The sequence below is a fragment of the Salicola sp. Rm-C-2C1-2 genome (assembly GCF_040196175.1).
GTDB lineage: Bacteria > Pseudomonadota > Gammaproteobacteria > Pseudomonadales > Oleiphilaceae > Halospina.
The window spans coordinates 56,131-171,473 of sequence record NZ_JBEFNF010000005.1 but is presented as its reverse complement, the minus strand read 5'-3'; the positions used below and the strand labels follow the sequence as shown (position 1 = coordinate 171,473).

Below are 115,343 nucleotides of genomic sequence, written 5' to 3'. Positions count from 1 at the left end.
TGGCCATTTTACGGGTATCCTCAAACCCACGCGCCTGTTCCAAGGACTGCAGACTCTCGCTGAACCGTTCGAGATGGTACAGAGCAAGCCCGCGCACGACGTGCGCACGCCCGAGACGATCAAAGTCGCCACGCTCGACCGCCCTGGCGGCGTACTGCTCGGCCTCATCCCAGTCCCCCAGATCCGCGGCGACCTGAGCCATCCGCAGGTACAGCTTGCCATTGTCTGTCTTGGCTGCCGCCTGCTTGAACGCATCGATGGCCTTATCGTATTCCTTGGCTACCAGGAAATTGTCACCCATTCGTTCCAGGTTCTCTCTCGTGGCTTCGATCCGGCCCCCTTCAATGCCCTTGCGCAGAACCTCAGCCGCCCTGTATGGACTGTCCTGCGAGGCCATCAGCTGTGCAAGACCGACCAGCTCAGACTCCTTGTCCAGATACCCTTTTTCGTAAGCCGCCTCACGAACCGCAAGCTGCTCCGCCGGTCGATCAAGCTCGCCATACACGGACGACAGCTGCATCAGATAGCTCTTCTGGGGATATTCCCGAACCAGAATCTCGAGAACACTTGCCAGCCCCTCGTAGTCCTCCTGTTGGTACAGAATCCCGCGCTTCAGCAGATACCAGTTCTTGGCAACCTGATCACCGCTGTTGTGCCGAACCTCAATCGCCCTGTTGATCGCATCAAGCGACTGACGCCAGTTCTCCTGCCGGTAATGAAGCTGCGCTTTCAGAGCATAGGCGTTGGCACCGGGATCCTCCTGCAGAGCGAACCATTCATCCAGTGCCTCCATGGCCGCCTCATAGCTGCCCCGCACCATTTCCACCCTGGCAAGGCTGTACCAGGTGTCCTGCTCCAGGCTAAGGGGTATATCGGTTTGCTCCAGAAGCTTCCGGTAGGCGTTAGCAATGGCCTCATTATCGCTTCTCTGGTGGTGGAGAAACGCCGCCAGATTCCAGCGCATGGCGCGTTCGTAGCTATTGAGATTAGCCGGATCCATCCGCTCCCAGACCTCAAACGCGTTTTCGAGCTTTCCCTTGTCCGCCAGCTCCCGGATACGACTGAAACGTTTGTGAACGTTCTGCCGCATGGCCGGCGTCCGGCGGACATTGTCGTCCTCTTCCGCATGGGCCTGGTTGGTCAGCCCGGCCGGGACCATGTCCGTCACCGGAACAGGCTGACCAAGCACAAACGTGACCGCGATCAGCGGCAGGCCGAGTGTTCTTAAGCCTGGAGTCTTCATAATGTCACCTCCCATCCTCCATTTCGAAACGGATGATGTTGCGCACGCCCGCGACCTCGACGGCTTCTCCGTTAACGGTCTTGGGCCGGTACTTGAACTTTTTGGCCGCCTGCTTGGCCGCCTCGTCGAACACGCCCTGGGGATCCGCCTCAACAACGCGTGGGCTCTCAACATTGCCGCGCTGGGTCACGGTGAACTCCACCACCACGTAGCCCTCAATCCCCCGGCGCAGCGCACGCTGCGGATAGTTCGGCTCGACTTTGACGATGGGCAGATATTCACTGTTGCCGCCGCCGGAGACACCGGCACCGATGTCCAGACTGCTGTCCATGGCAACATCGCCAATGCTCAGACCACCGCCGCTGGTACTGGCCTTCTGCTGTGTCTGCTGGGGCGTTTCAGGCTCCGGCGGTTCCTCCGGAGGCTCTGGCGGCTCGGGCTTGTCACGCTGCTTTTCCTTGACCTGGTTCTGTTCCTGGACGCGCACGAAGTCCACGGTATAACGATCACTGTCCTCACCCAGCGCCGCGGTGCCGGAGGCAACCAGCTGCTGCATGAGAAAGAAGACCGTAAAGGTTATGGCGGCGCCGACAGCCAGCGCTGCGAGGAACCGCCCCAGAATGCCGACTCCGCTCATTACGGCTCCTGCGCTGCAATGGACACGTTGTTAACACCCGCCTCCCGGGCGGAATCCATAACTGAAACCAGATGCCGAGTGGCGGCCTCCTGGTCAGCCTGGATCACCACCGACCCCTGGGGGTTCTGGGCATGCAGGCGCTCGATATTGGCCCGGACCGACGCCGGCTCAACCTTGCGCTGGTCAATCCAGATGTCGCCATCGGGGCCGATGGCCACAAGGATGCTGGCCTGGTCCTGCTGGTTCGCGGTGTTGGCATCGGGCCGGTTCACCTCCAGTCCGGACTCTTTCACAAAGGAAGCGGTCACGATGAAAAAGATCAGCATGATGAAGACCACGTCCAGCATGGGCGTGACGTCGATGCTCTCCTCTTCTTCGGCTTCCTGACTGGCGAATGATTGGAAACGTCTGCGCATGATTCGCTACTCAGTGGTCAAAGGTCAGTTGGTCTTCGAGCCGCGTGGCCTTCAGCCGCGCGTTGCGCTGAAGCACCGTGATGGCGAAGACACCCGTTAGGGCCCCCACCATTCCGGCCATGGTCGGAATGGTGGCCTTGGAAATGCCGGAGGCCATGGCGCGGGCGCTGCCGGTGCCCATTACCGCCATGACGTCGAAAACCTCGATCATGCCGGTAACGGTGCCCAGCAGCCCCAACAGTGGGCAGATGGTCACCAGTGCCTTGATCAGCCCCAGCGAGCGCTGGAGCTCCTGATGGACGCTGGTAACCATGTCCTGGCGCACCTGGTGGGCATACCAGGACTGGCGCTCGGAGCGCGCTTCCCACTGGTTCCGCACCCGGTCGGCCAGGCGCCGGAACGTCAGTGCAAAGAACAGCCCGCGCTCAATGATGAGCAACCACATGACAAAGATGACCACCATGATGAAGCCGAGCACAGTGCCCCCGCGCTCCAGGAACTGGAGCACCTGGTTGTAGGCTTCGATGAGCTGTACCGGTAGCATCTTCGGGCCTCCTCAGGCGTTCGCCTCGGTGGTTCCAGCGCCCTCGTCATCACGTCGCGCGATGATGCCGATGGAGCGCTCTTCCAGAAGCTGGCTGAGACGCTTGCTCCGGCCCTGAACGACGGTGTGCAGCAGCACTGTGGGAATGGCCACCGCCAGGCCCATGACCGTTGTTACCAGCGCCTGCGAAATACCCCCGGCCATCAGCTTGGGATCGCCCGTGCCGAACAGCGTGATCGCCTGGAAGGTGTTGATCATACCGGTAACGGTGCCGAGCAGCCCCAGCAAGGGCGCCACCACTGCGATGATCTTGAGCACCGCGAGGAAACGGGTCAGCTTGGGTGACTCCTGGGCAATGCTCTCACTCAGCTTGAGCTCCAGAGTCTCGGAATCCTTGTGCTTGTTCTGCTGATAGACCTGCATCACCCGGCCCAGCGGATTGTTGGGGTCCGGCTCATCGCTGCGCGCCTGGCGGTTCACCTTCATGGTGATGATGCCGAGCGAGACCAGCCGTTCCAGCGTCAGCAGCAACGCAAAGGCGCCCAGTGCCAGAATAATGTAGCCGATCACACCGCCCTGGTTAATGCGCTCACGCAGGTCCGGAGTCTGCAGCAAAAGCGACAGCAGCGAACCGCCCGAGGGGTCAAGCCAGAAATCTTCACGCTCACCCGGGTCTGCATTGACGAACTGTGCGGCGGCGGAGACGTAGCGGTCAGCCGGTTGACTGGGGAGCTCAACCAAGTTGCCGGTGTCGCTCTCCCAGTTGAGATACCGACCCTCGCCATCCAGTATGTTGAACGTACCAACGCGGATAACTTCCCGTTCGCCCTTCTCGCCAGTGTTGCCGACCACTTCGGCGTTATAGCGTTCGATTTCGCCGGAAGCGACCATCTCTTCCTGCATGCGGTACCAGAATTCTTCCAGCTCACGGATAGTTGGCAGCTTGGACGATGAACCAGCTTTTTTGATCAGCGCCTGAAGGAACTCGCCACGCTCCGGGTACTGAGAGCTAGTGGGTGACGTCTTCATTGTAGAACGCACATCACTGCCGACCTGCTGAAGCACGCCAAACAGCTCCTTGAGATCACCCGAGCGCTCATCAAGACGCTGTTGCAGCTCCCCGATCTTGGTCTCATTGTCGTCGAAGCGATTTTCCATCGACTCAACCTGGTCCTTAAGCTCAGCCAGACGGGCCCGGCGCTCCTCCAGACGCTGGTCCTGCTCGTCGCGCTCTTCTATGAAACGCTCCAGACGCTCACGCTGCTCACTGGCATCCTGGGCCTTGCCCTGGCGCACCAGCTCCAGCAATTCGCCGAGGCGAGCCCCACGATCGCCGTTGGGCGCCTGCGCCAATACCGGCAGACTCAGGCACAGACACAGCATTAAAATCAGAATACGCTTCATTGCTCAGCCTCCTGTGGCGCGCTCAGCGGCAGCCGGATCAGATCGGGCGCAGCCTGTTCCCGGGCGATGCGCAGCCCTTCCTGAACCTGGCTGTTGTAGGTGGCGGGCAGGGTCTGCCACTGCTCCTGCTCGTTATCCCAAACGCCGCTGGTGCTGCCATCGAGCGTCTGATAGAGCAACCCGATGCGCCCAATACGCAGGAAGTCCACCTGGCGCTCGTCACCGTTCTGGGCCAACGTACCCCGGTAGGCCTCGATGGTGCGCCCGTATTCGATTTCCTCCTGGTAGACCTCCAGCAGGTTACGAAACTTCTCGGCGGTGCTCACGTCCGAGCGGTCCATGGTCTCCGCGATGGCGGCAACCTCACCTTCACGCTTTTCCTTCAGGAAGGGCACATCCAGGGCCACGAACTGCTCCAGGGCGTCGACCATCTTGAGCATGAGCGGCGTAATACGGCGCTCTGTCTCGGTGACCTCGTCGATGGACTGCTCCAGGTCCGCCATTTCCTGCTCCTGGCTTTCGACCTGGCGCTCAAGCTGAGCCAGGTAGATTTCCAGGCCCTCAATCTCGCGGTTGACACCCCGGTAGGCTTCAACCTTGTCGCGGATTTCACTATCCAGCTCGTTAATGCGCTGCTGCATCTCGCGGTTCTGCACCAACCGGTCTTTGCCGGTCTCAACGATCTGCTCCAGCGGTTCATCCTGCGCCTGCGCGGCGCTGCCCAGCGCCATTCCCAGCACGGAGGCCGCGAGCAGCGAGCGAACAGGCCGCCAGGGCCAGCGAACACTTGCGTGGGTCATCGGAACTCCTGGTTCATCGGTTTAATTCAGGCGGGATGATGACAGCGGGATGTTGCAGTTACGTGACAGCAAGACTTCAGAAATATGAAAACCCGCGCACCGGGGATGGTGAGCGGGCTCTGCAGGGAAGGACCGGCCCAGTGAGGCCGGCAATCGGATGGGTTATGTTACAGGGTGCCTTCCAGGGTCCAGCCTTCGAACCAGAAGGGGCTGGAGGCATCCGGATCCACTGCACCGAGATAATCGGTCTCGTCGAGGAAGTTCATGTCCGCTGTCGCATCTGCGGCATCCCCGGCATTTTCCTGAACGGTTCTGAAGTTCTTGGCAGAACCCAGGGTCGAGTTGGCCGAGGACGGCTGGAAAGTGTTTTCGTCCAGCATCGGATCTTCATCGAAGACCGTATTGGAACGGTTGTTGTTCAGGATGGAGTCAGCGAACTCATTGGCATTGCCGTCGTCATCGTCGCCCGCCGTATTCGCGGCGCAATTGAAGATCACGTCGTCATAGATGAGTTCATCGTTGTTGATTTCGTTGTTCTGGTCATCCACGTCGAGGCAGACATCACCTGCATCGTAGATCGCATTGTGGATGAAACCACCCATGCCCTCGCGATGCAGTGCGTTGGCACCGGCACCGGTTGCGCCGACGATTGTCAGGTTGGCAATGGTCGGACGGGTCCTCGGTGTTACGTCGAAGCCACTGCCGTTGTTGTCGCTCTCGATCCCCCGGTCACTCTCGGAGTTCTTCTTGACGATGGCGTACTGAATGTTGCCCTGCCAGCCAAGATCGAAGTCGATGCTGTCGTCCAGGTTGTCGGTCAGTACGAGATGGCTCACCTGGGCGGTGCCGCCGAAGAACTCGATGCCGTCATCCTGGTTGTCGTTAACCTGGATGTGGTCGATGGTCGTACCGCTGCCAACGCCAAAGAGCGTAAAGCCGTTCAGCTCTTCACCGGGTGCGACCTCGAAGCCACCCTCAGTGATCCGCACGTACTGAACCGTACCGCTGCTGTCATCGTTGCTGACGCCATCGTTCGCTGTCGGGCCGTAGATGCCGAGACCAGCCTCCGCATCAACGTTGTTACCCGGGTTCGCCTGGGCAAAGCCCTGGAGTACCAGGCCGCCCCACTCACCGGCGCCCTCGAGGTCGTCATCCTCGGAGCTGAACGTAATCGGGTTGTCCGCAGTACCCGCCGCGTCAATCTTGGAGCCACGCGTGATGATCAGCCAGCTGTCGGCTCGCCCGCCACGGATGTCAGTGCCGGGCTCGATCGTGAGCGTCAGGTTGTCGGCTTCGGACTCCGTATCAAATGTCGCGGAATTGCCGTTACCGACTTCAATCTTGCCGTCCAGGATCCAGCGAATGTCGCTGGTCAGGGTCCGGTTTTCTTCGATGTCGTTCTCAATTGCACAGACGTTGGTGCCGTCAGAGGTCTGGGCTTCCGGCGATGTCCACGCCGGGCAGGTACTGACGGTGCCACCACCCCCGCCGGAACCACCGGAGCCGCTGCTCAAGTCCACGTTCACATCGTCGCCGTTGTTACAGGCGGTGAGGGCCGCCATCGAGCCCATCAGGGCCACTGCGCTTACCAGTTTTTTCTGTTGCATGGGGACAACTCCTTGCTTGCTTGAATGGCACCGGGTGCCGTCGTTGGTTTAACCGTTGCTCAGAATCGCCAGTCGGCGCCGACGCTGACGCTCATACCGGGTTTGTATTTAAAGAAGGTGTTCCCTCCCTGGGTGAACTCTTTTTCTTCATCCAGAAGGTTCTCCATTTTCGCCTCGAGGGTGAGGCTCGGCGTGAACGTCTTCTTGTAGGTCACATCCACCTGGTTGACCGGTTCCTCGATCACACTGGGCAGATCCCCGCGGGATGCGTCCTCGATGCTCTCGCCGTTACGGTTGAACAGGAGGGTGACTTCCTGACCGCTATCGAGGTGGTCATACCCGATCGCGATGTTCAGAGTGGACTCCGCCTGACCCTGAAGTGCGCGCTTGTCGCGGTTCTCAGTGCTTCGCTCAGGCAGTGTGACCTCGGAGTCGATCAGACTCCCGTTTGCCTGCAAGAACAGTGTCTGGCTGAGTGAGTCATCCAGCTGGAACTCCTTGCGGAAATCCACTTCTATGCCGCTAATCTCGCCTTCCTGGGCATTGGCGAAACTCCGGGTACCCTGCAGTGCGGAACCGCCACTCGGGATGATGATGCGCTCGATGGGCTGGCTCAGGTCCTTGTAGAAGGCACCGACCGTGAGGGTGTCGGTCTGGGACAGATACCACTCCCACCGGACATCGAAGTTATCCACCTCGGAACTTTCGATCTCGGGGTTACCCCTGACCGTGAAGCCGAATACCGGGTCAAAGAAGCTGGCATTCGCCATTTCCTTGAAATCCGGGCGCGCAATGGTCTGGCTGTAGCCTAAGCGCAGCTGCATCTCGGGATTCATGAACCAGGTGAGGTTGGCGCTCGGAAGGACATCCGTCTCGTCAAAGCCTGTTTCCACCGGATTACCGTCGGTGTCGAAGGTATCCACGCTCTGTTCAGCGGATTCCACCCTGGCCCCTGTCACCAGCCGGAAGCTGTCGTAGAGGTCCATGTCGGTCATCAGGTAGGCGGCATTGATGTCCAGATCGCCTTCATACCGATCAGAGGGCGCTGTCAGGTTCTGGAGTACGAACTGGTCCTCAGAAATACTGGGGGCATCAAGGGCATCGTCAGCACCCGGCGTGGGTTGCTCACGGATCAGATCGAGTTCCTCCTGGCGATCGCCACGCCAGTCATAGCTGAAGCGCGCGGTTTCGGATTCACGTCCACGCCGCGTTATGCTGAGGCCAGACTTAAGATCCGCCATTATGTTGGTGCCCGAGTAGGCCGGCAGGGTAAGGTCGACACTGGCATCATGGTTCTCATCCGTTAGATCGTCATAACGGCGTGAGAAAGCGGAATCATTAAATACTAAGCGCCCGTCGTTGCTCTTCAGGTCGTCATAACGAATGGTCCGCCGGTCCGGTGCGTAACGCTCGGCCAAAGAGTAGGTATACTGCCACTCCACCAGGAGCTCGTTGTAATTCTGGAAAAGATGCTCACCAGCCAGTTGCTGGGAGAGGAACTGCCGCTCCTCGTAATTGAACTCAACTTCTCTGAGCTGCTCTCCGTTTTCCCCAGAAACACCGCTTGTCTGCCGGGTCTGGGTCTGGGTTTTGCGTGAGAAAAGAGTGGTCGCATCCAGCTTGTGGTCGAGACCGAATTCCGCGCCCAACGCCAGCATGCCACCCAAGTCCACATTGTGCTCGGATTCTACAAATTCGAACTGGTTTCTCGAGCTCAGCTCTCCATCGCTCCCAGCGGCGGCAAAAGTATTCTCCTCACCACCGTCCTTGATGCTCCAGCTATTGTCGTAAGATACAGCTCCGTAAACGCCATAAAGGTTATCGCCCCGCTGGATCTCCTGACCGCCGCTGAGGCCAATAGAAACGTCCGGATTGGCAGTTGTTTTTTCCGCTTCCAGATTGCGTTTGAAAGACTGTCCCAGAAGCTCGGTTATCTGTGGGTTCTCATATTCCTGGGGATTGATACGCCCGAAAGCCGTAAGTCCGTTAACCAGCCCTGGCATTTTGCGAGTGCCGTCGTCGTATCCCAGAAGATCGGTATCACCATCTGCGGGATCCGAGATAACACTATCGCCGGTAATACGGGTATTGCCTCCCAACCCAACAGACAGTTCCAGAAAGTCTTCTTCAGGCGAAGACCGGGTTTCGAGCTGCACGTTGCCGGCAGAGCTGTTACCGGGCATATCAGGGGTGAAGCCCTTACGTACTTCGACCTGATCCAGAACGCCCGCCGGGAAAAGGTCGAGCGGTGTTGTGCGCCGGCTGGGATCGGTACTGGGCAACGAGGACCCATTCAGTGTTGTAGTGGTGTAACGTCCCCCAAGGCCCCGTATAAAAACGAATTTGCCCTCGGAAACGTTGACCCCAACGCTGCGCCGGGTGGCATCCGCAGCATTGGAATCGCCAAAACGGGCCAGCTGCTCACTGCCGATGACGTCCAGAACTGATTCGGAGGCGCGCTCCTGCTGCGACGCCGTATCCGGCTGATAACTGGCCACGGCGGTAACCTCTTCAAGCTGACCGCCACCAGCACCCGCGGCGCTCAGCTCATAACCCACGTTGGTGGTGACGTTCGCGACCACTCGCACATCATCAGCGGTGATGTTGCCGTACTCGGGGTGCGTAACCGCGAACTCATAAACGCCGCGTGGCATCTGAAGTTCAAAGTTGCCGTTGGCGTCCGTGGTTGCTGAATAATCCGATCCGGGGACCGAAATGCGGGCCCCACTCAGAGCCGCACCGGTCTCACGGGATTGGATCTGACCGGCCAGAATGCCCTGCGGCTCACCTTCACGCTCTGAGAGACTTTCACGCGGGTCGTAGGTTTCAACGCTGATCTGGGGATCGCCTTCGTCCTGAAGGCGGACCGCAACGTCTGCGTTCTGGTTCTGGCCACTGCTCAGGCGAAAGGCGCCAATTTCATTTCCGTCGCGGTTCAGAAGAACGCGGTAGCTGCCCTGTGAAAGATCCATCTGCGCCCGACCTGACGCATCGGTAGTTGCTTCACTGCCGTTCAGCTCAACCGTCACGCCCTGCGCGGGGCCATCGTCTCCGAATACATACACCAGAAGCTCACTGGCCTGAACGCTGGGACTCAACGCCGTCATGGCGAGAAACCCCCACAATGCCGTGGTCTGTCGTTTCATCTGCCTGCCTTCTCTGTCGTGACTTGAACGGGAAGGGGCTGTGCCCCGCTATGAAACGCACAGTAGAGGGCAGTTATGACAGGCAGGTGACAGAAAGGTCATTTGAAAGGGGATCACCCCCTTTCGTCACAAAAACTTCATAGAACTGAAACAGAAAGAGCCAGGAAGCGACGCGCTGGTTTCGCTCGGCGATCAAGATCAACACACCCTGTGTCACGAAATCGTTACAGCCGTTGGTTAAGGTGCCTTTTCAACAGCAATGCTGTTCAAGGGAGGTCCTGATGGGCACAGCCAGTGTTGAGATCCACAGTGAGGTTACTCATGCCTGTAAAGCGGTGCAGCAGGTTGATTTTGTCCCGGAGGAACAACTTGAAATCATCGCCACAAACGTATTTTTACGGGTAAAGAAGACCAATGACGGCGATGGGGATACAACGCTCATCAGCGGGATCAGGGCTGCTCTTTTCGATCATGTAAACAGCCTCGGTATCCGGGGTTTGCCGATGAGACAGGGGATCAGCGAGCGCCTTGATGGGCCGGTTGATCTTTCCGATGCGCGCAGGGGCGCATTCGATTAGGTATTTGCTAACTTGGACTGACCCGTGGCTTCAGTCACGAGATGCCTGAGCAGCCGCGCTGCATGAATCCACGAGCTCCAGTGGCTGTCTCCTTCACCCCAGTCGCTCAAACCAGGCAGTCTGGGTCGGCGCGCCAAGTTCGGGATCCGCCTCACCAACCCCGCCCGTTCTTACATGATAACCGTTACGTCTGGCAACGCCGCTTACCCACTGGCGGAACTTATCCCGATTCCACTCAAACCGGTGGTCGGGGTCGCGGAACTCGCCCGGAGACAGATCGAAGAGCGGATTGTATTCAGAGTTAGGGGTGGTAATGACGACGATTCCCGGCCGGTATAGTTCAAAAACCGCCCGTTCAACCGTCGACAGGTCCCGTGGCTGAACGTGTTCGATGACCTCCACCATGGTGGCTGCATCAAAGCCAGTGCAGGCTGGATTGGGTTCCTCGAATGACCCCCGGATAAGCTGCACCCTGGGCTTCTGCTGCTGTAGCCAGTAGGCAAGACGCTCGCGCGCATTGCGCAACGAAACCCCGGAGGACTCCAACCCAACCAGGCGATCAAATTGCCCCAGCTGCAGGCATCGCTGGAGCAACGCGCCCGATCCGCACCCCAGATCCAGAACGCTCTCAGCAGAGCTCTGAATCAGCATTGATGCGACGTGATCGAGGCGGACCTCATGCAGGTTACTGGTCTGGGTATCCATGGTGGAGGCGGCTTCAGAGAAGGGATCAATAGTCTACGGGCCCTCCAGCACAACCGACAAGCGTTCAGCGTTCCATGTTGGGCGGATAGCTGTGCTAATCTTTCAGATATCACCGGATCAGAGTCGCTTCCATGCCCAATCATCACCTTGAACACAGCCATGACCCCGAAGCCATACGGCAACGTCTTAATGCCGAACCCGCGCCCAGCTACCTGCGCGATGCCATCCTCGGCGGCATTGATGGCTGTGTTACCACCGTTGCCGTCATTGCCAGTGTCGCTGGCGCTGGGCTGCCCGGCATGATCGCTTTCGTACTCGGCATTGCGAGTCTTATCGCCGATGCCTTCAGCATGGGCGTCAGCAATTATCAGGCGGTCAAAAGCGACGATGACGCACGCAATCAGCTCCGCGACCAGGAGGAGCGTCATATCCTGCTCGATCCTGACGGGGAGAAGGAGGAAATACGCCAGATCTTCGCGCAGAAAGGATTTGAGGGCCAGACGTTAACGAACATCGTGGACACCATCAGCGCGGATCACCGCCTCTGGGTGAACACCATGATCCAGGAAGAGTTCGGCCATCCTCTCTCGGGCCCGTCGCCCTGGAAAGCGGCCATCGCAACTTTTGCCGTCTTTATTGGTGTCGGGTTAATCCCACTGCTGCCGTTTATTGCGCCCTTCCTGGTGGGACTGGATATGTTTGTGGTCAGCGCTATCGCCGCCGTGATTTCGCTCTTTGGCATCGGCTGGGTCAAAGGCGTTGTACTTGGCATGAGCCGTTTCCGGGGAGGCCTGGAAACGCTGGCCATGGGCGGTGGCGCGGCACTCCTAGCGTTCCTGCTCGGCTTTGTTTTTGAACCCATGCTTGGCGATCTCGCGGTTGGCTGAGCTTACGTCATACCCCGAATGACTCAAGGATCGGACAAGGCCCGGAGTCATCCGCTTCGCAGTCCGCCGCAAGCTGCTCCAGGGAATCGCGAGCCTGCTTCAGTTCCTGGATCCTGGCATCGAGGGCTTCGATACGGGTCCGGGCAAGCTCACGCGCACGCTGGTGATCATGACTGGCATCCAGGCCAATCAGCTCCCGAATCTCCGCCAGCGAGAACCCCGCCGCCTGCGCCTTGCGGATGAACTGGAGACGCCGCAGCTGCTCGTTGCCATAATGCCGCACGCCACCCTCACGCGGGGGGATGTCGAGCAACCCTTTGCGCTGGTAGAAACGGACTGTTTCCACGCCCACATCACAGGAAGCGGCCAGTTTGCCGATGGTCAACATTGATTGCTCCTCAAATCCTGAACTTGACTCCGTACCATGGTACGGCATTCATCATAACTGTGTATTGTCATCCAGGGGTCTATAACGACGATCGCAGCCGTTGAGCCCAACGGCATAAGGAGCAGCTATGAGCACAACGAACGCAACAGATCGCGACTACGATCTCACCATTGAGGGCCTCAACTGCGGCGGTTGCGTAAGCAAGACAGAAAAGGCCCTCAACGGCGTGGACGGCGTCAGTGAGGCCAGCGTGAACCTGGCAACAGGCAAGGCGCGCGTTCATACCGCGGACGCCGTTTCCCTTCAGGCGCTGAAAGAGGCGGTGCAGCAGGCCGGCTTCGATGTCGCGACGGAAACCTTCCGTTTCCAGGTCACCGGCATGCATTGCGGGTCCTGCGTCAGCCGTGTGGAGGCAGCCGCCCGCGCCTTATCGGGAGTTGTTAGCGCTAGCGTCAATCTGGCTACCGAAAAGGCCATCATCACGGTCGTCGCGGGCACCGTCAGCGCGGATGACGTGGCGCATGCCATCAACGAAACCGGGTATCAGGCCAATGCGATCCATGAGGAAACCTCGAATGAGGAGCAGGAGGACGCCCAAGCCAAAGAGGCACGAACCCTGACACGTTCCGTGGCGATTGCTGTTGTGTTCACACTGCCCGTCTTCATCCTCGACATGGGCGCCCACTTCATCCCGGCCTTTCATGAATGGCAGATGCAGGCCATTGGCCAGCAGCCTCTTTATTACCTGTTCTTCGCTCTTGCAACGGTTGTCCTTTTCGGTCCCGGCCTGCGCTTCTTCCGCCAGGGTCTACCCGCACTGCTGCGGGGCGGGCCAGACATGAACTCACTGGTCATGCTGGGTGCCACGGCAGCCTGGGGGTATTCCCTTGTGGCCACATTCCTGCCCGTCGCCCTGCCAGAAGGCCAGGTTCAGGTCTACTATGAGGCCGCCGCCGTCATCGTGACCCTGATTCTCGTCGGGCGCCTGTTGGAGGCCCGAGCCAAGGGGCGAACCGGCGAAGCCATTAAACGCCTGCTCACACTCCAGGCGCGCACGGCGCGTGTGATCCGCGACGGCGACGCGCAGGAGATTGCCATTGACGAAGTAACCGAGGGCGACACAGTCCAGGTGCGCCCCGGCGAGAAGATCCCTGTGGACGGTGCCGTGAGTGGCGGAGGTTCCTGGGTGGATGAATCCATGATCACCGGCGAGCCCGTGCCCGTGCAGAAAGGCGAGGGGGACGAGGTCGTCGGCGGCACCATCAACCAGTCCGGCAGCCTCACCTTCACGGCGACACGTGTGGGTAACGACACCACGCTGCAGCAGATTGTACACATGGTAGAGGAGGCCCAGGGCTCCAAGCTCCCCATCCAGGCTCTGGTGGACCGGGTGGCTGGTGTCTTTGTACCACTGGTGATGGCGGCGGCTGCCCTGACCTTCGGCATCTGGCTACTGTTCGGGCCGGATCCGGCCCTGAGCTTCGCGCTCATCAACGGTGTGGCCGTACTGATCATCGCCTGCCCCTGCGCCATGGGCCTGGCAACGCCCACCTCTATCATGGTGGGTACCGGCAAAGGCGCCGAGGTGGGCATTCTCTTCCGCCGCGGCGATGCCCTGCAGCGGCTGCGCGATACCGAGGTGGTCACCTTCGACAAAACCGGTACCCTCACCCGGGGCCAGCCGGAACTGACGGATCTTGAGATGATGGGCGAACACCCGGAGGATGAGCTGCTGCGGATGATCGCCAGCGTGGAACAGGCCTCGGAGCACCCCATCGCCAGGGCCATTGTGGCCGCCGCCGGGGCACGTGAGCTGAGCCTTTCAGAAGTGTCCGGTTTCGATACCGCAACCGGCAAAGGAGTTATAGCCCATGTTGATAGCCGCGAGGTGGCCCTTGGCGGGGCCGGTTACATGAAGGAGCTGGGCGTGCCCACTGAGCAGGCCGGCAGCACCGCGGAACGGCTGGGCAACCAGGGCCGCACCCCCCTGTACGCCGCTGTGGACCGGCAGCTGGCGGCCGTCATCGCCGTGGCGGACCCGCTCAAAGAGACTACAGTCGATGCCATCCGGCACCTGCACGATGCCAGCCTGCGCGTGGCCATGATCACCGGCGACAACCAGCACACCGCCAACGCGATTGCACAACAGTGCGGCATTGATGAGGTTCAGGCCGAGGTGCTGCCGGACGGCAAGGTGGATGCGGTCAAGGCGCTGCAGGAAGGGGGCCGGTCGGTGGCTTTCGTGGGCGACGGCATCAATGATGCGCCGGCGCTGGCGCAGTCGGATGTGGGCATCGCTATCGGCACGGGCACGGATATTGCTATTGAGTCAGCGGAGGTCGTTCTGATGTCCGGGGATCTGCGCAATGTGCCCAATGCGATCGGACTCTCCCGCGCCACAATCCGCAACATCAAGCAGAATCTGTTCTGGGCGTTCGGGTACAATACGCTGTTGATTCCGGTGGCGGCCGGGGTCCTGTATCCGTTCATCGGGGTGTTGCTGTCGCCGATGTTCGCGGCCCTGGCGATGGCGGCTTCCAGTGTCTGTGTGCTGACCAACGCCCTTCGGCTGCGGCGGTATCAAGCGCCTATGCAAACTGAGGCGTCGTCTCCAGCCTGAGTGTACGAGCGGGATAGGGGCTGGTAACCTCTGCCGGGAAACGCTGTAAATACATCCCTGTACGCTTGTCTTCCGCCATCCATGGCTCCAGACATTCCCGTCAGAGATTACCAGCCCCTTTCCTTTCAGTGGTTTCGATATATCCGGCCCGAATAAGGAAACACCATGTCTGACCGCGTCACACTGGAAATTGATGACGACATCGCCTGGGTCACCCTGAACCGGCCGAACAAGTACAACGGCCTGGATATGGCCATGTTTGATGCCCTCACTGCCACAGCCAAGCGGTTGAAGAAGGATACGTCCGTCCGCGCGGTGATTCTGCAGGGAGCGGGCAAGGTGTTCTGCTCGGGGCTGGACGTTAAGAGCGTGTCGGCGAATCCGGTGAACTTTGCAAAGCTGCTGTTCAAGTCGGGGCGCAGGATCAGCAATCTGGCCCAGGATGTGGGCTATCTGTGGCGGGAGGTGCCGGCGCCGGTGATCGCAGTGACACACGGGGTTTGTTACGGCGGTGGGTTGCAGCTTGCGCTGGGGGCGGACTTTCGCTATTCAACGCCGGATTGTGAGTTTTCCATCATGGAAGCGAAGTGGGGGCTGATTCCGGATATGAGCCTGACCACAACGCTGTCTGAGCTGATGCCCATTGATAAGGCCAAGGAACTGGCGATGACAGCACGCGTGATCAGCGGTGTGGATGCCGCTGGTGTGGGAATGGTCACTCATGTGAGCGAGGAGCCGCTGGAAGCTGCGCTGAGCTTCGTTGACGAGCTGAAGGAAAAGTCGCCGGATGCGGTGGCCGGTAACAAACTGCTGTTCAACCGCGCCTGGCAGGCTGATGATAAAACGGCGCTTGATTGGGAGACACGGCTCCAGAAGAAGATTATCGGCCGTGCCAACCAGCGCACCGCGGTCGCGCGCAATAGCGGCAAGCCGGAAAAGGCCTTTGGCGTGCGGCGTAAGTTCTAGATCCGACGGGCGTCAGACCGCAATCAGCACCCCTGCCGAAACCAGAAACACAACGAGCACCACCAGCCACAACGGGGGCGACCAGGTGCGCCGTTGTGGCAGAGACACCCGCGCTTCCAGATGCTCGCGCAGCAGTGCGACATTGCGATCGTTGGCGCGGTAGAACACATCGAACACATCGCCGGCAACGGGCAGAGTCCCGCCCACGGCATCCACCAGACCGTTGACAAGCATGCGCAGCTGAAGGGAGGGCGGCGCACCCACCTGACGGGCCTGCTGGATGAGATACAGAGACAGCAACAGCCCGGCAACATCCCCAATGCCCGGGAGCACCCCGAGTAGAGGGCCAATGCCGAAGCGGATATCGGTGAACGGAATCCGGAAGCGGGAGTCGGTCAGGCGGGCAAACCGCTCCAGCCTCACCAGTGTGGCATGCTCCTGCTCATGGGTTTGGGCGCTGATCTCACTCATACCGCAAGCAGCCTATACCTCCACTGGGTAACTGACAATCCAGGCCCCATCCATTACCCTCCGCACCGTCAGAACTGAATGGATGTCTGTTTTCATGATGCTGCTGTCGATTGTCGCATTGCCCCTGCTCGGGGCTTTGGTCACGCCGCTGGTTTCGCGGCGTTCGACAGCCATGCTCCCCACGTTGCTCGCGGGCGCCATTGGCCTCGCCGTGGTCAGCATCCTGCTGAGCCAGGCCATGGACGTTCTCGCGGGAACCGTCCTCATCGAGCACTACCCGTGGCTGCCCGGGATCGGGCTGTCGCCCGCCTTCCGGCTGGATGCGCTGGGGCTTTTCTTCGCGCTCATCATTGCCGGCATGGGCATCCTGATCACGCTCTACGCCCATTTCTATTTCGCGGGCAAGCATGGTGCCGTTCGTTTCCATTCGCTGATGCTCGCGTTCATGGGTGCCATGCTGGGCATCGTGACCTCCGAAAACCTTCTGTTCATGCTGGTGTTCTGGGAAATGACCAGCCTGGTCTCCTTCGTGCTGATCGGCTTCCACCAGGACGAACGCCCCGCCCGCCGCGGCGCGCGCATGACGCTGGTCATCACCGGCGGTGGCGGGCTGGCACTGATGGCGGGTGTGCTTCTGATTGGCAACAGTGTCGGCAGCTTCCGGCTGAGCGACATCCTGGCGCCGGAAGCGGCGCTGACGGCGGATCCGCTCTACCCCTGGATGCTTGGCCTTGTACTGATTGGCGCCATGACCAAGTCCGCCCAGTTCCCGTTCCACCTCTGGCTCCCGAACGCCATGACGGCCCCCACGCCGGTTTCCGCCTATCTGCACTCGGCCACCATGGTCAAAGCCGGCATTTTCCTTCTTGCCCGCCTCAACCCGGCGCTGGGCGACACGGAGGCCTGGCTCTACAGCATTTCCACCGCCGGCATGGCTACACTGCTGACCGGCGCTTTCATCGCCATGTTCAAGCATGACACCAAGGAGCTTCTGGCCTATTCCACAGTCAGCCACCTGGGGCTGATCACCCTGCTGATGGGCCTGAGCACCCGCATGGCGATGGTTGCGGCGCTTTTCCACCTGCTGAACCATGCCCTGTTTAAAGCACCGCTGTTTATGATGGCGGGGGCTGTTCAGAAGGCGACCGGCACCCGGGACATGCGCCGGATCAACGGGCTGTGGCGCACGCTTCCGGCACTGGCCGTCATCAGCGCCATAGCCGCGGCCTCCATGGCCGGGCTGCCGCTGCTCGGTGGTTACCTGAGCAAGAAGATGTTCTTCATCGAGAGCATGAACGCGTCGGTAACACCGACGCTGCAGTGGCTGACGCCGGCACTCGCGGCCATCGCGGGCCTGTTCTCCGCAGCTTATTCCTTCCGTATCTTCCATAACGTGTTCTTCAACGGCAAGCCGCGGAACCTGCCGGTCTGGCCGCCCAAGAATCCTGACGTGGGCATCCAGGTTCCGCCCGCTGTACTGGCGCTGGCGGTTGTTCTGGTGAGCTGGCACGCGAAAACGGTGGTTCATGGCCTGATCGGCCCGGTGGCGTCCGCTGCTGAAGGCAGTGTGCTGCCGGCCTATGACATGCACCAGCTGCATCACATCGGCACCGCCTTCTTCATGAGCCTGGCGGCCATGCTGGGTGGCCTGCTCCTTTACATGGCACGCGAACCGCTGTTCCGGCTCTATGACCAGCTGCCACCCGCAGACGCCCGCGAGATCTTCGAGTGGCTGATGACGCGTACCGGAAGCGCGGCTGAACGGCTGGTACACGGGCTGGAGAACGGCTCGGTTCAGCGCTATGTTGCCCTGATTATCCTGTCCGCCATTGTGCTGGCCGGGCCGGTGCTGCTTTCCGGCATCCAGTGGCACGGCGGCGAAACGCTGACACCGATAGATCCATTAACGGCTCTGGGTCTGGTCCTGCTGATGGCCACGGCGATTGGCACGGTACTTGGGCATCACCAGCGGCTGTTCGCCCTGCTGCTGCTCGGCAGCGCCGGCCTTTTCGTGACCCTGACCTTCGCCCGTTTCTCGGCACCGGACCTCGCACTGACCCAACTCTCGGTGGAGGTCATGGCGGTGATCATCATGATGCTGGCTCTGTCTTTTCTGCCCCAGACCACCCCGCGGGAGTCGAGCCGTTTGCGTAAGGGACGGGATCTCAGCCTTGCCACACTAGGCGGGCTCGGCGTCGGCCTGGTGTCATTTGCCATCATGACCCGACCCCAAAGCACCATTGCCGCGTTCTTCCTGAGCCAGAGCAAACCCGGCGGTGGCGGCAGCAACGTCGTCAATGTCATTCTGGTGGACTTCCGTGGTTTCGACACCCTTGGCGAAATCACGGTTCTCGGTATTGCGGCCGTTGCAGTCTTCGCGCTGACCCGCAACCTCCAGCTCAAAGATCGTATTCCACAGGAGCGGGGCCAGTACTGGGCCTCCAATCCTCATCCGCTGATCCTGCGCACCATGGCACGGCCGATTCTGCCCATCGCCCTGATGGTCTCGGCCTACATCTTCCTGCGCGGCCACAACATGCCCGGGGGCGGCTTCATCGCGGGTCTGATCACGGCGGTAGCCCTTTCTCTCCAATACATGGCAGGCAGCCTGGCCTGGGCCCATGGGCGCATGCTCACTCCCTTCCGGCCGCTGATCGGGCTGGGACTCCTTCTGGCCTGTGGTACCGGTCTGGGCAGCTTGCTGTTCGGCGAAGCCTTCCTCAGCTCGTGGTTCGGCCATTATGATCTGCCATTGTTGGGGCACCTGGAACTGGCCACTGCCCTGCTCTTTGATCTGGGCGTTTTCACCACTGTGGTTGGCGCCACGCTGTTGATCCTGGCCAACCTGGGCAAACTGATGACCGTGCACGGCCCCGGCGAGGAGATCGGATAGATGGAAGCGCTCTATGCCATTGCTGTTGGCGTACTCACCACCTGTGGCCTCTACCTGGTACTCAGGGGTCGCACCTTTCCGGTCATCATGGGGTTGACCCTGCTCTCCCATGGGGTAAATCTCTTCCTGTTCGCCAGTGGCCGACTGGCGCTGGCCGCCCCGGCGGTCATCGGCGAATCCGCTCGACCCACTGACCCCTTACCCCAGGCACTGGTCCTTACAGCCATCGTGATCAGCTTCGCCATGACGGCCTTTGTCGTGGTGCTGGCCCTGCGCGCTGCAGTGGAGCTACGCAGCGATCATGTGGACGGCGTGGATCCAGAGGAGGACTGGCGCCCATGAATCACCTACCGGTTCTGCCCATACTGCTACCACTACTTACCGGGGCGCTGCTGGTCACACTGCCGCGCCTGACCCTGAATGCCCAGAGACTCATCAGCCTGGGCTCGACACTGGCAGTGCTCGGTTTGGTTCTGTGGCTTGGCGCTTCAGTGCTTGAACAGGGTCGACTGGTGTACGCGCTGGGTGGCTGGGCCCCGCCCTTTGGAATTGTGCTGGTGCCGGACCGTCTGAGCATCCTGATGCTGGTGCTCACCGCCAGCCTGGCGCTGCCAGCTATCATCTACGCCTGCCGGGGCGATGATGACAGCGGGAGCCATTTCCACGCGCTCTTCCAGTTCCAGCTTATGGGTCTCAACGGTGCCTTCCTGACCGGCGACATATTCAATCTCTTCGTTTTCTTCGAGGTGCTGCTGATCGCCTCCTACGCCCTGCTCCTGCATGGCGGCGGCACCGCCCGCAGCCGGGCCGGTCTGCATTACGTGGTCATCAACCTGATCGGCTCAGCGCTTTTCCTGCTGGCTCTGGGCATGCTCTATGGTCTGACCGGCACCCTGAACATGGCGGACCTGGCCGTGCGGATCAGCGAGGCGCCACCAGCCGACCAACCGCTACTGCAGGCCGCCTCCCTGATCCTGCTGGTGGTTTTCGGGGTCAAAGCCGCGCTGCTGCCGTTACTGTTCTGGCTCCCCCGGGCCTACACCGCGGCCGCGGCTCCCGTGGCAGCCCTGTTCGCGATCATGACCAAGGTCGGCCTCTACGCCATGCTCCGTGTCTTTCCGCTGGCTTTCGCCCTGGATCAGCCACTGGCCACTCTGACAGCCTGGCAATGGCTCTGGCCCCTGGCGCTGGCGACCCTTGCCCTGGGCAGCATTGGCGTTCTGGGCGCCACCAGCCTGCGCAACATGACGGCCTACATGGTGGTTGTTTCCGCCGGGACCCTCATGGCGATCGCTTCGCTGGGCAGCGCCGAGGCTCTCGCCGCGGGCCTTTTCTACCTGGTGCACACCACGCTTCTTACCGGTGGTTTCTTCCTGTTCGCTGATCTTATTGGCCGCCAACGGGGTTCAGCCGGGGATTACATGGTTGCAACCGCCGCCATGAAGGATCGGCGCACTTTGGGTATTCTGTTCTTCTTCGCCGCAGTGGCACTGGCCGGGCTACCACCATTCAGTGGCTTTGTAAGCAAGGCGTGGCTTCTGCAGGCTAGCCTCGGCGAGGGGGTAGCCGGCCTTTACTGGCCGTTGCTGCTCGGGGCTGGTTTTTTGATGCTGATCGCCCTCAGCCGGGCTGGCAGCAAGTTCTTCTGGCGCCAGTCACCGGAGCGGGACCATGAAATGCGGGCCGACCGCGTGCGCTTTGCTTGTGTACTCACTCTCGTGAGCGCAGGACTCATACTAAGCCTCACCGCCGCCCCCCTGGCGGACTATACTCGGTCGGTAGCAGCACAGCTGATGGCGCCTGGCGATTACGTAAGAGCCGTCCATGAGGCCGGACTCGAGATGACGGGAGGGCACTGAAATGCCACTAATGCCACAGCTGACCCACTGGTGGCCCCGGCCCCACTTTTCGCTGTTCCTTCTGGTGCTCTGGCTGCTTCTGGTAAATTCGGTCAGCCCCGGCCAGCTTCTAATCGGCGCAGTTCTGAGCTGGCTGATCCCCTTCTCCACCCAGCAGTTCTGGCCCGAGCGCCCTCATCTGCACAATCCAGGCCGGCTGCTGCTGTACCTGATGCGGCTGCTGGTGGACATCCTGCGTTCGAACCTGACCGTGGCACGACTGATCCTGCGCGATCCCGGATCTCTGCAGCCGGGCTTCATCCGTTACCCGTTGTCGGTGACCAACGAATTCGCCATCACGCTGCTCGCCAGCAGCATTTCGCTCACACCCGGAACCGTATCCGCGGGCCTGAGTCCAGACCGGCATTATCTGCTGGTGCACGCACTGCATCTCGAAGACGAGGCGGAGCTCATCGAACACATCCGCGAGCGCTATGAAACACCGCTCAAGGAGATCCTGGAATGACTGCAACCATAGTGCCCATCGCCCTGGCGCTGTTCAGCCTGAGCCTGCTCCTGAACCTCTATCGGCTGCTGCGTGGGCCGGACATCATCGACCGGATCCTGGGGCTGGATACGCTCAACATCAACGCCATTGCCGTGATCGTTCTGGGTGGCATCTACGTGGATTCATCACTGATTTTTGAAGCGGCACTGTTGATCGCACTGATGGGTTTTGTGAGCACAGTGGCAATGACCAAGTATCTGGTACGCGGGGATGTAATCGAATGATGGAAGATAGCCTGGCCCTGCCGCTCTGGCTGGATGCATTGATTGCCACTCTGTTTCTAGGGGGCGCGGTGGTCGCCCTTCTGGGCTCCATTGGACTGGCCCGCATGCCGGATTTCTACATGCGTCTGCACGGTCCCACCAAGGCCAGCACTCTGGGCGTGGGCGCGACCCTGATGGGATCGATGATCTGGTTCGCAGTGGGTCACCCGGGCCTGAGCGTACAGGAAATCCTGATCACCGTTTTCCTGTTCGCCACCGCTCCGGTCAGCGCCCACATGATGGCTCGCGCGGCCCTGCACCGGCGTGTCACCTGCCGGGAACGCACCCACGGCGAGCCCTGGGATGAAATGGACAGGCTGCGGGGTTACACGGAATCTTCTTCATCCTCTGACAGCCAACGATAGAGCGTGCGACGGTTCACGCCCAGAACGCGCGCGGCCTGGCGTTTGTTGCCGTCAACTTTGGCCAGTACGTGTTCCACATACCGCTGCTGCAGCGTTTCCAGAGTCGGCAGCGGCTCACCTGATGCGATGAGTCCGGCGTTTTCCGCCGCTGCTGGCTCAGCCGGTTTCTGGCTGCCACCGCTGGCTTCACGCACCCTTGGCGGCAGATGCTCCGGCAGAATCCGTTCACCATTGCAGAAAGTAACGGCACGCTCGACCACATTGGCCAGCTCGCGAATATTGCCCGGGTAGTGATAGGCGCGCAGGCAGGCCAGAGCCGCATCGTCAAAATGCACATCGCCACGTTCGCTGCGCCGCAGCGAGGCGTCCAGAAAGAACATGGCCAGCCGTTCGACGTCATCACTGCGATCACGTAACGGAGGCACCTCAAGCGCAAGCGCTTCCAGACGGTAGTAAAGATCCTCGCGGAAATCACCGCTGGCCACACGGGCCTGCAGATTCTGGTGGGTCGCCGCGATAACGCGCACATCCACGCTCTGCTCGGTATCCGAACCGACCGGGCGGATTGAGCCCTCCTGAAGCGCGCGCAGCAGTTTGGCTTGCAACGCCATGGGCATTTCCGCGATCTCGTCCAGCAGGAGCGTGCCACCATCGGCCTGCCCGAAAAGGCCTGTCCGGGCCCGGTCGGCCCCTGTGAAAGCGCCCCTGGCGTGGCCGAAGAATTCACTTTCCATCAGATCCGCTGGAATCCCCGCACAGTTGACCGCCACAAAAGGTAACTCTGCCCGCGGACTTTCCGCGTGGATGGCACGTGCCACCAGCTCCTTGCCAACCCCGCTTTCCCCCAGCACCAGAACCGGCATGGCCCCAGTTGCCACCTGTCGAATCTGGTCATAAAGGCGATGCATGGGGTCGCTGCCACCGATGATTCCGTGGAAACCCGCCGCGCTGCCACTGGCACGGTAGGCATCCACCTCGCGGCGCAGGGCACGCTGTTCCAGCAGCCGTCGGATCATCAGCAGAAGATGATCCATGGACAGAGGTTTGGTCAGGAACTCGTCCGCGCCGGCCTTGAGAGCGTCCACTGCCTGGTCCACCGTGCCGAAAGCGGTGATCAGAACGAACAGGGGCGGCTCGGCAACCGTCTGGGTGTCACGCAGAACCGCCATGCCATCACCATCCGGCAGCCGCAGATCCGAGACCACCAGATCCGGCCCCCACTCATGACAGAGCTGAACGCCCTCATCGGCTCTCTGTGCGGTGGCCACCTGATAGGCTTCCGCCTCAAGCTCCTCCCGCAGCAGATCCAGCAGACTCGAATCGTCCTCAATCACCAGGATACGGACACTCATCCGACCTCACCTTCTTCCGGTTCCGCAACTCTGGGCCACTGCAGCACCACAGCGCAGCCACCCCAGCGGCTGGTTGCAATGATGATACCCCCGTTGTGTTCCTGCATGACACTGCGCACCACAGTTAGCCCCAGGCCGGTTCCCTCGCCAGCTGCCCGGGTTGTATGAAAAGGCTCAAGGACGGATTCACGATCTTCCCGTGGTATGCCAGGGCCATCGTCCTCGACCGTCACGGCAATGGCCTGGGAGCCACTGCGGACACTGAGTACGACCCTGGAGTCCGCCGCAAGGAAGGCGTTGCGCAGCAGGTTGGAGACAGCCAGCTCACAGCGCGTCCGGTCGCCATGGATCACTGCCCCAGGGGTTTCATTGTGGATCGCCAACGTTACGCCTTCGGGGGCGTCACCATGAGCGTCGACCACACCGGCCACCAGCTCTTCGGTGGTGAAGCGCCCCTCAACGGCACTGGGAGAATGCCGGAAACAGTCCAGAAGCTGCTGCACGATCCGTGTCATACGTTGGACCTGATGGCGTATATCCTCAAGATTGCGCCGTCCGCGTTCATGCTCGGCACGCCGCTCCAGCATCCGCGCGCGACCATCTATCACACTCAATGGTGCCCCCAGCTCATGCGCCACGCCGCCGGCCACGCGCCCGATCATGGCCATTTTCTCCTGATGCTGGAGCCGCTGGTTGAGTCGTGTCTCCCGAGCCTTCTGGTCAAGAATTTCCTGTTCCGCGGCCTCGATACTATCGAGCATTTCGTTGAGGGCCGCCGCCAACTGGCGTGTTTCCCGTGGTCCGCGCAGCGGCGCCCGGATCCGGCGATCACCTCCCCGAACCCTGGCCATAACTGCCGAAAGTCCGCCCACATGGCGCCCCACACCACCGTAATGCCCGCCGATCGCCACCAGCATGATGGCTCCAGCCGCCAGCGACCAGATCCACCAGGCATTGCGACGCAGATCCGCCAGCCTTTGGTCAAAGTCGCTGCGCCGACGAGTGATCTGCAACAAACCTATGATGCGGCCGTCTTCGCTGAAAAGCGGCGTGAAGTGCGAGAACACATTCTCGCCATCGATTTCACGGTAGGTGCCCAGCTCATCCCCCTGGGTCACCGCATCCGCCGCGCTGCGGCTGTCACTCACGTCCCGGTCCACGATGCCCACCTGGGAAACACGGTCGCCGCGTTGGTCATAGACCGATGCACCATAAACACGCCCGACACTGAAAATGGAGGTGGTGATGTCATTGACCTGAACGTAGTCCCCGCTCTGAAGGGCACGCGAGAGCGGATAGCGAGTCGCCTGGGCGAGCAGCGCCAATTCCTGCTGCAGACGTTTTTCGTCATGGGACTGGATGACTCCCAGCCCCCAGTAAACAGCCGCGCCGCTGATCAGCAGTAGCGGCAGAACCACCGCCAGTATCAGGGTGTTCTGGAGACCAGGTAAATGCAGACGCTTCATGATTCACTCCTGGGAACAGGTGGCATAATGTCACACACCTGTGTCTCATGTGTCATTATGTCACACCCTGAGACAACCCAAAGGCTGGTTCTTTTTTTATGGCAAGATCGGTAAGTTATTAAAAAAAAGAAACTTTTCAGAGAGGATCACGCATGGCATGGCTCCTGCAGACACCACTCTGATTTTCCCACCAAGGAGACTTCCATTATGATTCGAATCACCAGTCTTGCGCTTGCACTGGCTCTCGGCCTGACCGGCACCCAAGCCCTCGCCCAGGATTACGGCAGCGGCGAAGAAGGCCAGCAGGATCCGGGCATGGAGCAATCCCAGAAGCCGGCGGACTTCTCTGATGAGGAACTGCAGCAGTTCGTTGACCTGCAGGATCGAATCGGTGAGATCCGCAAGGAATACGTTTCCCAGATCGAGGCAGCGGAGTCAGAAGACAAGGCGCGCAAGCTTCAGCAGGAAGCGCAGTCCGAGATGGTCACCGCCATTGAGGATGCCGGCATGTCCGTTCAGGAGTACAACGCCATTGCCGTGGCGTATAACTCCAACCCGGACATCCAGAAGCGGGTCGACGAGATGGCCGGCGAGTAACCCTTACCACGCAGCCATGAACGCCTCCTTCGGGAGGCGTTTTCTTTTAACACCTGTTCATCCCTTGTTGTTCTGGCACAGCAGTTGATTCCTACCGGGTGTCGCACCACACAACCCGTTACCTTGAGGAGGTATCAACATGAAACTGAAGACTCTTACTGCAGCTGTCGCATTCGCACTCAGTACCGCTGGTATGTCCGCGGTAGCCCAGGACTACAGCAGCGGCAACGGCGCTGAAGGTCAGGGCCAGCAGCAGCAACAACAGCAGGGCGAGGGCCAGGGCCAGGGCCAGGGCCAAAGCATGGGAGCACCGGAACAGCAGCAAAACGCTGACTTCTCCGACAAAGAGCTCAAAAACTTTGTTGAGCTTCAGGACAAAATCGGCAAAGTCCGCGAAGACTATGTCTCGCAGATTGAGTCAGCCGAATCCGAAGACAAAGCCCGCGAACTGCAGCAGAAAGCCCAGACCGAGATGGTCGAGGTGATTGAGGAAGAAGGCATGACCGTTGAGAAATACAACGCCATTGCCGTAGCCTACAATTCCAATCCGGAAATCCAGAAGCGCGTGGACGAGATGTCCAAATAATCGCGCTCCCGGATTACGCTGAAAGCCCCGCCAATGCGGGGTTTTTTATGCCCGGTCAGAATCCGTAGAGGAGGGTCACGGCTGTGATGGTATCCGTTCTCTCGGAATCCTCGGGCGGGTTCGAGTCATGCTCAACGGTGTAAGATAACTTCAGAGCCAGGGAGCTGTTGACGTTCGCCTTCAGGGAGGTCACTGAGCGGGACATGGCTTCGCCATCATCCAGCCTTACCTCAGTTTCCGCTTCCTGCCGCAAGTGCGCGGTTTCGGACAACTGATAACGGAAATCCCCCGCCAGACGGCCAATGGCACCTTCGCGCTCGTCCCCTTCGCCCAACTCCGGCTTATCGAACTTGCTGTAGCGATAACCAAGGCCCGTAGAAAGATCGAAATGGCTATCGCCCTCGCCCCAGAAGCGGCGCCCGTAGCCGGCCGAGGTCGAGGCCTGGAACTGGTAACCACTGAAATCATCATTGGAGTAACGGCCCCGGACAAAGACGAAGTTATTGGGGTTGAACTTGTAGTCCAGCTGGGTGCTGGCGGTATAGCGTTCCGCGGTCCGTTCACCGGACTGCTCCGCATACCGCGACTGGAGCAGAACATTCTGCCGCCAGTTATTCCAGTCGCGGGTCACATCCGCCTCGCCGGAAATGGTGGTTTCCTCGGTATTGCCGGATGTTTCCACGAGCCCCGCCTCAACGGATCCACTCCAGTTGTCCGACTCCTGGGCCAGCGCTGGTGCTGTGAGAGTCAGTGCCAGCGCTGTCGCCATCACTGGCTTTACCAATTGCAACACGTTTTCTTCCTCCAACATTTCGTAATAGAGTATGACAACGATGTAGGTTACCAGATCAGCCTACGGGGAACAGTTACATTGCTACAGGAGGATACATGAGCCAGCACGTGGTCATAACCGGCGCGAACCGTGGTATCGGACTGGAGCTCGCCCGCCAGTGGCATGAACGCGGGGATCGGGTAACGGCCCTGTGCCGGGCGGCCTCGGATGAGCTCAAGTCCTTGGGCGTCAACATCATTGAGGGTGTGGATGTCACTGACGACATCAGTCTCGGTAAGGCAAGACGTAATCTCGAGGGCGAGACGATTGATGTGCTCTACAACAACGCCGGCCTTATGACCGATGAGAACCTCAAGGACATGGACTGGGACCGCATCCAGACCGAATTCGAGGTCAACACTCTGGGGCCACTGAAAGTGACCGATTCACTGCTTGAGCTGATCCCGAAAAACGGCAAAGTGGCCATGATGACCTCGCGAATGGGGTCAATAGCGGACAATGACTCGGGCGGGCGTTATGGTTATCGGATGACCAAAGCGGCACTCAATGCAGCCGCGAAATCACTCGCGGTCGATCTGCAGCCCAGGGGCATCAGCGTCGGCATCCTGCATCCGGGTTACGTTCAGACGGCCATGACCGGCAATACCGGCCACCTCACACCGGATGAAGCTGCGCAACGACTGATCCAGCGGGTGGATGAGCTGAATCAGGAGAACAGCGGCAGCTTCCGCCACTCGGACGGCTCCGAATTACCCTGGTGAGTTGCTGCGCGAAACCTTGCGACGACGGCGGTGGCTGACCTTCACGCCACTGCCCTCTTCCTGCTGGGGCTTGCCGGTGGTCTGCGCCACATGCGGGCCACCCTCTTCCGGCCAAGCTTCCTCAAACGCCTGATAGCCTTCACGGATCAAACGCACCAACTCCAGAGACTGCATGCCGTCAGGCACTTTCGAGGGACTGCCTGAGAAATGCTTGGTCCGAGGGCGCCCCTCAAATGTCAGCTCCAGGCCGCTGCTGTGACGAGCCTTCTGGCCCTCCACGTCGATCTGCCAGTCGTCCATCGTGTTCGATCTCTTGCAAGGTTACAACCAATTAAGATTGGCAGCATATCGGGGCACCAACCATGGATCAACCGGCGTCTCCGCACTCGACACGCAATCAGCGCCCTCTGAAAACGGCATCGCGGCGTTCCAGAAAAGACTGTATACCTTCCTGAACGTCGTCACTGCGCATCACCGGTGCAAGCTCAGGGAAAAGGCGTGCTTTGGCCGCGTCATGCCCTTCAGTCCTGGCGATACGGGAGGAGCGCAGACTACCCTGAACACCAAGCGGTGCGGCATGGGCGACCTTTTGCGCCAGCTCACGGGCACGCTCGAGCTGTTCTCCTGGCGCCACCAGCTGCTGAACCAGGCCCCATTCGTGGGCCTGGGAGGCACTCCATTCGTCACCGGTCAGCAGGTAGCGTTGCGCGTTGGCCCAACCAATTTCCTCCTGCAGGCGGATGGTCGCGCCGCCGCAAGCGAAGATGCCCCGCCTAACCTCCAGCTGACCATAGCGGGTATTGTGCGCGGCCACCCGGATGTCCGTGTTGAGCATCATCTCCACACCACAGGTAAAGCAGATCCCCTGAGTGGCGTAGACCACGGGCTTGTCCATGGCTGGCCCAACGATCCCGAAAGGGTCCATCTCCCCCTCGTTCAGGGTCAGCCCCTCGCCGTTGGCGAACACCCCTGCCCAGTCGTCCAGCTCCAGACCCGAGGTGAAGTGCTCGCCCTCGGCATAGACCAACCCCACACGCAGCTCCGGGTCCCGATTGAGCCAGCCGTAGGCGGCGGCAACGTCGTGGTACATCTGCCGGTTCATGGCGTTCATTTTCTCCGGCCGGTTCAGGCCGATGAAAAGGATGTGATCTTGCGCTTCAACGTTAACCAGACTCATAGCCGCCTCCTCAGAACCAGTCGTCACGCATGGCATAGCAGGTATCATCCTGATTCTGAAGAAGAACCAGATCCTGGGCGACCGTTGGCAGCTCCCAGTGGAAGAAGTACTGGGCCGCCTGAAGCTTACCCTGGTAGAACGCCTCATCCGCCTCTGAGAGCTGCCCCGACAGCGTTTCACTGGCAGCGTTGGCCTGGCGCAGCCACATCCAGGCCACGCAGATATGACCAAAGAGGCGCAGATAGACGCTGGCATTCGCCAGCCCCTTCTCTGGAGCCTCCTGCGCCAGCGCCTGACCCAGGGACTGGGTGACCTTACCCGCCTGCTGCAGGGTTTCGCTCAGTGAATGGGCCCATTGCCGGCAACGTTCGTCGGGCGCCTTCTGCAGGTCCGCCTGGATCGCCCCGAACAATTGCTGGATGGCCTCGCCGTTGCCCTGCCAGACCTTACGCCCCAGCAGGTCCATGGCCTGGATCCCGTTGGTCCCCTCATGGATGGGGTTGAGGCGGTTATCCCGCCAGCACTGCTCTACCGGGTATTCGCGGGTATAGCCGGAACCGCCGTACACCTGGATCGCGAGGTCATTGGCCTTCGGGCCGTACTCTGAGGGCCAGGCCTTGATCACCGGCGTCAGCAGATCCAGCATCTGGCGTGCCTGGCGGCGCTGCGCCTCATCCGGGTGCGTATGGCTGTCGTCCATCAGCCGCGCGCCGTAGAAGCAGAGCGCAAGTGCGCCTTCCATCCAGGACTTCTGCGCCAGCAGCATGCGTCGTACGTCCGCATGCTGGATGATCGGTACCGGCTCGGCGGTCGGGTCCTTCTCGGAAGGTGGCCGTCCCTGCCGGCGATCGCGGGCGTATTCCAGACTATGCTGATAGCCCCTGTAACCGATGGCGGCCGCGCCAAAGCCCACTCCGACCCGCGCTTCGTTCATCATCTGGAACATGTACTTGAGTCCCTGGTGGGGGTCGCCCACCAGGTAGCCGTGACAGTCCGCGTCGTCACCGAAACTCAACGCTGTGGAGGTGGTCCCCCTGTACCCGAGCTTATGGATCAGGCCGGCGAGCCCCACCCCGTTGCGCTCGCCGGGCTCACCATTCTCATCGAGCCGGTACTTGGGCACGATGAACATAGAAATGCCCTTGACTCCATCTGGCGCACCCCGCATGCGCGCCAGCACGAGATGGACGATGTTGTCACTGAGTTCATGCTCACCGCCTGAGATCCAAATTTTGGCGCCCTTGATCAGGTAGTGGCCCTCGTCCGTGGGCTTGGCCGAGGTGCGAATATCGGCCAGTGACGAGCCCGCCTGAGGCTCACTCAGCGCCATGGTGCCGGTAAAGCGCCCTTCCAGCATCGGTTGCAGGAACCATTGCTGCTGTTGCTCGGAGCCAAAGGTCCGGATGACGTTGGCGGCCGCCGTCGTCAGGAAGGGATAGCCCGCCGTGCTGGGATTGGCCGCCATGAAAAAGCCATTGCAGGCCGTCATGACGGTCTCGGGCAGTTGCATGCCGCCCAGATCGTAATCATAGCGCCCCGCAATGAATCCGGCTTCGGCGTAGGCATCCACCGCCGCTTTCACTTCCGGGCGCATGACCACCCGGCCATCCTCAAAACGGGGCTCTTCCTTGTCCGCCAGGCTGTTGTGGCTGGCGAATTGCTCCCGGGCGATCCGCTCTGCGGTATCGAACACCGCATCGAAGGTCTCGCGGCTGTGGTCGCTGAAGCGCTCACGCTCGCTTAGGGATTCGGTGTCCAGCACTTCGTAGAGCTGGAAGGCCAGGTCGCGTCGATCAAGCAGGGTATCGGCCATGACGATTGAGTCTCCGCTGGTTTATTCCGTTCCCACGTTGCCACAACCGGCCATGGCCGCCTACTGTCATCAATGACACAATATTGGCTGATCCTGCCACCCATCGATGCCGGAATGCCGCAGTCGGAACACTACCAGATCACCATAATCGGCTTCGAGAAAGCCCTGGCCACCGCCATTACCGGCGTCATGGACCTGTTCCGGATGGCGGGTGTGACCTGGGCCCGCATCCACGATGAACAGCCGGAACCCAGGTTCAGCGTCACCCTGGCGACCGCCGATGGTGGTCCCTGCCATTGCGTCAATGGCGTCAGCCTCATGGCCGGTAGCCGCTGGGATGCGGCGCCCCCCGCCGACCTGATGATCATTCCGACCATCGGTGGCGACATTGATGAGACCCTGAATGCCAACCGGGCGCTACTCCCCCTGCTCCGGCGTTGGCATGACGAAGGCCGCGACCTGGCCAGTAACTGCACGGGTGCTTTCCTGCTTGGGGAGGCGGGCCTTCTGGACGGTCGCGAGGCCACCACCCACTGGGGCTACAGTGGCCTTTTCCGCGAACGCTACCCGGAGGTGGACCTGTGTCCGCACCGTCTGATCACAGCGGACGACAATGTCTTCTGCGCGGGCGGCGGCATGGCCTGGCTGGATCTGGGCCTTTTCCTGGTGGAACGCTACTGTGGCGTGGATACCGCCCGCGCCCTGGCCCGGGCCTTCGTCATGGACATGGGGCGGGAAAGCCAGGCCGCCTATGGCAGCATCCATGCCCGACGCTACCACCAGGACGAGGCCATCAGCGCGGTGCAGGACTGGCTGGCCGAACACCTGGCCGAATCCATCCGCATGGACGAACTGGCCGAACGCTTCCACATGACCCCGCGCACCTTCAAGCGCCGCTTCCGCAACGCCACCGGCGACACGCCCCTCCGCTATCTCCAGCAGCTGCGTGTGGAAAAGGCCAAGAAACTGCTGGAACAGCCCCACCGACGCCTGTCAGAAATCACCCGGGCGGTAGGCTACGAAGACACCAGCGCCTTTTCCCGTCTCTTCCATGCCCGTACCGGCATGACGCCAGGGGCCTACCGCAGCCGATTCCTGCCTTCAAAGCCTCCTGGATAATCTGCATCACGGAAAGATTGACACCGCATTAATCTAAGAATAATCTTTTGCCCTCAATAATCATTCGCATTACGTTTATTCATCAGCAAGACCCGCATCCAATCCACCAGAGGAAGACAGAACAATCATGCAGCGCATCCAATCCCGACGCAGAACCCTCACCCTGGCCATTGCCGCGATGCTCACCGCGGGCGCTGCCCAGGCCCAGGAAAACGGATCCCAGCAGGATTTCACACTGGATCAGCTCACCATCACCGGCGGCCCGGAACGCATCAGCAATGTACCCGGCTCGGCCCATGTGATTGATGAGGAAGCACTGGATCGGCACAACTACGGGGACCCCATCCGGGTACTCAGGCAGATCCCCGGTGTTAACATGCGTCAGGAGGACGGCTTCGGCCTCTTCCCCAACATCGGCATGCGGGGCACAGCCACCGGGCGCAGCAGCAAGATCACGCTGATGGAGGACGGCATCCTGGCCGCCCCCGCCCCCTATGCGGCGCCGTCCGCCTACTACTTCCCACCGGTTGGGCGCATGCACAACGTCGAGGCGCGCAAGGGCTCCAGCGCCATCCAGTATGGCCCCTACACCAACGGCGGCGCCCTCAACATGATCTCCACGCCGATCCCGTCCAAGGAATTCAGCGGCCGCATCCAGTCGATGCTCGGCTCCGACGGCGGGGAACGCCATCACGCCCATATCGGTGGCTCCGAGGGTCAATGGGGCTGGATGATCGAGGGCTATACCGACGGCTCCGACGGCTTCCGCGACCTGGATACCCCGCGCGATGTGCAGGGCCAGCGCAGCGAGAACCTCAGCGAGCAGGACACCGGCTTTGAGCGCCGCGAATTCGTGGGCAAGCTGCGTTGGCACTCCGCCCCGGGCGCCGAGTACTACCAGCAAGTAGACCTGAAGGTTGGCATGAGCGAGCGCGACGCCAACGAAAGCTACATGGGCCAGACCCTGTCCGACTTCCAGGATGATCCCTATCGTCGCTATGCCGCCTCGGCCCAGGACCGCTTCCACAGCGAGCGTGAGCAGTACAGCCTGACCCACTACATCGAGTTCTCGGAGGATCTCGATCTGACCACCACGCTGTACCGGAACGACTTTGAACGGAACTGGTACAAGCTTGGCAACGTGAACGGCACGAGCCACAACGAGATTATTACCAACCCCGATGACAATCAGGCCCTGCTGAGCTGGCTCAAGGGCAGCCCAGTATCTGGCGATGCCTACGAGGGCCCAGGCAATACTGGTCCAATTGCCAACGTGGATGCCGGCAACCGCAAATACTACAGCCAGGGCATCCAGACGGAACTCGGCTACCGCTTCACCACCGGCGCCATCCAGCACGACCTGGACGTGGGCCTGCGCGTTCACGAGGACGAGATCGACCGGCATGAGTGGGACGATGAGTACGCCATGACGGCTAACGGCTCCATGGTGTTCACTGGCACCAGCGGCGGCCCGCGCACCGGCTCCAACCGCAAGACCGAGGCGGATGCCATTGCCGGTTACGTGCTCAACACCATGTCCTTCGGCCGCTGGCAGGTAATGCCGGGCGTGCGCTATGAGTCCATTGATCTGGAACGGACCGAGTTTGGTGATGTGGCGCGGAACAACGTCACCGGTGGCCGGGAAAACAGCTACGACGTGGTCACACCGGGCATTGGCGCGACCTACCAGGTCAACGATGCACTGACGCTTTTGGGAGGTGTGCACCGTGGTTTCTCCCCAGCGGGCTCCAAGCCGGATGCGGAAGAGGAGACCAGCATCAATTACGAGCTGGGTGCCCGTTACGACCAGGGCGCCTTTTCCTCTGAGCTGATCGCGTTCTACAACGACTACGACAACCTGCTTGCCGAATGCAGCCTTTCCTCCGGCTGCAGCAGTCAGCAAGTACAGAAAGGCGAGACTTTCAACGGCGGCGAAGTCGAGATCCAGGGGCTGGAGGCAACAGCACTCTATGACCTGGGGGCAGACCAGCAGCTCGGCGTCAACCTACCGCTCAGTGTGACCTATACCTACACAGAGTCGGAATTCACCAGCAACAACATTGATCGTGAGTTCGCTTCCTGGGGCAATGCCCAGAAAGGCGACGAACTACCGAACATCCCCGAACACCAGCTGACGCTGACAGCGGGCATTGAGACGGGCCCCTGGTCCGGTGACGTGACCGGCAACTATGTCAGCGATGCCCGGTCTGAAGCCGGCAGTGGTGCCATCCCCGCTGATAAGACGATCGAGTCACGATTCCTGGTGGACGTTTCCGGTCGCTACGCATTCACCGACCAGGTAAGCGGTATCGTCAGCGTCGAGAACGCCACGGATAAAGAATACATCTCGTCCTGGAACCCAGCAGGTGCCCGCCCCGGCATGCCGCGCACCTACTGGGCCGGTGTTGAAGTGGACTTCTAGCGCCATCGCATTCAGGTTACCCGGCAACAGTGACATGACACGCCGAGGGGCCTTCGGGCCCCTTTACTTACAACGGAGTCACGCTTTTCTTGAGCAACCCGACCAACCCAACAACCAGTAAATTATCGTTTGCATTTGTTACTGGTTTTCATTTAATATAAAAATATCGGGGTCAACGGCTCCGATATCTGGGCAATCTGACCTTAGCAAGGGTCATGGCATGACAGGGATGTCACATCCTCTCGGGGGCCTCAGGGCCCCCACCTTTTGTAGGCCAACAGCCCGGATCCTTTCTGTCATCATCCCGACGTCTCGGACAGGTTGTTAAGACAGAGCTGCGCCTGCTGCGCAAAATGGCTGAACGCCTGAAACTGCTCACGATCCGGTGGCTGATAGAGATCACTGTTGTCGGCATAGAAAAGACCAACCACCCGCTCGCCCACCATCAATGGCCCGAAAAGCCCTGTCCTTCGTCCAATGTGGCGATCGAACCCCGGACGTTCATAATTTTTCCATGGCTTGTCTTCCGGATTCGACAGGAACAGACACTCACCTGCCGTAGCCGCCCTGGCCAGCAGATCACGACCCTGCATGTCGATGATGAACTCGTCACGCCAGTGCGCCGTTCCCTCTCCCAGCACCTTGCGCGTAATCAGATTCTGCCCTTTACGATCCCGCATCAATAGCACAACACGCTGCAAACCAATGGCGCGGTGCATGCCCTCCACCACAGTCTGGAACACTAAATTCAGATCCGGGTTATCCACCAGCAACTCGGAGAGTTCACGCAGGATTCGAAGCTGAAGCATGGAATCGCCATGGGAATCCAGCTGACCTTCGCCGGCGGTGTCGTCGTCATCATCACGCTGCGGCAGCAGCGCTGTAACCTGAGGCATGCCGTAGGAAACCGCCACTTCCGCCGCTTCCCGGGAATTCTCCTGGATTTTTTCCTGCAACTCCGTTTTCGATTCCTTCAGAGATCCGGCCAGTTTCTCCACGACCTGCTCCACCTGCCGGTCGTGCCATCCGCGCTCGGAGGCTTCCGCCAGTGTTAGCGAATGGCGTACCAATGCTGATGCGGCGGAGTTCGCCTTGCCGGAAGAGACCACCTCTTTGACCAGCGGCCCCAGTGACCAGGTAGAGGCCAGCCCGCGGGTAATACTGGCAAAACTCGCTCCGATGACTTCCTTCTGGGCTGCCACCGGGTCCATCTGGTTCATCTTCCGATCCAGTTCATCCGCCTGGGGAATACGGCAGGCCCAGAAGGCCAACTCACCGATATGACTCAACAGCGCCGCAACGAAAACTTCTTCCTTTTTATCCGAGCTGCGTGAGGGCAGCAGGGATCGGGCCTGGACAGCAGCGTGCAACGACCGGGCCAGGCAGCGTAGAAGATGGGTGCGGGGATTGCGTGAGAGCAGTGCATCAATAACCAGCGAGGATATGGCCATGGCGCGCACGGCATCAAAACCAATCAGCGTGATAGCCCGGCTGACAGTACTGACACTTACGCGGGAACGGTTGTAGAAAACCGTATTGGAAAGCCGCAGGACCTGGGAGGTCAGGTCCGCGTCCTTGAGGATGACATCCGCAAGCTGGTTCACAGTGGAACTGTCACTGTCCGTGAGCTGGCTGATCTCCCTGAGCGTTTCCGCCAGCACCGGCATCTCCGCCTGGCTGAGGTACCGCACCCAGTCATTCGAGGATCCCCGGGTCGGGGGTTGCGTTGGTCCCGTTTCGGCCATGACACCTCTCACAGAAGCCGCTTTATGATTGCCCTTTAATCATACCAGCATAGATCACCAGCGCCGCCGCACCAGCATAAAACGCTAACGCCAAAGGCTGCCGATCCACCGGCCTCGTCAGGCGTCCGGGCCCGGAGCTTGCAACAGCAGCCGCTCGCCCCTGATACTTTGCACTCTCACACCCGGTCCCCTGGGATGCCCATGCCGCCATCGTTCTCCAACGCTGATCTCGATTCAGGACAACTGCCCAGCATTGAACAGGCCCACTGGCAGACGCTCGCGCCGAGCTATGCACGCATGGCCCTGCTCAGCGGGCTCGGGTTCTGGTTACCTGCCGGGATCGGGGGGCTCGCCCTCAGCGCCCTTGGCCTGATCCCCGTTACAACCATGCTGGTGGCCACCGCATGGCTTCTCCTGCTGATCCCGACCCTGCTGAGCTACCCCGCCGCCAGGGTAAAGCGCTACGCCATCCGTGAGCAGGACGTCCTCTTCCATGAAGGGCTGCTCTGGAAGAGTACCACCGTTATTCCGCGCAATCGTATTCAGCATATCCAGACCGAGAACGGCCCGCTGGAGCGCTGGTTTGGACTGGTCACGCTCAAATGTTATGGCGCAGGCGGCCAGCAGGCGGATCTGGTCATTCCCGGGCTGGAAGAACCCCTGGGGCAGCGCCTGCGCCAGTACCTGCTCAACCAGGCTGACGATAGGGACGAACCGGAGCCCGACGAGGGAAACGATGATGTACCGCAGTGACTGGCACCGGGTCTCGCCTCTGGCCATCATCCACCATGGTCTGGTCTTTTTGCGCCAGCTGGTGGGCAGCAACCCTGGCCCGCTTCTGGGGCTTATTGCGGGCACGTTCGCGTTTGCCCGCGAATCCCCACTGATGATCGCCACCACCGTCCTGACACTGGTCATTCTGGGTGTCGCAATGGCGGTCATGAGCTGGCTGCGTTTCCTCTACCGGGTTCACGATGGCGCCATTCAGGTCCAGCAGGGCGTATTCACCCGCCATAAGCTGACACTGGCATTCGAGCGCATACAGAACGTAAGGCTGGAACGCCCGATCTATCTCAGACCGTTCGGACTCGCGCGCCTGACCATTGAATCCGCCGGATCTGCCAGTGAAGAAGTGCACCTGCCGGGTATTGCGTTGGCGGAGGCGCAAAGGCTCAGAGACCGGGCGCTGGATGAAGGGGACGCCCAGTACAATTCGGGCCCGGAGGACACCGCGAGCACATCGCCCGCATCCCATGTACTGCTGGGACGTCGCCCTTGCGACCTGATCATCTATGGCATCAGCAGCCCTGCGATCCTCTGGGGCGGCGCCATTGCTGCCTCAATCATGGGCGCCCTGACCCGGAACATGGACGACAGTGATAGCCAACAGGCCGAAAAGACCATGGATGCGGCCATTGAAGCCATGCCAGCCTGGTTCCCGGAGTCACTGGTGTTGCCCCTGGCCCTGTTGCTCCTGCTGATCGTGATGGCCATTGCCTCGGTCGTCATGGCCCTGGTCCGTTACCAGGGTTACCAGCTGTTCCGCGAAGGCGAGCGCTACCGAATCACCTCGGGCTTGCTGACCCAACGTGAACAGGGCATCCGCCACCAACGCATACAGCACCTGCATCTAGCGCAGAGCTTTATCGCCCGCTTGTTCTGCCGGCACCATCTCAGCTGTCACCCCATAGGTCCCTCGCTGCCGGATCAGCCCGATGCCGGCGGAGCGCTTCTGGCGCCCTCGCTTAATGCGGCAGAACAGACCCGAATTATCCAGACGCTCTACCCAGGTCTGGACTGGCAAGGACTGCGCTTTCAGCCTGTCAGTGCCCGCTTCATGCTGCCCCGACTGGTGCTCTGGGCAACCCTGACGGTAGCCGCTGCCCTCTGGGTTTTCACCAGTGACATGCCAGCCTGGATTCTGAGCGCGCTACTTCCGGCGCCGCCACTGATCGGTCTCAACTGGTGTCGCCAGGGCTGGTGCCTGCAAGGGGAGCGGGTTATCCTGCGCGGCGGCCTTATTGGCTGTCACTACACCATTTTCGACGCCTACCGGGTACAGACGTTGCGGCTTTTCCAGAACCCGCTCCAACGCCGCGCAGGCCTGGCTAATCTGGGCATCCGTCTAGGCTCCGGTGGCTTCCGGATTCCATTCATCCCCTGGCGGAGCGGTACCGGTCTCATGGACCAGCTTCTGTGGCGGGTTGAAACCAGCCGTGCGCCTTGGCTGTAGTCCCTCGTCTACCCTGTAGGTGATAGAATCATCGAGAAAGTACCCGCAACCACCGGACAGTCACCTTGTTCCAGCTTCTCAATCGCCAGGGCCTCGACCGCAATAACCGCGAGGCCGAGGATGAAGGTAACACCATCAACCTGGAACGGGTCGGGCGTACCCGCATTGAGGATCTGGTTTCCAGCACCCGTGAGGTTCCCTGGGCGCTGACACTGGCCCAGCTGCTTTGGACTGCGGGTCCGGTCACCTTCCTGGCACTTCAGGGCGGCTCGCTGATGGGTTACGGCGAGCCTGTCAAATTCCAGACCTACCTGTTCTTCGCCATCTACGTGATCATCGCCGCGATCATCGGCGTGGTCGCCCGCATCATGGCGACCACCATCCGCGGCCGGAAACAGGACAAAGCACGCACCAATATCACGCGTACCCTGGACATGATCCCTGATCTCATTTTCACAACCAGGGACCTTCACCTGGGGACACTGACCAAGCCCGAACGCCAGCGTGATGCCGCTTCCATTCTGCTGCGTAAACACGACCTGGGCTCGAACACCATCTCGGTCGCCGTCTACGACCTGACCAATGACAACACCCTCGCCACCCTGGCCGAGGAAATCGAGGTGTTCCGACGGGCGGGCATGTTCAGCCGTATCCGGGATCTCAACCGCCGCTATGAGGAACACATCGAAGCCGGGCTGACCCAGCTCCAGGGCTATTCCGGGGAAATCGCCGACCTGCTGCGCGAGCGTCTCCAGGGGATTGCCCCCAACCAGGACGAGGGCGTCGCCCGTGGGGATCATTTCATCAGCCAGATCTATTCCGCCGCGCACCAGGAGGATCTATCGCTGATGACGCTGGAGGATGTGGAGGATCTACTGGGCCTAGCCTTTGAACTGCTCAGCGGCCGTGAGATCACCCGGCTGACCATTGACTACGAGGGCGACTGGCAACTCGCGCGCGCGCTGGACGAACTGGAACGCTGGCATAACGCCTACCGGCAGGTAAAAGCCTCCGCCGTGCTCTATCTGCGAGAGCTGGCCTACTTCCTGATTGAGACCGGGCTGACCCCGCTGGATAACAGCGTTCTGGATGCCGACACTGATACCCTGCTTCAGGAAACAAGTAACGCACTCACACGCCTGGTGGGCCGGCTGCGTTGGTCCGGCCAGAATGAACTCCAGAACAACCGCCGTGCCGTGCGCAACCTGCGCATGGCTCTGCGTTACGCCAAGCTCACCCGTCAGGCTGTGGCGCGCCTTCAGGACCGTTACGTGCGTTACGTCCGCGCTCTCGAGCGCTGGACACTGCTGCGCGAGCGTCTGTTCGAAAACGAGCTTCTGGCCCAGCCCGGCGCGGGACTGCGCATCCGGGAAAGCACCACAGCGCTCAATGATGAACAGAAACTTGAGTTTGCGAGCCAGTTCGTACGCTACCTGAACGACCATGGCATTGAGCCGGGTAACATGGGGGTACTCCGGCATGACTCTCCGATGTCCGTCCAGCATGCCAAGCACCTGGCGATACGGGTGCTACTGATCCTGCGACCGCTCATCGATCTGGATAACCCCAGTGTCCAGCGCGCTCTGGAGAGCAGCCGGGGCGCTTATCTGGAAGGACTGGAAATGGGGTTCAGCGCTGATGCTAAAGCCGGGCTGGGCGCAGCCGTTGTCAAGGAGCTTTCGGATAACCTGGGGCCAGCCTCGGAACTGATCGCTCTGAGGTTGGCCAAGATCTATCGGATGCCACTCGCTGACAACGTCAGGGATTTCCTGGTGGAACACTACGGTGCCAACCCGGACCGTCTCCAGTTCATCTCAGACTCAGCCAGCGATGACGAGCCGGACGAGGCCCCACCCATTCCCCATGCCCCCGCCATGGTCCACAACTATGAGGAATGGCGGGCACCCATCGAGGCAGCGGAGGGGTTACTCGGACAGCTGCTCAGGCAAGTGGAAAGCTAGTTCTCAAGCAACTGGAACGTCATGCCGGAAGCGTTCTGAAGGCGTTCCAGAAGCTGCCCGTTCAGGGCCGTAGCCGGCGTCCAGAAGCCACCGCCCACCTGCTCCCGGTCAACGTCACGCGCCAGACACACACCTGCCTGACCGAGCATTTTCGAGGTAGCCCCGTAACCGGGATCGCGGTCGCCCGTTACCTTGCCACGCAGCGTCTCACCGTCCTCGGTCTCACCAAAGAAGCGCAGATCGAAAAAGCCTTTCTCGCGGGAATCACGGGACGGGCCCTGGCCGGGCTTGGGCACCACGAACCGCTCCAGTAGCCACCGGGTCGGTGCCATCGAAGCCCCCAGCATGAAACCGGCCATGGCGCCGGTCATGCCCCAGCCGGTGACACGCCCTTTCAGACCCTGGCCCATCATCACGCCCTCGTCATAACGGAAATCACTGCCATAGGACTTGCTGGAAAGCGCATTGGAACGATGCACTACGCGGGTATTGATAGCTGCCATCACAAACGGCGCGGTCCAGGCCCGGAAGTCCTGATCGTATTCCGCCTTTTTCACGGTATGCTGTCGTGCGGTGAAGCCGTGATTAGGCGGGCAGATGGAGTAGGGATTGGCCAGCTCCCGGCGCAGCTCCGGATTGGAGGAGGCTTCCTTCACCACATTGAGAAGGCTGGCCACAGTGCCACCGGACAGTTCTCCCTTGGCCGCCTTCACTCGCATGCTGACGCGAGTCAGCGGCTTGCCATAGCGTGCCTGCGCCTGTTCCTGCATGAACCAGACGCCCATATCGGACGGAATGGAATCAAAACCACAGCAGTTGACAATGCGCGCTCCTGAGTCCTGGGCCGTGGCCTCATACTTGTGGATCATCTGGCGCAGCCACTGCACCTCACCGGTCAGATCGCAGTAATCCGTACCGCTCTCGGCGCAAACCCGGACCAGGGGCTCACCGTGGATGGCGTAGGGGCCGACGGTGGAGATCACTACGCGCGCGCCGTCGCACATAGCCCTCAGTTCGCCCTCATCAGAGGCATCCGCCACGATCACAGGCAGATCCGCGGCCATGGACCCCAGTTCTGAGCGCAGTGACTCCAGCTTCTGCTCCGACCGCCCCGCAATGGCCCAGGTCAGATCCTCGCCGACACCAAAAGTGTGCAGCAGGTACTCGGACAGGAGGCGCCCCACGAAACTTGTGGCGCCGAAGACAACGACGTCGTATCCGTTCTGATTCATCATGATGTCCTTGTGCGGTTGCGTGAAAAGCCTTTGATGGCAACTACCGTGATGATACGCACGCAAAACGCTGGATGACAGCTGGGCGAGCGGCTATTGTGTACCCTTTCTCGGGGAATGGGAGTTTCAGATGGCAATACGTACGCTTCAGATACTGGCCCTGCTTCTGACGCTGCTGTTCCTGGGCGGCTGCGCTGGCGTCCAGCAATCCATCCACGATGCCGCCATCAGCTACGAAACCAGTGCCGCCGGCCTGGAACCACAGACTCTGGACTTTGATTACGGTCAGATCCAGATCCTGCGCACACCCGAGCTGGCCCGGGATCGGCCGACCCTGGTGCTGGTTCACGGCTTTGGCGCCAATAAAGAAAACTGGCTCAAGCTGGGCCAGGAACTTGAAGGTGAGTACAACTTGGTCGCGCCGGATCTTCCCGGCCATGGCGACAGCGTCCAGAAACCCGATCTTTCCTATCGCATTCGCGACCAGGCGCAGCGCGTAATGCAGCTGATGGCGCGTCTCGGAATCGACAACGCTCACCTGGCCGGCAATTCCATGGGCGGCGCTATTGTCGCAGTGGCCGCGGCCGAATACCCGGGACGAGTCACCAGCCTCACACTCCTGAACAGCGCTGGCATCCATGCACATCCCTCTAAGCTGGACAAACAGCTGGCAAGGGGCAAGAATCCGCTGATTCTGGATGATCCTTCGGACTACGATGATCTGGTGGCCTTCGCCATGAATGAACCACCGTTCGTTCCCTGGCCGATCAGCTCTGTCATGGCGCGCGAAGCCTACGACAACCGCGACATCAACCGGAAGATTTTTAGGGACATGGAGGCCGGTCGCGAGCAGGATTTCCGCAGCACCCTGACCCGCATCCAGGCGCCGACACTGGTTCTCTGGGGCTCGGACGACCGCATCATCGACGCCGCCAATGCGCCGTTGGTGGCCAAGGCGATTGCTGACAGCCGCCTTGAAATCATCGACGGCATCGCCCATCTGCCCATGATTGAGGCGCCAGCGAAAACCGCTGAACTGATGCGGGCGCTAATCAGCAAGGCATCCGAGCCCCCTGTGCAGCAGGCCGAAGCAAACTAGAACCGGGTACGCCCCCTTAACAGCACCTGCATCTGGTCGATGCTGTCATCCCCGTCGAGTGGGAAAGCGAAGTCCAGATGCAGCATACGCTGCACCTCGATCCGGCTGGAGGCCAGCCGGATCCCGAACCCCACATCTTTGAGAACCCCCTCGTCCGGACCACTGTAGCGTCCGTCATCAAACCAGGCCCGCCCTATGTCTGTGAACACAACCCCGCCCGCACGGAACAGCCTGAAGGGATGCCAATCCGGGAAATAGCGGCGCTCCAGGGTCCAGAGCGCACGCCGGTTACCCTGCTGGTACTCACTGGGATAGCCCCTCAGACCATTTTCGCCTCCGATAAGCAACTGCTGGTCCGCGGTGAGATGACGAGCCGCCGTGATTGACAGGTTGGTGTACCAGCTAGTCCAGCGTACCGAGCCGCCGTAGAAGTAGTCCAGGCTGAACGTCCCCTGCAGGTTCTCGAAGCGGCTCTCGTCCAGACGGTAGCTACCACTCTGGCTGATTTCGTAGCGAGCGTAGTTGGTGTCAGTTGCCAGCAGCGCATCGCGGAACGCCGTGTTCAGAACCACCCGGTCTTCGGTAGCTCCCAGTTCAGGCCACGAGTAGCCCAGTTCAGTGCGCCACACAAACCCATCCCGAACGTCCTCCACCCGCTGCAGCCGGGTCAGGTTCACCATTTCCCGGAACCGGTTTTCGCGCAGATCAAAACCGACCCAAGGGTAGCTAAGGGTGCGCTCTTTCGGAAGCACATCCAGGGCTGGTTCATCAGATAGGCGTTCAAAGCCAAAGGCCTCATAGCGGTAACCCCCGAGCAGCCGCAGTTGGCGGTCATCGCGCTGAGCCAGCCGCCAGCCCCAGTCGATGCTGGCGTAATCACGGCTGCGGCGGTAGTCGGCAATGGCCTCAGCGCCCACCAATCGGGATTCCTCGCGCACGTCATCCAGGCCCCGGATACCGGCGCGCCAGCCCGCCCGCTCACTGTAGAAAGGACGCTGAAGATAGACGCTGCGAGCGCGGCCATCGCTGCGCTCGTCATAGGAAAAACCAGTCTGCCAGTGGGACCCCAGGACATTGGGATCATTAAAATCCACGCTGGTTTCAGTGCGGTCCGGACCACTGGTATAGGAAACACCCAGGCTCTTACCAGTGCCCAGAAAGTTCGGGTCGGAGATACCGGCATTGGTGGTGCTCTCACCCCCGGAACGGGTGGCACCGAAGCTGGGCAGCAACGTCCAGGTATCCCGCGCCAGAACGCTCACCACCAACTCATCACCACAGACACGGGTAACCCCCACCCAGGCAGCGGTCAGATACTCGCGTTGACGCAGGATCCGTTCGGATTCAGCGATCATGCCCGGCTCATAGACGTCCCCCTGGTCAAAGACCAGCTGGGCGCGGAGTGCGGACTTCCAGGTAGGCGTATTGAGCGCGTTCAGCGTCTGGTACAGAAAATGATCCTGTTCCGAGTCGCTGGTATCGAAGATGGGGCGGCGCAGGATGCGGATGCGACCGATCCGGGCACCGTCGGGAATGGCCAGATCACTCTGGCGGGCCAGCTGATCCCGTGGCCTGTCGAGGTCTATGGCTTCAGGCTGGACTTCGCTGACCACACAGCCATCAACCCCGCTCTGGGCCCAGACCCCGGCGCTGAACACAATACCGCCCAGAACGGCAAGCATTCCCGAGAGGACGGCTCTGGCGTCACTGCAATGCACCATACCCTGTAACCATAGCGCTTGGTGACCGCCGCGTCAGTGGGGAAAGAAGCCATCCAGCGCGTCGAGAGCCTCAGAAAGCCGGTTTACCCCGGTCACTTCCATCCCCTCCGGCGGGCGTTTGGGCACGTTAGCGGAAGGCACCAGGGCCTTGCCGAAGCCGTGCTTGGCCGCCTCCTGGATGCGCTCCTGACCGCTGGGCACAGGGCGGATCTCGCCGGAGAGACCAACTTCGCCGAAGATAACCAGCTCTCTGGGCAGAGCCCGGTCACGGAAAGATGAGATAATAGCGGAAAGAAGCGCCAGGTCGGCAGTGGTTTCCACTACTTTCACTCCTCCGACCACGTTGACGAAGACATCCTGATCACCACAATGCAGGCCACCATGGCGGTGCAGGACTGCAAGCAGCATTGCCAGCCGGTTCTGGTCCAACCCGACCGCGACCCGGCGCGGGTAGCCCCCCTGACTGTCATCCACCAGCGCCTGGATTTCAACCAGAAGCGGGCGGGTACCTTCCCAGACCACCATCACCACGCTCCCCGGCGCCGCCTCCGAGCCCCGATTGAGGAAGATGGCGCTTGGGTTTCGGACCTCGCGTAGACCCTGCTCCAACATAGCGAAAACGCCCAGCTCATTCACGGCGCCAAAACGGTTCTTGATGCCGCGCAGCGTACGGTAACGGCTGTCACTGTCGCCCTCGAGCATTAGCGAGGCGTCGATCATGTGCTCCAGCACCTTCGGGCCCGCCAACCCACCGTCCTTGGTTACATGGCCCACCAGGAACAGCACCACCCCGCTCTGCTTGGCAAAACGGGTAAGCGTAGCGGCGCTCTCTCGCACCTGGGAGACGGAACCGGGTGCAGACTCCACGTCCGCCACATGCATGACCTGGATACTGTCGACCACCATGATCGCCGGTTTTTCCTCACTGGCCACCTCCAGCATGCGTTCCACACCGGTTTCCGAAAGCATGCGTACGCCGCTCGCCGTCAGTTCCAGGCGTTTAGCGCGCAAAGCCACCTGCTGCAGGGATTCCTCCCCAGTCACATAGAACACGGACTGGGAACGCGCCAGCTCACACAGGACCTGCAGCAGGAGCGTGCTCTTACCGGCCCCGGGATGACCTCCGAGCAGGACAGCGGAGCCGGACACGAGGCCGCCACCGAGCACGCGATCAAACTCGGCGATGCCGGTGGGGATGCGGGGCTCTTCGGTGAGATCGATGTCGTCCAGGGACTGGATTGATGCACGCTGGCCGGCATAACCGGCAAAGCGGCTTTCCCGAGCCTCACCGGCCGTGCCGCCACCCAGACGCACTTCCGATAGGGTATTCCAGGCGCCGCAGGCACCGCACTGGCCCTGCCACTTACTGTATTCGGCGCCGCAGTCGCCACAGACGTAGGCAGTGCGGGCCTTGCTGCGTTGTTTACTCATCCCTGCTGCCCCGTGGCATTCAGCGTGCGCTGAACTCGTGCACGGCGTCGACCATGACTTTCGCCTTATCCGGATCCACGTCGAGATGCACACCGTGGCCGAGATTGAAAACATGACCGGAGCCAGGACCGTATTCGCCCAGAATCCGTGCCACTTCACTGCGGATCACATCATTCGATGCGTACAGCGTGGACGGATCCAAATTACCCTGAAGCGCCACTTGGTCACCCACGCGACGGCGTGCCTGGCCAATGTGAGTGGTCCAGTCCAGCCCCAGGCAATCCGCACCGCAGCCAGCCATGGTTTCGAGCCACTGACCGCCATTTTTGGTGAAGATGATGACCGGAACCTGACGACCATCGTGTTCCCGGATCAGGCCATCAATGATGCGCTGCATGTAATCCAGAGAGAAGGCCTGGTAGGCGTGTGGACTCAGCGCTCCGCCCCAGGTGTCAAAGATCTGGACGACCTGGGCGCCAGCCCGGATCTGGGCATTAAGGTAGTCAGTCACCGCATCCGCAAGCTTAGCCAGCAATCCATGCAGGACCTCCGGGCTTGCCATCATCAACCGCTTGATCCCCCGGAAATCTTTACTGGAGCCGCCTTCCACCATGTAGGTGGCCAGTGTCCATGGACTGCCGGCAAATCCAATCAGGGGCACGCGCCCGTTAAGCTCACGCCGGATGGTGGCGACCGCTTTCATTACATAGCCCAGATCCCGCTCCGCATCCAGCTGTGGCAGTGCCGCCACGTCTTCGGCGGTGGTCACGGTCTTCTGGAAGCGCGGTCCCTCACCGGTGACGAAGTGAAGCCCCAGGTCCATGGCCTCCGGAATGGTGAGAATATCTGAAAACAGAATCGCCGCGTCCAGGTCCATGCGTTCCAGCGGCTGGAGGGTCACCTCACAGGCCATGCTGTCGTCCTGGCACAGGGCCATAAAGCTGCCCGCTTGCTCGCGCACGCGTCGGTATTCAGGTAGATAACGCCCGGCCTGACGCATCATCCAGACCGGGGTTGCATCCACAGGCTCACCGGCGATCGCACGTAAAAGCCTGTCGTTATGGAGTGGGTTCATTAAATGTCCAGATAGTCCATGATGCCGTCGGCGGCTTTGCGTCCCTCGGCCACAGCCGTAACGACCAGATCCGAGCCACGTACCATGTCGCCGCCGGCAAAGATTTTGGGGTTTGATGTCTGGTACGGGTATTGGCTTGTCTCCGGTGCCATCACCCGACCGCCATCATCGGTTTCCACCGTGTACTGATCGAACCATTCGGAGGGGCTGGGCCGAAACCCGAAAGCCACCAGAACAGCATCCGCAGGAATGATTTCCTCGCTGCCCGGCACAGCCTCCGGTCGCCGGCGCCCATTCTCGTCCGGGTCACCCAGCTGCGTCTGCACCACCTTCACACCTTCCACATGATCCTCACCAATAATGGCAATGGGCTGACGGTTGAACATGAATTGCACACCTTCTTCCTTGGCGTTGTAGACCTCCTTACGGGAGCCCGGCATGTTCGCCTCATCACGCCGATAGGCGCAGGTGACGCTGGCTGCCTGCTGGCGGATCGCAGTGCGATTGCAATCCATGGCGGTATCGCCGCCGCCGAGCACAACCACGCGTTGCCCTTTCATATTAATGAAACGGTCATCCTCACTGTCAAAGCCGAGCCGACGATTCACGTTGGAAACCAGATACGGCAGAGCTTCATAAACGCCGGGCAACTCCTCGCCCGGAAAACCGCCCTTCATGTAAGTATACGTGCCCATCCCCATAAAGACGCCATCATACGCATCTATGATGTCTTCAATAGCCTCATCGGTGCCCACGTCCACACCCAGACGGAACTCGATACCCATGCCTTCGAACACTTCACGGCGCGTGCGCATAACATGCTTTTCGAGCTTGAACTCAGGGATGCCAAAGGTCAGAAGACCGCCGATTTCAGGGTAACGGTCATAGACCACCGGCTTCACGCCGTTACGAGCCAGTACATCCGCACAGGACAGGCCCGCCGGTCCTGCCCCGATTACAGCTACCCGGTAATCGGTCCACTCAACCTTCGAAAGATCCGGCCGCCAGCCCAGAGCGAAAGCGGTGTCAGTGATGTATTTCTCCACGGACCCGATGGTAACGGCACCGAAGCCGTCATTGAGTGTGCAAGCGCCCTCACAGAGGCGGTCCTGGGGGCAGACCCGACCACAGACCTCAGGCAATGAATTGGTTTCGTGACAAAGTTCAGCAGCCTTGAGGATATTGCCCTCAGAGACCAGCTGCAGCCAGTTCGGAATGTAGTTGTGAACCGGGCATTTCCATTCACAGTAAGGGTTGCCGCAGTGTAGGCAGCGATGGGATTGGGAGGCCGCCTCCTGTTCCCGGTAAGGCTTGTAGATCTCGCCGAATTCCTCTCGGCGATCGGTCGCTGGCACCTTTTCGGGGTCGCAGCGCCCAACCTCGATGAACTGGAATTTATTGTTCAGTGTTTCAGCCATGAATCGTCCTCAACTCAGAATTCCTGAAAACCGGGCGCACGCCCGCCGTTATTCGGGGCGGGCACGGGTACTTTCAAGTAGCCCTTTAAGGCTGGCGGCCTTGGGCTTAACCAGCCAGAAGACGCCGATGTATTCGTCCAGGTTCTCAAGGATATGCTCGCCCCAGGCACTTCCCGTCGCCTCGACGTGCTCGCGGATCACACCGCGCAAGTGGTTACGATACGGTTCCATATGCTCACTGGAGATACGATGGATCTCCACCAGCTCATGGTTGTACTTGTCCACAAAGGTGCGGCCTTCATCAAGCACATAGGCAAAACCGCCAGTCATGCCGGCGCCAAAGTTCGGGCCGGTGTTGCCCAGAACCGTAACCAGCCCACCCGTCATGTACTCACAGCAGTGATCCCCGGCGCCTTCGACCACGGCATGGGTACCGGAGTTGCGCACACCAAATCGCTCACCAGCTACCCCAGCCGCATACAGTTTGCCACCCGTTGCCCCATAGAGGCAGGTATTGCCAATGATGGCCGTTTTCTGGGTCTCAAACCGGCTCGCCGCCGGTGGCCGGATGCAGATGCTGCCACCGGTCATGCCCTTGCCCACGTAGTCGTTGGCATCTCCCTCTAGATTGAGATGCAGACCGCCGGGATTCCAGACACCGAAGCTCTGCCCGGCTGAACCGGTCAGGTTGACGGTGATGGGGGCATCCGTCATGCCCTGACTGCCGTGCACGGCGGCGATCTCACCCGCTACGCGCGCGGCAATGGACCGGTCACAGTTGGTGATGCTGTACTCAAAGGTGCCGCCCTGCTTCTTCTGGATGGTCGGCAACATATCAGACACCATCTGCTCAGCCATTTCACCAGGGTCGAAGGGTTCGTTCTTCTCGACCATGCAGTGCTGAGGCTTTTGCGCTGGAATATGACTGTTATCCAGGATCCGTGTGAGATCCAGGTTGTGCTGGCGCGGGGTCTCGCCGGGCAGCAGCTCCAGCAGATCCGTGCGGCCCACCAGCTCATCAAAGGTGCGCACACCCAGCATGGCCATCCATTCACGGGTCTCCTGCGCGATGAACCGGAACAGGTTAATGACCATGTCCACCGTGCCCTGGAAGTGCTCGGACCTCAGGCGCTCGTCCTGGGTCGCCACACCCGTGGCGCAGTTATTGAGGTGGCAGATCCGCAGATACTTACAGCCCACAGCCACCATCGGCAGCGTGCCAAAGCCAAAGCTTTCAGCACCAAGGATCGCGCCCTTGACCACGTCCAGACCCGTTTTCATTCCACCGTCGGTCTGCAGACGCACCTTGTCGCGCAGATCATTGGCGCGCAGTGCCTGCTGAGCCTCACTCAGCCCCAGCTCCCAGGGCGATCCGGCGTAATGGATAGAGGTCAGCGGGCTGGCCGCAGTACCGCCATCATAGCCGGCAATGGTGATCAGGTCCGCATAGGCCTTGGCAACACCCGCTGCCACGGTACCCACACCAGGCTCGGATACCAGCTTCACCGACACCAGCGCCTTCGGATTGACCTGCTTGAGGTCAAAAATCAGCTGCGCCAGGTCCTCGATGGAGTAGATGTCGTGATGTGGCGGCGGCGATATCAGGGTCACACCCGGCACCGAGAAGCGCAGGCGTGCGATCAGTTCGTTCACCTTGCCGCCCGGCAACTGGCCACCCTCTCCGGGCTTGGCGCCCTGGGCCACCTTGATCTGCATGACGTCCGCTTCACGCAGGTACTCGGCGGTGACACCGAAACGCCCGGAGGCGACCTGTTTGATCTTGGACCGCTTCTCCGTACCGTAACGGGCCGGATCCTCGCCCCCTTCGCCGGAGTTGGAGCGCCCGCCCAGACGGTTCATGGCCACGGCGAGGGCCTCATGAGCCTCGGGTGAAAGCGCCCCCAGCGACATGGCGGCGGTATCAAAACGGGTAAAGAGGTTGGCCTCTGACTCCACCTCTTCCAGCGCCACTGCCTGGGTGTCCTTCCGGAATACCATCAGGTCACGCAGCGTTGCCACTGGCCTGTGGTTCACCAGCCCGGCGTATTCCTGATAGCGCCCATAGTCGCCGGTCGTCACGGCTTCCTGAATGGTACGGATCACGTCCGGGTTGTAGGCATGATATTCCTGACCATGCATGTACTTGAGGAAGCCGCCCGGGGGTATTGGCTTGCGTGATTTCCACGCCAGGTCCGCCAGCACCTCCTGGTCCTGCTGAAAGTCATAAAAGGTGGCGCCCTGAATGCGGCTGGTGACACCAGCGAAGCACAGATTCACCACTTCGTCGGAAAGCCCAACAGCCTCGAACAGCTGCGCACCACGGTAGGATACAATGGTGGAAATCCCCATCTTCGAGAGGATCTTCATCAGGCCCTTGTTGATGCCGCGGCGGTAATTGTTCTTGGCGTCGATGGGATCCATCATCAGCTCGCCGCTGCTGACCAGATCGTTGAGCACCTGGTACGCCAGATAGGGATAAACGGCGGTGGCACCGAAACCGAAAAGCACAGCAAAGTGATGGGGATCCCGCGCCCAGCCGGTCTCGACGATCAGGTTGGCGTCACTGCGCAGCCCCTGGGCCACCAGATGGTGATGCACAGCCCCCGTGGCCATCATGGCATTAATGGGCAGTTCACCCTTGTTCAGACCCTTGTCGCTGAGCACCAGCAGCACCTTGCCGTTGCGCACTGCGTCGGCAGCTTCTTCACGCACCGCTTCCAGCGCTTTCTTCAGGCCCAGCTCCGGACGGTAGCTCAGCCGGATACGCTGCACCCCGAACCCGGGCCGATCGTTTTCTTCCAGGCGAGCGAACTTGGCGGGCGACAGCACCGGTGTGGACAGAATGATCCGGTTGGCGTGCTCAGCTGTCTCCTCGAACACATTGCGCTCGGCTCCGATGCAGGTCTCCAGGGACATGACAACGGACTCACGCAGAGGGTCAATCGCCGGGTTAGTGACCTGTGCGAACTGCTGGCGGAAGTAGTCCGCAATATGGCGCACCCGGCTGGAGAGCACCGCCATGGGCGTATCATCCCCCATGGAACCGACCCCCTCCTGGCCGCTCTCACCCAGGGGGCGCAGCACCTGATCACGCTCTTCAAACGAGACCATGAACATTTTCTGATAGGTCTTGAGCTCATCATCCTCCATGAGCTCAAACGACTGGCTGCTTTCATGCAGCAGGGTCGACTCCACCCGGAGTGCGTTCTCTCGCAACCATTGCTTGTAAGGCCGTGCGTTCTTCAGGCGCTCGTTGACCTCACTGGTGCCCAGCACCTCACCTTCTTGCGTATCAATGGCCAGGAGCTGACCGGGCCCGATACGGCCCTTGGCCACTACGGACCCCGGGTCATAGTTCCAAACGCCAATCTCCGAGGCCACGGTAATAAGACCATCATCCGTTTCCACCCAGCGGGAAGGGCGCAGCCCGTTACGGTCCAGCATGCACACGGCGTAGCGGCCATCCGCCATAACCATGCCTGCCGGCCCGTCCCAGGGCTCCATGTGCATGGAGTTGTATTCGTAGAACGCGCGCAGCCCGGCGTCCATGCTGTCCACATTCTGCCACGCCGGCGGCACCATCATGCGCAGGGCCCTGAATATATCCATGCCGCCAGCCAGCAACAGTTCCAGCATGTTATCCATGGCCGAGGAGTCTGAACCAGTGCGGTTCACCAGCGGCTGGAGCTCCTCCAGATCCGGAAGATTGGGACTGCTGAATTTGGAGCCCCGGGCAACCGCCCAATTGCGATTGCCTTCGATGGTGTTGATCTCACCATTATGTGCCAGCAGGCGGAACGGTTGGGCCAACGGCCACCGGGGCGCGGTATTGGTGGAAAAACGCTGGTGGAATACGCACACGGCAGTGGCCATGTCCGGATCGCCCAGATCCGGATAGAAGGTAGGCAGATCCACCGGCATCATCAGGCCCTTATAGGACAGTGTCCGGTTGGAGAGACTGCAGACGTAGAAGTCCGGATCATCCTCCAGATCAATCTCGGCACGACGACGACCAACAAACAGCGCCACACCCAGTCGTTCCGCATCGACGGAACCGGATGTCACGAACACCTGCTCAATAGCCGGCAACGCATCCAGTGCCATCTGCCCGAGGCAATCGGTATTGGTCGGCACGGTACGCCAGCCGACAACCGTCAACCCCTCGCCGGCAAGGCGCGACTCGAGCACTGAACGTGCCCTTGCTGCGCGCCCGGGATCATGGCTGAGAAACATCTGGCCGACGCCGTAATCCGTTCCCAGGTCCGCGCCCAGATCCTGTTTCGCCACCTTGCGGAGGAAGGCATCCGGGAGATTCAGAAGCAGACCACATCCATCTCCTGTCTTGCCGTCAGCAGCAATACCACCGCGGTGGGTCATGCAGGTCAGCGCATCGATGGCCGTGTTAAGGACCCTGTGGCTGGCCTCGCCCTGCTTTTGGGCAATGAGGCCGAACCCGCAGTTATCCCTGTATTCATCGGGCTGGTACAAACCTGTCATCATAGCAGTTTCTCTTTAGAGATTCTTCTAATTCAAAGACTTAAACAATACCCACAGGCATCTTTAAGCCTTCGGTTTTCACAAAAAGGCAGCGTAGTCTACACGCGCGCCAGAGCCCGCTCAAATAATTGATTCCGAAAAAAGCTAACTGGGCAGGTTTTTATGTATTTTAATTCTAAAGATCGTCGTACGCCCGCGGCCAGGGATTAAGCGCCTTCACCTGTTCCGGCAGAGACTCAATCGCCGCGCGGGCCGCATCCCGATCCGCATAGGTCCCGCGCACCACAATGAACCACGGCTCCCCCTCATGACGCGTCCGGGTATAGACCGCGTTGCCCACATCATTGTCATCCATGAATTCTAGGGCAGTAGATTCGTTGAAACTACCCAGAAGTTGAAGCGTAAAGGCGCCCTGAGCATCTTCGCGATACCACTGCGCCTCCCGGAAGCGCTCAGGTCTGCGCGGGCTGAACCCGTCATCCTCAGCGGCACTATCTGTAGAGCTGGTCTCGGGTTCGGGCTCGGGCTCGGGCTCGGGCTCGGGCTCAGGATCCGTTTCCGGCACTGGCGAAACATCCAGAAGCGGCTCAGGCTCACGCTTGATACGACCTTCTTTTACACCATCCTGGGCCTCAGCCTGTTCGGTTTCCGCGATGACCTCCCGGGCCCGCTCAACCTCATCAAATGCCGCTTCCCCCGACGCTGCGTCTTTCACCATTTCCGTACCATTGCCTTCCCCGCCATACTGAAGCGACACCAGAATTACACTGACACCAAGAGCCAACAGGGCAATACCACCCCACAGCCGCCAAGGCAAACGCCGCGTCCCGCCTGTCGGAAAACGCTGTGCCCGAACCCCGCCGGACGCTCGCTCCTGACCCCTGTTGCCAGCAAGGATTCCCGGTGCAACCCGTCTTATCGTGCGCAGATTGCCGCCACTGTACTGCTGTATGCGGCGGACCGCACTATCTGTGAGCAGAGGCGTTGCATCATCGCCCACATGGTCAAAGCTGGCATGGATGAAGTGGCGGACATCCTCTTCCTGCAGTGGTGGCAGTACAGCTTCATGGACACAGGCGCTTCGGGCGGGGTCGGTCAGAGGCGCGCGCCGGATCAATTCGCCTGATCCAGCGAGTACCGGGACCGCGGCCTGGCCTGTATCACTGGCGGCAAACCCATCAACCAGAGCCGCGAGAACATCATCCCCCAACGCCTCCGCATCATCCAACATCAGCACCCAGCGCCGATCCCGCTCCGCCTGACCGGCGCTCCACTGAAAGAAGGCCCGGGCAGCTTCCGTAGGAGCCATTCCCACCAGCGCCTGCCCGCTGAGGCGCGACAGCATACCGGGGAGTGCCGAGGCGTCCGCGAGACTGTCCGCCCGCAGCCGCTGCACGGAAAGGCGATGCGCAGCATTACGCGCGAGCTCCGCCAAAAGCCGGCTTTTGCCCGCCCCTGAGTCACCAGTGAGCAAGAGAACCATATCCCCGAAAGCAACCAGGTGCGCCAGGGTATCCAGCTGATGCTGGCGCTGCGCCCCGGTGAAGAAGAAGCCCGGGCTTTCGGCAAAGGGATCCGACGTGCCCTGCCCCGCCTGATCACTCATGGTTCAGTCCAGTGGATGACAGAAGTGGTTGAGGGTGGCCTCAAACGCCTCAGAGTCGAAGTCCTCGGTGACGAAGGCATCGCCCAGTGATCGCAGCAACACCAGCCGGACCCGGCCACTGACATTCTTCTTGTCCACCTGCATCAGGGCTCTGAAATGGACCGGCGACATACCCTCCGGTGGATTCACGGGCAGGCGGGCGCGGATCAGAAGCTGACGCACGCGAACCGAGTCGTTGTAGTTCAAATACCCCAAGCGTTCGGACAGGTCCGTGGCCATCATCATGCCAGCGGCCACAGCCTCACCATGCAACCAGTCGCTGTACCCTGTATGCGTCTCGATGGCATGACCGAAGGTGTGCCCGAGGTTGAGCAGCGCGCGGACGCCGGATTCACGCTCGTCCTCGGCCACAATAGCCGCCTTGCATTCGCAGGAACGGCGGATGGCTTCCCTGAGCGGCTCAGGCTGCATCGCCATCAAATGGTCCATGTGCTCTTCGAGCCAAGCAAGAAAATGTTCATCCCGGATGAGCCCGTATTTGATCGCCTCCGCCATGCCCGCCGCCATTTCCGTAGGCGGAAGAGAGCCCAGCGTCAGCGGATCAGCGACCACAATGCGCGGCTGATGAAACGCCCCAATCATGTTCTTGCCCTGGGGATGATTGATACCAGTCTTGCCCCCTACGGAAGCATCCACCTGGGCCAGCAGCGTCGTCGGAATCTGGATGAAATCCACGCCACGCTGCCAGGTCGCGGCTGCGAAACCGGTGATATCCCCGATCACTCCGCCACCCAGCGCGACCAGGGTAGTACGGCGTGTGTGCTGTTTCTCAATCAGCACGTCAAAAATGCGGTTGAGCGTTTCCCAGCGCTTGTAGCGCTCGCCGTCGGGCAGCACCACGTCGTCAATCCGGCATCCCGGGAAGCTGGCGCGGACCTGTTGCAGATAGAGTGGCGCTACTGTCTGGTTGGAGACAATCAGCACCTGCTCACCAGCCACCCACGGGCTGAGGTCCATACTACCGAGACTGCCTTCCTCGATCACGATGGGATAGCTACGGTCTCCAAGCTCAACGTTCAGATGATCCTGCTTCGGTTGCATGCACATGTCCTTCCGGTTCTTCGAGAGCCCGCGAGAGATAGCGTACGAGGTGACGGGGGCCGCGCTGGCTGCCTTCCACGGCAAAATCCGCAATTTCACGGTAGAGCGGATCACGCTCTTCAAACAGCCGCTCAAGCACCCCTCGCGGGTCAGGGTTCTGGAGCAGTGGCCGGTTGCGATCCATACGCGTGCGCTCGTACTGAAGATCGGGCGTAACACGCAGATAGATAACGCAACCATCTGTCATCCGTTGCCGGTTTTCCGGCCGCAACACGGCGCCACCACCTGTTGCCAGCACAATACCAGATTCATTGAGAAGCTCATCAATCAGCCGGCTTTCGCGGTCCCGGAATCCGGCCTCCCCTTCCATGTCAAAAATCCAGGGGATGTCCGCGCCAGTGCGCTCCTCCAATACACGGTCCGTATCGTAGAAACGGTAGCCAAGTGAGCGCGCGAGCTGACGGCCCACGGTGCTCTTACCCGCGCCCATGGGCCCAACGAGGATGATTCTTTCCGGCAGCGCCATAGCAGAGATTCCGAGCACCCGCTTTCCAATTCAATTACCGAGATTACCACAAAAGAAAAGCCACCCGCAGGTGGCTTTTCCGTGACCTGTAACACTGTGGTGTCTTTCAGTCGAGCACATTGCTCTCCATGATCTGAGGTGTCACGAAAATGAGGAGCTCGCTGCGCGAATCAATTTTCTCTTCCTGGCGGAACAGCGTTCCGAGGTAAGGAATATCACCCAGGAAAGGCGTTTTAAGGATATTGGTAGCTACCTCCGACTGGAAAATACCGCCGAGCACCACCGTTTCGCCATCGCCCACCAGCACCTGGGTCTGCACTGAGTTGGTATCGATGCTGGGAACTCCGGCGGTCACCTGGCCACGAGAGTCCTGATTGACCTCCAGATCCATGATGATGTTGTCATCCGGCGTGATCTGAGGCGTTACGTTCAGCGACAGAGCAGCTTCCTTGAAGGACACATTGGTAGCCCCGGAAGAGGTCGCCTCCTGATAGGGAATTTCCTCACCCGACTTGATGCTGGCCTCCTGGCGATCCGCGGTGACCACCTTCGGCTGGGAAATAATCTCCGCCTGACCATCGGACTCCAGCGCACTCAGCTCAAGATCCAGCAGAAAGCCATCACGGGTGAAACCGATGGCCGCAGAGCTGGCACTGCTACTGGTAATGCCGAAATCGATGTTCATGTCTGAGGGGAAGTTGTTGACGCTTCCGGTGTCGGATCCAAGACTCCCCCGACCGGCGCCCACGGCGTACTCACCGTCTCCGGCTTCGCCATCACCACTGACGCCCCATGCGACACCGAGCTCGCTGGAAACATCCGTGTTGGCCCGAACGATCCGCGCCTCAATCAGAACCTGGCGCACAGGACGATCCCAGGTCTCAACCAGATTGCGGATTTCCTGCAACTTGGGGGCTGTTTCACGGACGCTGATGGTATTGGTCCTGTCGTCCGAGGAGATGAAACCACGATCCGAGATCAGCTCGTCATCCTCACGCAGCAGCGAAACGATGTCACCCGCTTTGGCATAATTCACCTGGATGGTTTCAAGACGCACCGGCCGCAGTTCTTCCATCTTGCGCTCGGTCTCAAGCTCCTGGCGCTCGTACTCGGCAATCTCCTGAGCCGGCGCGACCAGCAGGACGTTCCCCATCCGGCGCTTATCAAGCCCTTTTGTCTGCAGGATAATATCCAGAGCCTGATCCCAGGGCACATTTTCAAGCCGTAAAGTAATGGATCCGGCTACGGTATCCGACGCCACCAGGTTAAGCCCGGTGAAGTCCGCGATCAGCTGGAGCACAGAGCGGACCTCAATGTCCTGGAAGTTCAGCGACAGTTTCTCGCCGTCATAGGGAAAACGCTCTTCCTGACGCTGCTCGGCTTGCGCCTGGGTCAGCTCCTCCACGCTGAGCGTGAACCGGTCATCCGTCTGATAGGCCGCATAATCGTAGGTTCCGGAAGCGGTGACCTCCACCAGAGTGCGCCCATCCTCAGTGTAGGTATCAATGCGCTCCACTGGCGTCCCAAAATCAGTCACATCGAGACGACGGCGGAGGCGCTGCGGTAGGTCAACAGATCCAAGATCCAGCCGGATCTTGCCGCCCTTTTCATCCATATCCACCGAAACCCGGGAACTGGAGAGATCAAGCACCACTTCGCCCTTGCCTTCCGGGGTACGGTTGAAGTCCACGCCCTCCAGCGAGGCGTCCGCCGCCGGTGCCATCGGTGCCCCGGCTACTGCCTGGGTGCCGCTGTCCGAGCCATCCTGCGCGCCACTGGTGCTGTCAGCGCTGTCGCCGGCCTGATCCTGGGGGGCGCCTGCGCTACTGCGAGTGGCATCCGCGCCCACGGTGACAACCATGCGATCCCCCTCACGACTTACTTCGTGCGGCACCAGGCGCGTCAGGTTGAAAACCAGGCGAGTTCGATCATCCGCCTCAACAACCGTCATGCTCTGAGCGTTGCCAGCGCCAAGATCGTGGTATCGCTGGCCGAGACCGTTGCTGACATTGGCAAGATCCAGCGTGATCCGTGCCGGATCCTGAATGGTGTAGCCGGACGCCTCCGGCGGCTCCCCATTAAAGCCGAGAACAATTTCCGTCCGATCGCCTGACAGCGAGGAAAAGTCGACATTATCCAGTGTCAGGGCGCCGGCTCCCGCAGAGGTAAGCGCCAGCGCGCCAATCACCAGCAGTTTCTCGATTTTTTTCAGCATTGTGTGCCTCAGGCGGTTTTTCTGATTCCGTGTAGTGATCTGCATGACAGCACCCCGGCTCACTCTTGTTCCAGCGACAGTGTCCTGGGGCGCTTGACCCAACCGCCGCTGCCATCACCGACAATTTCCCGCAGCCGGATGCGCGTTTCGGTTACCCGCTCCACGCGCCCATGATTCTGCCCCATATAGTCACCGACAGTGACGCGGTGTATGCCTCCGTCGGCATCCCGGACCAACGCATAGAGCTGCCCCTCGTCGGCCCGCTGCAGTGAGCCAACCATTGCCAGATCACCGACCTCAAAGCGCTCCAGTGGTTCCGTGGGCCGGTTCTCATCCGGCTGGATTTGCGATTTCGGCTCATCCTCATCGTCGCCCTCGTCCTCCAGTACCACTTCAGCCGGCGGCTCAAAGGGTGACCGGCGGTCAGAGGCGGCGTACGTGAACGCCTCGTAAGCCTTGAACTCCGGCAAAGGTTCGACCTCTCCCTTGGGTTCATTACGCGCCTGCTTCATGAATGCGTCGAGGTCCTGGTAACCCTGATCCCTTGAGCAGGCCACCAGTGCCAGACTCAGGCCCGCGATCACCAGGCAGCGAGCGATTGCGGATACTCTCATTGCTCGCCTCCTGCCCGATACCGGTAGGTCCTGGCCACCATCTGCATGCGCAGCTCCTCATTGCCGCCCGGCCGGCTGATCGAAAAATCATGCAGGGTCACGATCCGCGGCAATCCGGCCACACTGCTCACGAATGTCGCCAGCTCATGATAGGTGCCACGCACCCGGATGTTGATGGGCAGCTCCACATAGAAATCGCGTTGGACCTCGTCCTGCAGGGCGAATTCCTGCAGGTCCAGGCCACTGCCCAGCGCTGTGTTGGTGATGTCCTCAAGAAGCCCCGGTACTTCGGTGTCACTGGGCAGCTGGCGCACCAGTGCCCCAAAGGTTTCCTCCATTTCCACCATCTGCTGGCGATAGCGATCCAGATTGGCCACGCGGTGGGCCTTGCGTTCGTATTCCTGGCGCAGTTCCTGCTCCTGCTCAGCAGCACGATCCACTGCCGTGTACAGATCCTTCACAAAGAACCAGTAGCCGCCACCCAATACCAGGCCAAAAACCAGGAGCAGGAACCCAACCTTGACCGGCATGGGCCAGATGCCGGCATTGTTGAAGTCCAACTCGCTGACATCAAAATTCTTTATGTTGTCGAACGTTTCCTGCCAGTTCACTGTGCCTGCTCCGATTCCGCTTCGTTGTCATCCGGAACCACCTGCTTGACACTCAGGTTGAACCGGCTGTAACCGGACCGCTGGTCGTCCGCGGCGGAGACGTTTGTCAGGTTGGGCTCGGCAAACCAGTCGGAACGCTCAAAGTTACGCATCAGACTCGAGATCCGGCTGTTGGATTCCGCCATCCCCACAATGGATACCTGATCGCCGCTTTTCTCCAGCTGGGTGTAAAACAGACCATCTGGAAGCGTCTGAACCATCTCATCGAAGGCGCGCACGATCACGGGACGCTGCCCCTGAAGATCCTGGATCACCTGCATGCGCGACAGCAGCTCCTCGCGACGCTCCTTGAGGTCCTCAATCTCTGCGATCTGCTCCTCAAGATCCGCCATTGCATTCTCGATGTAGCTGTTACGTGATTGCTGGTGATCGATCAGGCCCTGGACATGGCTCTGCCACAGGAAAACCAGACCGGCACCCACAATGAGGGCACCAGCGAGCATCACCAGAAACTGGCGCTGTTTCTCCGCCCGGAGTTCTTCACGCCAGGGTCTGAGGTTGATACGGACCATCAGTCAAAACTCCTCATCGCCAGGCCGCAAGCGATCATCAAGGAGGGAGCGTCATTACTCAACCCCGCAGCATTCACCTTGGATCCCACCGCCATATCGGCAAAGGGATTCGCCACCAGCGTAGCGGTTCCCGTTTTTTCTTCCACCTGCTCGGGAAGCCCGGCGATAGAAGCCGTGCCGCCGGCAAGCAGGACGTAGTCGACGGTGTTGTACTGGCTGGACCCGAAAAAGAACTGAAGCGCGCGGGCCACCTGCTGAACCACCGCTTCCTTGAAAGGCTCAAGCACCTCAGTCTCGTAATCGTCCGGGAGACCGCCCTGCTTCTTGGCCAGACCGGCCTCCTCCTGGCTGAGCCCGTACCGGCGCTGGATCTCCTCCGTCAACTGCTTGCCGCCGAAGAGCTGTTCGCGCGTATAGATGGTTTCGCCGTCCACCAGCACGCTTAATGTCATCATGGTAGCCCCGATATCCACCAGCGCCACCACCTGTTCCTCGGCATCACGCTCAAGCTGGGACTCAATCATGCTGAACGCACGCTCCAGAGCGTAGGCCTCAACATCAACCACCTTGGTGGTCAGCCCACCGATCTGAAGCGCTTCTTCGCGCACATCAACATTCTCCTTCCGACAGGCGGCGAGAAGCACATCGACCTGGTCCGGATTGACCTCGGACGGCCCCTGGACCTCAAAGTCAATCGCCACCTCGTCCAACGGATAGGGAATGTATTGATCCGCCTCATTGGCGATCTCATCCTCCATCTCAAAGTCGTTAAGCCCCGCTGGCATCTGGATGGTCTTGGTAATCACCGCTGACCCGGACACCGCCACGGCCGCGTTCTTGAGACTGACGCGGGCCCTGCCGACGACCTTGCGGACCACATCGCCAACCGCCTCGACATCGTTGATGCTCTTCTCGACCACCGAGTTCGGCGGCAGGGGCTCAACCGCGTAGCTCTCAACCCGGTATCGATCACCCTGTTTTGACAATTCCAGCAGCTTGACGGAGCTTGAGCTGATATCGACTCCGAGCATGCTGTTTGCTTTCTTTCCAAGCAGTCCGAACACGTGCTCACCCCAGTATTCTGAATGGATCGCAACGGTTCACGGTTTCAGGGACTGGGTATTCCCGATATCCTTGCAGACCCTTTACCGCTTCCGGTGCCTCCTGAAGCAATTTATGAAATGATAGACGTATAGTCCAAGATTGTCAGAGAAAATGTCTCGCACACTCCGTTACATCCGCATACTCAGCAGGCTGTTTATCGCCGGTGGCGCTGCTGCCGCCATGGTTCTGGCCGCTTTCTACCTGTACCTGCAGCCCGGTCTGCCGGCGGTTGATCAGTTACGGGACGTAAATTTCCAAACACCCCTCAAAGTGTATACACGTGATAGCAAACTGATAGCGGAATTCGGCGAAATGAGAAGAACGCCACGTGATCTGGCGGATATCCCCCGGCATCAGGTCCAAGCATTCCTGGCCGCCGAGGACAGCCGCTTCTACGATCACCATGGTGTGGACCCTTGGGGACTGAGCCGTGCCGCCTGGGAGCTGGCCTCGACCGGTTCCATCCAGTCTGGCGGCAGTACCATCACCATGCAGGTTGCAAAAAATTTCTTTCTGTCACGCGATCAAACATTTCTGCGTAAATTCAACGAAATACTGCTGGCCCTTCAGATTGAACGTGAGCTCTCCAAAGATGAGATCATGCAGCTTTACCTCAACAAAATCTACCTTGGGAGCAGCGCCTACGGCATAGGAGCGGCCGCCGAAGTCTATTACGGCAAACCGGTGTCGGATCTGGACCTTTCTCAAATGGCCATGCTCGCCGGTCTGCCCAAGGCGCCCTCCACCGCCAACCCACTGGCGAACCCGGAGCGCGCCCTCGCAAGGCGGGATTGGATTCTTTCGCGCATGACCTCGCTGGGCTATATCAGTGATCGCGAATACCGCCAGGCAAGCAGTGACGATGTAAGCGCCCGCTATCACGGGCCAGAACTCGCACTGAACGCCCCTTATGTCGCCGAAATGGCACGTCAGGAGGCCCTGCGCCAGTTCGGCGAGCGGATCTACAGTGAGGGGTTTGAGATCCACACCAGCGTGCACAGCGAACAGCAGCAGGCTGCTACGCGCGCACTCCGACGCGGGCTGGAGGACTACGACCAGCGCCACGGCTATCGCGGGCCTGTTGATCAATGGGCCCCGGAGACGCTCAACGACCGCGATGCACTCACGCAACGCCTGGAAGACGTCCCGCAGGTAAATGACCTTGTTCCAGCCGCCATCGTGGACGTAGAGGACAGCTCAGCCACAGCTGTAACGCCACTGCACGAACGCATCACCATTCCCATGCGCCACATGCGCTGGGCACGGGAATACATTGACGAAAACCGCACAGGTCCGAAACCTGAGTCTCCCGGAGACGTGGTCTCCGTCGGGGACTTGGTGTATGTCCGGATTCCGGTCCAGAACGTCCTCGGCCCCGAAAGCGATCAGGACACTCTGATCGCGGAGCTGATGCAGGTCCCGAGAGCACAGGGGGCGATTGTATCCATGTCACCCGGCAATGGCCGCATTGAGGCCCTGAGCGGCGGCTACAGCTTCAGCAGGAGCTCGTACAACCGCGCCACACAGGCCCATCGGCAGCCCGGGTCCGCTTTCAAGCCCCTGATATTTCTCGCCGCTCTGGAAAACGGCGCGACGGCTGCCACCACCATCAACGACGCCCCCATTGTCTTTGAGGACGAGGACCTGGAAACCTCCTGGCGCCCGGAAAACGCCGGCGGCCAGTTCCGCGGCCCCACAACGCTGCGCCGGGGGCTGTACCAGAGCCGCAATCTAGTGGCCATAAGACTGCTGCGCCAGACCGGCATCCGGCGAACTCTCAATTACATTGAGAGCCTGGGTCTCGATACCAGTCGTCTCCCTGATGATCTCTCGCTGGCACTGGGCAGCGGCGCCATGACACCCATGGAGATGACGCGCGCCTACGCTATGATTGCCAACGGCGGCTACGAAGTAACGCCCTGGGTGATTGAGCGTGTCGTCGGCCCTCAGGGCGAGATACTGCGCGGAAAACCACAAATCCACCAGTGCGACGACTGCAGTAGGGATCAGGCGGTACTCGACGCAGCCCTACCTGACCTCCATGAGGACAACGGTGCCACTCAGCCGATCCGGCCTGTCCACACCATGGAACGGGTTGCGGATGAGGAAGCAATCTACATCCTCCAATCGATGATGCGTGATGTAATCCAGAGGGGGACCGGTCGCGCCGCCCGCTCACTGGGGCGCGGAGATCTTGCGGGCAAGACCGGAACCACGAACAACCAGCTGGATACGTGGTTCATGGGGTTCAACAAAGGCTTAGCTACGGGCACCTGGGTTGGATTTGATCAGCCGCAGCCCCTGGGCCGGCGGGAGTTCGGAAGTGTTACCGCATTACCGATCTGGAAGAACTACATGAAAACCGCCCTTGACGGCATGCCTGAGAAGCTCATGGATCGCCCTGCCGGTATTGTTTCACGTCGCATCGATCCCAAAACCGGCAAAACCGCCAGCACAGACAATCCCGACGCCCGATTCGAGATTTTCCGCGTCCGCTATGCGCCGGCCCCCGCATCCACCAGTGATTCCGGAGGCAGTGACCAGCGCAGGAATGGAGAAGGCGAGCAGGATACGCCCTCACAGCAGCTTTTCTGAGCATCAGCCAGAATCCCACAAAAAAGCCCCGGCCAAGACTGACCGGGGCTTTCTTTTATCACTGCGCTGTTGTCTGGCGAAGACTCAGATGATGTCTTCCATGGACTTGAGCGGGTAGTGATCCGGGTATTTCTTGCCGGCCACACCGCTATCCACGGCCGCCTGCGCCACAGCAGCCGGCACAAACTCCAGCAGGCGCGGATCCATCGGTTTGGGAATGATGTACTCCCTTCCGAACTGGAACCCACCCACGCCGTAAGCTTGGGCGATACTGGAGGGGACGGATTCCTTGGCCAGCTCACGGATGGCCTCCACCGCCGCCACTTTCATCTCCTCGTTGATTTCACTGGCGCGAACATCCAGTGCGCCGCGGAAGATGAAGGGGAAGCCCAGCACGTTGTTCACCTGGTTCGGATAATCAGAGCGGCCCGTCGCCATGATGATGTCATCGCGGGTCTCCAGCGCTACCTCCGGCTTGATTTCCGGATCCGGGTTGGAGCAGGCGAACACGATCGGGTTCGGTGCCATCGAACTGAGCATTTCCGGCGTGAGAAGATCCGGCCCCGAAAGACCAACAAAGACATCAGAGTCCTCAAGCGCATCCTCCGGTGTCCGGCGCTCGGTCTCAACCGCAAACATAGCCTTGTACTGGTTGAGATCCTCTCGCCCGGAATGAACCACACCCTTGCTATCCAGCAGCATGATGTTTTCGGGGCGGGCACCGCAGCTGATCAGGATCTTCATACACGCAATGGCCGCAGCACCGGCGCCCATGCACACAACACGGGCCTCTTCCAGCGCTTTGCCCTGAAGCTCCAGTGCGTTGAGCATGCCGGCGGCAGTCACGATTGCAGTGCCGTGCTGGTCATCATGGAAGATCGGCACATTGCATTGATCGATCAGAGCGCGCTCAATCTCGAAGCATTCCGGCGCCTTGATGTCCTCAAGGTTGATGCCGCCGAAAGTATCCGCCATGCGTGCCACCGTTTCGATGAACGCCTGTGGGCTCTCGGAATTCACTTCTATGTCGAACACATCCACGCCGGCGAACCGCTTGAACAGAACCCCTTTGCCTTCCATGACCGGCTTGCTTGGCACTGCGCCAAGATTGCCGAGCCCAAGGATGGCACTGCCGTCGGAGATGACGCCCACCAGGTTACCCTTGGTCGTGTACAGGTAGGCGTTCTCGTGGTCCTTCGCAATCTCGCGCACCGGCTCAGCCACGCCCGGGCTGTACGCCAGGGACAGATCCCGCGAGGTCTGGGTCGGTTTGCTGATTTCCACACTGATTTTGCCGGGACGCGGCTTGGCGTGGTAATCAAGCGCTGCTTGCTTCATATCTTCAGACATGGCCAATCTTCCGTTTCTGGATCGAGATAAGTCCGGTCGACTTAGCTGTTGCCGCCGCCGATTTTGCCGCGGAAACGCCGGTTGAACTTGTCAATACGACCGCCCGTGTCCATGACCTTCTGCTTGCCGGTATAGAACGGGTGGCAGGCCGAGCACACATCAACATGGATGTCTTTGCCCACAGTGGAACGGGTGTGAATGACGTTGCCGCAGCTGCACGTCGCCTTCATTTCCTGGTATTCAGGCTGGATATCGTGATTCATGGTTGACCTCTTAGACAGGCAATGCCGCCACCCGGGCCTTTTGCCGGGCACCACATTTGAAACATTTGGGATTCCGGTGCAGACTCTCGGCCGGCACCTCGGCCACTGTGTAAGCGGCGCATAATAGCAGATTCAGCATCCAGCGCAAGGAGACTCCGTTGGCGACAATCGCCCGCATCGCTCTGCCCCGTGCGGTGCGCCAACTGTTCGATTACCGCGTTCCCGACGGCATGACGCTGAGCCCAGGCCAGCGCGTACGTGTGCCGTTGGGGCGTCAGCGCGCTCTGGGACTGGTAATGATCCTCGACCCGCCGGATTCGCCGGACATGACGCTCAAGCCGGTAGAGGCCATAGTGGAGGACTGGCCGGTACTCCCGCAACAGACCCGTGACCTGCTGCTCTGGGCTGCCCGCTACTACCAGCATCCACCGGGCGAGTGCGTGTTTGCGGCGCTGCCGCCGGCACTCCGACGCGGAGCCCCAGCCAGCCTGCCGCAGCCCACCGTCTGGTCCGCCCTTGCCACGGATGCCACCAGCCTCCCAACCCAGGCCCGGCGCCAGCGGGATCTGCTGGCTTGGCTCAACCAGCACCCCGGGCAGCCGCTGACCTCCATCAAGGCGGCCGGTTTCTCCCGTGAGGTTCTGAAGAACCTTGAAACACGCGGGCTCGCTGCGGAGCACGCCGCCAGCGAAGCTCCCCAGCGCTGGCCGGCAGCCCCATCGATTGAGCTCAATACCGATCAGGCCACGGTGCTTGCAGGGTTGAACGCGCCCGGCAAAGGCTTTGCGAGTCACCTCGTGTTCGGCATTACCGGCAGCGGCAAGACCGAGCTCTATATTGAGTTCATCAAGCAGCGGATCACCATGGCGCCGGATCCGGATCAGGCACAGGTGCTGGTGCTGGTCCCGGAAATCAGTCTGACGCCCCAGACCCTGGCGCGGTTTGAAACCCACTTTGGAGCGCGCATCGCCGTCTGGCATTCGGCGCTCAACGCCACGGAGCGCCTCTCGACCTGGACGCGCGTGCGCCAGGGCGAGCCACTGATTCTGATCGGCACCCGCTCCGCCGTTCTTCTGCCCTACGCAAACCTGGTGAGCATCGTGGTCGACGAGGAGCACGACGGCTCCTACAAACAGATGGAAGGTTTTCGCTACTCGGCGCGCGATCTGGCTATTTACCGCGCCTGGCAAAGCGACTGCCCGGTGATCCTGGGCTCCGCCACGCCCTCGCTGGAGTCCTGGTACAACGCACGACAGCAGCGCTACCACCTGCACCGACTGGAACGTCGCGCCGGTAACGCGACCCTGCCGCGTACAGAACTGGTCGATGTACGCAGCCGTCCCCTCAAGGGTGGACTCTCAGCGCCGTTGCTGGAGGCCATCGGGCAGGCACTCGAGGCTGGCAATCAGGTGCTGCTGTTCATCAACAGGCGGGGATTCGCGCCCGTGGTGATGTGCTTCGAGTGCGGCACACCCATTGAGTGCCCGCACTGCGACGCCCGACTAACCTTCCACCGCTACGACAACTGCCTGCGTTGCCACCATTGCGGGCACCAGCAGGCCGTACCCCGAGCCTGCCCGGAATGCGGCGAACAGGCACTGAACGCCGTAGGTCAGGGAACAGAAAAAACAGAGACCCTGCTCGCGGAACGCTTCCCGGAGACACCGGTCATCCGGGTGGATCGCGACAGTACCCGCCGGCGGGGCCAGCTGGATGAGCTACTGGAACCGGTCCGCAAGGGTTCTCCCTGTATTCTGGTGGGCACCCAGATGCTGGCCAAGGGCCATGATTTTCCCGGCGTTACCCTGGCCGGAATCCTGGATGCGGACGGCGGTCTTTTCAGCAGCGACTTCCGGGGGCCGGAGCATCTGGCCCAGCTGGTCATTCAGGTGGCAGGGCGTGCCGGGCGCGGTGAGCGCGGGGGGCGGGTGCTGATCCAGACCTGCCAGTCTGGGCACCCGATGCTCAACCAGCTCTGTTCAGGAGACTACCCCAGTGTTGCGGATACCCTGCTGCACGAAAGGGAGCAGGCGGGCCTACCGCCAGTCAGTTTCATGACCGCATTGCGCGCCGAGGCGCCCTCTATGGCCGACTGCCTGGCCCTTCTGGACGATCTTGCCCACCGCGCCGAAGCCAGTTCCACGCCGGTTGACGTATTGGGACCTTTCCCGGCCATCATTGCCCGCAAAGCCAACCGTCATCGGGCCCAGATCCTGTTCCAGAGTCAGGACCGGCCAGCCCTCCACCGCCTGACCAACCAGCTCTGCCGCTATCTGGAGCAGAACCGGCCCACCGGCGGCGTGCGCTGGGCGGTGGACGTGGATCCGCAGAGTCTGGACTAGCCTGCAGCTAGTCCAGATCCAGCGTCTGCCGGATGCGCTCCCAGGGCACTGCCTTAAAGTTCTGGTTGGCTTCGGGCATGACGTTGCGCCCGTCCTGAACCACCAGCATCCCCTCTGGGAATCCGGGCCCCAGATCGGCATTGGTGGCAAAAACACCGTCGGTCTCAGAAGCACCATCAATTCCGGCTTCCGGGTTCATACCGATACGGAAGGCCGCCAACGGCTCAAACGGCGGCGCCGCATCATAGAGCGCATAGGAATTGTTATTTTGCGCCGAGGCGACCAGATAATCCCGCTTCACCCCACGGTAAATATTAAGCCCTTCCACATCCGCAAACAGAATCTCGTTATCGATGGGGGCAACCCTCCGCGTTTGCGTGCCGTCATCAGGGTTCGCACCAATTGCGTGAATGCCTCTGGCTTCCTCGCCCACAAAGAGACGCTCGCGCTCATCATCCGCCACGCACCCCTCGGGCTGGCTCGGAACGCTGAAGCGCCGCACCCGCTCTCCAGACCATTCAGCGCCGCTGACCGAGAGCTTGAATTGATCCACAGTGCCATCCTTGCTGTTGGCAAAGCCATATAACGGCCCATCATCAGGCTGGTACAGACAGAATCCGTAGATCTCATCCAGCTGTGTTGACACCTCCGTCACCAGCGACAGCTGCGCCGCGTCACGATCTATGGCATAGAGGCTGATGGTCCTGCTCGTGCGGTTGGTTGCCGCTGCAACATCCACTCTGCTGCCATTGAAGCTGGCGCCATAGCGCACATCCACGTTATTGATCCGACCGTTGCCGATAAACTGACGCTCACGACCCGCCAGGTCATAGACATACAGCCCCGCCTGCTTATCCGTGCCCAGAATCAGGCTCTGCGCCGGTTCTTCGGGATGCACCCAGATCGCTGGATCATCCGCCGCATCGCCCGGGCTGGCAACCGAATCAGTCTGCAGGCTTGCCCTGACTTCGGGCATCCGCTGCGTCGGCTCAGACTTTGCGCTGGCAGGTAGCGGGAAGTGCGTAAACCGCTCCGCCCCCTCATCAAACACCATCAGATGGCGTTCCCCGTTAGCCCGGCTGACTGTCACAGTCTCGGGCGCGGCATTTTTTCCCAGTTCATGGCGCCCATCGTAACGACTGCTGCCATTGTCGGTGCCGATGCCATGCAGTGCTGAGCGCTGACGTTCAAGGGTGTAGAGATCGCCGGCGCCAATCGCCAGATCCCGGGGACCACCACCCAGATGCCCCCAGGGCGCTGCAACCTCAACAATGGTCCGCTGAACGGAGGTTTCAGGCTGCGCCTCATAGGCATAAATACCTCGATCCTCTTCACTCAGGTAAAGAGTACCGCTCGTCTGGTCCACCGTGCAGTACTCGCCTCCGGGGGGCGCCGGCAACGCACGCACCGGGCGCAAGCGGTAGTCGCCATCATCGCCAGTCACCATCATCTGGTGAGCCCGGTAATCCTCACCCATCATGAACAGATAGAGAGCGCCCCCACCTGCCCGATAGAGGCAAACGTCTTCCACGGCGTATTCCGTTGCATCCCCCTCCAGCATCGGCTGGAAGGCAACGCCATCACCGTCGGTCCCGATCCCGAACAGAACTGGCCGGCCATTGTTGCTGTTGTAACTGGCGTAGATCGTCCTCGCCGCAAAGACACCACGGCCGTCGTCCGAGGGCGGCAGTGCATCCAGATATTCCAGCGGTCGATCCCAGTATGCGATGGCGCGACCGCGTCCGTCATGAAGGCGAGCACCGCTATTCTCTCCCACGCTGAGCCACAGCGGTTGCTCACCTCCGCTGACCGCTGCAGCCCATTCACCGGGCAGATCCAACCGGCCGGGTTCTCCCAGCTTGAGCTTTTTGTCCCCGGATTCGTTTGTGCTGCTGTGGGCGTCGGTTGCAGAGTGCGTGCACCCTGCTGCCACGGTAACGGTAAGAACCAGTGCCAAGCTGGAGCAGAGGTTCTGCAATGACCTTGTTGCCATTAAATGATCTCCCATTGTGAGCTTTTCCAAAAGGCAAGTACCCGTGGGCATTCACCCACGGGCCATTCACGATGGATGCGCCTTGTGCTCAGAAGCTGGCGTAAGTCAGCCCAAGCCGGTAGGTCCGGCCATACTCTTCGTGTTGAGCGTTGAACGACTCTTTGTCCTGATAGGTATAGAAGGGCCGGTCATTGATGTTCACCACCTCAAAGGTCATCTTCAGCTCATTGGTCAGGTTATAGCTGCCTGAGAAATCCAGCTGGAAATGATCCGACTCGTAAATGTCACCCGTGCTTTCGAGTGCATTCCCAGTCTCTGCCAGATACTCCGACTTATAGCTACCAGCAAGCCGCATGCTGAATGACTCACCCTCGTAGCCAAGACTGAGATTGCTGGTGACATCCGACTGGCGGGGCAGGTCAATCTCGCGCTTTTCAAACCGGTCCTTATCCGGATTGAAGCCAGAAATGGTTGCGTCCGAGTTCGCCAGCGTGACGTTGCCGTCCACCAGCAGATTACTCCAGATCCCGGGCAGGCCGTAGAAACGGTGACTCCCCGCCAGCTCGAGACCAGTTACTTCACCACCCTCGCCGTTTTCAAAAGTCTCCGCGCCGCCGGGGAAGTTGTCCATGTCCAGACCACGGCGTGTCTGGCCTGTTCCTGCCAGGTCGGTCTCGAAAATGAAGTTATCGATGTCCTTATAGAAAAGATGGGCGGAAACCGCGCTACTCGACCCCATGTAATGCTCAATGCCGAGATCCAGGTTGGTCGCTTGCAGCTCATCCAGGTTTGGATTACCGAATGCGACCTCGTTATCTTCTATGCCCGGATCGCCGCGATCGATGATGATGCCAGGCGAGATCTGCTCAAACACGGGGCGCGCAATGGACTGGAAAACCGAGGAGCGGATCAGGGTCCGGTCCGAGAGTTCATAGCGCGCATGCAGCGACGGCAACACATTACTGTAATCGTTGGAGGACGTAGAAGGCTCAAGACTGCCACCTTCATAACGGCTCCCTACGCCCTCGGTACTGGTCCCCTCGTATCGCACGCCACCGGTAAGGCGCAGCGCATCGATATCGATGGTGCCCATCACGTAAGCCGCATTGATGTCTTCATCAATTTTGAAATCTTCAGCTTCGGAGGCTTCCAAGTCCCGGTATTGTTTCGGGTCACCGGCTGTAGCCAGAAGATCCCGCACAGGCCCGGGCTGCATCTCGGAACCGAACTCGCCGAAGGGCCAGTCAGCCGTGCCACCCGAATAGTTTTCCAGCCCCGGATCACCGCTGACATCGCCAACACCAATGGCATAGAGCTCAAGATCCCGCTCCTTGGTTCTCCGGGTCGCCTTGGCACCGAACTTAACACTGGCCGGATGGGTTTCGACCATGAAATCGCGCTTCAGATCAAAACTGGCTCCCACTTCCTCGTCGGTTACTTCGCCTTTCTCCAGCTCTGCGCCATCAAACTCAAAATTGCCGTTGCTGCCCACGCCAGTGCCGCTCAGGCGTGGGCGTTTAGTGGCATTAAGCGTAATGCCAGTAATGTCGTTTTCCGGTATAAAGATCGCCTCACCCAGTGCGAGCTGATCCTGGCCTTCCTTTTCGGAGGCTTCACTGGCGCTCGCCTCGTACTCCAGCGTCCACTGATTGAAAAAGTGTTCCGCGCCGATCTTGGCAGAGAGGATCTCCTGAGTTTCCACCCGGTCCTTGAGCTCACGCTCAAGACCCACCGGTTCATCCGGTGCTGAGGTACCACCATCAGCCAGTGGACTGGCGAACTCGTAGATATTCGCGTTCCGCTGCTCATCATCCGTGAACTCGGAATACATGGTTCGCAGGTAATACCGGTTGTTCTCATTCTGCTCGTAATCGAGGTTCAGTGCCGCCCCCGTACGCTCCCGGTTGATGGTGTAGTCACGCTGTTCAAGCTCCTCGAGCCCGGGCTCGGCGCCCTCAAAATTCCAGCCTCCACCAGTTTCAACATTATCCGATCCGAAGTCCCGGTCCTCATAGCTCAGAGCAGCAGCCACGCCAAGACGACCACCGCCAACCTCAAAGGTCCGCCCCCCGGAGATCGCCACCTTGGGACTGGTTTCTTCGACCAGAGTGTTATAGCCCGCCCTGCCTGAGATCTTGAAGAAGGGGCCATCTTTGTCCAGAGCGGAGACGCTGCGCACATCAACGCTACCGCCTACGGCGTCCGCGTCCATATCCGGGGTTAATGCTTTGGTCACCACTAATGACTCGATCAGATCAGAGGGAAGAACGTCCAGTGCGACAGCACGCTGGTCATCTTCGGGAGCCGGCACGCGAACCCCATCGATGGTTGTGTTGTTGAGATTCGGCGCTGTACCCCGGATACGGACAAAACGGCCTTCCCCTTGGTCACGTTCGATGGAGATACCCGGCAGACGCTGGAGTGATTCAGCCGCATTGGAGTCAGGAAGGGCATTGATGCCATCAGATTTGATAATGCTCTTGAGGTTATCCGACGCACGCTGGTCATCCAGCGCGCGTCGGATCTGGGCTGTCTGGCCCACGACGACCATTTCCTCATCCGCCGCGGGCGCCTGCTCCGGCGGTTGCTGCTGGCCCTGGGCCATTCCCGGCACGCAGGCTGCGGCAATGGCAACTCCCAACAGCGCCGGTCGCAGCCGAGGCTCATGGGATGTCGGATCTTTTGCACTCATGGTTGTTTCCCTCTGGTTGCGTTGAACGTTGACCACCATCCGGTCACTGCAAACACAGTGGGTGCATTACATGTCAGTTATCTGACAGCCATGTTGAGACCGGCCACCGGAACTGATCCGATCTGACTCCCTCACCTGTCATTCCCATGTCACACAAACCTGATAACAAAGCATTCATAGTTCGCTATTCACGAGGGATACCTCCATCTTGGCCCAAACCCTCAAGCTTCACTCGCTCAAATGGCTCTGCGTCGCCCTATACCTGCCCCTATCGCTGATTGCTGCCTTCATGGTGGGCGACCCCAAGGGCTGGGACGGTATTGACTGGCTTGATGTATTTGGTGAGGGCGGTGGCGCGCTGCTGGTGCTGGGCTGGGCACTGCTGATTCTCGGCAGCCGCCCCGCAGGCACCGTCAGCAATCTGATCTTTGCCGGGCTTGGTCTGATTTTTGTCTCCCTGTGGCAGGACAACCTGGACGAATTTCTGCTCATCCCGGACGTCCAGCTCTGGGACACCTGGCTGGAAAACCTCCCCATGCCCATTGGTATGGTCATGCTGACCCTGGGGCTGGTGCGGTGGTATGGCGAGCAACGCATCCTCATGAGTCAGCTCAGCAAGCGGGAGCGATTCATGCGCGAGCACCGCAGCGTGGACCCGGTCACCCGCCTGGCCTCCGCCGCCTATCTGAGCCAGCAGCTCGAGATCGAACTGAAACGAGCCCGGCAGGATTGTTCACCCGTTTCACTGGTAATGATCGACCTGGACGATTTTGACCGCATCAACCGGCGCTTCGGCTTTGAAGAAGGCGACCGGATGCTGCAGTCGGTCACCGAACTGCTGCTGCTCAACCTTCGCGATGGGGATCTGCTGTGTCATTACGGCGGGGATCGGTTCGCGGTCATGCTGGCGCAGACGGGCGAGACAATGGCGGCGATCATCACTCGTGAGCTGATCGCCGCCGTCCATCACTTCGCCTATCGCACCGGCCGTGAGGGGGAACGCATCTCCATCACTGCCAGTGCAGGCGTGGCCCTGGCGCTCAGTGCCTCACCCCAGGACCTGATGGCACGAGCAAACCGGGCGCTTGCGAGTGCCAAGGAACAGGGAGCTGATGGCTGTGAATCGGCGGCTTGATCCCGGTGACATCCCGGATCACTGGCGCTCGCAGGACGAGCGCCACCTGCCCGCGCATTATCAGCCGGCCCTGCTCATCGAGCTGGCCCGCGCACGCGGCATGGCCGACCACCGGTTACTTCGTCACACCGGCCTGTTTCTGGACGATATTCTTGCAGGCGAAGCGCTCATCTCAGATCGCCAGTACCGACGCCTGATTACTAACGTTCAGCACCATGGCGCTGCGGAGGAGCTGGCACTTCTGTGGGGACGCCAGTTACTGCCCGGTCACTACGGCGCTCTGACGCCACTACTCCAGCATGCGCCTAATCTCGCACAGGCTCTGCAAGGGCTCTATGAACACCGCCATCACCTGTGCCCGCTGCTCGCGCCCCAATGGTGGCATGACCGGCAGTGGGGCTACCTGTTGTGGATCAATGGTGGTGCCGGGCGAGCGCGATCGTTCGTGTCAAGGGCTATGATGGCAGCCGTATACGGGCTCTTCCGTCACCGCAGCGGCCGGGTTCCGGACTGGTATTTCCTGTTCTCGCAAAGTCACCCCACAACCCCAGAAGCCCACGAAGTCAATCTAGGACAGCGGGTCCATTTCACTACCGGCGTCGACATGATCATAATGCCGTTGCAGGATCTGAATGTCGGCTGGGCTGACAGTTCGCCCACAGCGTTCAGCGTTGCACGACATCAGCTCGCTGGCAAAGAGGCCACCGTGGCGCCGCGTTCAACCCTGCCGGAGGCTCTATATCATCTGCTGATACGCCACGCTGAGGCCCCGCCAGACCTCAATACAACCGCCCACGCCCTGGCGATGAGTCCTTCATCGCTGAAGCGCCGCCTGCGTGATTGCGATACTCATTTCCAGTCGCTTCATGATGAGGCCCGATTGCATTACAGCCTCTATCTCTCCCAGGTATTGGGACTGGATATGGATGCGATCGCGGAACGGCTAAGCCATGGTGACAGAGCCAATTTCCGCCGCAGTTTCCGACGCTGGACGGGCATGACGCCCGCCCACTTTCAGATGTGGCTCATGCCCTGATATTCAGACCACGCCGAGAATGGCGCTCAGCTCATAGATGCGACCATCATCCGACTCCCCGGTCTGCCCTCTCTGGGAGCTGAAATAGAGCCGATTACCATCCGGAGAAAAGGCTGGTCCGCAGATCTCGCTGTCCCTGTGCCCTACAAAATCCACCACTGGCGTGGCGATCATATCCGGCCCCAGCACCACTAGGCGCATTTCGGGGCCATCCTCGGCCACAATAACCTCGCCACGCTGCGACACGGTCACGTTATCCACATCAGCGATGGTGGGATCCAGTGATCCACGCTGCCCATCATAGACCACCTGAAGCCGATCACTACCAGGCTCCAGCAGCCAGACACGGTTATCACCCTTGGTCGCAAAAAAGATGCGATCCTCGTGATACCAGATGCCCTCGCCGCCATCGAAACGGGTAGCATTACCGAGCTGCCTGCGCGTTGGCGTATCACCCTGGAACAGTGGATCCGGTACCGGTTCCCAGCGCACGACCACCTCCTCGCGACTCGGATCGGATTCGGCTATCAGCGCTTCCAGGACGCCCTCTGAGAGATCGGGTTTATCACCTTCCGGCCAGTGTACCGGTGTAAACCGGTAGAGCAGACCATCCGGCTCATCTTCGGTCAGAAAAAGATAACCGTTAACCGGATCAACCGCCACCGCCTCGTGCTTGAAGGTTCCCAGAGCGGGACGCACCGTCGCCTCCTGCTGACCCATAGGATCACACTCGAACACCTGTCCCTGCTCATACTCTTCGCAGGTAAGCCAGGTCCGCCAGGGCGTGGGACCACCCGCGCAATTGGCTTGCGTACCGGAACAGATACCGTAGGCATCGATAACGTCGCCATCCTGGCTGAAGCGAAGAGCCCCGACGCCGCCCTGTTCCGGCGCCCGTACCTCGCTGTTGGACACATAGATCCAACCCCCATCCTCTGTTGCAAAGGTGGCGCCACCGTCTGGCACCGGATGCCAATGGTAATCACTGCCCGGGACAGGGGCGGATCCGCTGCGTGCCACCTCGCGGATACGCGTACCGGATGGAATCCAGACCTCGGTGTCCCCTACAGTCGCACGGGTACGCCGTCGTGCCGCCTCCGCCAGACGTGCAGGCTCAAGCGCACTATCGGCCGCTGTCGCTCGAGGCGCACCGCATCCCCATAGGCCAAGCCCACCAGCAACGACGCCCGCGCCCACCAGCGACTGCTGGAGAAAGCGCCGGCGATCCGGCTGAACGCCTGAGTCCGGGGTTTGGTTGTCAGTGGCCATCAGAGGTTCTCCTTAGCTTGCGGTAATTTCCATCACTATGAAAAAGCGCCATTACAGATCAGTGACACCGACACTAATCCGGATGGCCTTGAATGACCCCTGATTGAGTCTCACCCCTGATTCACCGATAATGGCGCCATTCAACATCGACCGGACACAACCACGTCCTTTTCCAGGCAGACACCTAAAAGCCCAAACGCACACCAGGCCCTGTTCCCAATGAAAGACCGCATCGCCGACCTGCTCCAAAACGCTGTTGAAAACCTCACCGCCGAAGGGGTTATCCCCACCGAAGCCGCCCCCACCGTCGAGGTGGAGCCAGCACGCGACCGTAACCACGGCGATTTTGCCAGCAACGTCGCCCTCAAGGCCGCCAAGCCGGCGGGCATGAACCCCTGGGATCTGGCGGAAAAGATTGTAGCGGCACTGCCTGGTGACAGCTCGATCCGGAAGGTTGAAATCGCCGGCCCGGGCTTTATCAACCTCTTTGTCAGCAGCGTCAGCCAGTTCGATATCCTGCGTACCATCCGCGAGCAGGGGCGGGCGTTCGGTCGCCAGAACCTGGGCCAGAACAAATCGGTGCAGGTGGAATTCGTCTCTGCTAACCCCACAGGCCCCCTGCATGTGGGCCATGGCCGCGGTGCCGCCTACGGCGCCAGTGTCTCTGACCTGCTGGAGGCCGTGGGCTACCGCGTTCACCGCGAGTACTACGTGAATGACGCCGGCCGCCAGATGAGTATTCTCGCGCTCAGTGTCTGGCTTCGGTATCTGGAGCAGGGTGGCGAAACCTTCACTTTCCCTGCCAACGGCTACCAGGGGGACTACATCCTGCCGATCGCCCGCCAACTGCGCACGGATGAGGGCGACGACCTGCAGCATCCCGCCGCGAGCGTATTCGATGGCATTCCAGCTGACGAGCCTGGCGGCGGGGATAAAGAAGCCCATATTGACGCACTGGTCCAGCGCGCCCGAACCCTCATCGGTGAGCAGGCTTTCGCCCGCGTCTTTGATCTGGCCCTCAACGCCATCCTTACCGATATCCAACAGGATCTGGCTGGTTTCGGCGTTCACTTTGACGACTGGTTCTCCGAACGCAGCCTGCGGCCGGATATTGAGGACGCACTGCAACGCCTGCAAAACAACGGCCACCTGTACGAGGAAAACGGCGCCACCTGGTTCCGCGCCACCACCTTTGGCGACGACAAGGACCGGGTGGTACGCCGTGACAATGGTGATACCACCTACTTCGCCTCAGACATCGCGTACCACCTGAATAAATTTGAGCGCGGCTTTGACAAGGTCATCAACGTCTGGGGAGCAGACCACCACGGCTACATGGCCCGGGTTCGCGGTGCCATTGAGGCGCTGGGCGTGGACTCCGAGCGGCTGGACATCCAGCTGGTGCAGTTCGCGATTCTCTATCGCGGCAGCGAACGGCTTTCCATGTCCACCCGCAGCGGCTCCTTCGTTAGCCTGCGCGAACTGCGAGACGAGGTGGGTAAGGATGCGGCGCGTTTCTTCTACGTTACGCGCAAGGCCGAGCAGCACATGGACTTCGATCTGGAGCTGGCCAAATCCGAAAGCAAAGATAATCCAGTCTATTACATCCAGTATGCCCATGCCCGGGTCTGCAGCATGCTGGAGAAAATGCGCAGCCAGGGTCTCGAAACCCGGATCACCCCGGAGCCACAACTTCTGGAGCAGCTGGAGCTGGAAGAGGAAAAAGACATCGCTGCCCAGATGGCGCGTTACCCGGAGCTGCTGGGCAAAGCCGCCGAAGCTCTGGAACCGCACCAGCTCACCCACTACCTGCGCGACCTGGCCGGTCATTTCCACAGCTACTACAACGCGCACAAGGTTCTGGTGGCCGATGAATCGCTAAGCCAGGCCCGCGTGGCCCTGTCTCTGGCGGTCCAGCAGGTGCTGGCAAATGGCCTGGAGCTTCTAGGCGTTAACGCGCCGGAATCCATGTAAGGGAATCCGTAATGGCGCAAAAGAAAGAGACCAAATCCCTGCGCTGGCTGATCCCCGTCGCCCTTCTTTCAGGGTTCGCAGGTTTCCTGGTCTACCTGGATTCACTGGACCCTGAAGGCGGCGAACGCCAACCACAGACAACCACCGGCCCTGAGAAGACACCGGAAAAAGACCGCGACGGGGAGGCGCCTGATTTCAAATTCTACGAAATGCTGCCGGATTCAGAGGTCGCCACCCCGGACATTGAAGCCTATCGGCCGGATGAATCGGAGAGCGAACGCAATCTGGAATACATCCTCCAGGCCGGCTCATTCCAGACCCGGGAAGACGCTGAACGCCAGCGCGCACAGGTGGGATTCCAGGGGCTGAGAGCCCGTATCAGCGAGGTCAGCGTGGATGACGGTGGCGTCTGGTACCGCGTTATGGTCGGCCCCTTTGATTCCCGTAGCCGCATGAACCAGGCCGTGGACCGGCTTGTTGAAATCAATATACAGCCACTCGTGCGCCGGCGTGAGGCCGAGGATGAGGGCTGAGCGCCTGAACCGACTCCTTGAAATGCCAATCCCGCGCCCCCACTTCAGGGTAAACCCCAAAACCCGGCAACCACGGGAGCATCCATGACAACCATCCTCTCAGTACGCCGTGACGGCGAAGTCGCCATGGGCGGCGACGGCCAGGTGTCCCTCGGCGATACCGTCATGAAAGGAAACGCCCGCAAAATAAGACGGCTGTACAACAACCGTGTCCTCGCCGGCTTTGCAGGCGGAACAGCGGACGCATTCACCCTTTTTGAACGCTTTGAGGCACAGCTGGACAAACACCAGGGTAATCTCACACGCGCGGCTGTCGAACTCGCCAAGGACTGGCGCACAGACCGGGCCCTACGGCGGCTTGAAGCCATGCTGGCAGTGGCGGATGCTGAAACCTCGCTGATCATCACCGGCAACGGCGATGTAGTCGAGCCCGAGGAAAGCCTGATCGCCATGGGTTCCGGCGGCCCCTATGCCCAGGCGGCCGCCCGAGCCATGCTTGAGACCTCTCAGCTCACGGCGCGCGAGATCACCGAGAAAGGTCTGGATATTGCCGCCGACATCTGTGTCTACACCAACCATAACCGTGCGCTGGAAGTCATCGAACCCAGCGACTGACAGGAGATTCCATGGCAGGCATGACCCCCCGGGAAATTGTTGACGAACTCAACCGCCACATCGTCGGTCAGGACGAAGCCAAGCGCTCCGTCGCCATTGCGCTGCGCAACCGCTGGCGTCGCATGCAGGCAGACACCGACATCCAGGAAGAGATCACGCCCAAGAACATTCTCATGATTGGTCCTACAGGCGTGGGTAAGACCGAAATCGCCCGCCGACTGGCAAAGCTGGCAGAGGCGCCCTTCATCAAGGTCGAGGCCACCAAGTTCACCGAGGTCGGCTATGTGGGCCGTGATGTTGAGTCCATCATCCGCGACCTGACCGAAAACGCCGTCTCGCTGCTGCGCGAGAAGGAAATGGCACGGGTCCAGGATCGCGCCATGGATGCCGCCGAGGACCGCATTCTGGATGCTCTGCTGCGCCCGCCGCGCGACCAAGACGAAGACCAGACGGACAACAGCTCCGCCACCCGTCAGATGTTCCGCAAGAAACTGCGCGAAGGCGAGCTGGATGACAAGGAAATTGACATCGAGGTCAGCGCCCAGAGTGGCGGTGTGGAGATCATGACGCCACCGGGTATGGAGGAAATGACCAGCCAGCTCCAGAACCTGTTCTCCAGTATGGGCAATGACAAGAGCAAGACGCAGCGCATGCGCGTGGCGGATGCCTATGATCAGGTCCGTGAGGAAGAGGCCGCCCAGCTGATCAACGAAGAGGAGATCAAGCAGCGCGCCATTCAGGTGGTTGAACAGAACGGCATTGTCTTTCTCGATGAGCTGGACAAGGTCGCCAAGAAGAGCGACTCACAGGGGTCTTCGGACGTTTCCCGTGAGGGTGTCCAACGCGACCTGCTACCGCTGATCGAGGGCAGCACCGTCAGCACCAAATACGGCATGGTGCACACGGATCATATCCTGTTCATCGCCTCCGGTGCCTTCCATCTGACCAAGCCCTCGGATCTGATACCTGAACTCCAGGGGCGGCTGCCCATCCGGGTGGAACTCAAGGCGCTGACGCCGGGCGATTTCAAGCGCATCCTGACAGAACCGCGCGCCTCGCTGGTGGCCCAGTACGAAGCCCTGATGAGCGCGGAGGGCGTCAATCTGACCTTTACGGAAGAGGCCATCGACCATCTCGCAGAGATTGCCTGGAAGGTCAATGAAAGCACCGAGAACATCGGCGCCCGCCGGCTGCACACCGTGATGGAGAAGCTGCTGGACGACGTCTCTTTTGACGCCGGGGATCAGATCACCAGCGACTTCGAAGTCACAGCGGATTATGTGAATGAGCAGCTGGGCGAGCTGGCCGAGGATCAGGATCTCAGCCGCTACATCCTGTAATTGGCAGCCTTAACGGCTGGGCTCAGAGCATCTGTCGGGCGCTGTTGATCAGCCCCGACACCTGCTCCACACCGGAGCCAAAACGGCTCCGGCGCTTTCCTTCCTGTGCCACGAACACCGGCAGCATCTCGCCATAGAGGCTGGTGCTGATGGTTCGCTGTTCGTCTGCCAGAATACCGCGGTTGAGCTTGATGCCGTAGGGCGCCAGTTGTTTTTCCAGCTCATCGGCGCGGCGCAGCAGATCCCGCCGTGTCATCTGGTAGGCATGTTCGCACACCATACGCCGGGACTGGAAACTGAACACATTGGAGAAGAACAGCTTGGCGTCATCACGCTCCGGCTGGAACAGCGCGATGTCCGAATCCGGATACTGATCCGCATACTGGGCAACACCCGACTCCATGCGCGAGTAGACCATGGTCCGGAAAGTCTGGCCCAGAATATTAGGCATGCCTGAATCCGTCAGCGCCCCGGCATTCATGGTTCCGGCGCGCACTGCCGCGCTGGCATCAATGGGCACCAGAGGATTGATGGCAAGCACCAGATCCGCGCCATCCTCCAGCGCAACGGAGGCATGCAACCCCTTGCGCAGCGTGCCATCGACATAGAAGCGCCCGTCGATCTCCACCGGCAGATACACCCCCGGCGATGCGATACTGGCCTGGACCGCCCGGGAGATGGGCACGTGATCGAAGCCGGGCGCGCCCAGCCTCACCGCTTCGCTGCTCTCCAGATCAGCGGCGATGATGTAAAGCCGGTGGCGCAGCTGCCGGAAATCATTGCTCCGCCCCAGCATACTGAAAGCGCGACGCAGGTACTCATGCAGACCGGTATTGTCGAAAAGGCCTGCCGGCGCCACCTGAGTCAGGACCGTAAGAGCATCCAGAAGGCTCTGGTCGTAGGGGTTGCTGGCGAAACGGCCCAGGGCCTCGCGAAGCAGACCGGGAACCGCGAGGGCACGGCGCAGGTACTCCCTGAATGCCGGCCGGTAGAACACCTCCGGGTGGAACGGGTGCACGTCAGCTTCGTTCTTCACAAAGATCCGGCAAAGCTGAGCCGTGGTCATCTGGTTGGCCAGGTTAGCCGCCACGAAGGAGCCGGCGCTCACCCCCACATAGACGTAGAGGTCATTGAAATCGACGCCGTCCAGCGCTTCATCCAGCGCACGGAGTGCCCCGATCTCGTAGATACCGCCGAGCGGACCGCCCCCGCCAAGCGCCAGCCCGATCCGGGGCCCTTCCGGGCGATCAGCGGATCTGCGCGACTGTATTTCCATGGATCACCCCTTACCCTGACTGCTTACTCAAGACTAACGGCGTCTTCTAGAGTACACATACTAGAAACAGAGTAACATTGAGCCATCACTCACTCCTGCGAGGTTGCCAGTTCCCGTGCTCCAGAACCACTGCGCTCCGGGCGGATAAAACGACCTATTCCTGCTTTACGCAGGGCAAGCTCCACGCAGCTTCGGATTACATGGGGCGAGTCCAGAGCCAGTACTTCTGCCAGCAGTCCCCGCGCCATATCCATATCGATGCCCCGGATCACTGACTTGATACGGGGCAGATTGGACGCGTTCATGGAGAGCGCATCATACCCCATTGCCAGCAGCAGTATAGCGCCTCCCGGGTCACCTGCCAGCTCGCCACAGATACTGACGGGCTTACCCACATCGTGACAATCCTGCGCCACCTGACACAGCGCCTGGAGCACCGCCGGGTGATAGGAATGATAGAGGCTGGCAACCCGCGGGTTATTGCGGTCCACTGCCAGCAGGTACTGGGTCAGGTCGTTCGAGCCCACGGAGACAAAATCCACCCGCGCCGCTATCTCGCGCACCTGATACACCGCGGCGGGGATCTCAATCATGACCCCCACCTGCGGCATCACCAGCTGATAGCCCTCATCGCGCACCTCGTGCCAGGCGCGGTAAATCAGGTGCTGCGCCTCCTCGATCTCGGAAACGTTGCTGATCATTGGCAGCATGATCCGCAGATTATCCAGCCCCTCGCTGGCCTTGATCATCGCGCGGATCTGGACGAGGAAAACCTCCGGGTGATCCAACGTGACCCGGATGCCGCGCCAGCCGAGGAAGGGATTTTCCTCAACAATCGGGAAATAGGTCAGCGCCTTGTCACCACCAATATCGAGCGTCCGCATGGTTACTTCCGACGGGGCGAAGGCCTCAAGCTGCTCACGGTAATAGGCTTTCTGCTCCTGCTCGGAAGGAAACCGTTCATTGATCATGAACGGCACTTCAGTGCGGTATAGACCTATGCCTTCCGCGCCATGGCTGAGCGAGCGCACCACATCCGTGATCAGCCCCGTGTTCACGAACAGCGGAATGCGATGGCCATCCAGGGTCTCACAGGGCTTGTCGCGCAGCTCCTCCAGGCCCTTCACCAGCTCCTGTTCTTCCTCAATGATGGACTCGAAGAACGCCTTGAGCTCGTTGGAGGGCGAGGCGAAAATCTGTCCCTCGTAGCCGTCAACAATCAGCTCCCGACCATCCAGCTGCGCCACGGGGATATCCACCAGGCCCATGACCGTAGGCACGCCCATGGCGCGGGCCAGGATCGCAACATGGGAATTACCGGAGCCCCGCACCGACACCATGCCGACGAGCTGCCCCTGGGGGACTTCGCCCAGCATCGCGGGCGTGAGCTCATCACTCACCAGAATCGTGCGTTCCGGGTATTCCGGCGTCCTGGATTCCCCTTCCTGCAGATGGGACAGCAGGCGGCGCCCCAGATCCCGTATGTCCACCGCCCGCTCACGCAGGTAGTGATCACCCATCATCTCAAAGTGGCGAACATACTGGTTCACCACCGCCTTGAGCCCACTCGGCGCCCAGAGCCCCTCACGGATGCGGTTTTCCACCTCCCCGGGGAGCGCATGGTCGTGAAGCATGCGCAGATAGACCTCAAACAGCGCCTGCTCCTCCGGCCTCAGCTTGGGCGCAAGGCGCTCGCCCACCTGCTCCACGTCTTCCCTCACCGCGGAGACGGCAGCGCGGAAGCGCTCGATTTCCGCCTCCACATTGTCACAGCGTTTATCCGGCACCGAATCCAGATCGGCGGGCGGGAATACCACGACCCCGGTTCCAATGGCCACGCCCTGAGCACCGGCAACACCACTGAAGGCCACATCCCGGGCCTGATCGCCACTGACCGAGATACCGCCGATCGCGCCGGTCGCCTCGCTGTGGGCAATGACCCCGGCGAGCTGGGCGGAGATGGTCACCAGAAAGGCTTCCTCGCCCTCGTCGAAGCGGCGGGTATTCTGGGTCTCCTGGACAACAATCACGCCCAGAACCCGACGATGATGGATAATGGGAACACCCAGGAACGAACCAAAGCGTTCCTCGCCGGTTTCCGGGAAATAGCGGTTGCGCGGATGCTTCTGGGCATCCTCCAGATTGATGGGTTCCTCCCGCACCCCGACCAGCCCCACGAGTCCTTCCGAGGGCGCTATACGGACCTGACCAACGGCGGACTTGTAGAGCCCCTCGGTGGCTTTGAGCACATAGCAGCCGGATTTGTCGTCATAGAGGTAGACCGAGCAGACCTCGGTCTTCATGGCGGTCTGGACACGTGCCGCTATGGTGTCCAGAGCCTCCTGAAGATTATTGATTCCATTCAGTTCCTGGACGATGCTGCGGAGCGTGCTGAGCATTGTGGTCATAGTCGGTCAGCTTTCCTGGCGGGCCGGAGGTTGCCCCTTTGACTGTAGCCTGAATACCCCGGGCGCCAGTTCCCTCAGCGCCTTGCGGTAAACTTCGCGCTTGAACGACACCACCTGCCCCAGCGGGTACCAGTAGCTGACCCACTGCCAGCCGTCGAATTCAGGCTTGTAGCTGCGATCAACCCGCACCCGCGCATCAGGTGAGAGCATTTCGAGAAGGAACCATTTCTGTTTCTGGCCAACACACACCGGGCGTGAGTCCCTGCGGACCATACGACGAGGCAGGCGGTATCTGAGCCAGCCCCGGGTTGTGGTGATGATCCGGACATCCGATGATTCCAGGCCGATCTCCTCCATCAGTTCGCGATAGAGGGCCTGCTCCGGTGTCTCATCCTCATTGATGCCTCCCTGTGGAAACTGCCAGGCGTCCTGGCCAATGCGCCTGGCCCAGAGCAACTCCCCCCGGTGGTTCGCCAGCATGATTCCGACATTCGGTCTGAATCCGTCGGAGTCAATCACGGCAACACCCCTGTTTGTTATTTATCTTTTATATGTAAGTTAAAGCCATTCTTCCAGAATTGATACCCCATGAGCAAACGGCACTCGGCCCCATGGCGCTGCCGGACCGGCCTCTGCGCTGTTTGTGATATCCTTGGAGCCGACATTTTCCCGGAGGCTGGATAACCCGTGACACTCGCCATCTTTGACCTGGACAACACCCTTCTCAACGGCGACAGCGACCATGCCTGGGGCCAGTTCCTGATCGACGCCGGAGTGGTGGACGGTGAGCGCTACCGCCAACGCAATGACCAGTTCTATCGCGATTACGAAGCCGGGCGCCTCGACATTGAACAATACCTGGCCTTTGCCCTGGAGCCGCTCGCCAGTCAGGAGCTGGCCACGCTCAGGCAGCTGCGGGAACGATTCATGCAGGAACGCGTTGAGCCCATGATCGAGCCCGCCGCCGAAGCCCTTATCAACCGCCATCGGGAACGCGGTGAAACCCTGGTCATCATCACTGCGACCAACCGTTTCGTCACCGAGCCTATCGCGGCGCGGCTGGGTATTCCCAATCTGATCGCCACCGAGCCAGAGGTCGTAGAGGGTGCCTTCACCGGCCGGGTCGCCGGTACCCCCTGTTTCCGGGATGGTAAGATCACGCGCCTTGAGGAATGGCTGCTCAAGCGCAGCGATACCCTGGATGGAAGCCACTTCTACAGCGATTCCCGCAACGATCTGCCGCTACTGGAAACCGTGCCCAACCCGGTCGCCACCAACCCGGATCCGGCGCTGCGGGACGTTGCCCGTCACCGGGGCTGGCCCATCATGGACCTGCAGACGCGCTAAGACCCCAGAGCAGGAATAGTCTGAACAAACGGTTACAGCCTGTCCGAGCCTGGTACGCTAGGCTCGGGGCAGCAAAAGCTGACAGGAAGAAGTCATCATGCCCGCGGAACTGACCGACGAACAGATCCACAATGTCCTTCAGGGCATCCGCATTCCACCGCAACCCCAGATCATGGTGGACCTGCAGATGGAGCAGGCAATGCCGGATCCGGATATTGATCAGATTGCCAAGCTGATCCGCCAGGACGTCTCACTGTCCGGAATGATGCTGAAGTTCGTGAACTCGCCCTTCCTCCAGCACAGCAACCAGATCTCATCCATTGAACAGGCCGTGGCCCTGCTCGGACCGACCACGGTCATCAACATCATCAACGGCCTGAGCATCAAGGGCGAAATGTCGGACCAGGCGATCCGGGCCATGACCCGGTTCTGGGACACCGCCACCGACATCGCCCAGGTCTCCGCCCACGTCGCCCGTGCGATTGGCGCCAAGAATCCGGATGAATCCTACGCGCTCGGGCTGTTCCACAATGCCGGCATTCCGCTGATGATGGAACGCTTCCCCGACTACGAAGACGTCATGATGGAAAGCTACGCCCGCGAAGAACCGCGCCTGATCGACGTTGAGAACCGGACTCTGAACACCAACCACGCGGTTGTCGGCTATTACGTAGCCAAGTCCTGGAATCTGCCGCGCCACCTCTGCGAGGTCATCGCCGAACACCACAACGTACAGCAGGTCTTTGCCCAGACGGGGACCCGGGCTCAGGAGCGCAAGACGCTGTTGGCCACGCTCAAGATCGCTGAACACATCTGCGGCAACTTCTCAATTCTGGGCCGACAGGAGGTGGATAACGAATGGCAGCGTATGGAGCAGGATGTGCTCATCCACACTGGCCTGACCCATTACGACCTGGAGGAAATGGCGCAGAACTTCCGCGATATCGGCATCGCGGTCTACTGCAATTACTGATCCCGGCGCAGAAAGTCCAGCATCAGGGGCAACTCAGTATGGAACCGGCTGTATCGGTGGTTGCCCCCCTCATGAACAACCAGCCTGCTGGCCGCAAACCTTTCGCCGGCCTGGCGATAGTCCAGGGTTTCGTCACCGGTTTCCAGCATCACCATCAGGCGCTCGGGATGGGATAGCGTTCCCGGATCCATGGCCTGGAGCTGCTGCACGTGTTCCTGCGTTACGTCAAAACGCTCACCGGTGTAGAGATTGGTGTGCTCGCCCAGCGACTCTTCCATCAGGCGGTAGGGATAGGCTGCCGGATTGATAAGCACCGCTGAAAGACCATAACGCTCCGCCATCACCATGGCGAAGAAGCCTCCCAGTGAACTGCCGATCAGACCGGGTCCTTTCCCGGGTACGCACTCAATGAGCTCAGCCAGCTGTGCTTCTACCTCGCCGGGGGTGGTTGCCAGCTGGGGAATGAACCAGTGACCGCGGTAGCCGGTTTCATGCAGCCACGCCTCCAGCTCCCGCGCCTTTTCCGAGGAAGGCGCGCTGCGGAAACCGTGGAGATAGATCAGATCAGGCTCTTCAGTAGCCAACGCTGTCGACTTCCAGTCCGTAGTTAGCATCGGCGATGCGTTCCACTCCAGTATGGATCCGCCCATCCGGATAGAGCATCAGCCAGCGGTATCCCGGGGGCGCTGTATCCACCGCAAAGGACTCTGATTCCGGCAGGAACTGCACGCAGGTGGAGGGCGAGGCAAGCAAACGCCGACCACTGTCCTCCTGGTCCAGCTGTTGGTGGATATGCCCCCAGATCAGCCCACGCACCTGGGGATGACGAGCCAACACCTCAAAGAAAGCCTCATGATCCTGAAGACCGATGGCATTCATCCATTCAGCCCCGATCTGTACCGGATGATGATGCAGACAGATCAGGGCATGATCCTCCGGATGCTCACAGAGGCAGGCCTCCAGATAAGCCAGCTCACCCTCCCCCAACCGCCCATGCACCTGTTCAGGCACGGATGAATCCAGAAAAATCAGCTGCCACCCGTGACCACGATAACGTCGTTGCGCAGAGCGGGTACCGCCGATTGCCCGCTTCATTGCGGGCACAGCGTCATGGTTTCCGGCAAACCAGAACACCGGCCCCTCGAAAAAGGACGTGCGTTCCCGGAAGTGCTGATAGGCGGCTTCGCTGCCATCCTGCGAAATATCGCCGGTTGCCAGCACCAGATCAGGCTGCCCGTAGTGCGAACGAACGTGCGCCAGGACGGCATCAAGCGTCTGGCGTGTATTTATACCGAGCAATAGACCCTCGGGATCCTCCATCAAATGGGGATCCGTGATCTGCAGCACATGCAGGGGCTCCGCGGAGGCATCCATAGTGGCTTTGGGCTCCCTTGGTCACTATGCTCTCAATATAACGAAGTTACAGCCTGATTGCCTGCCGGATTCAGCGATCGTCATCACGGGTTCAGGATTCCATACTCCAGACCGAATCCATATCAGCCGCTTGCCCGAATTTAAGACAGAAGTCCAGCCAGTCCGCGAGGAACAGATTGATCTGCAGTTTTTCGTCCGGCAGATGCATACGGGCGTTCGGGTAGGGATTGACGGCGCGGATCCGGCCATGGCGGAAGCAGCTCATCACCTCCAGCATGCCCACATCATGGTAAGCACGCACCGTCATTCGCGGGTCATTGAGCCAGCGGCCGTTGTTCGCCACCTGCTCGAGATACCAAGTTTCGGTAAACCGGGCCTTTTCCAGCCGGCACAGGTGAACATCCCCCAGGTGGCGGCTACCGTCACGGAGATGGAAGAACACATCGGAGTCCGCGTCAGGACCCAGGCGCTCCAGATGGCTCAGCCGATGGTAATTGGCCTCACACACCGCCGCGAAGCGGGTCAGGTCAGGTACATATCGCTGCACCATCAGCTCCCCCTCCACTCATCACGCAGCCGCTCACGGTTCAGCGCCAGCCACTGCAACGCCATAATCGCTGGCGCGTTCCAGATGTGACCGGAGCGCAGCCCTTCCATGGCGGCCTCAAAGGCAAGAGACTGGACGCGGATGTCCTCGTTCTCATGCTCCAGACCGTGGATTCCGCCAGCGCCGGTGGCATCCACACAGCCCCCATAGAGGTGCACCAGCTCGTTGGTACCACCGGGCGAGACAAGGTAGTCACAGATCCTCTCTACATGCCCCAGTGTCAGCCCCGCTTCCTCTTCTGCTTCCCGTCGTGCGGTTGTTTCACCATCGTCACCCGGCTCATTGATGCCTGCAACGACTTCGAGCAACCATGGCGAGGCGTCACGCCCCAGTGCGCCGGCCCGGAACTGCTCCAGAAGCACCACCTCATCGCGCCAGGGATCGTAGGGCAGCACACAGGTGCAGTTGTCGCGCCAGAAAATCTCGCGGTGCATGGATGGGCTCCAGCCACCGCCGAAAAGGCGGTGCTGGAACCGCAGCCCGCGCAGCTGAAAAAAGCCCTGATAGAGTGGCTCATCGGACTCGATGGTCACGTCATCATGATCAAAGGTACTGTCCAGCTCTGCCATCAGGGCCTCTTCGCTTTCAGATTTCGTGGTACAGATCACCTCCCTGTTCCCGGAACTCCTCGGACTTGTCCGCCATTCCCTCGCGCAGCGCTGCCTCATCGGTCAGTCCATGCTCGCGCGCGTAGTCACGCACTTCCTGTGAGATTTTCATGGAACAGAACTTCGGCCCGCACATGGAGCAGAAGTGCGCCACCTTCGCCGAATCCTTGGGCAGGGTCTCATCGTGATAGGCACGAGCCCGTTCGGGGTCCAGGCCGAGGTTGAACTGGTCCTCCCAGCGGAACTCGAAGCGCGACTTTGAAAGCGCGTCATCACGGCGCTGGGCACCGGGATGGCCTTTGGCCAGGTCCGCCGCGTGCGCCGCGATGCGGTAAGCCATCAACCCTTCCTTCACGTCCTCGCGGTTGGGCAGGCCCAGATGCTCTTTTGGCGTCACATAGCAGAGCATGGCGCAACCATACCAGCCGATCATGGCCGCGCCAATCCCGGAGGTGATGTGATCATAGCCCGGCGCAATATCCGTTGTCAGCGGCCCCAGGGTGTAAAACGGCGCCTCATCACAGCACTCGAGCTGGCGCTCCATGTTCTCCTTGATGAGATGCATGGGGACATGGCCTGGCCCCTCGATCATGCACTGCACATCATGCGCCCAAGCAATCTTTGTGAGCTCGCCCAGCGTCTCCAGCTCCGCGAACTGGGGGCGGTCATTGGCATCCGCAATAGAACCCGGCCGCAGCCCATCACCCAGCGAAAAGGCCACGTCATAGGCCTTCATCAGCTCGCAGATCTCGCTGAAGTGAGTGTAGAGAAAGCTCTCCTCGTGGCGGGCCAGACACCACTTGGCCATGATGGCACCACCACGGGAAACAATGCCGGTGGTCCGCTCCGCCGTCATGGGAACATGGTGCAGACGCACCCCGGCGTGGATGGTGAAGTAGTCCACGCCCTGCTCCGCCTGCTCGATCAGGGTGTCGCGGAACAGCTCCCAGGTCAGGTCTTCAGCCGCCCCGTCCACCTTCTCCAGCGCCTGGTAGATGGGCACTGTCCCTACCGGTACCGGTGAGTTGCGCAGAAGCCATTCACGGGTTTCATGAATATCCTTGCCGGTAGACAGATCCATAATGGTATCCGCTCCCCATCGGATCGCCCAGGTCAGCTTGCCCACCTCTTCCTCAATGGAGGAAGTCACTGCCGAGTTGCCGATGTTGGCATTGACCTTCACCAGGAAGTTGCGCCCGATGATCATGGGCTCGGATTCCGGGTGATTAATGTTGTTGGGGATAATGGCACGCCCCCGCGCCACTTCATCACGCACGAACTCCGGCTCGACGCCCTCGCGGATAGCGATGAACTCCATCTCCGCGGTGATCGTGCCCTGACGTGCGTAGTGCATCTGGCTCACATTGCCACCGTCATGGGCCACCCGTGGTTTGGGCGGGTGTCCGAAACGGAAGGCATCCCGCCTGGGATCGCGCAGGCGCTGACGGGTTGTCTCAGAGCTGAACTGCGACAGGTGCTGCGTGTCCCTGCGCTCATCAATCCAGCCAGCACGCAGCGGGGTCAGCCCCTGACGCAGATCGATGACAGCCTCCGGGTCGGTGTAGGGACCGGCGGTATCATAGACGCGCAGCGGCTCGTTGGGCTCAGGACCCTCGGCAGTATCAGTCGGACTCAACTGGATCTCACGCATGGGGACGCGCAGGTCCGGGCGGCTGCCTATCACATACACTTTGTGTGACGCCGGCAGCTGTTCGATGGTGGCGTCATTGACGCGCTCGTTCTCGCTCAGGAACTGGTCGGATGGACTCATATGAGTGGTTCTCCTCCGCTGATGGTTGAACGGACGGGAGAACGCAGAAGCAGATCTGAGTAAGTGCGATACAGGCGTTACAGCTCGGGCACGCTTGTCTCGATCCCTACGCCGGTGCTAGCCGGATCAGGTCTGCGGGTTCTGCATTCGCAATCTCAGCCAGCCGTGGCGGCAAAAGCCACCGCGGGACCGGCACCCCGTCAAGACAGTCAACTTGAGTCTAGAGATCCGACCGCAACTTGTCCATAATGGTGACCGCCGGTCACGGCTCACCCTGATCAACGCTTGAGGGAACGAATGAAAGCGCGCGCTTTTCCCGCACTGATTGCAGCTCTGCTACTCCCCGCCGCCCAGGCTCATGGCGAGGGTCTGATGGATATCTATGAACAGGCTCTGTCCTATGACTCGGATCTGGCCGCGGCCCGCGCTGCCCGCCAGGCCCGGGAAGCAGCGGTCGATGAATCCAGGGCGCCGCTGCTGCCGCAGCTGGACGCTTTCGGTGAATCGTCCTACACCGAACGCAACACTCTGGATGGCGACCTCACCAGCCACAAATACGGTCTCGAGCTCAGCCAGCCGCTGTTCCGGGCCAACGCCTGGTACGGCTTCCAGGCCAGCCAGAAGCAGAGCGAGGTAGCGGCCGCGGAGCTATCGCGCGCTGAACAGGGGCTGATGCTCAAAGTCGCGGAGCAGTACTTCAATGTCCTGCGTGCCAAGGACGAGCTGGACACCGCCAAAGCTCAGGAAGCGGCGCTCCGGCGCCAGTGGGAACAGGCCAAGGAGCGTTATGACGTGGGGCTCGTGGCCACCACCGAGGTGGAAGAAGCCCGCGCCGGCTACGATGCGAGCCGCTCACAGCGGATTGCAGCGCAAAGTCAGCTGGACATTGAACGCGAAAGCCTGGCACGGCTGACCGGCCAGTTCCCCAAAACCCTGGAACGGCTTGAGACGGACTTCCCGATCAACACCCCGGAACCGGACAGCCCCAAGGCATGGGCCCAGACCGCACTGGAGCAGAACTGGGAACTGCGAGCGCAACAGCTTACTGTGGACGCCAAACGCGAGCAGGTCAGCGCCGCTCGCTCCGAGCATCTGCCTACGCTGGATCTGTTCGCCCGGGTCGAGCGCCAGCACCAGGACAACAATTTTGAGCTGCCAAGCGGCAGCCCCGGGGCATACAGCAACCCTCTCGACGAGTACCCGCGCACTGACACCACCGTCGGCCTGTCACTGAACATTCCGATTTACAGTGGCGGCGGTACTCAGGCCGGTGTACGGCGTGTGCGATCCGAGACGGAACGGGCGGAGCGGGAGCTGGACACAGTCAGGCGCAACGTCCGGCTGGATGCGCGTTCGCTGTTCCGACGCATCACGACCAACATCCAGACCATCAATGCTCAGCGCCAGACCATCGTCTCCAGCCGCAGCGCGCTGGATGCCACCCGCGCCGGCTACGAAGTGGGTACGCGCAATATCGTGGAAGTGCTCGACGCCGAGCAGAACTACTACGTGGCGCTGCGTGACTACGCCAACGCCCGCTACGACTATGTGCTCAACACCCTGCGCCTGAAACAGACCGCCGGAACACTGAGCCCGCAGGATCTGGCGGGACTGGACCGCTGGCTCAGCGCCACGGCACCCGGCATTGAACGGCTTGCAAAGCAGGTAACCCGCGAGGAGCGGGAAGCTGATGGAAACGGAGACCAAGGTCAGTAACGCGCAAGCCGGAGCCGGATCCCCTCAACCAAGCGTGCCACCGCGCCCTGGTTGGCATCCACAACGGCCCGGGCACGCTGGCCCTGATCTTCCCGCGTTGAGCCATCCGCCAGCAACGTGGCCAGCGCCCCGGCAAGTGCGTCAGCGTTCTCCACGAAGTGAACCGCCGCCGCATCCTCCAGGATTTCGAAAACGCTGGCAAAGTTGAAAACATGCGGGCCTGTCAGAACCGGTAGCGACCAGGCGGCCGCCTCCAGAGGATTATGGCCACCCCGCTCAATGAGCGAGCCGCCGATGAAGGCCGCATCCGCACAGCCGAAAAGCATCAAAAGCTCCCCCATGGTGTCCGCGAGGTAGACCTGGGCTTCCTCAAGCTCATCACCAGCCGCACGACGGGCCATGTTGAGGCCTTTTTCCTCAATCAACCGGGCAACCACGTCAAAACGCTCAGGGTGGCGCGGCACCAGCACCAGCAGCGCTTCAGGATGACGCGCCATAAGCGGGCGGTGGGCATCAAGCACTGCTTCATCCTCGCCCTCATGGGTACTGGCGGCGATCCAGACCGGCTGCCGGCCGCTGAACGAACGTCTCAACGCCATCGCCTCGTTGTGCACAGCCTCCGGAATGCTCAGATCATACTTGATGGACCCCGTCACCGAGAGTTGCTCCGAGCGCACCCCCATCGCCCGAAAGCGCTGGGCATCAGCATCCGACTGCGCGGCAATCCAGTCAAGGCTTCGGAAGGCTGGCAGCGTCAATGGGGCGATGCGGGCATACCCCGTTGCGGATTTATCTGAAAGACGAGCATTGGCGAGGATCACCGAAATACCACGACGAGTGCACGCCTGCACCAGATTGGGCCAGACCTCGGTTTCCATAATCACCAGCGCCGCGGGCTTCAGGCGCCGGAGAAAGCGGCTCACCAGCCAGGGCAGATCCAGAGGGATATAGGCATGCGCCACGGTATCGCCGAAAGCCGCGCGCACCCGCTCGGCCCCCGTGGGGGTCATGGTAGTGACCAGAATCGGGCGCTCCGGCATTTTCTGGCGTAGCAGCCGAATCATGGGTGCTGCGGCAATGACCTCGCCAACAGAGGCCGCATGCACCCACAAAGTGCCGGAATTTTCCGCAAGCGGCCCGTGCCCCAAGCGTTCCAGCCAGCCTTCGCGATACCGGCTGTCCCACAGTCCCCGGTACCACAGAAACGCAAGAACACCCGGCAGCAGGAGTGTCAGCAGCAGCGAGTAGAGCCAACGGGCCATTAACAGAACGGTCCCTGACTCAGGTCGCGATGGTCAGCCAATCCCTATTCTGCTCCCGGCGCCCTTCAACGGCATCGAAGAACATCTGCTGGAGCTGCCCGGTGATGGGCCCGCGACTGCCCTTGCCGATGGTTCGATTATCCAGTTCACGGATTGGCAGTACTTCCGCAGCTGTGCCCGTGAAGAAGGCTTCGTCCGCAATGTAGATCTCATCGCGCGTAATCCGCCGTTCCCGGACCGGAATATCCAGCTCTCTGGCAAACGCGAGGATGCTTCGGCGCGTGATGCCATCCAGGCAGGACGTGAGCTCCGGCGTGTGAAGCTCGCCATTGCTGATAATGAACAGGTTCTCGCCACTGCCTTCAGCGACATAGCCTTCGTTATCCAGCAGCAGGGCTTCATCATACCCACACTCCATCGCTTCATTGAGCGCCAGCATGGAGTTGATGTAGTTGCCATTGGCCTTGGCTTTACACATGGTGATGTTCACGTGATGGCGCGTGTAGGAGGAGGTACGGATACGGATGCCCTGCTCACGTGCTTCCGGCGCCATGTAGGAGGGCCATTCCCAGGCGGCGATCATGACATGTACATTGAGGTTGTCTGCGCGCAGGCCCATACCCTCAGAGCCGAGAAACGCCATTGGGCGGATGTAGGCGGAGGCCAGCCCATTCTCGCGCACCACCAGGCGCTGAGCATGATTGAGGGTCTCCTGCTCGTAAGGCATCTTCATGTTCAGGATATGCGCGGAGTTGAACAGCCGCCGAGTATGATCCTGAAGACGGAAGATTGCCGGGCCTTCGCCAGTGCTGTAGGCGCGCACCCCTTCGAAGCAGCCCATGCCGTAGTGCAGGGTGTGGGTCAGTACGTGCACTTTGGCATCGCGCCAGGGCACGAGTTCCCCGTCGAGCCAGATAAGACCGTCACGATCCGCCATCGACATTGCCGCCAACTCCTCTTGTCTGTGTTTTCGGCGAGAGCATCAAACACCGGATTCTAGCAGGAAACTGGCCCTTATTGAGAACCGCGCTGGCGCGCTTACACTACAATCCCTTAAATCGGGGGGTGCATCAGGTGCTGCCAGCATTCCAGAACATAACGCCTCTCGGCCTCGAACTCATCCACGGGCACCTCACTGTTCAGGCGCTGAAGGGCACGGCGGTGTACCGTGGAGCGCATAGCAATGAAGATATCCCGCAGGCGTTCGGCCATGACGGTATCCAGCAATCCTGCTTCTCCCAGTGACTCCATCTGGCGGATGTTGTCCGGCTGACGGGTAATGGCGGGGTACTGGTGTGCCCAGGCCAGGATCAGGTACTGGACCATGAACTCGATGTCGATAATTCCGCCCGGATCCTGCTTGATATGGAATATGCCAGGGTCGGTGGAGGCATGGGCATCCCGCATACGCTGGCGCATCACCACCACTTCTTCCCTGAGCGTCTCCGGGTCACGCTCGCGCTGCAGAATGCCATTACGGATCCGCGCGAACCGCTCCCCGGAAGCCTGGCTGCCTGCCACCCACCGGGCACGGACCAGAGCTTGATGTTCCCAGGTCCAGGCGTCACGCTCCTGGTAGCTCTGGAAAGCCCCGAGGGTGGACACCAGAAGCCCTGAATTACCGGAAGGCCGCAGGCGCATATCCACCTCGTAAAGCTGACCGGACGGCGTCTGCGCCTGGAGGATGTGTACCACCCGCTGCCCCAGGCGGGCATAGAACACCGCATTGTCGATGGGCTTGTCACCATCGGTGGTGTTCTGTGGATCACTGTCATGGACAAACACCAGGTCCAGATCCGAGGTGTAGCCCAACTCGATACCGCCGAATTTACCGTAGCCGATGATGGCGAAATCCATCTCAACGGGCTGACCCTGGTCATCCATTGGTGTGCCATACCGCTGAGTCAGGTGGTGCCAGGCCAGTGTCACCACATGCTCCAGAACCGCCTCCGCGATCCAGGTGAGGTAGTCGCTGACCTTCATCAGCGGCAGGGTGCCGCGGATCTCGGAAGCGGCCACCCGCAGAACATGGGCTTTCCTGAAGTGACGTAGCGCTTCCATCTGTTCTTCCAGATCATCAAGCGGAATGCGCAGCATCTGCTGGTTCAGATCCGCTTGAAGCTGGTCCCGATCCGGCGGTGTGTAGAGGCTCTCGGCGTTGAGGAGCTCATCCAGCAGCAGCGGCGTCTCCGCGAGCTGATCCGCAACCCAGGGGCTGGCCGCACACAGGCGCACAAGCTCACGCAGTGCGCTGGGATTCTCCGTCAGCAGCAGCAGATAAGCGCTGCGGCGCAGCACCGCCTCTACCAGCGGCAGTACCCGTTCAAGGGTTGCAGAGGGCGCGTACTCCTCGGCCAGATTGGCCAGCAGGCGCGGCAGGAAGCGATCCAGGCGGCGACGCCCTTCACTCTGGAGTGTGGTGACGGCCCGACTTGTCCGCAGCGTATTGAGATGCCCCAGGGATTGCGAGGCGGATTCGAACCCGGCCCTGTCCAGCCAATTGACTCCGGCCTCCTCGTCGAGTGTGCCGGCCCACAGATCCTCCCAGCGGTCATGGCCATCTTCCTGGTCATCGTCATCCTCTGCCAGCGCGATAATGTCCGCAAAATGCGCGTTGACCCGGTCCCGGTGCGCCCGAAGATCGTCGGCGAGACGGGCCCAATCGGAGTACCCCAGGATCAGAGCAACGCGGGTACGACCCACCTCGTCCGAAGGCAACGTCTGGGTCTGCTGGTCCGCTATGCCCTGAAGTGCATGTTCGATATCCCGCAGAAATACATAAGCCCGGTCCAGGTCCGCAACCACCTCCTCGGGCAACAGCTCCATGGAGCCCAGTGCGGACAGGACTTCCCTAAGGCGACGCTCCTGGAGTACCGGCTCGCGGCCACCGCGAATGAGCTGGAACGCCTGGACCACAAACTCAATCTCACGAATACCGCCGGCGCCCAGCTTGATGTTGTTCTCCAGCGAGCGCCGACGCACTTCGCGTTGGATGAGCTTTTTCATCTCCCGAAGCGACTCGAAAGCCGAAAAATCGATGTAACGCCGGTAAATGAAAGGATGCAGAAGTTGCTGGAGATGGCGGGCATGCTCATTGGGACCGCTTACGACGCGCGCTTTGATCAGCGCATAGCGTTCCCACTCCCGCCCCTGGTTCTGATAATAGGTCTCCAGAGCGCCAAAGCTCATGGCCAGAGGCCCGCTCTGGCCATTCGGCCGCAGCCGCATATCAACGCGGAAGACGAAACCGTCCGCGGTGGTCTGATCCAACGCACGGATCACTTTCTGACCCAAGCGGCCAAAAAAGACCTGATTGTCGATGCTGCGCCGGGCCCCTTCGGTTTCACCACTGGCAGGGAAGGCGAAGATCAGGTCAATATCTGAAGATAGGTTGAGCTCCCCCGCGCCCAGCTTGCCCATACCGATGACCAGCATAGGTTGGGCCGTATGCTCACCGGTTACCGGGTCAGTGCCCATGGGGGTACCCCACTCGCGGCAGGACTCGGCATAGAGCCAGGTAACCGCACCATCAATGCAGGCATCGCCTAGTTCGGTCATGGCCCCCATGGTTTCCTCGAGATCCGCCTGCCCCAACAGATCCCGCCAGACGATGCGGAACATCCAACGCCGCCTGAAAGTTCGCAGCGCCTTCTGGAGCTCTGCTTCGACCTGAATATGGGGTTGCTGGGCATCCCAGTCCTCGCGGATCTCACCCGGGCACCATGGCCGCTCCAGCTCATCTGTCTCAAAGGCCGGCTCCAGCACCTCAGCGTGGCGGCGCAACTGTTCGAAGAGGAAGTCACTGCGGGCAATGGCCTGGATAATACCGGCCCGGTAAGTTTCGAATCGGGCAAGGAGCGCAGGATCCTCTACATCCATGAGACTGCGCCAGCTTTCGGCGGCCTTCTCCTGAAGAGCGGCGGGCAGTGGTGCCAGCTCCTCATCCCGCAGCGGGTCCATCATGGCTGTTGCCTTAGTGTCAGTGTGCGTTTGTGTCCGGCGTCGTTAGACCAGCAATGCCAGTTGCAGCGCTGCCAGCCCGCGCATAGCTGTGAGCGACTCCCGGGGGGATAGGCCCTGCTGCGCTGCCGACTCCAGGCTGGCGGTAACTTCATCATAGGTCTTGCCGGCGCCAGCCGTCCTCGCCTGCTGCGCCAGTTGCCGGTGCACCGTCAGAAACGGCTCCCAGCCGGCGGGGGCATCCTGCAGCCACAGGCTGCATAGCGCATCCAGCCAGGCCTGCGGCGTAGCATCAGCATCAATCTGTCCGGACGGGCCAACACCCGCGAGGTGATAGCCCTGCTCGGCCTTGCTGATGTTGTTGAGCAGAGCCGGCACACTGGCGCTCAACGCTGTTGCAACCTTTGACAGCACCGCGGCATCACCATCCTTCAGCTCCAGCTCCAGCTCACAGAGCGGCTGTTCCCGTTCGCCGGCGCGGATGACGCCATTGTCGAGAGCGCATTCGATCCGCGCCCAGGCGCCCTGCTCTGTCCAGTCAAGCATCATCACGCGGCGCTGGAAATCCGTATCGAAAACCGGAGCAAGATGGGCCAGCGCCGGATGATCCGCCAAGGGCGTATCCGCCAGCAATGTCAGGTCGAGCGAGGCTTCCGGCCTGGGCCACTCCCACTCTTTACGGGCCAGCGCCGCCCCCTGCAGATGACCGCGGGTCTTGAGCGTCTGGATGTAACCACTGCCGGTGGCCCGCACACGCAGGGCCACCCGCTCGGCGTTCAGCGCGCCATCAAGCGTGTCGTAATAGCGGTTAAGGAGCGTCAGGGGCTCGCCCTGCTCCTCGGCGCCCCTGGTTTCCAGCCAGCCCCCCGCCCGGTCAAGGTTGGCCGGGGTCATGCTGAGTTTGAGCTCGGTCTCGCTCATGCTCAGAACCGGTAACGGGCGCCGACCATCAGATCGGATCTGTCCGGCGTCTGCTCATTCGAACTGGCTTTATAGCCTTCCACGTACACCGCCATGGACTCAGTAAGGTCGTGCAGGACCTGAGCTGTGTAGGCGTTGGTGGTTTCTGTTTCAGGCTCCAGCTCGTCGCGCTCCCGTTCCCAGGAAATGGAGAACCGGTTGGGGCCAATGCGGTAACTGGTCAGCAGTGCCGCCACACTGGCGATGTCCTTGCGGTGCTGGTACTGGGCGGTGAAGTGCCAGCGCTCGCCTTCGTAGGTCATCCGGCCGCCGTAGGTATTCTCGTTGTCCATCTCCTGAACAGTGTCACCCCCACCGTCATTGGAATCCATGCCCAGGGCCCACTCCCAGTTGCCCGGGGTATAGCTCAGCACGGCCTGGTAGGGGCGACTTTCCTTCTCCTCACCACTGCCGCTCCCGACTTCCGGATTTCCATCCTCGTTAAGCTGGACTGCGGCATGCATCCGGAAATCACCCCAGGATGGGGTGGTGTACTGAACCAGGCGGTCACGCCCAGTGGTGTAAGGGCCAAACAAATGGCGTTCTGCATTTTCACCTGTAGCGGGATAGATACCATCTTCGTGACGGTATTCGCCTTCGAAGAAGTTGGCGACATGATCGAGCTGCTGTTCGTAGACCGTGTCGTCCACACCACCCCAGATGCGCCCGAAGTCCCCCTCAAGCCCGATGTAGGCATACTCAACATGCTCATCGAACATGCGGTCACTGTCTTCATCCGCAGAGGGAATCGACGTCCATTCAGCGCGGAAGAAGCCTTCGGTGCCGGGCATGAGCTCGGTGCGGTTGCGCAGGCCGATCCAGGAGTTGCTGTCGCGGAAGGCGGTTTTACTACCTGCAGTGCCGCGATTACGGCTCACTGCTGTATTCTCGGTATCCCGGTGCTCCATCACCAGCCCAAGCTGGCCGTAGATCTCCGGCATCATGTCGAGCCGGTGCGTCAGCGCATCCACCTCGGCCAGAGTCAGCTCGCTGTCGCCACTCCGGTCCTGGTCCTGAGCCTGAACACCGCCAGCCGCAACAACGGCCAGCGCCAAAACAATTCCTTTCCGCTTCATGGAACCCCCTCGTGTTATCAGAGCCGGCAGAATACCACTGTGCCCCCAACGGCTAAAGAAACCCTGCCGCTATACACTCAGCAGAAACGTTACCGGCCCGTCATTGACCAGCTGTACCTGCATGTCTGCGCCGAAACGGCCCGTGGCCAGATGCCCGATTCCGGGCGGAGCCACCCCCACCTCCTGACGGGCTGCCTCAACAAAGGCGTTGAACCAGTGTTCGCCACGCTCGGGACGGGCTGCGGCCGAGAAGGAGGGGCGGCTGCCCTTGCTGGTATCCGCCGCCAGGGTGAACTGGGGCACCACCAGCAGGTCACTGCCGCAGTCACGCAGGCTGCGGTTCATACGTCCCTGTTCATCCGGGAACACACGGTACTCAAGCACTCGTTCCAGCATCCGTTTCTGTTCGGCCGCACCATCCGTTTTCTGAACCCCCAAAAACAGAAGCAGCCCGGCTCCGATTTCGCCCACGATATCGCCATCAATACTGACGCTGGCACTGCTAACGCGCTGTATAAGCCCTTTCAAACAACCTCTTCCTGTCCCGATAACAGAGGCACTCATGATGCCAGCCCCGAACCACCCGCAAAAGCGCCCCGCAATGACGCATACGGGAGGGCAGCTGCACCAAAACAGCCCCCACGCACGCTCCACACAGTGCCTCCAACCGCCTAATCACCGCCCGCATCTCTTTTTAATTGTTGATTTTAATGGTTTTTGTAAAAGCAGGCACAGCGGCTGCTCGCGTAAAAGCAAGTTGCACTGCAACGGACGTAATCAAAACAGCCAACGGAGGCTATTATCATGCAGACTCAACGTACCCGCCTTTTCAGCTGCATCGCTGCCGGACTCATGGGCACTGGCGCTGTACTCGCCACTGCGCCGGTAACGGCAGCCAGCCTTGACCCGAGCCTCAGCGCCAGTGCTGGCATCTCCAACATGTACCTTTTCCGGGGTTCCAACCTGAGCGACGGCAGCGCGCACGTTTCAGGAAGCCTCGATGTAGACAGCGGCATGGGCCTTTACACCGGGGTGTGGGCCGCTAGCGGCGATGACAGTCTCGGCCAGGAATATGACCTGTATGCAGGATACTCGACCGATGTGACCGACGACATCTCGATTGATATCGGTGCGATCAATTACATCTATCCGAAACAGAGCCGCACCGCCGAGCAAATTGTAAATGATGGCGGTAACGCGGAATTCGAAACCCAAAGAGTGAGTCAGGACGGTTTTGCTGATTTTTCAGAGGCATACGCCAGCATCAGTGCTTATGGCGCCACCCTTTCTTACTGGGATAACGTCGCAGGCGCTCCCGGCTATACCTACACGTCACTGAGCTACGGCTACGGACCGGTCAGCGCCACCATCGGCCAGAACAGCACTGATGATACGGACAACACTCATCTTGACCTCACTTTCCAGTTCAACGATGAGCTCTCTTTCACGGCCAGCACATGGGTTGATGTGGAAAACGACGCCGAAACCCGTCGCTCGACCCTTATCCAGGTCGCCTACTCCAAGTCGTTCGACTTTTGAGCACTCCCTCCTGAACAAGCCGCCCTCCCCTCAAGGGCGGCTTCCCTTCTGCTACTGCATCCCGAAATCCGGCCCGAAGCGATCACTCATCGCTTCGGTTGCCCGGATCAGGGCATCCACTATCGCGGGTTCCGAGGCCGCGTGCCCGGCATCACGGATGATGGAAAGATCCGCTTCCGGCCAGGCATCGTGCAGTGTGACCGCGTTTTCCAGTGGGCACACCATATCGTAGCGACCGTGAACCAGGCGGGCCGGTTTATCACGGATGGTATCCAGATTGTCCAGAATCCGGTTTTCCTCGATGAAACCGCCGTTCAGGAAGTAGTGACACTCGATGCGTGCCAGGGAAAGCGCCAGATGGGCGTGCCCGAAACGCTCCACCGCTGCCGGGTTCGGGTGCAGGGTGGCGCAGCGCCCCTCCCAGATAGCCCAGGTGCGCGCGGCCTGAAGGCGCTCGAGTTCATTGTCGCTGTGCAGAAGCCGATGGTAGGCAAGGATCGGATCACCCCGCTCGCTCTCCGAGATCAGTGCCGTGAAATCCTCCCAGTAATCCGGAAAGATCCGGCTGGCCCCGTCCTGCAGGAACCAGCGGATATCACGCTCACGGCAGAGAAAAATACCCCTGAGAATCAGCCCCAGAACCCGCTGCGGGTGTGACTGTGCGTACAACAGGCTGAGAGTGGAGCCCCATGAACCGCCGAACAGAAGCCAGCATTCAATACCGAAGAAGGCACGGATGCGCTCCATATCTTCCAGCAGGTGGACGGTGGTATTGCTCTCGACGGAAGCAAACGGAGTGGAACGACCGGAACCACGCTGGTCGAAGAGGATGATGCGGTAGCGCTCCGCATCGAAGAAACGGCGGGCAGTGCCGTCACTGCCCGCACCCGGACCACCATGAACCACCAGCACCGGGACCCCCTCAGGATGCCCGGACTCCTCCAGGTAGAGGCTGTGGCCGCCACCCACATCGAGGCGGTGGGTGGCATAGGGCGCTATTTCCGGATAAAGAGTCAACATGCCCCAAGTCTAGGCGCCCGGGGCTGACTCAGCCACCCTATTTCTTGCCGGCTCGCTTACGCTCCACCTCAGTCAGCTGCTTCTTGCGGATACGAAGATGATGCGGCGTGACTTCCACGAGTTCATCATCGTCAATGAACTCCAGAGCGTTCTCGAGGGTAATCTCCATGGGCGGTGTCAGCACCAGGTTTTCATCCGTACCGGCGGCACGAACGTTGGTCAGCTGTTTACCCTTCGCGGGGTTCACTGTGAGGTCATTTTCGCGGCTGTGAATCCCGATGACCATGCCTTCATAGACTTCGGCGCCCGGACCCACCATCAACCGGCCACGATCCTGATGCGTGAACAGTGAGTAGGCGGTAGTCGTACCTTTGACCATGGAGATGATGGCGCCATTGTGCCGCTGGTCAGCCATGCCGCCCTTAACTGGCCCCCAGTGATCGAACACATGGGTCAGCAGGCCGGAGCCCTGAGTAAGGGTCAGGAACTGGGAACGGAAACCAATCAAACCACGCGCCGGCATAATGAAATCAATGCGCACCCGGCCACGGCCATCCGGCACCATATTCTGCATTTCAGCCCGGCGGTTGCCCATCTCTTCCATCAATGAGCCCTGATGCTGCTCTTCAATGTCCACCACAACCTGCTCGTAGGGTTCCTCAGTGGTGCCGTTATTATCCCGCTGCACCACTTCAGGGCGGGATACGCCCAGTTCAAAGCCTTCACGGCGCATGTTTTCGATCAACACCGACAGGTGGAGCTCGCCACGCCCGGAGACCGTGAATTTCTCAGCCGCATCACCCTGCTCCACACGCAGGGCCACGTTGTGCAGCAGCTCCTGCTCCAGGCGTTCTTTGATCTGACGGCTGGTAACGTACTTGCCATCAAGCCCTGCGAAGGGCGAGTCATTCACCTGAAAGGTCATGCTCACCGTCGGTTCGTCAACAGTCAGCGGTGGCATGGCTTCAGGCGCTTCGCGGCTGCAGATCGTATCCGAGATACGCAGATTGTTGATGCCGGAAATACACACAATGTCGCCAGCGTTGGCTTCATCCACATTCACGCGGTTGAGGCCGAGGAAGCCTTTCACCTCCAGCAGCTTGGCGTTGCGCTTTTCGCCCTCGCGGTTGACAACAGCAACCTGCTGACCGGGCTTCATCTGGCCGCCCTTGATGCGGCCCACGCCCAGAACGCCCACATAGGGGTCGTAGTCCAGCGAGGAGACCTGCATCTGCAGCGACGCGTCCGGGTCCACACTGGGCGCCGGAACTTGATTAACGATCATCTGGAACAGCGATTCCATGTCGTCCTCGAGTGCATCGGGATCCTCACCGGCAATGCCGTTGAGCGCCGAGGCGTAGACAACCGGGAAATCCAGCTGATCCTCTGTGGCGCCGAGGGCGTCAAACAGATCGAAGACTTCGTTGATCACCCAGTCCGGGCGAGCGCCTTCGCGGTCGACCTTGTTGACCACAACAATGGGCTCAAGGCCCTGAGCGAAGGCCTTCTGGGTTACGAAGCGGGTCTGGGGCATGGGGCCATCCACGGCGTCGACCAGCAGAAGAACCGAGTCGACCATGGACATAACACGCTCCACTTCGCCGCCGAAGTCGGCGTGACCGGGCGTGTCGACGATGTTGATGCGGTATTCACCCCAGTTGATCGCGGTGTTCTTGGAGAGGATGGTAATGCCCCGTTCCTTCTCCTGATCATCGGAGTCCATGATGCGGTCGGTATCCGATGACTTGCGATCCAGGGTCCCGGATTGCTGCAGCAGCTGGTCGACCAGCGTGGTCTTGCCATGGTCGACGTGTGCAATGATGGCGATGTTGCGAGTGTTCTCAATCACGAAAAGGGCCTCTGAATCACTGGTATTTCGAACGAAGGGCGGTGAAAATAATCTAAGCCGATTGGGGTATTCCCCGCACTAAGGGCGCGGATTGTACAGCAAGTGACAGCTTTATTCCATGATGGGATGAGTGTCAGGCTGCGTGTCTCAGGTTAAGGTGCCCTTGATAAATCGCACCATATTGGTTCACGTCTACGAGGTTGCGCACTAAATAAGTGCGCAAGCGCAAACAAGAAGCGCACCATTATGAAGCCAACCCTCTGTTCTGCGGCCATTAAAGGGCATTTCCCCTAATTGGCAAACCTTTTGCTTAGAGGTAACCAGGCAACCAAAAAGGCCCCGCCACGGTGCACTGGGCCGGAGCCATGAGCATCCCGCTCTACTCAAACGAACCACAGATGGAGTTCTGACATGTCCAACAACACGATGAAGCTGATCCAGGAACACGATATCAAGTGGGTCGACCTGCGATTCACTGACAGTCGCGGCAAGGAAATGCACGTCACCATGCCCGCCAAAGAAGTTGACGACGACTTCTTCACGGACGGTGCCACCTTCGATGGCTCCTCCATCAATGGCTGGAAGGGCATCAACGAGTCCGACATGATCCTGATGCCGGACGACGAAGCAGTTAAAGTCGATCCGTTCGCTGAGGAGCCAACCCTCAACCTCACCTGCGATATTGTTGAGCCCGCTACCATGCAGGGCTATGAGCGGGATCCGCGGTCCGTTGCTCGCCGCACTGAGGACTACATGAAATCGCTCGGCATCGCGGATGCGGCGCTCTTCGGCCCTGAGCCCGAGTTCTTCGTGTTTGATTCCGCCAAGTGGAAAGTGGACATGGACTCCGCCATGTATGAAATCCACTCCGAGGAAGCAGCCTGGGTGTCAGGCGAAGATTTCGATCGCAACAACACCGGTCACCGGCCGGGCGTCAAAGGCGGCTATTTCCCGGTACCGCCGGTGGATTCGCTGCATGACCTGCGTGGTGCCATGTGTGCGGCTCTGGAGTCCATGGGCCTCAACATTGAAGTCCATCACCACGAAGTTGGAACCGCTGGCCAGTGCGAGATCGGGGTAGCCGCCAGCACGCTCACCCGCAAGGCGGACGAGGTTCAGATTCTCAAGTATGGCGTGCACAACGTAGCGCACGCGTTTGGCAAGACGGCAACCTTCATGCCGAAGCCGGTCGTCGGCGACAACGGCTCTGGCATGCATGTGAACATGTCTCTGGTCAAAGATGGCAAGAACATGTTTTCCGGCGACAGCTACGCGGGCCTGAGCGAGAGCGCTCTTTACTACATCGGCGGCATCATCAAGCACGCGAAAAGCATCAACGCCTTCACCAACGCCTCAACCAACTCCTACAAGCGTCTGGTTCCGGGCTTTGAAGCACCGGTGATGCTGGCATACTCGGCCCGCAACCGCTCCGCCTCTATCCGGATCCCGTACACCAACAACCCCAAGGCCCGCCGGGTTGAGGTGCGCTTCCCGGACCCGTCAGCCAACCCCTACCTGGCGTTCTCGGCGCTGGTAATGGCGGGCCTGGACGGCATCCAGAACAAAATCCACCCCGGCGAAGCTATGGACAAGGATCTCTATGACCTGCCGAAGGAGGAGGCACTGGAGATTCCCACCGTTGCAGAGACCTTCCAGGAGGCGCTGGACGCACTGGAAGCCGACCACGAATTCCTGACCCGTGGCAGTGTTTTCACCGAGGACATGATCCAGGGCTACATCGACCTCAAGCGCGAGGACGTGACCCGCTACAACATGACCACCCATCCGGTGGAATTCGACATGTACTACTCCGTGTAAACGCGGACTCAGTACCTGTATCAACCCGGCCCGGGGCAACCCGCGCCGGGTTTTTTGTTGCATTGGCGTACAGGTGCTTCAATAATCAACCCGAGACATCCGAAAGTCCCAATCCGGAGGCCCCGTGTTCCGATCAAAAACTCTTCCACAGGCCCTGGCGCTCACACTTGCCCTTTTCATGGGCACCACGGTGGCCGATGAGATCTACCGACACGTGGACGACAATGGCAATGTAACCTATTCGGATGAGCCCATGACCGATGACAGCCAAGCCATGGATCTGAATCCCCTGCCAGAGGTGAGTCTGCCCGATGCCTCTCAGCAAAAAGAGCGCGGCAGCCGCAATGAAACGGCCAGCGATAGCGGCAATGCAGCACCGCAGGCACAGGGCTATCAGTCCATCGAGATTACCCAACCAGAGCACGACAGCGCCTTCTGGCGCGGTGACGGACGGGTGGTGGTGCGCTTCCAATCCCAACCCGCACTACGCGCCGGCCACCGCTACGCGCTGGAAGTTGATGGCGAGCGCATCCAGAAGAGCCGCCGGAATACCTTTTCCCTGAAAAATGTGAACCGGGGGACCCACGAGCTCGTGGTTCACGTGGTCGATGGTAACGGTGAAACCGTCAACGCATCAGACGTAACGCGGTTCACCCTTCACCGCCCCTCTCAACAGAACTGACGCTTCTGTCGTTACGCTGAATACCCGGTCGCCCCTCAAAATATGCACTCTTTTAGTGCACACCCTCCCCAGGGCGCTTTATTATGGGTCAGGTTCAATGCACTGCCTCCACCGTCTCAGATCGCCAAATATAACCCACTGATCGTAAAGCGCGTTTTGAACCAAAGCGACAGAGAATACCTGGTTTAATTCTTGCAGCATTTGCCCCCAGGAGGGGACCTATGAGCGAAGCAACGCACCAGCGCATTCTGGACAACCTGGCCACAGCGGTGTTAGTGCTCGATCACGACAAGCACACGCGCTATCTCAACCCGGCTGCCGAGATGCTGCTCCAGACCAGTAGTGACCGCATCAAAGGTCTGCCTGTGACCAGCATCTTTGTAGAGCCGGATGCCGCTCTGCAAACACTCACGGAGACCGCTGCGACCGGCCACACCTTCACCAAGCGTGAAGCGGAACTGCTGCTGCCCAGCGGCCAACTCATCTGCGTGGACTACTCCATTTCCCCCTTCCCCGGGGACGACCCCCTGCTGCTGATGGAGATTCAGCAGCGGGACCGGCTGCAACGCATCACGCGCGAAGAAGAGCTGCTCACGCAGCAAGAAACCACGCGCACCCTGGCGCGGGGCATGGCCCACGAGATCAAGAACCCGTTAGGAGGTATACGGGGGGCGGCCCAGCTGTTGGAACGGGAACTGGACGATGCGGATCTACGTGATTTCACCCGGGTCATCATGGAGGAAGCAGATCGGCTGCGCAGTCTGGTGGACCGTATGCTGGGCCCTAATCGCGCCATCGAGACCGCGCCCACCAACATCCACGATGTGGTGGAGCACGTGCGCACCCTGCTTGAGGCCGAGGGCGGCAGCCAGGTCAATCTGTTACGGGACTACGACCCCAGCATCCCCGAATTCATGGGCGACCGCGAGCAGCTCATCCAGGCGATTCTGAACATCACCCGCAATGCCCTGGATGTGCTCTCAAAGCATCCGCCCAAGGATGCGGCCCCCACCATCACCATGCGCACCCGGGCGCTGCGCCAGTTCACCATTGGCCACAAACGCCACCGGCTGGTCTGCCGCGTCGACATCATCGACAACGGACCAGGCATTCCGCGCGAGCTTCAGCCGAACATTTTCTACCCCATGATCAGCGGCCGGCCCGACGGCACCGGCCTCGGGCTGGCCATTACCCAGAGCATCGTGGGGCAGCACCAGGGCCTGGTGGAATGCGAGAGCCAGCCCGGCTGCACCCGGTTTATCATCTTTCTGCCCCTGGAGGCCTCCGAATGAGTGCCACTGTCTGGATCATCGACGACGACCGCAGCATCCGCTGGGTGCTGGAGCGCGCGCTGAGCCGCGCAGGCATGGAAACGGTCAGCTTTGAAAGCGGCGAAGGCATTCTGGAACGGCTCGAACAGACGCACCCTGATGCCATCATCAGCGACATCCGCATGCCCGGCATCGACGGCATCACCCTGCTTCGCTCCATCAGTGAGCGATTCCCCATGGTGCCGGTCATCATCATGACGGCCCACTCGGACCTGGACAGCGCGGTCTCCTCCTACCAGACTGGCGCGTTTGAGTACCTTCCCAAACCCTTTGATGTGGACGAGGCGCTGTCACTCATCCAGCGCGCCATTGACCATGGCCGCGAACAGCGCTCAAGCGCCAAAGAGCGGGAAGCCGAAGCCGCGGGCGAAAACGCCGAAATCATTGGTGAAGCCCCAGCAATGCAGGAGGTGTTCCGCGCCATCGGCCGCCTCTCCCACTCCAATATCACGGTGCTCATCAACGGCGAAAGCGGCACCGGCAAGGAACTGGTGGCGCGTGCACTGCACAACCACAGTCCACGCTCAGGCGGGCCTTTTGTAGCGCTGAACATGGCGGCCATCCCTAAGGATCTGATCGAGTCCGAGCTGTTCGGCCACGAAAAAGGCGCTTTCACCGGCGCCAACGCCGGCCGGCAGGGCCGTTTTGAGCAATCCAACGGCGGTACGCTTTTCCTGGACGAGATCGGCGATATGCCGGCGGATACCCAGACCCGCCTGCTGCGCGTTCTGGCGGATGGCGAGTTCTACCGCGTGGGCGGCGCCACCCCGGTGCGGGTGGACGTGCGCATCATCGCTGCCACCCACCAGGACCTGGAACACCGGGTGCGCGAAGGCAGCTTCCGCGAAGACCTGTTCCACCGGCTCAATGTCATCCGGGTGCATCTGCCAACGCTCAGCGAGCGCCGCGAAGACATTCCCCTGCTGATGCGCCATTTCCTAAAACAGGCGGCGCGTGAGCTGAATGTGGAACCGAAGATCCTCAAAGAGGACACCGAAAACTACCTCAGCACCCTGCCCTGGCCCGGCAACGTGCGCCAGCTGGAGAACGTGTGCCGCTGGCTGACTGTGATGGCCTCCGGCCGCGAGATCCATGTGAACGATCTGCCCCGTGAACTGCTGGAGCAGGAAGAAGCCGGCAGCAGTGCCGGCAGCTGGCAGGAGCAGCTCCGGGACTGGGCCGACCGTGCACTGAAACAAGGCAAGCACCCGATCCTGGACACCGCCCTGCCGGAGTTCGAGCGCATCATGATCGAAACCGCCCTTAAGCACACCGGCGGCCGGCGGCGGGATGCAGCGAACCTGCTTGGGTGGGGGCGGAATACGCTGACGCGCAAGATCAAGGAGCTGGGTATGGAAAACGAGGCGGAGCAGGAGGATTAACCCCTACTCCACCTCCCGCCAGTAGATGATGCGGTCGTGGCCGCGGTAGACGCCGAAGGTGGCGGTGGCGCTCGGGTTCTGAAGATTGCCGTCACTGTCGAAAGGTTTCAGCCAGTCAGGCACATTGAGCAGTTCAACCTCACTTTGCCGGTCATCGGGGTTGACTGGATCACGTGCTGAGCGCACTAGAATTTCATTACCTTCTTTCGGCTCGCCAGTCCCAAGCCCATACTCCTGCACAGCTGGGAAGTTATCAGGATTTTCAGTCCGAGGATTTTCTGCAACGTCCGAGCTTATGATTCTTACATCGCCACCCTCGGTTTCACTCCAAGGGTTGTACTGAAAACATCCCTCGCCGCTTGGCAACGTAGGGACGGTACTTTCATCAGCAGTGTTCAGCCTGAGGCGCCCACCCTTCCAGTACTCAGCCCGAAGGGGCAGAGTAAGATTCAGATTTTCCGGGCCATAAACGTTATCCAGCCGAATGCGCCCGTAGCGAATCTCAACACCCGTCGGGTGGATCTCGACCGGGTTCTGGTCTGAAGTCAGCTGGGCTTCGCCGTCGTCAATCGCCGTCACCTGCAACAGCAGATCGCTGTCGAACGGGTCGATCTTCGACGCTGGATTCTTAGTGTAGGTGTAGTCGTCATTGCCAAAGACGAAATCCATACGCCCGTTGCCCACGGGAACCAGGCTTGGCGCTTGCCGGGCGACGCTGACGTCCAGCCCGTTGCTGTCGTCCTGGCCGGGGTAGTCACGGGTCACATCATTGAACGTGAGTTTCTGCCAATCCTCGCGGTAGTTGTTGAGTACCGGGGGAGTGCCGGAGTTGGTGTAGCCCACTGGGGTGATCCGCACCTGAGGCTCCAGGGTGTAAGAGTGCTCCTGCCCGGTGTAGGTAAATCCGTTGCACTGGGCTTCGAAACTGCCGTCCGAACTCTGTGCGGTGAAGCGTTCCGGGTGGAAGCGCCCCACGAAACCGGTCTGACCGATCACCGTCGCCGAGCGACCCAGATAACTCCCGCCGATATCCGCCGCAATGGCGATGCTCCCGACCTCGTTGTACCGAGCGGCAACCGTTGCCTGCCCCGAAGAGAAGCCGCTGGCCGAGCTGGCTCCCGAAAGGCCGGGGTCGTCCGCACCAGAGGGGCCTGCTGCAATCTCGCCTGTCAGCGCAACGTTCAGCGAAGGGCCGTTCCCAAAGGCAGGGGTAGTGGGGTTGTCCGAAAGGTTCTTGTTGCCCGAGGGACCGTTGTTTCCGTGGTTGTCTGGGATGCCGTCGTCATCCGCATCGTCACCACTGCTGTGTGCCACAGCCCGAATCGCGATATCGAAGGACCTGCCCGCCGTCTGGAAGGGGTCACCACCAGCCGACGAGGCACCGGGGTTACCCGCAACGGATACATCGAACCCGAATGGCCGTACCGTCCACTGCTGCCCGACTCCCATAACCGGAATGGGATCACCGTTCTCATCAACCACGATTCCGGACGAATCGTCTTCCAGCTTAAGTTCATACTGACCCACGTCCGAGGTGAGCCACTGTGGTGAGGCGACTCCATTGCTGAAAGCCAATGTGACATTATTCGTCGCAGGTTTGCTGTTCGGCATGGAATCAGTGCTGACGCCGTCCAGGTCGGGACTGTCACCCTCCGGATCATCAGCGGAACGCTCAATCCACCCCTTCAGATCAATATTGCCATCATACTCACTCAATTGGGTGCATGAGTCACTCGCTGAGTCAGGCCGCCCTATAGCCTTCACCATCAAGTCGTGATCGCGCCCTGCCACGAAGTCGCTCCCCAAACTGTCATCCGAGGTGATTAAAAACGCGTTTTCCTGGAACTGGACGGGATCAGACGTTCCTGCTTGCCCACCGTTGGCGTCCGTCGCGGTGATCGTCAGGCTATCCGCTGTTTCGTTCGCCAAAGTCAGGCTTACACTGCCGTTATCCGCCTCAACAAAGCTGTAGTTGGCTGCACCGTCGTTGGCCTGGTGAGGGTCCGGGGACAATGTGCCTTGCCCAGACTCGAGAGCCCAGTTACCACTGCTTGAACTGGTGCTCAGGGCAGCCGTGCCTGTGTAATTACTTACAACATCTCCGTTGGCATCCAGTGCCGTAACCGTCACCGGTTCCGGCTCGCAGACACTGGCTGCTTCCGCAACATCAATTTCGAATGAATCCAGCAACGCATCACAAGGGAATGTGAGATCCTTTTTCTCCTGAATCTCCGACTCGCTCAGCGCACTGCCGAACATACGGAACTCATCGACCTGCCCCTGCCAATCCTCGCCTCCCTTGGCACTTTGGCCAATGCGCAGAAAGTCGACATCGTCGAGAACGCCCCCTAGATTACCTTCGCCCTCCACCAGGGTGGTGGCAACTTCCTCGCCATCAATGTAGATGCGGATCCTGTCGCCGGATTGCCAGGTCAGGGCCACGTGTTGCCACTCATTCTGGCTCTGGGTACCGCTTTCGGTCTCGACCTGGATGCAATCACTGGCCCCATCGCATTGATCCGTATTCAACGATGCCTTGATCAGGGCCGTATTACCGGTGCCAGCGCCCGAGGCATCATAACGAAGCCCCAGCCGGTTATCCTTATTATCGGTCGGCCCCGTATTGAGGATCCCCGCATCCACAGAAGTGCCCCCCGTATTGCGCACCCAGGCCATGACCGTGAGCTGGCTGAGGCCATTCAGATAGCCACCGGCATCACCATCGACAATATAATCCCCGGACCGAGCCAGATTGCCGTAGCGGCACGTGCCTGGATCACCACCAATGGCCGGATCAGGACTGGTGATGCCCGTATCCGCCGAGCCCTCGGCCGTGCCATTGTGTCCATTACCCGTGGCATCTTCTATTTCCCCCGAATTACCGGTCCACTCCTCTTCTTCCATCCGATAAGTGACTAAAGGGTTGGGCCCAAGGGAAATCTCCTCATCAAACGTAAAGGGCTCAGAAAAGGCAAGGAGGCCCGCCGCCTCGCCGAGGTGGTTTCTCTCAGGATCCTGGGACCGGTCCTCGTCAATCGTGAGTCGGATGGCATTGCTCGTGCGCCAACACTCGCGCAGCCAACCACCATCTTCCTCGCGTCGCGAATTCTTGGTGGCTACGGCAATGGGCGCTTCCGAAAAAGAAGTATTGAATGCTATGGCGTCGCATCCATTATCCCAGCCATCGGCGGCGGTCGCCAGAAAACGGCTTTCATAATTGACCACGGAATTATCAGTAGCGGTGAATTGGCCGTTTACCATGGCACTGAAGGCCACGTAACCGATAGCTTCTGGCTTATCTAGAGAGTCAAACCTGTAGTTTGAGCCGTTTGCACGATCAAACACTTCACTACGCTCCAAAGCGTAGTTAAACCCGGACGCATCAACGCGATCGATCGCTGTGGTCAGCCACGGATCTGAAGGCTCATCAGTGCTATCAGAAGTCTCATTGTTCGCGGTTTGAATGGCGGCAACCAGTGCTGGTGTGCCAGAGAACGACCCGCTAAAGCTGTGGCTGCCCCAGCGCTGCTTACCGGGCGGCAAACCATTAAATTGCATGAAATCGTCGCCACTGGGCGAACGCGAAGAAAGCCGTCCGGCCTCAACCACCGAGCCATCAGGAAGAGCGTGGACTCCCGGCTCAACCGCCACATAACGGATCGTCATACCGAGGTGAGCCCCGTCCTCAGAACGTGGCTCCCTCTGGGCAACTCTGAAGCTTGTGGTAGTCACCTGCTCTAATCGCAGTGCGGAGGGGTTACCCCCATTCCACGTCGGCATGGCAATAACAATAGGTGGCGTCTCGTACGTTTGTTTTAAAGAAACGTCAAAGGGGTCTTCTACTCCCCCGAAAAGGGTTGAGGGCAGCGTGATTGTCCCCGCTTCCATCTTCCAAGCAAGGGCCTGTGACGGTAACAAACAAGCCATCAAAACACTGATCAGCAGCAAAACAGCCTGTCTCATTGAGCGCGCACCGAGCAGCCCGGAGCCACTGCCGACGAACGGCGCCGCCTGAGCAACACCGGCGCTGGCGAACATCACAACGGAAGCCAGCCAGCAGACACAGAAAACGAAAGGTCTACGCCAGAGGACTCGAGTCATTGGTTGGCTGCGGTTTCTCATCGGACACGCACCTGCACTGAACGAGAGGCCTGCTCGGGTCCCTGGCCGCATTCACCGTCACTGGTCAGCGTGAATACCGTTTCACCGCTTGGCCCGCCATCGATATCGCCCTGGACCGATTCACATGACAGCGTAGCCTTGCAGCCCGAGAGGGCGCCTTTGCTAAAATTCAGCTTGGACTTTACCGCGCTGCAGTCAGCCCCCAGAACCTCCGTTACAGCTACCTGGGCCCCACTTTCCGCTGCGTAAAACGCTCTCTGGGAAAGAATCTGCTGGCTTATCGATGCGCCTGTGCTCTGCTGGAGCTGTGTCATGGCAACGGCAATCAGGGCGAGAACCGTGATCACAAAAATGGCTACGGGAAGCCCTGCTCCACGCTGGTATCTGAACGAGCGGACATCAGGGTACATTGCGGATCTGCACCTCCTGGCTGACATCCAGAGTTTCCTCTGAATCCGGATCCTCGAGCGTAAAGCGTACCGAAACAATAGCCCCCCGCGTCAGTGTGGGTGGGCTCACGTCGAACGACAACGAGTCGGATGCCAGATTCGCCGCCAGTACCTCGCGGTTCGGCATGGACGTCGGCAGGTCGGCCCCAATGGTGGGCTCGATATTGTAGTTTTGATAGCGATAGAGAAACTCACCGCCTTGGCAGAGCGTTTTGGGAGAGTCCACTATGAAAAATCGTTTCCTGGGTGAGTTGGTCGTGAATCGGTGGTTCTTGCCATCATCGAAATCAACACGCCCACTACTGTCCATTGAAGCGGGCGGGGAAATAGGCCCAGGGTTGGGGGTGGTCGGGTCATAAACATCGCCACTGTAACCATAGACAACCACTCGTCCTGTTTCGGATCCACCGCTTGGCAGGGGAATGGCATCAAAACCGCTCGGATCCGCACCCCGTGGCAGGTTCAGGTAGTTAGACCCGGCCTTCACCGGCATCCATTCGATACAGTCCCCGTTACTGCGAACAGAAGTCGGCAATGCTTCTCGAAGAGCCCGGCTGATCTGCTCACTGATGACAATACCGGACAACGCTCGCTGCTGGCGCGCGCTGGTGTCCACTGCGCCCTGGGTTGAGAAGGTTATGAAACGCACAGAGATGGTTGAGACAATGCCGAGCAGTATGATCACGATGATCAATTCGACCAGGGTGAAGCCGCGGCAACGCATCAGAAATTGGCCCTGTAAGCAGAGAGCGAGAACTCGGAATCAGCAGGCCCGGTGATCAACAGATCGATCCGCTTCGCGTCTGAAGCCGCCAACCCCACTTCTCCCCCAGCGCAGACAACGGTTACGCTTACTTCAAATCCATCATATCCGGACAGCGATGCACCCTTGGCTGTGCGGGGCGGCGCGTTGGTAATGGCATCGTAGTCATCCACATCATCGTAGGCGGACCGGTTGCTCTCCTCTGCGTTGATGGTACAGCCACTGACCGGCGGAACACCCCCCACCGGGGTGGCGTCATCGTATTTCTGGGCCAGGATCTCATCCATGTAAAATTGACCCAACTCGACGGCCCTTGTCTGGAATAATGAGTTGGCGCTCCGCCCCGACACCAGCGAGAAAGCACCCACGACGCCAGCAATGGCGACACTGATGATCACTATGGTCATCACCAGTTCAACCAGTGTGGCCCCGCTTTGCTCTGATTTTGACCAGCCCCCGTTTGGCGCCTTCATGGCTGGCAGCCCCCCTGGTAAACCGCGCCAAGCGAGCTAATGCAGGTGGTATAACTTGTACCGCTTCCGGAGAAGGTAAGCTCGGTATTGGCACCACTAGCCGGAGTGCCATCAGGTTGAAAGGTGATCGTGGGGGTAGTTGAAAGCGAGGCAGACTCGCGAGGCAGGCTGAACACACGTTCCGCGGAGGTACCTCCGCCTACAGTGAATTCGAACTCGTCGCCAACTTGCGCAACGGCTACGTCATCAGCCGG

The 115,343-nt window shown here is 60.3% G+C and carries 93 protein-coding genes and 1 riboswitch (2 of these 94 only partly in view); of the genes, 35 read left to right on the top strand and 58 right to left on the bottom strand.

All coding sequences use genetic code 11. The features are described 5' to 3' along the window. From AAF659_RS10440 to AAF659_RS10405, 8 genes are all read right to left on the bottom strand, one after another. Positions 1-1,243, bottom strand: partial view of a tetratricopeptide repeat protein gene (locus AAF659_RS10440; protein WP_349751690.1) — the 5' portion only. It extends 86 nt beyond the left edge of the window; the window shows 1,243 of its 1,329 coding nt (coding positions 1-1,243); it begins with the start codon at positions 1,241-1,243; the stop codon falls past the left edge of the window. A 4-nt stretch (positions 1,244-1,247) separates the two neighbouring features. After that, a complete protein-coding gene (locus tag AAF659_RS10435) occupies positions 1,248-1,880 on the bottom strand; it encodes an energy transducer TonB (protein ID WP_349751689.1) in 633 nt (210 codons plus the stop codon). Beyond that, on the bottom strand, positions 1,880-2,296 hold the full coding sequence (locus tag AAF659_RS10430; protein WP_349751688.1) for an ExbD/TolR family protein: 417 nt from the start codon (positions 2,294-2,296) through the stop codon (positions 1,880-1,882). Before AAF659_RS10430 ends, AAF659_RS10435 begins: the two co-directional genes overlap by 1 nt. A 10-nt stretch (positions 2,297-2,306) precedes the next feature. Beyond that, on the bottom strand, positions 2,307-2,840 hold the full coding sequence (locus AAF659_RS10425; RefSeq protein WP_349751687.1) for a MotA/TolQ/ExbB proton channel family protein: 534 nt from the start codon (positions 2,838-2,840) through the stop codon (positions 2,307-2,309). Between the two features lie 12 nt (positions 2,841-2,852). Then, the gene (locus tag AAF659_RS10420) at positions 2,853-4,244 is read right to left on the bottom strand and encodes a MotA/TolQ/ExbB proton channel family protein (protein ID WP_349751686.1); all 1,392 of its coding nucleotides are present in this window, start codon (positions 4,242-4,244) and stop codon (positions 2,853-2,855) included. Then, complete coding sequence (locus AAF659_RS10415) at positions 4,241-5,044, bottom strand: DUF3450 domain-containing protein (RefSeq protein WP_349751685.1); 804 nt, start codon at positions 5,042-5,044, stop codon at positions 4,241-4,243. The genes AAF659_RS10420 and AAF659_RS10415 overlap by 4 nt, the downstream gene beginning before the upstream one ends. A 167-nt stretch (positions 5,045-5,211) precedes the next feature. After that, on the bottom strand, positions 5,212-6,651 hold the full coding sequence (locus AAF659_RS10410) for a beta-helix domain-containing protein (protein ID WP_349751684.1): 1,440 nt from the start codon (positions 6,649-6,651) through the stop codon (positions 5,212-5,214). A gap of 59 nt (positions 6,652-6,710) precedes the next feature. Beyond that, positions 6,711-9,797 carry a TonB-dependent receptor gene (locus AAF659_RS10405; RefSeq protein ID WP_349751683.1) on the bottom strand — a complete coding sequence of 1,029 codons (3,087 nt, stop codon included), beginning with the start codon at positions 9,795-9,797 and terminating at the stop codon, positions 6,711-6,713. 281 nt (positions 9,798-10,078) lie between these two features. Between AAF659_RS10405 and AAF659_RS10400 the strand changes: the two genes are divergently transcribed. Further along, positions 10,079-10,375: a hypothetical protein gene (locus AAF659_RS10400; RefSeq protein ID WP_349751682.1), complete on the top strand. Its 297-nt coding sequence runs from the start codon at positions 10,079-10,081 to the stop codon at positions 10,373-10,375. A gap of 93 nt (positions 10,376-10,468) precedes the next feature. Here AAF659_RS10400 and AAF659_RS10395 read toward each other — a convergent pair whose 3' ends face one another. After that, positions 10,469-11,080, bottom strand: a complete 612-nt coding sequence (locus AAF659_RS10395; protein ID WP_349751681.1) for a methyltransferase — start codon at positions 11,078-11,080, stop codon at positions 10,469-10,471. A gap of 131 nt (positions 11,081-11,211) precedes the next feature. Between AAF659_RS10395 and AAF659_RS10390 the strand changes: the two genes are divergently transcribed. Continuing rightward, positions 11,212-11,967, top strand: coding sequence for a VIT1/CCC1 transporter family protein (locus AAF659_RS10390; protein WP_349751680.1), 756 nt, complete (start codon positions 11,212-11,214; stop codon positions 11,965-11,967). Positions 11,968-11,974: 7 nt separating this feature from the next. Here AAF659_RS10390 and AAF659_RS10385 read toward each other — a convergent pair whose 3' ends face one another. Then, entirely contained in the window at positions 11,975-12,355 is a 381-nt protein-coding gene (locus tag AAF659_RS10385) for a MerR family transcriptional regulator (RefSeq protein ID WP_349751679.1), read from the bottom strand. A 127-nt stretch (positions 12,356-12,482) separates the two neighbouring features. Between AAF659_RS10385 and AAF659_RS10380 the strand changes: the two genes are divergently transcribed. Both AAF659_RS10380 and AAF659_RS10375 read left to right on the top strand, forming a co-directional pair. Beyond that, on the top strand, positions 12,483-14,975 hold the full coding sequence (locus tag AAF659_RS10380) for a heavy metal translocating P-type ATPase (RefSeq protein WP_349751678.1): 2,493 nt from the start codon (positions 12,483-12,485) through the stop codon (positions 14,973-14,975). 165 nt (positions 14,976-15,140) lie between these two features. Beyond that, positions 15,141-15,941, top strand: coding sequence for a crotonase/enoyl-CoA hydratase family protein (locus tag AAF659_RS10375; RefSeq protein ID WP_349751677.1), 801 nt, complete (start codon positions 15,141-15,143; stop codon positions 15,939-15,941). Between the two features lie 12 nt (positions 15,942-15,953). Here the strand turns inward: AAF659_RS10375 and AAF659_RS10370 are convergent, their stop codons facing one another. Beyond that, positions 15,954-16,412 carry a DUF4112 domain-containing protein gene (locus AAF659_RS10370; protein ID WP_349751676.1) on the bottom strand — a complete coding sequence of 153 codons (459 nt, stop codon included), beginning with the start codon at positions 16,410-16,412 and terminating at the stop codon, positions 15,954-15,956. Positions 16,413-16,506: 94 nt separating this feature from the next. Between AAF659_RS10370 and AAF659_RS10365 the strand changes: the two genes are divergently transcribed. Genes AAF659_RS10365 through AAF659_RS10340 form a run of 6 tightly spaced genes read left to right on the top strand, consistent with a single transcriptional unit; the run spans position 16,507 to position 22,339 of the window. Beyond that, positions 16,507-19,305 carry a monovalent cation/H+ antiporter subunit A gene (locus AAF659_RS10365; protein WP_349751675.1) on the top strand — a complete coding sequence of 933 codons (2,799 nt, stop codon included), beginning with the start codon at positions 16,507-16,509 and terminating at the stop codon, positions 19,303-19,305. Next, on the top strand, positions 19,306-19,647 hold the full coding sequence (locus AAF659_RS10360) for a Na+/H+ antiporter subunit C (protein ID WP_349751674.1): 342 nt from the start codon (positions 19,306-19,308) through the stop codon (positions 19,645-19,647). It abuts the gene before it with no gap. Continuing rightward, a complete protein-coding gene (locus AAF659_RS10355) occupies positions 19,644-21,164 on the top strand; it encodes a monovalent cation/H+ antiporter subunit D (RefSeq protein ID WP_349751673.1) in 1,521 nt (506 codons plus the stop codon). Before AAF659_RS10360 ends, AAF659_RS10355 begins: the two co-directional genes overlap by 4 nt. Before the next feature lies 1 nt (position 21,165). Beyond that, positions 21,166-21,669, top strand: a complete 504-nt coding sequence (locus tag AAF659_RS10350; RefSeq protein ID WP_349751672.1) for a Na+/H+ antiporter subunit E — start codon at positions 21,166-21,168, stop codon at positions 21,667-21,669. Next, complete coding sequence (locus AAF659_RS10345) at positions 21,666-21,935, top strand: K+/H+ antiporter subunit F (RefSeq protein ID WP_349751671.1); 270 nt, start codon at positions 21,666-21,668, stop codon at positions 21,933-21,935. The genes AAF659_RS10350 and AAF659_RS10345 overlap by 4 nt, the downstream gene beginning before the upstream one ends. Next, entirely contained in the window at positions 21,932-22,339 is a 408-nt protein-coding gene (locus AAF659_RS10340) for a Na+/H+ antiporter subunit G (protein ID WP_349751670.1), read from the top strand. The genes AAF659_RS10345 and AAF659_RS10340 overlap by 4 nt, the downstream gene beginning before the upstream one ends. On the opposite strand, the gene AAF659_RS10335 is transcribed toward AAF659_RS10340, so the two are convergent. Then, on the bottom strand, positions 22,300-23,691 hold the full coding sequence (locus tag AAF659_RS10335; RefSeq protein WP_349751669.1) for a sigma-54-dependent transcriptional regulator: 1,392 nt from the start codon (positions 23,689-23,691) through the stop codon (positions 22,300-22,302). The genes AAF659_RS10340 and AAF659_RS10335 overlap by 40 nt on opposite strands. Then, entirely contained in the window at positions 23,688-25,157 is a 1,470-nt protein-coding gene (locus AAF659_RS10330) for an ATP-binding protein (RefSeq protein WP_349751668.1), read from the bottom strand. The genes AAF659_RS10335 and AAF659_RS10330 overlap by 4 nt, the downstream gene beginning before the upstream one ends. Positions 25,158-25,364: 207 nt before the next feature. On the opposite strand from AAF659_RS10330, the gene AAF659_RS10325 reads away from it, so the two are divergent. Both AAF659_RS10325 and AAF659_RS10320 read left to right on the top strand, forming a co-directional pair. Beyond that, a complete protein-coding gene (locus AAF659_RS10325; protein WP_349751667.1) occupies positions 25,365-25,754 on the top strand; it encodes a DUF4168 domain-containing protein in 390 nt (129 codons plus the stop codon). Between the two features lie 139 nt (positions 25,755-25,893). After that, positions 25,894-26,340, top strand: a complete 447-nt coding sequence (locus tag AAF659_RS10320) for a DUF4168 domain-containing protein (protein ID WP_349751665.1) — start codon at positions 25,894-25,896, stop codon at positions 26,338-26,340. 55 nt (positions 26,341-26,395) lie between these two features. Here the strand turns inward: AAF659_RS10320 and AAF659_RS10315 are convergent, their stop codons facing one another. After that, positions 26,396-27,133, bottom strand: a complete 738-nt coding sequence (locus tag AAF659_RS10315; RefSeq protein ID WP_349751664.1) for a DUF481 domain-containing protein — start codon at positions 27,131-27,133, stop codon at positions 26,396-26,398. 95 nt (positions 27,134-27,228) lie between these two features. Here AAF659_RS10315 and AAF659_RS10310 point away from each other — a divergent pair, with 95 nt between their 5' ends. Next, positions 27,229-27,894: an SDR family oxidoreductase gene (locus AAF659_RS10310; RefSeq protein WP_349751663.1), complete on the top strand. Its 666-nt coding sequence runs from the start codon at positions 27,229-27,231 to the stop codon at positions 27,892-27,894. Here AAF659_RS10310 and AAF659_RS10305 read toward each other — a convergent pair. The 3 genes from AAF659_RS10305 to AAF659_RS10295 all read right to left on the bottom strand — a co-directional run bounded on the left by AAF659_RS10305 (position 27,883) and on the right by AAF659_RS10295 (position 30,884). Continuing rightward, entirely contained in the window at positions 27,883-28,194 is a 312-nt protein-coding gene (locus tag AAF659_RS10305) for a hypothetical protein (protein WP_349751662.1), read from the bottom strand. The genes AAF659_RS10310 and AAF659_RS10305 overlap by 12 nt on opposite strands. A 97-nt stretch (positions 28,195-28,291) precedes the next feature. Beyond that, complete coding sequence (locus AAF659_RS10300) at positions 28,292-29,071, bottom strand: crotonase/enoyl-CoA hydratase family protein (protein ID WP_349751661.1); 780 nt, start codon at positions 29,069-29,071, stop codon at positions 28,292-28,294. A gap of 10 nt (positions 29,072-29,081) precedes the next feature. Next, positions 29,082-30,884 carry an acyl-CoA dehydrogenase gene (locus tag AAF659_RS10295; protein ID WP_349751660.1) on the bottom strand — a complete coding sequence of 601 codons (1,803 nt, stop codon included), beginning with the start codon at positions 30,882-30,884 and terminating at the stop codon, positions 29,082-29,084. 72 nt (positions 30,885-30,956) lie between these two features. On the opposite strand from AAF659_RS10295, the gene AAF659_RS10290 reads away from it, so the two are divergent. Together AAF659_RS10290 and AAF659_RS10285 are read left to right on the top strand one after the other, a co-directional pair. Further along, entirely contained in the window at positions 30,957-32,003 is a 1,047-nt protein-coding gene (locus AAF659_RS10290) for a GlxA family transcriptional regulator (protein WP_349751659.1), read from the top strand. A gap of 127 nt (positions 32,004-32,130) precedes the next feature. Next, the gene (locus AAF659_RS10285) at positions 32,131-34,425 is read left to right on the top strand and encodes a TonB-dependent receptor family protein (RefSeq protein ID WP_349751658.1); all 2,295 of its coding nucleotides are present in this window, start codon (positions 32,131-32,133) and stop codon (positions 34,423-34,425) included. A 299-nt stretch (positions 34,426-34,724) separates the two neighbouring features. Here AAF659_RS10285 and AAF659_RS10280 read toward each other — a convergent pair whose 3' ends face one another. Next, positions 34,725-36,170: an HDOD domain-containing protein gene (locus AAF659_RS10280; RefSeq protein WP_349751657.1), complete on the bottom strand. Its 1,446-nt coding sequence runs from the start codon at positions 36,168-36,170 to the stop codon at positions 34,725-34,727. 201 nt (positions 36,171-36,371) lie between these two features. Between AAF659_RS10280 and AAF659_RS10275 the strand changes: the two genes are divergently transcribed. The 3 genes from AAF659_RS10275 to AAF659_RS10265 all read left to right on the top strand — a co-directional run bounded on the left by AAF659_RS10275 (position 36,372) and on the right by AAF659_RS10265 (position 40,364). Next, positions 36,372-36,923: a PH domain-containing protein gene (locus AAF659_RS10275; RefSeq protein ID WP_349751656.1), complete on the top strand. Its 552-nt coding sequence runs from the start codon at positions 36,372-36,374 to the stop codon at positions 36,921-36,923. Further along, entirely contained in the window at positions 36,907-38,403 is a 1,497-nt protein-coding gene (locus tag AAF659_RS10270) for a PH domain-containing protein (RefSeq protein ID WP_349751655.1), read from the top strand. The genes AAF659_RS10275 and AAF659_RS10270 overlap by 17 nt, the downstream gene beginning before the upstream one ends. Before the next feature lie 65 nt (positions 38,404-38,468). After that, complete coding sequence (locus AAF659_RS10265; RefSeq protein WP_349751654.1) at positions 38,469-40,364, top strand: hypothetical protein; 1,896 nt, start codon at positions 38,469-38,471, stop codon at positions 40,362-40,364. Here AAF659_RS10265 and AAF659_RS10260 read toward each other — a convergent pair. After that, positions 40,361-41,596 carry a saccharopine dehydrogenase family protein gene (locus tag AAF659_RS10260; RefSeq protein WP_349751653.1) on the bottom strand — a complete coding sequence of 412 codons (1,236 nt, stop codon included), beginning with the start codon at positions 41,594-41,596 and terminating at the stop codon, positions 40,361-40,363. The genes AAF659_RS10265 and AAF659_RS10260 overlap by 4 nt on opposite strands. Before the next feature lie 130 nt (positions 41,597-41,726). Here AAF659_RS10260 and AAF659_RS10255 point away from each other — a divergent pair, with 130 nt between their 5' ends. After that, positions 41,727-42,695, top strand: a complete 969-nt coding sequence (locus AAF659_RS10255; RefSeq protein ID WP_349751652.1) for an alpha/beta fold hydrolase — start codon at positions 41,727-41,729, stop codon at positions 42,693-42,695. Here AAF659_RS10255 and AAF659_RS10250 read toward each other — a convergent pair. From AAF659_RS10250 to AAF659_RS10190, 13 genes are all read right to left on the bottom strand, one after another. Continuing rightward, positions 42,692-44,416, bottom strand: a complete 1,725-nt coding sequence (locus AAF659_RS10250) for a BamA/TamA family outer membrane protein (RefSeq protein ID WP_349751651.1) — start codon at positions 44,414-44,416, stop codon at positions 42,692-42,694. The two genes, AAF659_RS10255 and AAF659_RS10250, sit on opposite strands and share 4 nt — an antisense overlap. Before the next feature lie 33 nt (positions 44,417-44,449). Next, positions 44,450-45,847 carry a DNA repair protein RadA gene (gene radA, locus AAF659_RS10245; protein ID WP_349751650.1) on the bottom strand — a complete coding sequence of 466 codons (1,398 nt, stop codon included), beginning with the start codon at positions 45,845-45,847 and terminating at the stop codon, positions 44,450-44,452. A 19-nt stretch (positions 45,848-45,866) separates the two neighbouring features. After that, positions 45,867-46,922: a uroporphyrinogen decarboxylase gene (hemE, locus tag AAF659_RS10240; RefSeq protein ID WP_349751649.1), complete on the bottom strand. Its 1,056-nt coding sequence runs from the start codon at positions 46,920-46,922 to the stop codon at positions 45,867-45,869. Then, positions 46,922-48,340, bottom strand: coding sequence for a glutamate synthase small subunit GltD family protein (locus AAF659_RS10235; protein WP_349751648.1), 1,419 nt, complete (start codon positions 48,338-48,340; stop codon positions 46,922-46,924). The genes hemE and AAF659_RS10235 overlap by 1 nt, the downstream gene beginning before the upstream one ends. A gap of 48 nt (positions 48,341-48,388) precedes the next feature. After that, on the bottom strand, positions 48,389-52,840 hold the full coding sequence (gltB, locus tag AAF659_RS10230; RefSeq protein WP_349751647.1) for a glutamate synthase large subunit: 4,452 nt from the start codon (positions 52,838-52,840) through the stop codon (positions 48,389-48,391). 172 nt (positions 52,841-53,012) lie between these two features. Continuing rightward, a complete protein-coding gene (locus AAF659_RS10225) occupies positions 53,013-54,443 on the bottom strand; it encodes an AAA family ATPase (RefSeq protein ID WP_349751646.1) in 1,431 nt (476 codons plus the stop codon). A 3-nt stretch (positions 54,444-54,446) separates the two neighbouring features. Beyond that, positions 54,447-55,544, bottom strand: a complete 1,098-nt coding sequence (aroB, locus tag AAF659_RS10220; protein ID WP_349751645.1) for a 3-dehydroquinate synthase — start codon at positions 55,542-55,544, stop codon at positions 54,447-54,449. Further along, positions 55,513-56,070 carry a shikimate kinase AroK gene (aroK, locus tag AAF659_RS10215; RefSeq protein WP_349751644.1) on the bottom strand — a complete coding sequence of 186 codons (558 nt, stop codon included), beginning with the start codon at positions 56,068-56,070 and terminating at the stop codon, positions 55,513-55,515. Before aroK ends, aroB begins: the two co-directional genes overlap by 32 nt. 106 nt (positions 56,071-56,176) lie before the next feature. Further along, positions 56,177-58,285, bottom strand: coding sequence for a type IV pilus secretin PilQ (locus tag AAF659_RS10210; RefSeq protein WP_349751642.1), 2,109 nt, complete (start codon positions 58,283-58,285; stop codon positions 56,177-56,179). Between the two features lie 59 nt (positions 58,286-58,344). Beyond that, positions 58,345-58,899, bottom strand: coding sequence for a pilus assembly protein PilP (locus tag AAF659_RS10205; protein WP_349751641.1), 555 nt, complete (start codon positions 58,897-58,899; stop codon positions 58,345-58,347). Then, entirely contained in the window at positions 58,896-59,510 is a 615-nt protein-coding gene (locus tag AAF659_RS10200) for a type IV pilus inner membrane component PilO (RefSeq protein WP_349751640.1), read from the bottom strand. The genes AAF659_RS10205 and AAF659_RS10200 overlap by 4 nt, the downstream gene beginning before the upstream one ends. After that, a complete protein-coding gene (locus AAF659_RS10195; protein ID WP_349751639.1) occupies positions 59,507-60,082 on the bottom strand; it encodes a PilN domain-containing protein in 576 nt (191 codons plus the stop codon). Before AAF659_RS10195 ends, AAF659_RS10200 begins: the two co-directional genes overlap by 4 nt. Further along, positions 60,082-61,146, bottom strand: coding sequence for a pilus assembly protein PilM (locus tag AAF659_RS10190; RefSeq protein WP_502949204.1), 1,065 nt, complete (start codon positions 61,144-61,146; stop codon positions 60,082-60,084). The genes AAF659_RS10195 and AAF659_RS10190 overlap by 1 nt, the downstream gene beginning before the upstream one ends. A gap of 151 nt (positions 61,147-61,297) precedes the next feature. Here AAF659_RS10190 and AAF659_RS10185 point away from each other — a divergent pair, with 151 nt between their 5' ends. After that, on the top strand, positions 61,298-63,781 hold the full coding sequence (locus AAF659_RS10185; RefSeq protein WP_349751637.1) for a penicillin-binding protein 1A: 2,484 nt from the start codon (positions 61,298-61,300) through the stop codon (positions 63,779-63,781). An 84-nt stretch (positions 63,782-63,865) separates the two neighbouring features. On the opposite strand, the gene AAF659_RS10180 is transcribed toward AAF659_RS10185, so the two are convergent. Both AAF659_RS10180 and rpmE read right to left on the bottom strand, forming a co-directional pair. Beyond that, the gene (locus AAF659_RS10180; protein WP_349751636.1) at positions 63,866-65,131 is read right to left on the bottom strand and encodes a malic enzyme-like NAD(P)-binding protein; all 1,266 of its coding nucleotides are present in this window, start codon (positions 65,129-65,131) and stop codon (positions 63,866-63,868) included. 41 nt (positions 65,132-65,172) lie between these two features. Then, complete coding sequence (rpmE, locus tag AAF659_RS10175; protein WP_349751635.1) at positions 65,173-65,394, bottom strand: 50S ribosomal protein L31; 222 nt, start codon at positions 65,392-65,394, stop codon at positions 65,173-65,175. 158 nt (positions 65,395-65,552) lie between these two features. On the opposite strand from rpmE, the gene AAF659_RS10170 reads away from it, so the two are divergent. Beyond that, positions 65,553-67,736 (top strand): primosomal protein N', encoded by a 2,184-nt coding sequence (locus AAF659_RS10170; RefSeq protein WP_349751634.1) that lies wholly within the window; start codon positions 65,553-65,555, stop codon positions 67,734-67,736. 7 nt (positions 67,737-67,743) lie between these two features. Here the strand turns inward: AAF659_RS10170 and AAF659_RS10165 are convergent, their stop codons facing one another. Both AAF659_RS10165 and AAF659_RS10160 read right to left on the bottom strand, forming a co-directional pair. Continuing rightward, a complete protein-coding gene (locus tag AAF659_RS10165) occupies positions 67,744-69,729 on the bottom strand; it encodes a phytase (protein WP_349751633.1) in 1,986 nt (661 codons plus the stop codon). 88 nt (positions 69,730-69,817) lie between these two features. Continuing rightward, positions 69,818-72,421 carry a TonB-dependent receptor gene (locus AAF659_RS10160; RefSeq protein ID WP_349751632.1) on the bottom strand — a complete coding sequence of 868 codons (2,604 nt, stop codon included), beginning with the start codon at positions 72,419-72,421 and terminating at the stop codon, positions 69,818-69,820. A 208-nt stretch (positions 72,422-72,629) separates the two neighbouring features. Between AAF659_RS10160 and AAF659_RS10155 the strand changes: the two genes are divergently transcribed. Next, a complete protein-coding gene (locus AAF659_RS10155; protein WP_349751631.1) occupies positions 72,630-73,556 on the top strand; it encodes a GGDEF domain-containing protein in 927 nt (308 codons plus the stop codon). Next, a complete protein-coding gene (locus AAF659_RS10150; protein WP_349751630.1) occupies positions 73,534-74,592 on the top strand; it encodes an AraC family transcriptional regulator in 1,059 nt (352 codons plus the stop codon). Before AAF659_RS10155 ends, AAF659_RS10150 begins: the two co-directional genes overlap by 23 nt. A 3-nt stretch (positions 74,593-74,595) precedes the next feature. Here AAF659_RS10150 and AAF659_RS10145 read toward each other — a convergent pair whose 3' ends face one another. Then, a complete protein-coding gene (locus tag AAF659_RS10145) occupies positions 74,596-75,861 on the bottom strand; it encodes an alkaline phosphatase PhoX (RefSeq protein WP_349751629.1) in 1,266 nt (421 codons plus the stop codon). A 219-nt stretch (positions 75,862-76,080) separates the two neighbouring features. Between AAF659_RS10145 and argS the strand changes: the two genes are divergently transcribed. The 4 genes from argS to hslU all read left to right on the top strand — a co-directional run bounded on the left by argS (position 76,081) and on the right by hslU (position 80,323). Next, on the top strand, positions 76,081-77,835 hold the full coding sequence (argS, locus tag AAF659_RS10140) for an arginine--tRNA ligase (protein ID WP_349751628.1): 1,755 nt from the start codon (positions 76,081-76,083) through the stop codon (positions 77,833-77,835). 11 nt (positions 77,836-77,846) lie between these two features. Then, positions 77,847-78,368: an SPOR domain-containing protein gene (locus AAF659_RS10135; RefSeq protein ID WP_349751627.1), complete on the top strand. Its 522-nt coding sequence runs from the start codon at positions 77,847-77,849 to the stop codon at positions 78,366-78,368. An 84-nt stretch (positions 78,369-78,452) separates the two neighbouring features. Further along, complete coding sequence (hslV, locus tag AAF659_RS10130) at positions 78,453-78,983, top strand: ATP-dependent protease subunit HslV (RefSeq protein WP_349751626.1); 531 nt, start codon at positions 78,453-78,455, stop codon at positions 78,981-78,983. Between the two features lie 11 nt (positions 78,984-78,994). After that, positions 78,995-80,323: an ATP-dependent protease ATPase subunit HslU gene (hslU, locus tag AAF659_RS10125; RefSeq protein ID WP_349751625.1), complete on the top strand. Its 1,329-nt coding sequence runs from the start codon at positions 78,995-78,997 to the stop codon at positions 80,321-80,323. A gap of 22 nt (positions 80,324-80,345) precedes the next feature. Here the strand turns inward: hslU and AAF659_RS10120 are convergent, their stop codons facing one another. The 3 genes from AAF659_RS10120 to rppH form a co-directional block, all read right to left on the bottom strand. Continuing rightward, positions 80,346-81,599 (bottom strand): patatin-like phospholipase family protein, encoded by a 1,254-nt coding sequence (locus AAF659_RS10120; RefSeq protein ID WP_349751624.1) that lies wholly within the window; start codon positions 81,597-81,599, stop codon positions 80,346-80,348. A gap of 89 nt (positions 81,600-81,688) precedes the next feature. Beyond that, positions 81,689-83,998, bottom strand: a complete 2,310-nt coding sequence (gene ptsP / locus AAF659_RS10115; RefSeq protein WP_349751745.1) for a phosphoenolpyruvate--protein phosphotransferase — start codon at positions 83,996-83,998, stop codon at positions 81,689-81,691. Positions 83,999-84,013: 15 nt separating this feature from the next. Next, entirely contained in the window at positions 84,014-84,526 is a 513-nt protein-coding gene (gene rppH, locus AAF659_RS10110) for an RNA pyrophosphohydrolase (RefSeq protein WP_349751623.1), read from the bottom strand. 168 nt (positions 84,527-84,694) lie between these two features. Between rppH and AAF659_RS10105 the strand changes: the two genes are divergently transcribed. Further along, on the top strand, positions 84,695-85,354 hold the full coding sequence (locus AAF659_RS10105) for a histidinol-phosphatase (RefSeq protein WP_349751622.1): 660 nt from the start codon (positions 84,695-84,697) through the stop codon (positions 85,352-85,354). 97 nt (positions 85,355-85,451) lie between these two features. Further along, the gene (locus tag AAF659_RS10100; RefSeq protein ID WP_349751621.1) at positions 85,452-86,327 is read left to right on the top strand and encodes an HDOD domain-containing protein; all 876 of its coding nucleotides are present in this window, start codon (positions 85,452-85,454) and stop codon (positions 86,325-86,327) included. Here AAF659_RS10100 and AAF659_RS10095 read toward each other — a convergent pair. The 5 genes from AAF659_RS10095 to thiC form a co-directional block, all read right to left on the bottom strand. Beyond that, positions 86,321-86,941, bottom strand: a complete 621-nt coding sequence (locus AAF659_RS10095) for a YqiA/YcfP family alpha/beta fold hydrolase (protein ID WP_349751620.1) — start codon at positions 86,939-86,941, stop codon at positions 86,321-86,323. The genes AAF659_RS10100 and AAF659_RS10095 overlap by 7 nt on opposite strands. Then, positions 86,901-87,701, bottom strand: a complete 801-nt coding sequence (cpdA, locus tag AAF659_RS10090) for a 3',5'-cyclic-AMP phosphodiesterase (protein ID WP_349751619.1) — start codon at positions 87,699-87,701, stop codon at positions 86,901-86,903. Before cpdA ends, AAF659_RS10095 begins: the two co-directional genes overlap by 41 nt. A gap of 91 nt (positions 87,702-87,792) precedes the next feature. Then, positions 87,793-88,251, bottom strand: a complete 459-nt coding sequence (locus tag AAF659_RS10085) for a DUF1249 domain-containing protein (RefSeq protein ID WP_349751618.1) — start codon at positions 88,249-88,251, stop codon at positions 87,793-87,795. Continuing rightward, complete coding sequence (locus AAF659_RS10080) at positions 88,251-88,877, bottom strand: NUDIX domain-containing protein (RefSeq protein ID WP_349751617.1); 627 nt, start codon at positions 88,875-88,877, stop codon at positions 88,251-88,253. The genes AAF659_RS10085 and AAF659_RS10080 overlap by 1 nt, the downstream gene beginning before the upstream one ends. Positions 88,878-88,893: 16 nt before the next feature. Next, entirely contained in the window at positions 88,894-90,687 is a 1,794-nt protein-coding gene (thiC, locus tag AAF659_RS10075) for a phosphomethylpyrimidine synthase ThiC (protein WP_349751616.1), read from the bottom strand. Positions 90,688-90,773: 86 nt separating this feature from the next. Beyond that, positions 90,774-90,897, bottom strand: a riboswitch (TPP riboswitch). Positions 90,898-90,984: 87 nt separating this feature from the next. Here thiC and AAF659_RS10070 point away from each other — a divergent pair. Next, entirely contained in the window at positions 90,985-92,403 is a 1,419-nt protein-coding gene (locus tag AAF659_RS10070; protein ID WP_349751615.1) for a TolC family outer membrane protein, read from the top strand. Here the strand turns inward: AAF659_RS10070 and waaA are convergent. The 6 genes from waaA to dtd all read right to left on the bottom strand — a co-directional run bounded on the left by waaA (position 92,397) and on the right by dtd (position 100,189). Next, complete coding sequence (waaA, locus tag AAF659_RS10065) at positions 92,397-93,665, bottom strand: lipid IV(A) 3-deoxy-D-manno-octulosonic acid transferase (RefSeq protein ID WP_349751614.1); 1,269 nt, start codon at positions 93,663-93,665, stop codon at positions 92,397-92,399. The two genes, AAF659_RS10070 and waaA, sit on opposite strands and share 7 nt — an antisense overlap. 19 nt (positions 93,666-93,684) lie before the next feature. Then, positions 93,685-94,608, bottom strand: coding sequence for a branched-chain amino acid transaminase (locus tag AAF659_RS10060; RefSeq protein WP_349751613.1), 924 nt, complete (start codon positions 94,606-94,608; stop codon positions 93,685-93,687). A 110-nt stretch (positions 94,609-94,718) separates the two neighbouring features. Continuing rightward, positions 94,719-97,628 (bottom strand): bifunctional [glutamate--ammonia ligase]-adenylyl-L-tyrosine phosphorylase/[glutamate--ammonia-ligase] adenylyltransferase, encoded by a 2,910-nt coding sequence (glnE, locus tag AAF659_RS10055; RefSeq protein WP_349751612.1) that lies wholly within the window; start codon positions 97,626-97,628, stop codon positions 94,719-94,721. Between the two features lie 42 nt (positions 97,629-97,670). Continuing rightward, positions 97,671-98,546 (bottom strand): CYTH domain-containing protein, encoded by an 876-nt coding sequence (locus tag AAF659_RS10050; protein ID WP_349751611.1) that lies wholly within the window; start codon positions 98,544-98,546, stop codon positions 97,671-97,673. 2 nt (positions 98,547-98,548) lie between these two features. After that, a complete protein-coding gene (locus AAF659_RS10045; RefSeq protein WP_349751610.1) occupies positions 98,549-99,661 on the bottom strand; it encodes a porin in 1,113 nt (370 codons plus the stop codon). Positions 99,662-99,730: 69 nt separating this feature from the next. Next, on the bottom strand, positions 99,731-100,189 hold the full coding sequence (gene dtd, locus AAF659_RS10040; protein ID WP_349751609.1) for a D-aminoacyl-tRNA deacylase: 459 nt from the start codon (positions 100,187-100,189) through the stop codon (positions 99,731-99,733). A 276-nt stretch (positions 100,190-100,465) separates the two neighbouring features. Between dtd and AAF659_RS10035 the strand changes: the two genes are divergently transcribed. Further along, positions 100,466-101,200, top strand: a complete 735-nt coding sequence (locus AAF659_RS10035; protein WP_349751608.1) for a TorF family putative porin — start codon at positions 100,466-100,468, stop codon at positions 101,198-101,200. A 51-nt stretch (positions 101,201-101,251) separates the two neighbouring features. Here AAF659_RS10035 and pip read toward each other — a convergent pair whose 3' ends face one another. Further along, the gene (gene pip / locus AAF659_RS10030) at positions 101,252-102,220 is read right to left on the bottom strand and encodes a prolyl aminopeptidase (RefSeq protein ID WP_349751607.1); all 969 of its coding nucleotides are present in this window, start codon (positions 102,218-102,220) and stop codon (positions 101,252-101,254) included. 37 nt (positions 102,221-102,257) lie between these two features. After that, entirely contained in the window at positions 102,258-104,069 is a 1,812-nt protein-coding gene (gene typA, locus AAF659_RS10025; protein ID WP_349751606.1) for a translational GTPase TypA, read from the bottom strand. Positions 104,070-104,480: 411 nt separating this feature from the next. Here typA and glnA point away from each other — a divergent pair, with 411 nt between their 5' ends. The 4 genes from glnA (at position 104,481) to glnG (ending at position 109,282) form a co-directional block, all read left to right on the top strand. Further along, a complete protein-coding gene (gene glnA / locus AAF659_RS10020) occupies positions 104,481-105,887 on the top strand; it encodes a type I glutamate--ammonia ligase (protein ID WP_349751605.1) in 1,407 nt (468 codons plus the stop codon). Between the two features lie 124 nt (positions 105,888-106,011). Then, entirely contained in the window at positions 106,012-106,569 is a 558-nt protein-coding gene (locus AAF659_RS10015; RefSeq protein ID WP_349751604.1) for a DUF4124 domain-containing protein, read from the top strand. Between the two features lie 221 nt (positions 106,570-106,790). Then, a complete protein-coding gene (glnL, locus tag AAF659_RS10010) occupies positions 106,791-107,861 on the top strand; it encodes a nitrogen regulation protein NR(II) (protein WP_349751603.1) in 1,071 nt (356 codons plus the stop codon). Beyond that, entirely contained in the window at positions 107,858-109,282 is a 1,425-nt protein-coding gene (gene glnG / locus AAF659_RS10005) for a nitrogen regulation protein NR(I) (RefSeq protein WP_349751602.1), read from the top strand. Before glnL ends, glnG begins: the two co-directional genes overlap by 4 nt. 3 nt (positions 109,283-109,285) lie before the next feature. Here glnG and AAF659_RS10000 read toward each other — a convergent pair whose 3' ends face one another. The 5 genes from AAF659_RS10000 to AAF659_RS09980 all read right to left on the bottom strand — a co-directional run. Continuing rightward, positions 109,286-112,948 carry a LamG-like jellyroll fold domain-containing protein gene (locus AAF659_RS10000; RefSeq protein ID WP_349751601.1) on the bottom strand — a complete coding sequence of 1,221 codons (3,663 nt, stop codon included), beginning with the start codon at positions 112,946-112,948 and terminating at the stop codon, positions 109,286-109,288. 452 nt (positions 112,949-113,400) lie between these two features. Continuing rightward, a complete protein-coding gene (locus AAF659_RS09995) occupies positions 113,401-113,814 on the bottom strand; it encodes a hypothetical protein (RefSeq protein WP_349751600.1) in 414 nt (137 codons plus the stop codon). Then, on the bottom strand, positions 113,804-114,577 hold the full coding sequence (locus AAF659_RS09990) for a prepilin-type N-terminal cleavage/methylation domain-containing protein (protein WP_349751599.1): 774 nt from the start codon (positions 114,575-114,577) through the stop codon (positions 113,804-113,806). Before AAF659_RS09990 ends, AAF659_RS09995 begins: the two co-directional genes overlap by 11 nt. Beyond that, a complete protein-coding gene (locus AAF659_RS09985) occupies positions 114,577-115,089 on the bottom strand; it encodes a type IV pilus modification PilV family protein (protein ID WP_349751598.1) in 513 nt (170 codons plus the stop codon). The genes AAF659_RS09990 and AAF659_RS09985 overlap by 1 nt, the downstream gene beginning before the upstream one ends. Continuing rightward, positions 115,086-115,343, bottom strand: partial view of a prepilin-type N-terminal cleavage/methylation domain-containing protein gene (locus AAF659_RS09980; RefSeq protein ID WP_349751597.1) — the 3' portion only. The gene runs 201 nt beyond the window's last position; 258 of the gene's 459 nt are visible here — the last part of the coding sequence; the start codon falls outside the window, past its right edge; its stop codon occupies positions 115,086-115,088. Before AAF659_RS09980 ends, AAF659_RS09985 begins: the two co-directional genes overlap by 4 nt.

Bases quoted from the DNA above. Each gene is read 5' to 3' on its own strand.
- AAF659_RS10300 (WP_349751661.1), bottom strand. From the start codon at position 29,071: ATGAGTCTGGTTAACGTTGAAGCGCAAGATCACATCCTTTTCATCGGC.
- AAF659_RS10205 (WP_349751641.1), bottom strand. From the start codon at position 58,899: ATGAGAGTATCCGCAATCGCTCGCTGCCTGGTGATCGCGGGCCTGAGT.
- AAF659_RS10345 (WP_349751671.1), top strand. From the start codon at position 21,666: ATGACTGCAACCATAGTGCCCATCGCCCTGGCGCTGTTCAGCCTGAGC.
- AAF659_RS10340 (WP_349751670.1), top strand. From the start codon at position 21,932: ATGATGGAAGATAGCCTGGCCCTGCCGCTCTGGCTGGATGCATTGATT.
- AAF659_RS10250 (WP_349751651.1), bottom strand. From the start codon at position 44,416: ATGGTGCATTGCAGTGACGCCAGAGCCGTCCTCTCGGGAATGCTTGCC.
- AAF659_RS10100 (WP_349751621.1), top strand. From the start codon at position 85,452: ATGCCCGCGGAACTGACCGACGAACAGATCCACAATGTCCTTCAGGGC.
- glnE (WP_349751612.1), bottom strand. From the start codon at position 97,628: ATGATGGACCCGCTGCGGGATGAGGAGCTGGCACCACTGCCCGCCGCT.
- AAF659_RS10320 (WP_349751665.1), top strand. From the start codon at position 25,894: ATGAAACTGAAGACTCTTACTGCAGCTGTCGCATTCGCACTCAGTACC.
- AAF659_RS10185 (WP_349751637.1), top strand. From the start codon at position 61,298: ATGTCTCGCACACTCCGTTACATCCGCATACTCAGCAGGCTGTTTATC.
- AAF659_RS10400 (WP_349751682.1), top strand. From the start codon at position 10,079: ATGGGCACAGCCAGTGTTGAGATCCACAGTGAGGTTACTCATGCCTGT.
- AAF659_RS10435 (WP_349751689.1), bottom strand. From the start codon at position 1,880: ATGAGCGGAGTCGGCATTCTGGGGCGGTTCCTCGCAGCGCTGGCTGTC.
- AAF659_RS10180 (WP_349751636.1), bottom strand. From the start codon at position 65,131: ATGTCTGAAGATATGAAGCAAGCAGCGCTTGATTACCACGCCAAGCCG.
- argS (WP_349751628.1), top strand. From the start codon at position 76,081: ATGAAAGACCGCATCGCCGACCTGCTCCAAAACGCTGTTGAAAACCTC.
- AAF659_RS10165 (WP_349751633.1), bottom strand. From the start codon at position 69,729: ATGGCAACAAGGTCATTGCAGAACCTCTGCTCCAGCTTGGCACTGGTT.
- AAF659_RS10350 (WP_349751672.1), top strand. From the start codon at position 21,166: ATGCCACTAATGCCACAGCTGACCCACTGGTGGCCCCGGCCCCACTTT.
- AAF659_RS10120 (WP_349751624.1), bottom strand. From the start codon at position 81,599: ATGGAAATACAGTCGCGCAGATCCGCTGATCGCCCGGAAGGGCCCCGG.
- cpdA (WP_349751619.1), bottom strand. From the start codon at position 87,701: ATGGATGCCTCCGCGGAGCCCCTGCATGTGCTGCAGATCACGGATCCC.
- AAF659_RS10085 (WP_349751618.1), bottom strand. From the start codon at position 88,251: ATGGTGCAGCGATATGTACCTGACCTGACCCGCTTCGCGGCGGTGTGT.
- AAF659_RS10270 (WP_349751655.1), top strand. From the start codon at position 36,907: ATGATGTACCGCAGTGACTGGCACCGGGTCTCGCCTCTGGCCATCATC.
- AAF659_RS10375 (WP_349751677.1), top strand. From the start codon at position 15,141: ATGTCTGACCGCGTCACACTGGAAATTGATGACGACATCGCCTGGGTC.
- AAF659_RS10135 (WP_349751627.1), top strand. From the start codon at position 77,847: ATGGCGCAAAAGAAAGAGACCAAATCCCTGCGCTGGCTGATCCCCGTC.
- AAF659_RS10150 (WP_349751630.1), top strand. From the start codon at position 73,534: ATGGCTGTGAATCGGCGGCTTGATCCCGGTGACATCCCGGATCACTGG.
- AAF659_RS10045 (WP_349751610.1), bottom strand. From the start codon at position 99,661: ATGAAGCGGAAAGGAATTGTTTTGGCGCTGGCCGTTGTTGCGGCTGGC.
- AAF659_RS10335 (WP_349751669.1), bottom strand. From the start codon at position 23,691: ATGAGTGTCCGTATCCTGGTGATTGAGGACGATTCGAGTCTGCTGGAT.
- AAF659_RS10060 (WP_349751613.1), bottom strand. From the start codon at position 94,608: ATGTCGATGGCGGATCGTGACGGTCTTATCTGGCTCGACGGGGAACTC.
- AAF659_RS09995 (WP_349751600.1), bottom strand. From the start codon at position 113,814: ATGTACCCTGATGTCCGCTCGTTCAGATACCAGCGTGGAGCAGGGCTT.
- AAF659_RS10325 (WP_349751667.1), top strand. From the start codon at position 25,365: ATGATTCGAATCACCAGTCTTGCGCTTGCACTGGCTCTCGGCCTGACC.
- radA (WP_349751650.1), bottom strand. From the start codon at position 45,847: ATGAGTAAACAACGCAGCAAGGCCCGCACTGCCTACGTCTGTGGCGAC.
- AAF659_RS10330 (WP_349751668.1), bottom strand. From the start codon at position 25,157: ATGAAGCGTCTGCATTTACCTGGTCTCCAGAACACCCTGATACTGGCG.
- AAF659_RS10195 (WP_349751639.1), bottom strand. From the start codon at position 60,082: ATGGTCCGTATCAACCTCAGACCCTGGCGTGAAGAACTCCGGGCGGAG.
- AAF659_RS10160 (WP_349751632.1), bottom strand. From the start codon at position 72,421: ATGAGTGCAAAAGATCCGACATCCCATGAGCCTCGGCTGCGACCGGCG.
- AAF659_RS09985 (WP_349751598.1), bottom strand. From the start codon at position 115,089: ATGAAGGCGCCAAACGGGGGCTGGTCAAAATCAGAGCAAAGCGGGGCC.
- AAF659_RS10305 (WP_349751662.1), bottom strand. From the start codon at position 28,194: ATGGACGACTGGCAGATCGACGTGGAGGGCCAGAAGGCTCGTCACAGC.
- AAF659_RS10410 (WP_349751684.1), bottom strand. From the start codon at position 6,651: ATGCAACAGAAAAAACTGGTAAGCGCAGTGGCCCTGATGGGCTCGATG.
- AAF659_RS10260 (WP_349751653.1), bottom strand. From the start codon at position 41,596: ATGAATCAGAACGGATACGACGTCGTTGTCTTCGGCGCCACAAGTTTC.
- AAF659_RS10425 (WP_349751687.1), bottom strand. From the start codon at position 2,840: ATGCTACCGGTACAGCTCATCGAAGCCTACAACCAGGTGCTCCAGTTC.
- aroK (WP_349751644.1), bottom strand. From the start codon at position 56,070: ATGGCGCTGCCGGAAAGAATCATCCTCGTTGGGCCCATGGGCGCGGGT.
- AAF659_RS10280 (WP_349751657.1), bottom strand. From the start codon at position 36,170: ATGGCCGAAACGGGACCAACGCAACCCCCGACCCGGGGATCCTCGAAT.
- AAF659_RS10050 (WP_349751611.1), bottom strand. From the start codon at position 98,546: ATGAGCGAGACCGAGCTCAAACTCAGCATGACCCCGGCCAACCTTGAC.
- AAF659_RS10380 (WP_349751678.1), top strand. From the start codon at position 12,483: ATGAGCACAACGAACGCAACAGATCGCGACTACGATCTCACCATTGAG.
- AAF659_RS10420 (WP_349751686.1), bottom strand. From the start codon at position 4,244: ATGAAGCGTATTCTGATTTTAATGCTGTGTCTGTGCCTGAGTCTGCCG.
- AAF659_RS10285 (WP_349751658.1), top strand. From the start codon at position 32,131: ATGCAGCGCATCCAATCCCGACGCAGAACCCTCACCCTGGCCATTGCC.
- thiC (WP_349751616.1), bottom strand. From the start codon at position 90,687: ATGAGTCCATCCGACCAGTTCCTGAGCGAGAACGAGCGCGTCAATGAC.
- AAF659_RS10360 (WP_349751674.1), top strand. From the start codon at position 19,306: ATGGAAGCGCTCTATGCCATTGCTGTTGGCGTACTCACCACCTGTGGC.
- hslU (WP_349751625.1), top strand. From the start codon at position 78,995: ATGGCAGGCATGACCCCCCGGGAAATTGTTGACGAACTCAACCGCCAC.
- AAF659_RS10365 (WP_349751675.1), top strand. From the start codon at position 16,507: ATGATGCTGCTGTCGATTGTCGCATTGCCCCTGCTCGGGGCTTTGGTC.
- glnG (WP_349751602.1), top strand. From the start codon at position 107,858: ATGAGTGCCACTGTCTGGATCATCGACGACGACCGCAGCATCCGCTGG.
- AAF659_RS09990 (WP_349751599.1), bottom strand. From the start codon at position 114,577: ATGCGTTGCCGCGGCTTCACCCTGGTCGAATTGATCATCGTGATCATA.
- AAF659_RS10145 (WP_349751629.1), bottom strand. From the start codon at position 75,861: ATGGCCACTGACAACCAAACCCCGGACTCAGGCGTTCAGCCGGATCGC.
- AAF659_RS10035 (WP_349751608.1), top strand. From the start codon at position 100,466: ATGCAGACTCAACGTACCCGCCTTTTCAGCTGCATCGCTGCCGGACTC.
- ptsP (WP_349751745.1), bottom strand. From the start codon at position 83,998: ATGCTCAGCACGCTCCGCAGCATCGTCCAGGAACTGAATGGAATCAAT.
- glnL (WP_349751603.1), top strand. From the start codon at position 106,791: ATGAGCGAAGCAACGCACCAGCGCATTCTGGACAACCTGGCCACAGCG.
- gltB (WP_349751647.1), bottom strand. From the start codon at position 52,840: ATGATGACAGGTTTGTACCAGCCCGATGAATACAGGGATAACTGCGGG.
- AAF659_RS10290 (WP_349751659.1), top strand. From the start codon at position 30,957: ATGACACAATATTGGCTGATCCTGCCACCCATCGATGCCGGAATGCCG.
- AAF659_RS10390 (WP_349751680.1), top strand. From the start codon at position 11,212: ATGCCCAATCATCACCTTGAACACAGCCATGACCCCGAAGCCATACGG.
- AAF659_RS10370 (WP_349751676.1), bottom strand. From the start codon at position 16,412: ATGAGTGAGATCAGCGCCCAAACCCATGAGCAGGAGCATGCCACACTG.
- AAF659_RS10275 (WP_349751656.1), top strand. From the start codon at position 36,372: ATGCCGCCATCGTTCTCCAACGCTGATCTCGATTCAGGACAACTGCCC.
- AAF659_RS10295 (WP_349751660.1), bottom strand. From the start codon at position 30,884: ATGGCCGATACCCTGCTTGATCGACGCGACCTGGCCTTCCAGCTCTAC.
- AAF659_RS10235 (WP_349751648.1), bottom strand. From the start codon at position 48,340: ATGGCTGAAACACTGAACAATAAATTCCAGTTCATCGAGGTTGGGCGC.
- rpmE (WP_349751635.1), bottom strand. From the start codon at position 65,394: ATGAATCACGATATCCAGCCTGAATACCAGGAAATGAAGGCGACGTGC.
- AAF659_RS10080 (WP_349751617.1), bottom strand. From the start codon at position 88,877: ATGGCAGAGCTGGACAGTACCTTTGATCATGATGACGTGACCATCGAG.
- AAF659_RS10310 (WP_349751663.1), top strand. From the start codon at position 27,229: ATGAGCCAGCACGTGGTCATAACCGGCGCGAACCGTGGTATCGGACTG.
- AAF659_RS10095 (WP_349751620.1), bottom strand. From the start codon at position 86,941: ATGCTAACTACGGACTGGAAGTCGACAGCGTTGGCTACTGAAGAGCCT.
- hemE (WP_349751649.1), bottom strand. From the start codon at position 46,922: ATGAACCCACTCCATAACGACAGGCTTTTACGTGCGATCGCCGGTGAG.
- AAF659_RS10000 (WP_349751601.1), bottom strand. From the start codon at position 112,948: ATGACGATCCGTTATGTGGCGGTTGAGCCGGGAGTCCACGCTCTTCCT.
- AAF659_RS10395 (WP_349751681.1), bottom strand. From the start codon at position 11,080: ATGGATACCCAGACCAGTAACCTGCATGAGGTCCGCCTCGATCACGTC.
- AAF659_RS10070 (WP_349751615.1), top strand. From the start codon at position 90,985: ATGAAAGCGCGCGCTTTTCCCGCACTGATTGCAGCTCTGCTACTCCCC.
- AAF659_RS10405 (WP_349751683.1), bottom strand. From the start codon at position 9,797: ATGAAACGACAGACCACGGCATTGTGGGGGTTTCTCGCCATGACGGCG.
- AAF659_RS10430 (WP_349751688.1), bottom strand. From the start codon at position 2,296: ATGCGCAGACGTTTCCAATCATTCGCCAGTCAGGAAGCCGAAGAAGAG.
- hslV (WP_349751626.1), top strand. From the start codon at position 78,453: ATGACAACCATCCTCTCAGTACGCCGTGACGGCGAAGTCGCCATGGGC.
- aroB (WP_349751645.1), bottom strand. From the start codon at position 55,544: ATGCAACCGAAGCAGGATCATCTGAACGTTGAGCTTGGAGACCGTAGC.
- AAF659_RS10210 (WP_349751642.1), bottom strand. From the start codon at position 58,285: ATGCTGAAAAAAATCGAGAAACTGCTGGTGATTGGCGCGCTGGCGCTT.
- glnA (WP_349751605.1), top strand. From the start codon at position 104,481: ATGTCCAACAACACGATGAAGCTGATCCAGGAACACGATATCAAGTGG.
- AAF659_RS10255 (WP_349751652.1), top strand. From the start codon at position 41,727: ATGGCAATACGTACGCTTCAGATACTGGCCCTGCTTCTGACGCTGCTG.
- AAF659_RS10225 (WP_349751646.1), bottom strand. From the start codon at position 54,443: ATGAGTGATCAGGCGGGGCAGGGCACGTCGGATCCCTTTGCCGAAAGC.
- AAF659_RS10355 (WP_349751673.1), top strand. From the start codon at position 19,644: ATGAATCACCTACCGGTTCTGCCCATACTGCTACCACTACTTACCGGG.
- pip (WP_349751607.1), bottom strand. From the start codon at position 102,220: ATGTTGACTCTTTATCCGGAAATAGCGCCCTATGCCACCCACCGCCTC.
- waaA (WP_349751614.1), bottom strand. From the start codon at position 93,665: ATGGCCCGTTGGCTCTACTCGCTGCTGCTGACACTCCTGCTGCCGGGT.
- AAF659_RS10385 (WP_349751679.1), bottom strand. From the start codon at position 12,355: ATGTTGACCATCGGCAAACTGGCCGCTTCCTGTGATGTGGGCGTGGAA.
- AAF659_RS10415 (WP_349751685.1), bottom strand. From the start codon at position 5,044: ATGACCCACGCAAGTGTTCGCTGGCCCTGGCGGCCTGTTCGCTCGCTG.